This window comes from Fictibacillus nanhaiensis (assembly GCF_036213205.1).
GTDB lineage: Bacteria > Bacillota > Bacilli > Bacillales > Fictibacillaceae > Fictibacillus > Fictibacillus nanhaiensis_E.
Window position 1 is genome coordinate 1 of the sequence record NZ_JARMFC010000018.1, and the last position, 115,343, is coordinate 115,343.

Sequence of the window (115,343 nt, forward strand, 5' to 3'; positions counted from 1 at the left end):
TTCAAAGAACTGTGTGTTTCATGCGCCGTTTTGTTTTGGCGACTTTAATAATATATCACGCTGAAGCACTAGAGTCAATAGCTTTTTAAAACTTTTTCAAAAACATTTCATTGTGAAACATTTTATCGTGCTAACAGTTTATATTGTGCTGTTTCTGAGACAGCTTGATTAGTTTACCACGGTTACCAACCCGTGGCAATACCTAAATTTTAAAAGCTTCTATCCTAAGATAAAAGCTCTTCTATAAAGAGGTCGTTTCGGTTTTTAAGTGCGATGATATCACCGTTTGTTTCTAACTTGATCATGGGTCGTGTCGGTTGGCTTTCTTCTATAAACACGATTTCACCAATATCATAGTTTGTAAGTCTGACACGGCTTCCCACTGATAAGGTGGAAAGACCAGCTATCATAGCTTGCATAACTTGGTGATCGAATTTCCCAAACTGATCTTTCATCATCATCTCAAGAACTTTAAAAGGAGACTGCTTGCTTCGGTAAGGTCGTTCAGCAGTCATCGCTAAGTAAACATCAGCAACCGCTAGAACTTTACTAAATGGATGAAGCTTTTTTCCTTGAACTTTTAAAGGATAGCCTGATCCATCTGTTCGTTCGTGGTGTTGAAGAACACCGAGAAGAACACCTTCTTTAATAGAGGGAATCTTTTTCAGCATGTTGTACCCTTGAATCGTGTGTTTCTTCACTTCATCAAATTCAGCTGTCGTTAAAGACCCGCTCTTCTTTAGTAAAGTAGGCTGAACTTTTGCCATGCCGCAATCGGACAGCACGCCCGCTAGGCCGATCTGTATGCAGTCTCCGTTAGAGAAGTTTAACTTTTTGGCTAAAAACGTGCTTAGTATGCCTACTGCTATTGAATGATGATACATGTAATCAGTACTCGTAGCATAATGGTGCAGCAATAGGATCTCTTTTGGTACACTCGATCCTTTCTCTAATACGGGCAGAACACTTTGACGAACTTCAAGCATATCGACCGGACTGCCAGATTGCCAGTTTGTAAACAATTGTTTGTAACGTTTTACCGTTTGCATGTAGAGTGCTGGAAAAGAAAGCTCTTCTTTTTCAGGCATAGGGGTATGTATTTGTTCTTCAGATGTCGTTGTATCACTTCTATTATTCAATAAATCTTTTACTCGACGTGTTGTGTTCACACTAGAGGTTGTATCATTCAATACATCTACCTCTTCGATTTGAAAACGAGTAAGTACGCGCAAATGCTCAGCATTCAGTCTCGTGTTTTTATTTACGATCGGCTGATTAGTCATCGAGAAGACATCCTGAACCAGCAACTGCCCAGCCTTAGCTTGGCTCGTTTTTATCTTCATACAAAAAGCTCCTTTTATTTGGAAGGTCATAATTTTATTTTACATATAAAAAAGAGGAAAATGTAGATTCATTTTCCTCTTTTTAGAAATTATTCGTTATTCTCTTCGTTTGTATCTGTTTCTGGAGCTATTGTTTCTTCAGTAGGCGCTATACCTTCTTCACCTTCTGTGATGATCGGGTCACCGTTTTCATCAAGCAACTCATCCGTTTCTTCTTCACGTTCTACAACAGCTACTGTTGCTACGTGATTGGAATCGTTCATGCTCATCAACCTAACACCTTGAGTGTTTCTTCCCATTTGAGAGATGCCTGAGATGTTCATTCGAATGATGATTCCTTTTGCTGTAATGATCATGAGGTCTTCTTCATCCGTTACAGTCTTAAGAGTTACAACCGGCCCATTCTTTTCAGTGATGTTTACCGTTTTGATCCCTTTACCACCACGTGATTGAAGACGGTATTCACTCATAGGTGTACGTTTTCCGTATCCTCTGTCTGTAACGATCAATATATCTTGCGTCTCATCTAGGACTTCCATACCTACAACAGCATCGTCATCTCCGAGTGTGATCGCTTTAACACCGGTAGCTGTTCTACCCATTGATCTTACGTCTGTCTCTTGATAACGGATCGACATCCCTTGCTTCGTTCCTACGATGATATCTTTTGAACCATCTGTTAAACGAACGCCCATCAGTTCATCTTCTTCACGAAGGTTGATCGCGAAAAGACCACCTTTACGAATGTTGCTATAAGCTGATAACGGAGAACGTTTCGTGATTCCTTGCTTCGTCATAAAGTTAAGGTAAATCTCATCGCTTTCCATATCTTCTACAGGAATTACAGCAGAGATCGTTTCACCTTGCTCAATCTGCAACAAGTTGATGATTGGAATACCTTTCGCTGTTCTTCCGTATTCAGGAATCTCGTAGCCTTTAAGCCTATAAGCCTTCCCTTTATTCGTAAAGAACAGAATATAGTTGTGCGTATTTGTCGTAAACAACTGCTCTACAAAGTCATCCTCACTCGTGCCCATTCCTTGTATCCCTTTACCACCACGACGCTGTGAACGGTAAGTAGAGATAGGAAGACGCTTAATATAGCCTTTGTTCGTTAATGTAATAACAATATTCGAACGAGGAATCAGATCTTCGTCTTCTATACTATTAAATCCAACAGAGATAATCGTACGTCTAGGGTTGTCGTACTTTTCTTTGATCTCAATAAGCTCTGTACGAATAATCTCTAAGATTCTTTCTTCATCTGCAAGAATCGCTCTCAACTCTGCGATCAAAGCAACAAGATCTTTGTATTCGTTCTCGATCTTGTCTCTCTCTAAACCTGTTAGACGCTGCAAACGCATATCTAATATGGCTTGAGACTGCTCGTAGCTTAATTCGAACTTCTCCATTAAGCCTTCACGTGCAAGATCTGTTGTCCTTGAGGCACGGATAAGCGCAATCACTTCATCCAGGTGATCAAGCGCGATGCGCAATCCTTCTAGGATATGAGCTCTCGCTTCTGCTTTTTTAAGATCAAATTCCGTACGGCGACGGATGATAACTTGCTGATGCTTCAGGTAATGATATAAACATTCTTTGATGTTCAGAACTTTTGGATGTCCATCAACAAGTGCAAGCATATTGATACCAAAACTTGTTTGAAGAGCTGTCTGTTTATATAAATTATTTAAAATAACATTTGCATTCGCATCACGGCGTATCTCCATTACGATGCGCATACCGTTACGGTCAGACTCATCACGAAGATCTGTGATACCTTCGATTTTTTTATCACGAACGAGCTCCGCGATCTTTTCGATCAAACGAGCTTTGTTTACTTGATAAGGAAGTTCCGTTACGATGATCGCTTGCTTTCCGCTAGACATCTCTTCGATCTCCGCTTTTGCGCGGATAATGATAGAGCCTCTTCCAGTTGTATAAGCTTTGCGAATTCCTTCACGTCCTAGAATCTCACCTGCCGTTGGAAAGTCAGGGCCTGGGATAATTTCCATCAGCTCAGGAATCGTGATATCCGGATTTTCACTTACGGCTAAAATACCATCGATTACCTCACCTAATTGATGCGGCGGGATGTTTGTTGCCATACCAACTGCGATTCCTGCAGCACCGTTAACGAGCAAGTTCGGGAAACGGGCAGGTAATACAACCGGTTCTTGTTCAGATCCATCATAGTTGTCTTTGTAACCAATCGTGTCTTTGTTAATGTCTCGTACCATTTCCATGGCGATCTTAGACATACGCGCTTCTGTGTAACGCATCGCTGCCGCTGCATCCCCGTCGACAGAACCAAAGTTACCATGACCATCAATCAGCATGTGGCGGAAGTTGAAATCCTGTGCCATACGAACCATCGTGTCGTATACAGCTGAGTCACCGTGAGGATGGTACTTACCGATTACTTCACCAACGATACGAGCAGACTTTTTGTACGCTTTATCAGCTGTCATGCCAAGGTCGTTCATCGCATAAAGAATACGTCTGTGAACAGGCTTTAATCCGTCACGCACATCTGGCAAAGCTCGGCTGACAATAACACTCATGGCATAATCCATGAATGATGCTTTCATTTCCGTACTAATATTAATTTCTTTAATCCGGGAACGTTCCATTTCAGACATTCATTTTACCTCCATAACCTCTTTAGAACAGGTTTTTAAAGCCCCCTAATTCGGCGCTTAAACGCACCGAAACTGGACCTTGTCCAGCTTCAGTATCTTTTATGTTTAGCCTTTGCGGCATTAACCGCTGCAGCGTTTATATGAAATCTTTATTCTTTGATGTAGCTTATCTCTTGCATACATGCGTGCCGCACTTAAATATCTAAGTTCGTCACATATTGTGCGTTTTCTTGAATAAAGTCACGGCGCGGTTCAACTTTGTCGCCCATTAAGATATCGAACGTTTCATCAGCTGCCATCGCATCTTTCATTTCAACTTGCAGCAATGTACGTGTCTCTGGGTCCATCGTAGTTTCCCATAACTGAGATGGGTTCATCTCACCAAGACCTTTATAACGCTGAAGCTGCGGCTTAGGAACTTGCGGAAGTTCAGCCAGCAATTTTTCAAGCTCTTTATCGTTGTAGGCATATTCTATACGCTTACCTTGCTGAATTTTATAAAGCGGCGGCTGTGCGATATAGACATAACCGTGTTCAATGATCGGACGCATATATCTGAAGAAGAACGTTAAAAGCAACGTACGGATATGTGCACCATCAACATCGGCATCTGTCATGATGATGATCTTATGATAACGAGCTTTCGTAATATCGAACTCATCACCGATTCCTGTACCTAAAGCTGTAATGATCGCACGAACCTCGTTATTGGAAAGAATCTTATCAAGTCGTGCTTTTTCAACGTTGATGATCTTACCGCGAAGTGGCAAGATCGCTTGGAAGTGGCGGTCACGTCCTTGCTTAGCCGATCCACCGGCAGAGTCACCCTCAACCACATAGATCTCAGAGATGCTTGCGTCTTTTGAAGAACAGTCTGCCAGTTTACCAGGCAACGACGATACTTCTAACGCGCTCTTACGTCGTGTTAGTTCACGTGCTTTTTTAGCAGCCACACGCGCACGCAGTGCCATCATCCCTTTTTCAACGATTGATTTTGCAACGACCGGATTCTCAAGCATAAAGGATGAAAACGTCTCTGAGAAAATGGATTCTGTAATCTGTCTAGCTTCAGAGTTTCCGAGCTTCGTTTTCGTTTGACCTTCGAACTGAGGATCAGGGTGTTTAATCGAAATGATCGCTGTTAAACCTTCACGCACATCTTCACCTGTTAAGTTCGTATCGTTGTCTTTGAACAGATTATTCTTGCGGCCATAATCATTGATCACACGTGTTAGTGCTGTTTTAAACCCTGACTCGTGCGTACCGCCTTCATGTGTATTGATGTTGTTCGCAAACGAATAGATGTTGCTTGCGTAGCTGTCGTTGTATTGGAACGCGATCTCAACCGAGATACCGTCCTTTTCCCCTTCAACGAAGATCGGCTCTTCATGCAGCACTTCACGTGTACGGTTAATGTGCTCTACATAAGATTTAATCCCGCCTTCATAGTGGTATTCCTTTACAACTGGCTCTTCACCACGTTTGTCTTCAGCGATAATACGAAGACCTCTATTTAGGTAAGCCAATTCTCGAATACGGTTTGAAAGTGTAGGGAAATCATATTCTAATGTTTCAGTAAAAATTTCAGGGTCTGGTTTGAAGTGAGTACGAGTACCTGTCTTGTCCGTTTCGCCGATAATTTTTAGATCTGCAGTCGGCACGCCGCGTTCGTAAGACTGATAGTGCAGTTTTCCATCACGAGATACGGTTACTTCAAGCATCGTAGACAAGGCATTAACAACTGAGGCACCAACACCATGCAGTCCGCCTGATACTTTATAGCCTCCACCGCCAAACTTTCCTCCGGCATGGAGAACCGTCATGATAACTTCTAGTGCGGGTCTTCCCATTTTTTCATGCATACCAACTGGGATACCACGTCCGTTATCTTCTACAGTGATGCTGTTATCTTCTTCAATCGTAATTCGAATCGTGTCACAATGACCTGCTAAAGCTTCATCGATCGAGTTATCGACGATTTCCCATACGAGATGGTGAAGACCACGTACGTTCGTAGCACCAATATACATCCCTGGACGTTTACGGACGGCTTCAAGACCTTCAAGTACCTGGATATTACTTTCATCATAATTTTGTTGTTGTTCTAACTGTTGTTCAGTCGTCAATTCGTTCACCTTCATTCCGGTTTAAAAACGCTTTATTTATAAAACCTTTATTTTATATTCCAGCCATTTTCAAGTTCGAGGCGATCAGAGGCTCTCTTTTTTAACGTAGAGGCAGAAAGAGGAGATAGATAGATCGTTTTATCTGTGATGATTACAGATTTTGCAGCATTTCCGCTTAAGTCGGTCAATGTCTGATTGTTCTCATGCTTTTTAAGAAACTCACTAGCTAATTCAGAAGCTTTTAATGCATTGATATCCAATATCGCCAGCACATCTTTTGAATGAATGACTTCTTCATCACCCAAATGCAAAAGCATTTTCCTCACCTCATTTCAAACGTTCTATAGAGCCTGCATGAACTTTGTAAGTTGCGGCTTTCTCGAGTGTTTCATGGTGTATCCCTTCCACACTAGTCGTTGTAACAAAGGTTTGTACTTTACCTTGAATCGTATTTAAAAGATGCGATTGTCTGAAATCGTCTAGTTCAGATAACACATCGTCCAACAATAGTATCGGATATTCTCCGACTTCTGAATGAATCAGATCAATTTCAGCGAGCTTTAAAGAAAGAGCAGTCGTTCTTTGTTGTCCTTGAGATCCGAATGTCTGCACGTCTTTTCCGTTCACTGAAAAAAGCAGATCGTCCCGATGAGGGCCAAATAAAGAAGTTCCCCGGTCAATCTCTTTTTCTTTTATTTTACCAAACTTCAGATGAAACGCTTCTATCATTTTCGACAAGTCGAGCTCATCACATACCTCTATAGTTGGTTTGTAATGAATTTTTAAAGTTTCCAGCCCTCTGGATATCCCGTGGTGGATCGGTTCTGCCCAACTTTGAAGCTTTTCCATGTATTTTAGTCGTTTCAACGTCACTCTGGCTGCTTTATCAATAAGCTGTTCGGTTAAGATCTCGAGCATCGTCATGTTCTCTTGACTCTTATTGCGATACATCTCTCTTAATAAAGAGTTTCGCTGAGATAAAATCTTTTGGTACACAGAAAGGTCATTTAGGTAAACTGCATTAACCTGTCCGATTTCCATGTCAATAAAACGACGACGCACCTGCGGACTGCCTTTTACAAGATTAAGATCCTCAGGTGCAAACATAACCACATTAAGATGTCCAACGTAATCGGTTAACCGGCGTTGTTCGATGCGGCTGATTTTCGCTTTTTTTCCTTTTTGTGAGATGACGAGACTTAAATCAAAAGAACTGTTTCTCTTTTTGATGCTACCCTCTATTTTAGCATATTCTTCGTCCCAAGATATCAACTCTTTATCTTTTGCCGTTCGATAGGATCTTGCCATGGCCAAAACATAGATGGATTCCATGACATTTGTTTTTCCTTGTGCATTCTCACCAAGAAAAACATTGACCTTATTTTCGAACTCTAGAGACTGTTCTTTATAGTTTCTATAATTTCTTAGCTGAAGCTTTTCAATATGCAAAGGGATACCCCCTATTCCGTTGTTACCTTGAACTCTCCTACTTCTGGAATGGACACGACATCACCCGCATATAGTTTCTTACCTCGGCGTGTTTCATGTTCTCCGTTCACAAGAACTTCATGTTCTGCTAAATACCATTTTACCATTCCTCCCGATTGGATGACATCGGTAGTTTTCAACAGTTGTTGAAGGGTGATGAATTCGGTGTTGATCTTAACGTTTTCCATTTTTAAAAAACCTCCTGGTTGTTGCTTTGTTGTCTCAGTTGTCTCAATGGTGTTATTGAAAGGTTGATCTACGTTCCAGGTTGCTCGCTTTCCGGGGGGCGTGCGGTGAGCCTCTTAGTGCTTTGCACTATTAAGAGTCTCACCTGTCCCGCTGATCCCCCCAGGAGTCTCGCACCTTGCACTCCGATCAATACTCAATGATGTAAATATACAAAGATTTAAAAATATAAAATCCACAATCTGTTAGGGAAAATCATCTCGCTCTTACTAGTTTCTCCAAAAAACGATGGACTTAGAAAGAAAAGAAAGCCACCGGTGATTCCGGCAGCTTTATATTTTAGTAAGTTCTTACAGGCAAGATTAATTGGCGGATCGAATCGTCTGACACGGGTTGGATAAGAAATGGTCTCATCGCTCCTGTGAACAGGATGCTGATCTCTGTGCAATCCATAACTTTTAGAGCTTCCATCACATATTTTGCGTTGAATGAGATCTTTAGCTCTTCTCCTTCAATCTCCTCTGCGATCATGTGTTCAAATACTTTACCGATCTCTGGAGAATTTGAAGAAAGTTCGATTGTTTGATTATCGAGTGTTGCAAGTTTGACGACATTGTTTCTTCCTTCTCTCGCTAATAAAGAAGCACGGTCGATCGCTTGTAAGAATTCCTTCGTCTTCAATACGAAAGTTGTTTTGCTCTCTGAAGGAATCAATTTTGAGGTATCCGGATAGTTACCATCTAATAATCTTGAGAACAATAAGATGTTTTTTGCTTTGAACAAGATCTGATTGTTCGTTACAACGATTTGAACTTTTTCAGCGTTCTCATCAAGAATCTTTGAAAGTTCGTTCAAACTCTTTCCAGGAATAACTACGTTCTGAAATGAAAGCTCTTCACTTTGAGAATCGATTGGCATTTTTCGTTCAGCCAAGCGATGACTATCTGTTGCAATACAGTTTAGAACACCGTCAGTTAACGTCCAGTTAACACCTGTTAGGATAGGGCGTGTTTCTGAGGCGGACACCGCAAAGACAGTTTGGCGAATCATTGCTTTCAGTAGATCACTTTGGATCTCAAAGACTAAGTTCTCTTCGATCTGCGGTAATCTAGGGTATTCTTCAGGATCTAATCCTAAAAGGCTAAATTCAGAAGCGCCTGAGCGAAGAGTCGTTTCAAAACGCTCACCTACTTCGATCTCAACAGAATCATTCGGAAGTTTTTTAACGATCTCTGAAAAATAACGAGCTGGAAGTACTACACTTCCTTCTTGTTTTACTTCGATATGTACAAGATCTCCTTCTTCAACCGGTATCAGTCGTTCAATTGAAATATCAGAATCACTACCAGTCAGATGAACTCCGTCATACGTTACTTCCATTTTGATTCCCGTTAGAATCGGAATTGTTGTTCTAGAAGATACAGCTTTCATTACATCTTGAACAGCTTCAATCAACTGGTTTAACTGAATCTTAACTTTCATTATTTTGCCCCCCTGATATTTATTAAAATCTTTTAAAAAATAGTAGTAATAGTAATAGGCGCTGTGAATGTGTGGATAACTATAAAAAACAAAGATAGCACAGCCTATCCACATGTGGACAGACTGTGTATAAAGTAACTGCAGTTATTCACAGTATCCAGTGCGTTTATTTAATTAGATTTCAGCTGATCATGAATTTCTTGCACTTTTCTTTGCAAAACATGATCCGTAATCAGCATAGTTGAAATCTTTTCATGAGCGTGAAGAACCGTTGTATGGTCGCGACCTCCAAATTCCTCACCAATCTTAGGTAAAGAATTATCCGTTAGTTCACGAGAGAGATACATCGCGATCTGTCTAGGAAAAGCTACAGATTTTGTTCGTTTTTTTGCTGTGAAATCTTCTAGTTTAACATTGTAATGCTTGCCAACAACTTCTTGTATATGATGAATGGTTAGTGTTCTTGGCTTTGCAGAAGGAATAATGTCGCGAAGCGCTTCTGCTGCTAAATCTGCATTCATATCTTGGTTTATGAGAGAAGAATAAGCAACAACACGAATAAGTGCTCCCTCTAATTCTCTAATGTTGGTATCAATTTGATTAGCTATATAAAGCATTACTTCGTTTGGAATATCAAGGCCTTCTGCTTTCGCCTTTTTACGAAGGATCGCGATACGCGTTTCTAAGTCAGGAGGTGTGATATCCGTAATGAGTCCCCATTCAAAGCGGGAACGAAGTCTGTCTTCTAATGTCGGAATCTCTTTTGGAGGTCGATCACTAGATATGACAATCTGCTTACTTTCTTCATGAAGTGCATTAAACGTATGGAAAAATTCCTCTTGTGTTTGTTCTTTTCCTGCAAGGAACTGAATATCATCTATTAAAAGCACGTCCACGCTGCGAAATTTGTTGCGAAACTCAACCGTTTTATTGTCACGGATCGAGTTAATGAACTCGTTCGTAAATTTTTCTGACGACAAGTATACAACCTTCGCTCCAGGATTATGTTCTAGTACATAATGGCCGATCGCATGCATTAAGTGTGTTTTTCCTAATCCAACGCCACCATATATAAACAGCGGGTTATAAGCCTTTGCTGGTGCTTCAGCAACAGCAAGTGATGCGGCATGAGCAAAACGGTTTCCAGAACCGATAACGAATCGGTCGAACGTATATTTTGGATTCAACATACTTTGAGAAACTTCTTCGTGAGGCTCATTTGCTGCTTTTGGGGCTTTTTTCATGGAAAGTTCCAGATCTAAGTCTAGTTCTGTCTGATTTTGTGGAATGATGAACTTTACGTCAAGTGCTGCTCCTGTTACGTCCAAGAGCGTCTCCGAAATGATACCTGCATATCTGGATTCCAGCCAGTCACGGGCAAACTCATTTGGCGCAGTAATTACGAGCGTATCATTTTGTAAAGCATGAGCCGTTGTTGATTTTAACCAAGTCTCAAAGCTAGGCTTACTGACTTTCGTTTCGATCGCAGCAAGTGCTTTGGACCATAGGTCGTTTATGTTTTCCAACCAATTTACCCCCCTTATCTCTTTCGAATCATCCTATTTCAGTAGTCATTTCCCTGTTGTATAAGAATTGTACACCCAGTGAATACCTATGAATAAAAATAAAAAGTCCACACCTTATGTGAATGATAATTAATATAGTAGATAATAGGATTATGAACAGTTAATCTATGTCTGTGGACAACCTTTATAACAGCTTTTGAAACCTGTCCACAAGTTTATCCACAAGCTGTGAATAACTTAATTAGTAGTGCACGTTGTTAACGAGTTAAAACACAACTAGCATATCAAAAATAATCAGGCTTGGCAACGAGTTATTGTTACTTATCCACAACGCCCATACCTTGTGTAGAAAAGTTGTCCACAACACTAGATTTTGTGTAAAACGTGTCGATAATTGGTGTGGATAATGAAAACCATGTCGAAAAAGATGTCCACAGGTTAGGTCATGAAGAAGATTTTGGTGAAGCTTGTAGAAGGATCATATGGAGCTATTTTGTTGTCCTGCGATAATAGGGATGCTGAGGTGGATCGTCAGCTCTGCAAACTTTGGTTTGATTTTAAAAGAGTGTTTTGTTTTTATTTACTTCGTTGGTTTGTTGATTGGAGTGGAAGGTGCGAGACTCCTGCGGGACAAGCGGTCAGGTGAGACCCTTAACGGCGCAAAGCGGCAAGGGGCTCACCGCCTGCCCCGCGGAAAGCGAGCAGCCTGGAATGGAAATCAACTACTTTCAAGAACTTCACTAGCATTTCGAAGCTGAAATCATCACTTTCAAAGGCAAAAAACTTGCAAAAATGTACAAACTTAAAATCCAGCTTGACAAATTTATGGGTCAGTCATTATACTTTATTAGACTGTCTTTTATAAGAGATATCCTCAGGGAGGTGTAATATACATGAAACCTACATTTCAACCAAACAACCGTAAGCGTAAGAAGGTACATGGTTTCCGTGCACGTATGGCTACTAAGAACGGTCGTAAAGTTCTAGCTCGCCGTCGTCAAAAGGGAAGAAAAGTGTTATCCGCATAGGCCACTGACATCAGTGGTCTTTTTTTACTTTTATAGAGAGAATTTGCTCACTCCAAGTCAGTATTTTCTGCACGATGTCGTTTTTTCGAAGTAAAAGGTTTTATATGAACAAAACAGGCCGATACTGGGTGATGATCGCAATAAAAAGGCTTTGGAATGAGATTGCATAATTGATGGAGTGTTAAATGAATGAAGAAAGAACAACGCATCAAAAAAAATGAGGAATTTCAAGAAGTCTTCAAAAAAGGAAAATCAACGGCTAATCGCCAATTTGTAATATACAGTTTAAGAAAAGAAGATCAGTCTGTTTTTCGCATCGGTCTTTCTGTCAGCAAAAAAGTTGGAAAAGCTGTAACGAGAAACAGAATTAAACGATCGGTTAAAGAAATCTTCCATAAATATAGTGAACAGCTTCTTTCAGGAAGGGATTACGTGGTTATCGCGAGAATACCTACTGCTAATATGGACTTTCACGAGATGGAAAAGAGTCTGCTTCATGTTTTGAACAGAGCGAACGTATTAAAAAAGAGGGTGTAAAAAAATGAGGTCCTTATTTATAGGGATTATTCGTTTTTACCAGCTATGGATCTCCCCGCTAACACCGCCTTCATGCCGCTTTTATCCGACCTGCTCGCATTACGGTATAGAAGCTTTCAGGCGTCATGGTGTATTTAAAGGAATGTGGCTAACTTTTGTCAGAATTTCAAAGTGCCATCCTTTTCATCCTGGAGGCGTTGACCTCGTGCCTGAAAAAAGGGACAATAAATAATTGAGATAAGATTTTTATGATTTTAAGGAGGATAAGAGTGTGCGTAAGAAAATAGGTTTACTGATTGCCCTTTTCGCACTCATGGCTGTCCTATCTGGATGTGGATCGATGAATGATCCTATTACTAGTGACAGCACTGGAATTTGGGACACATATTTTGTATATCCGTTATCATGGTTGATCACATACTTTGCGACCTTAACTGGTGAAAACTACGGACTATCGATCATTATCGTTACATTGATCATCCGTACTGCGCTTCTTCCGTTAATGATTAAGCAAACACGCAGTTCAAAAGCGATGCAAGAGATTCAGCCTGAGATCCAAAAGCTACGTGAAAAGTACAAGTCGAAAGATGCGAACACACAACAAAAATTACAGCAAGAAACGATGGCGTTATTCCAGAAAAACGGAGTTAACCCGCTTGCTGGATGTTTACCTTTATTGATTCAAATGCCGATTCTTTTAGGTTTCTACCATGCGATCATGCGTACGGGTGAAATCGCGAACCATAATTTCCTTTGGTTTGACTTAGGAGATCCGGATCCATTTTATATCTTACCGTTAGTAGCCGGTTTAACAACATTCTTACAACAAAAGATCATGATGGGCGGAATGGACAATCCAAACCCGCAGATGAAGATGCTTTTATACATCATGCCAGTTATGATCATTGTATTTGCGATTAATTTCCCAGCTGCACTATCTCTATATTGGGTGATCGGTAACATATTCATGATCGGACAGACATATTTCATTACGACCCCAATGAAAAAGAAAGAAAACCAAGTTGATGGGGGAGCTAAAAAGTGAAAAAGGTACAGGTAACAGGGAAAACGGTTGAAGAAGCAGTAGCAGCAGCACTAGAACAACTTCAGACTTCAAAAGATCAAGTAGAGATATCCGTTCTAGAAGATTCTAAAAAAGGTTTCTTTGGACTTGGCGGGAAGCCAGCAGTTGTTGAAGTAACAGTGAAAGCTGATCCTGTTAAATCCGCGATCGACTACCTCGAGGATGTTACATCCAAAATGGGAGTGCCCGTTACCATCACACAGCGACAGGAAAATGATCATCTTGTGCTGGATTTATCCGGTGACAAAATTGCGATTTTAATTGGAAAACGAGGACAAACGCTTAATGCGCTACAACTTTTAACGAATATGGTTGCAAATTCTGATCCTGCAAGCAAGCATGTGAAAATTGTGCTTGATGCTGAAAATTATCGTACCAGAAGACAGGAATCACTCGAGCGATTGGCTGAGCATTCTGCACAAAAGGTTTTTTTCACGAAGAAAAGCTTTGCTCTAGAGCCGATGCCTGCTAACGAACGAAAAGTGATTCATTTAGCACTCAAAGAAAACAGAGATGTTGAGACGACGTCTGAAGGAGTAGAGCCTTTTCGTAAGGTCGTGATCCGCCCGACATCCTCAAGCAAAAGATAAAGAAGCTTCAGAGGTTTATCCTCTGAAGCTTTTTGTTTGCGTCATCTAAAAAAATGATGCAGCGATAAATCTTAAGTTGAGCGGCTGAGCACATTTAGTGGTGTTGTTAGGCTTGTTTTCATCCACGTTTTCTTTACTGTAAGCACATTATGCGATACACTATTTTTTATTGTGGATATTTATGTCCATTTTTACTAAAACCTTATCACAGTAAGTATTTAAGGCCATACTAAAGGTAATTTATATAGAGCGTAAGAAAGAGGAAAGCCGAGGTGAAACAACAATGGAATTTGATACGATCACAGCGATCTCTACTCCTATGGGAGAAGGTGCGATCGCGATTGTCCGTTTGAGCGGACCTGACGCAGTAGCCATTGCAGATAAAGTTTATAGCGGGACAAAACGTCTCTCTGAAGTTGATACACACACGATTCATTACGGAAAATTGATCGATCCGAAACTCGATCAAGCGGTAGAAGAAGTAATGATCAGTGTTATGCGTGCACCGCGAACGTTCACGCGCGAAGATGTTGTTGAGATCAACTGTCATGGAGGGTTAGTTTCTGTAAACAGAGTCCTTAAATTAATTCTTCAGCAGGGAGCGCGCTTAGCGGAACCAGGAGAATTTACGAAGCGAGCATTCCTAAACGGCAGGATCGATCTATCTCAAGCAGAAGCGGTCATGGATTTGATCCGTGCGAAAACGGATCGTGCGATGAACGTAGCTCTCAACCAGATGGAAGGCCGTTTATCTTCACTCGTAACGAGTCTTAGACAAACATTATTAGAAACGATCGCCCATGTAGAAGTGAACATCGATTATCCAGAGTATGATGCAGAAGAGATGACTCATACTCTATTGAACAACAACCTTCTGACTGTAAAAAAAGAAGTTGAATCGATTCTGCAGACGGCAAGCCAAGGGAAGATCCTCCGTGAAGGGTTGTCTACGGCAATCATCGGAAGACCGAACGTAGGGAAGTCATCACTCATGAATGCACTCGTTCATGAGAATAAAGCGATCGTTACAGATATAGCGGGAACGACGCGTGACGTTATTGAAGAGTACGTGAACGTAAGAGGCGTTCCTTTAAGACTGGTTGATACAGCAGGAATTCGTGAGACGGAAGATATCGTGGAAAAAATCGGTGTTGAAAAATCACGTAAAGTATTAAAAGAAGCAGATCTGATTCTTCTAGTTATCAATGGGAACGAAGTGCTCTCACTTGAAGATGAGAACTTATTCCGTGCAGCAGCAGGTTTAGATAAGATCGTGATTATTAATAAAACAGATCTTGAATTAAAAGCTGATATGGATCGAATAAAAGAACTTGCAGAGAATTCTCCTGTTATCTCAACATCTTTAGTCAAAGAAGAGGGAATAGATGAACTAGAGCAAGCGATCGCAAACCTGTTCTTTGCAGGCGGCATTGAAGCACAAGACTTAACATACGTATCCAACTCAAGGCATATCGCACTTCTGCAGCAGACGATTCATCATATCGATGAAGCACTCGGCGGCATTGAAGCGGATCTACCTATAGATATGGTACAGATCGATATTACAAGAGCATGGGAGATACTCGGAGAAATTATAGGAGACACGGTTTCAGAGAGTCTGATCGACCAATTGTTCTCTCAATTCTGTTTAGGAAAATAAAAAAAGGAGGTAAAAACGATGGGATATAAAGCAGATACGTTTGATGTGATCGTTGTCGGTGCTGGACATGCCGGGGTTGAAGCGGCACTTGCTTCTGCACGTATGGGTGCTAAAACGTTATGTTTAACACTGAATCTAGATACAGTCGCCTATATGCCATGTAATCCGTCAGTAGGCGGACCGGCTAAAGGCATCGTTGTTCGTGAAGTCGATGCACTTGGCGGAGAGATGGCACGCAACATTGATAAAACACACATACAAATGCGTATGCTGAACACAGGTAAAGGGCCAGCGGTACGTGCACTGCGCGCGCAAGCAGATAAATATCTGTATCAGCATGAAATGAAAAAAACGATGGAAAACACAGAGAACCTTACGTTACGTCAAGGGATGGTAGAGCGTCTGATCATCGAAGATGGCGAATGTAGAGGTGTTATCACAAAAACCGGAGCGGAGTACGCAGCAAAAGCGGTCGTACTAACAACCGGAACGTACTTAAGAGGGAAGATCATCATCGGAGAGCTCGCATATGAAAGCGGACCGAACAATATGGCTCCTTCAATCAACTTGTCTTATCATCTGCAAGAGTTAGGCTTTGATATGGTGCGTTTCAAAACAGGAACACCGCCGCGCGTTAATAGCAAGACAATTGATTATTCAAAAACAGAAATTCAGCCTGGTGACGATGTACCTCGTGCTTTTTCTTATGAAACAACCGAGTACATCACAGATCACCTTCCTTGCTGGTTAACGTATACAGGTGACGAAACGCATCAGTTGATCAACGGAAACCTTCATCGTTCACCGATGTATTCAGGAATGATCGAAGGTACAGGACCAAGATATTGTCCGTCGATCGAGGATAAGATCGTACGATTCAATGATAAGCCAAGACATCAGATTTTCTTAGAACCAGAAGGACGTAACACGGAAGAAGTATATGTTCAAGGTCTTTCAACGAGTCTTCCGGAAGATGTACAGAAACGAATTTTAGCTACGATTCCTGGTCTTGAAAAAGCAGAATTGATGCGTGCAGGATATGCGATCGAGTATGATGCGATCGTGCCTACACAGCTTTGGCCATCTCTTGAGACGAAGCGTGTGAATGGTCTATTTACAGCAGGACAGCTGAATGGGACGAGCGGATATGAAGAAGCAGCAGGTCAAGGACTCATGGCGGGAATCAACGCTGCGTTAAAAGTTCAAGATAAAGATCCACTCGTGCTTGATCGTTCTGAAGCGTATATCGGAGTATTGATCGACGACTTGATCACAAAAGGAACGAACGAACCTTATCGCCTTTTAACATCACGTGCGGAGTACCGTTTGCTGCTTAGACACGACAATGCAGATCTGCGCTTAACGAAAAAAGGTCATGAAATTGGACTGATACCAGAAGATCGTTACGAACGCTTTGAAGAGAAGAAAGCATTAATTGCGCAGGAAATAGATCGACTTGAGCATGTTTCAATCAAACCGAGCGAAGTCGTGCAGCAAGTACTTGCAGAGTCGCAATCGACTCCGCTAAAAGAGCCGATGTCTGCAGCAAGCTTGTTGAAGCGCCCTGAGATCACATATCCGGTCATTCATAAACTCGTACCAGCAGAAAATGCTTTACCAGAGACGGTGATGGAGCAGGTTGAGATTCAGGTGAAATATGCAGGCTATATCGATAAACAGCTCGCGCAAGTTGAAAAGATGCGCAAGATGGAAAATAAAAAGCTGCCTGTAGATCTTGATTACATGGCAATCAACGGACTAGCAACTGAAGCAAAACAAAAACTTCACGAAGTTCGGCCTCTTTCTGTTGGGCAGGCATCACGTGTATCAGGGGTAAACCCAGCAGATATTTCTATTCTGTTGATCTATCTCGAACAAGGTAAACTGGCGAAAATCGCCCGTTGAGGGGGAACGTGAAAATCATGAATATAGAATTGTTTCAAACTTCCTTAAAAGACAAGGGAGTCGAATTATCAGAAAAGCAACTTTCACAGTTCGAAACGTATTATAACTTGCTCGTTGAGTGGAACGAAAAAATGAATCTTACAGCGATTACAGAAAAAGAAGAAGTGTATCTGAAACACTTTTATGATTCTGTGACGGCAGGTTTTTATTTTGACTTTAATAAAAACATCACGGTGTGCGATGTTGGGGCAGGCGCAGGGTTTCCAGCTATACCTTTAAAGATTGCATTCCCAAAGATCAAGTTAACAGTCGTTGATTCTCTCAATAAACGCATCGGCTTTTTGCAGCACGTAGTAGATGAACTTGGTTTAGAGGATGTGTCTCTTTATCATGACCGTGCAGAAACATTTGCGCACCGTCCGGAGTTTAGACAGACGTTCGACCTTGTGACGGCTCGCGCGGTTGCTAGACTATCTGTACTATCAGAACTCTGTTTACCACTCGTGAAAATTAGTGGACATTTCTTAGGGATGAAAGGTGCTAACCTTCCTGAAGAAGTGAGAGACGGTGAAAAAGCAGTCAAACTTTTAGGTGGTAAAGTAAAAGATATTCATTCGTTCGTTTTGCCGATCGAGGAGAGCGAACGTAATATCATTGTGATTGATAAAGTAAAAGAAACACCAAAGAAGTTTCCGCGTAAGCCAGGAACGCCAAATAAATCTCCTATTTCATAAACTTAGGCTGTGTTTCTGTGTGAAACACAGCTGTTACATAAAAGAAAGATTTTTACAGACTTGCAGGATTATTGAACTAGAGAGAAGAATTAGTTAACAGGCAGATTACAAAAGGTGGTGTATTCGCATGAAGCATCCTTTTTCACGTTTATTCGGCATCGGCGAAAAGAGCCAGCAAACCTTAGATCCAGAACCAGCTGAAAAAAACGACAACGAAGAAGTACTTCAACTTCCGGTTCAAAGAATCATACCCAACCGGTTTCAGCCTCGTACGGTTTTTATAGATGAACGAATTGAAGAGTTATCACAGACGATTGAAGCTCACGGAATCATCCAGCCCATCGTTGTTCGAGGTATAGGCAACGACAAATACGAGCTGATCGCGGGCGAACGTAGGTGGCGTGCTGTCCAAAAACTCGGGTGGGAAAAGATTCCTGCGATCATTAAAGAGATGGACGACTCGCAAACAGCTTCTGTAGCACTTATCGAGAACCTTCAGCGTGAAGAGTTAACGGCTATTGAAGAAGCGATGGCATATGCTAAGCTTCTAGAATTGCACGGACTTACACAAGAAGGCCTTGCTCAAAAGTTAGGAAAAGGTCAGTCTACCATTGCAAACAAGCTGCGTCTGTTAAAGCTTCCGCAGTCTATTCAAGATGCCCTTTTGCAGAAAAAAGTGACAGAACGTCATGCTCGAGCATTGATCGTTTTGAAAACTCCTGAAAAGATGGAGGCTGTTCTTCAAGAAATCATCGAAAAGCAATTGAATGTGAAGCAAACAGAAGAACGTGTGAAGCGAATGATCGAATCTGAGACAGTAGAAAAGAAACCTCAGTCACGCCGTAAATCTTATAGCAAAGATATGCGACTAGCGATCAATACGGTTAGGCAATCGGTTGATATGGTTGTGCAAAGCGGGCTATCTATCGATACAGAGGAAGAAGAGCACGAGGAGTTCTATCAGTTCACGATTCGCATTCCGAAAAAATAAAAGTGACGACCATCAGCTTGAATGGGAGCTGGTGGTTTTTTGTTGATTTTTTGTTAGTATTGCAGGCGCGTGGATGGGAGGTATTAGTGTAATGGGGATTGGTGTGGGGGTATATAGCAATCGGTCATTGTCGATTGATGTAGACTCGCGGATAAATGGCTAGAATTCGCGGGATTATCTACAAAACTCGTGGTATTAAGTCGGAAATTTCCGGAATTGATACAATAATTTCAGGGATTCTAGGGGAGAATACCCCTCTACGTATAAGGAGTGATCAACTTCTTAGCCCTAAAATACCACTTGTTTGACTCTTTCTAACTTAAATCCCTGCAGTGGCTGGATATTTGATGCAATAAGCAGAAAACCGAACAAAATAAATCATTCTTTTTCTATAATTCCGTACGTCATTTTATTTTCTTCATGATAGAATAATAGATATTGAATGTTTTTAAGTGAGGTAGGTGACAACGTGGCCAAGACCATTGCAGTAGCCAACCAGAAAGGCGGAGTCGGAAAGACGACTACGTCGGTCAACCTTGGTGCATGCTTAGCATATTTCGGTAAAAAAGTATTGCTCGTAGACATAGATCCTCAAGGAAACGCTACAAGTGGTGTAGGAGTAGATAAAGGCGACATCGACCAATGTATCTACAACGTTCTTGTTGAGGATGTAGAAGTAAAAGATGTGATCGTCGAGACCATCTGTGAAGGTTTACATATCCTCCCTTCGACGATACAGCTTGCTGGAGCTGAGATCGAACTCGTACCCACGATTTCTCGAGAAGTTCGTTTGAAAAGAGCGTTAGAAAAAGTAAGTTCTAATTATGATTTTATTATTATCGATTGTCCGCCATCATTAGGGCTACTTACCATTAACTCGTTAACAGCTTCTGATTCAGTCATCATACCTGTTCAGTGCGAGTATTACGCGCTAGAAGGTTTAAGTCAGCTTTTAAATACAGTACGACTTGTACAAAAGCATCTAAATACTGATCTGATGATTGATGGTGTACTGCTTACCATGCTTGATGCACGTACAAACTTAGGTATTCAAGTCATTGAAGAAGTAAAAAAATATTTTCAAGATAAAGTGTATGAAACAATCATACCAAGAAACGTTAGACTTTCAGAAGCGCCGAGTCACGGGAAACCGATCATCATCTACGATCCGAAATCCAGGGGTGCTGATGTTTATTTAGATTTTGCGAAGGAAGTGATCGGAATTGGTGAAAGGGTTAGGTAAAGGGCTGCATGCCTTCTTTCCTCCATCAGAAGCAGGGGAAGAAGAGCAGATAAAAGAAGTCAGTATTTCAGAGCTAAGGCCAAATCCGTATCAGCCCCGAAAAGTTTTTGACCAAAAAGCCATTGAAGAACTAAAAGAATCCATTATCGAACATGGTATTCTTCAACCAATTGTTGTACGAAAAAGTATTAAAGGATTTGAAATTGTTCTAGGGGAAAGACGATTCCGCGCAGCATCAGAAGCGGGATTGAAGGAGATCCCTGTAATCGTAAAAGATTATGACGAACAAAAAATGATGGAAGTTGCTCTTATTGAGAACTTGCAAAGGGAAGATCTGAATCCTGTTGAAGAGGCTCAAGCGTATCAGAAGCTTATGGAACACTTAAAACTCACGCAAGAAGAGTTAGCTTCTCGAGTTGGAAAGAGCCGTCCTCATATCGCAAACCATATTCGTTTGCTTCAGCTTCCAAAACCTGTTCTTGAACTCTTATCCAACGGACAATTATCAATGGGGCATGGTAGGGCATTGTTAGGTCTTAAGAAAAAGACGAAAATGCAGCCAGTCGTTGAACGTGTAATGAATGAAAACTTAAGCGTGAGACAGCTTGAAAAGTTAATATCTGATATCAATATGAATGTTTCACGTGGAACAAAGAAAAAAACAGTTCCATCCAACGTTTTCTTCCAAGAAAAAGAATCATCCTTACGTGATCGTTTTGGCACTTCTGTTTCAATTAAGAAATCAAAACGAAAAGGGAAGATCGAGATCGAATTCTTTTCACAAGATGACCTTGAACGCATTTTAGAGCTGTTAGAAAAGTAAGCAGAAAACCATCGCTAAGGTGGTTTTCTTTTTTGCTATTTCTAAAAGAGTTTGTCACTAATAATTTCTAAATTTGTGTTTGAAAATGCAACATGTCAAGTTGATTGGAGTGCAAGATGCGAGACTTCTGCGGGATCAGCGGGACAGTATTAAAGGAAGTAAGCATCTTGAATCTAGCTCATTAAATGGTTCGTGATGACCCACTTAGATAGGAGAGCATAAAAAAATGTCACTGTTAGGAACGATAGTTAACGGTATTGCAATTATTGCAGGAAGCTTTTTAGGATTATTTTGGACGAATATATCTGATCGTTATAAAGATACGATCTTACAAGCGATGGCTTTGGCTGTTACGATCTTGGGAATCGGAATGGGGCTGAAGAGCGAGCAGTTCTTGATCGTGATCGCAAGTTTGGCGGTCGGTGGGGCTCTTGGTGAGTGGTGGAATCTTGAGGAGCGTTTAAATGCGATCGGCAAGTGGCTCGAGACTAAGGTAGGAAAGCAAGATAAGGACTCTGTTGCCACCGGTTTTGTGACGGCTACCCTTGTTTTCGTTGTAGGAGCTATGTCGATCGTAGGTGCTCTTGATAGCGGGCTCAGACAACAGCATGATGTTCTTTATACAAAAGCGCTTATCGATGGATTCTGTGCGATCCTATTTACTTCAACGCTTGGTATCGGTGTTATGTTTTCCGCTATACCTGTCGTTTTATACCAAGGATTGATTGCATTAATGGCTACACAGATCGATCGTTTTGTTTCTCAAGAATTAATGGACGCTCTAATTGTAGAGATAACCGGCACAGGTGGAATCATGATCGTCGCAATCGGGCTAAATTTGCTTGGAATTGCTAAGATTCGTGTTGCGAACCTTCTGCCAGGTCTACTCATCGCAACGATTCTTGTTTGTATCGTGGAAAAGTGGGAAAGTATTTTAGCGTTCTCGCAAGGATTGATGTAAAAAAAGCCGCTTCTATTTTGATCGTAGAAGCGGCTTTTGTTATTGAATTTTATAAATGTCTTGTGCACGAGAATCGGTGCTGACGATCATATTTTTTTGCTGAATCTTTTTACGTAAACAAGCCATATGAAGAGAATCAGCAATCAGATCAGCCATCTTCATCACGATGCTGAGTCGTGTGTTTTGAAGGACAAAATACTCCATAAACCCACTTACATTTACGATACCTGTAATGTGCATATCACCCACTGGCGGCAGCTGTTTGTTAACGCCAGCTCCTGGTTTAACAGGACCATCGTTGATCGAGACCATGCCAACGTGGTTTAATCGACCTAAGCAAGCATCAATTCCTATAACAAAAGCACCTGGATGCTCTGTGGCAATCATCTTTAGTTTTTCTTCTAGATTCACAGCGTGAACAGGGTCGTCAAGTGTGCCGTATACAAAGAACGGGAAAGTATCTTTGTTATGCAATTTTGTACCAACAAGTGGGCCTAAGGCATCGCCTGTCGATCTGTCTGTTCCTATACAGACAACGACAACTGGCTGATGAGCTGATTCCGGAAGCATAGGTAAAATTTGTTCGGTGATTCTTAGCATTGCTTCCTTGTCTTCGTGGTGCAATTTATATTGAATGGGTTTCCCTAATCCCAGCTTCCGTTTGAGGAACATGACATCCTCTCCTTTATAATGGTTCTACTAGTATACGGAAGAATTCCTCTTCTTATACATGGTAGAATACAATAATCACAGACTTTTGTTTAAAGTCTATACCCGTTTCACGTGCACTCGTAACTCTAGAAGTTTTTCTTAAAAGTAGATCACATATTTACATTTGATATTCTCAGCAAAAGCTGATTAAATAATTTCATAATCAAAGAGAGGAAGATGACCCATTGGCAGGTGCTAACTTACCGGAAACTGCAGAAAAAGCCGTCACGATTTTTTCCGATAAAGAATGGTGGACAGGCATTGCTACTACGAGCTTAAAGATCGTAGGAATCATAATACTCGCTATTATTTTTAAATATATTGTAAAAGCGGCGATTGCTAATATTTTTAAAGTCCGGTTGAAATCTCCTCTACGTTTAAGTGAGAGAAGAGAGAATACTTTATTTAGGCTGTTAGATAACGTTGCTTCTTATGTTATTTATTTTGTAGCGATTCTAACCGTTTTAACGGAATTCGGTGTAGATATAAAAGCGATACTTGCCGGTGCCGGAGTAGTTGGTCTAGCAATTGGTTTTGGTGCCCAAAGTCTTGTTAAAGATATCATTACAGGATTTTTCATCATTTTCGAGAACCAGTTCTCTGTTGGAGACACGGTACGAATCACAAACTTTGAAGGAACCGTTGAGGAAATTGGACTAAGAACGACAAAAATTAAAAGCTGGACAGGAGAATTGCATATCCTGCCGAATTCGTCTATCACAGAAGTAACGAATTTTTCTGTTCATAACAGTATTGCGGTCGTTGACTTGAGTATTGCTTATGAAGAGGATATCGATAAAGCTCAAAATATTATACAGGATGTAGTGAAGAACGCTAAACCGAACTATCCTGAGATGGTTAAAGAACCAGAAGTATTAGGCGTTCAGATGCTTGGTGCATCAGAAGTTGTGATCCGTGTTACGGCAGAAGTACTTCCGATGACGCATTTTAAGATCGCACGTGAACTTCGTAAAACGTTAAAACACGAGCTTGAAAGAGCAGGGATTGAGATTCCTTATCCTAAAATGGTCACGTATCAAAAAGAACCAGTGCCAAAAGAAAATAAATAAGGGAGAGCTGAAGTATGCAGCAAAAAGAATTTCAACTTCACGATGAAGTAGAAATGAAAAAACAGCATCCATGTGGAACGAATCGTTGGAAGGTGATTCGAATGGGTGCTGATATCAGAATTAAATGCATGGGATGTCAGCATAGTGTGATGCTGCCGAGAGCTGAGTTCGCTAAGAAAATAAAGAAAATCTTAGCATCACCAGGCGAGTAACAATTCTTGTTTCACGTGAAACATAAACATGCGAACGAAATTTTAAAAATGATTAAACGTTTGAACCGGGTTACACGACCCGGTTCTTCTTGTTTTTTAAGATGATAAAACCTATAATTGGGAAGGATATTTTTTTATTAAAATGAAAAGTCTTAGGTTTTCTAAGCTTTATATAAAACAGAGGAGTGAATGAACAGTGGCTCTTACAACTGGAATTGTTGGTTTACCGAACGTTGGTAAATCTACATTATTTAATGCTATTACACAAGCAGGTGCTGAATCTGCTAACTATCCGTTCTGTACGATCGATCCGAACGTTGGAATCGTTGAAGTACCTGACCACCGTCTTCAAAAATTAACTGAGATGGTACAGCCGAAAAAAGTAGTACCTACAACTTTTGAGTTTACAGACATCGCTGGAATCGTAAAGGGCGCAAGTAAAGGAGAAGGGCTAGGAAACAAATTCTTATCTCACATCCGTCAAACAGATGCGATCCTTCAAGTTGTTCGTTGTTTTGATGATGAAAACATCACGCACGTTCACGGAAAAGTGAATCCGATCGATGATATTGAAGTTATCAACCTAGAGCTTATCTTTGCAGATCTTGAGTCAATCGACAAGCGTGTAGCGCGTGTTGAAAAACTTGCTAAGTCAAAAGACAAAGAAGCTGTAGCTGAGTTTGCTGTACTTTCAAAGATCAAAGAAGCGCTTATGCAAGAACTTCCTGCACGCAGTGTTGATCTCACGCCTGAAGAGAAGAAGATCGTTCATGCGATGCACCTTCTTACAATGAAGCCGATCCTTTACGTTGCCAACGTAAGCGAAGATGAGCTTTTAGAAGGAACGAATGAGCACGTTGAAGCGGTAAAAGAATATGCTGCACGTGAAAATGCAGAAGTTATTGTAATCTGTGCAAAAGTAGAAGAAGAAATTGCCGAGCTTGATGGCGATGAGAAGATGGCTTTCCTAGGTGAACTAGGAATCGAAGAAGCAGGTCTTGATAAGCTGATCCGTGCTTCTTATTCCCTACTAGGTCTAGCTACTTACTTTACAGCGGGTGTTCAAGAAGTACGTGCTTGGACGTTCCGTAAAGGCATGAAGGCTCCTGCATGTGCGGGAATCATCCACACGGACTTTGAAAGAGGATTTATCCGTGCAGAGATCGTAGCTTATGATGATCTGATGGCTGCAGGTAACATGGCTGCTGCTAAAGAAAAAGGTAAGGTTCGTCTTGAAGGTAAGGAATATGAGATGAAAGATGGAGATGTCGTTCATTTCCGTTTTAATGTTTAAAAAAAGCGACAGGAAGAGGTTATTTCCGTCCCAGGTGCTCGATTTCCGCGGGGCAGATGGTGAGCCACATTCGTACGTTTCACTCTTAAGTGTCTCACCTATCCACCTGTCCTAGCCGAGAGTCTCGCACCTTCCACTCCAATCAACTTGTCAGTGAAGTTTTTAAAACACTATCTCAAAGCGGTTTAGAAAAACCAAAATAAGAAAAATCAGAGGGAAAGCAATCGCTTTTCCTCTTTTTTATGCTTTTTTCGAGAGATGCTTGTTTTATATAAGATGTTTTGATATAATTCTTTATTGTGAGTTAATTGTCAACAAATATTGTTTTTGATGATTTTCTCCTTGCCCGGAATGAATGTTTTGGGCCGCTTAGACCAAAAGGAGGTGAACGGAATGAAAAAGTACGAAATTATGTACATCGTCCGTCCGAATATCGAGGAGGAAGCTCTTAAGGCAACTAAAGAGCGTGCGAAAAGCATCCTAACTGACAACGGTGCGGAGATCGCGAACGAAAAGGAAATGGGTAAAAAGCGTTTAGCTTACGAAATCAATGACTTCCGCGATGGATATTACACGCTATTGGAAGTTAACGCTCCAAACGAAGCGATTAATGAATTCGACCGTCTAATGAAGATCAACGAAGATGTTCTTCGTTTCATGACAATCGTAGACGAAAGAAATTAATCCTTTAAGGAGTGGTTCTGAATGCTAAATCGAGTAGTACTGGTGGGACGTTTAACAAAAGACCCAGAATTAAAGTACACTCCAAACGGTGTGGCTGTTGCTAATTTCACACTTGCTGTTAATCGACCTTTTTCGAATCAGCAAGGTGAGCGCGAAGCAGATTTCATTAACTGTGTCGTATGGCGTAAGCCCGCTGAAAATGTAGCGAACTTCTTGAAAAAGGGATCGCTTGCAGGAGTGGATGGACGTTTGCAAACTCGTTCTTACGATAACCAGCAGGGTCAAAGAGTATATGTTACTGAAGTAATGGCAGAAAGTGTTCAATTCCTTGAACCTAGAAACGCTAATGCTGGTGGCCAGCAATATCAAGGCAACAGCAACAACTTTGGTGGACCATCAAATGACCGCGGATTTGGGCAGCAAAATCAGAACCGCAGCTATGGAAGTGACAACGGCTTTGGAGGACAGCAACAACAGCAGAATCCAAAACGTAATAACTTCAACGATGACCCGTTTGCAAATGATGGCACGCCAATCGACATCTCTGATGACGATTTGCCATTTTAACCTAACGTAAACTATGAATCGGAATATATAAAATAAAACTAAAGGAGGGGACCAACTATGGCTGGACGTCGTGGTGGACGCCAAAAGCGTCGTAAGGTTTGTTTCTTCACTGTAAACAAAATTACTTACATCGACTACAAGGACACTGATCTTTTAAAGCGTTTCGTTTCTGAGCGCGGTAAGATTCTTCCTCGTCGTGTAACTGGTACATCTGCTAAATATCAACGTCAATTGACTCGTGCGATCAAACGCTCTCGTCACATGGCATTGTTACCATATGTATCTGAATAAGATCGTTTAAAAAACGCAGCTAGGTTTTCCTGGCTGCGTTTTTTTATGTGTTCAAAGATAGTAGCGGTCGTCGACTTTTGTCGAAGATTGTAGACTTGCGGATAAAAGGCTAAAACTCGTGGATAAACAGCTTAAACTTTAGGATTCAGGCATGAAATTTGTGGATTGGAGCTCAAAAATTTTGGATTCCTCTTCATGTCCCTTGAAAAATCGGCTGCGAAAGGACCGAACCCCCTGTATTGAATCACCGTAGTAGCTTCCAAGGCTACCCCAATCACTTTTTCACACATAATCTCCCTAAAAACAGGTGTATTCCCCCTAATTTCGACCCAATACACAACAACCTTCCATAATTTGTTTACTTCGCTTCAAGTACGTCTATGCTAGAATTATCGTTTAAGTTGAATTACGGCGGTTATGTCACTACAATTAGAACATATGAAGAATTTTATGAGGTGAATCATGCGCAATACTAGAGTATTGGTGGAAGGTGCCGTTGTTTCTGGCATTTATACGCTTCTTTTTTTGATCAGTATGTACATACCGTTATTTAGCTTAGTCTCGTTATTTATTTTGCCGCTTCCGTTTATCATTTACTTGTACCGGCAAGATCTTAAAGCGGGATTACTTTTATGGGCAGTCACGTTTGGCGTTTCGTTGGCATTTGCGGGGCTTAACGGTATCATTGTAACCCTGTTTGCTGGTTTGACCGGAATCGTGATGGGGGAACTTTATAGAAGAAAAAAACCCGCGTTTGCGGTTCTGCTTGGGGCGAGTCTGTCCAACATCGTGAACATGTTAGGAACCCTCGCTATCGCTCAAGTTTTCATGGGTATTAATTTTGTAAAAGAGTTAGAGACTCAGTTTCAAAGTGCGATAGGAACAGCGGAAGACTTTTATAAAGCCGGCGGACAAGATCCAGCCCAGATTGAAAAGTTTAAAGAACAAGCGGAATTGATTCCGATGATGCTTCCGACTTATATTATCGGGGGAGCTGTCATTCTTGCTTTTTTAACGCATATCGCAGCAAGAATGCTGATGAAGAGAATGCGTTATGATGTTCCAAAGTTTCCACCATTTCGTGAGTGGAACCTGCCAAAATCATTTTTGTGGTATTATATTATAGCGATTGTTTTAACATTTAGTATGCCTGAAAAGGGTACGTCTTTATATATTGTAACGATAAATTTGTATATGATATTATCGTTTGTACTTATATTACAAGGTTTCACGGTTATTTTTTATTATGCCTGGATAAAGAATTGGAAGAGAAAAAGAATCATATTATTGATTATACTCGTATTCTTGCTGAATTCTTTCCTGCCGATTCCTCTGGAAGTCGTTAAATTCTTAGGTATAATTGATTTAGGCTTTATGATTAAAAAACGGTTGAAACCTAAACAGTAGGAGCTGAAAGTATGCCAAAGTTTTTACTAAAACGGTGGCATGGTTATCCCGTCATCGCCTTATTTGTAACTTCTGTTGTTCTGGTAAGCATCATCACGTATTTTCATTGGATGATCGGAATGGCAGGCTTCGTGCTGCTGGGTGGTTTATTTTATTATGCCATGAAAGCAGAAGCTAGTTTTCAGGAGGAGCTGGGCGATTATATATCTACGCTTTCTCACCGCTTGAAGAAGGTGGGAGAAGAAGCGTTGATGGAAATGCCGATCGGGATTATTTTGTATGATGAGGATTTTAAGATCGAATGGGCAAATCCCTACATGGGAGCCCTTATTGAAGAAGAGTCCTTTATCGGCCATTCTCTAAACCATGTTTCAGAAGAACTGATTCCTCATATCAAGAGTGATGCGAAGGAAGAAGTAATCAAGATTAATACACATAGATTCCAAGTGAACTTTAAGAAAGAAGATAGACTGCTTTACTTTTTTGATGTAACCGAGCAGTTAGATCTTGAACGTCTGTATGATGAAGAACAAACAGTCATGGCGATTATCTATCTCGATAACTATGAAGAAGTAACGCAAGGACTAGATGACCAGTTTCGTTCAACGATCAACTCAAAAGTAACGTCTGTGTTGAATGAATGGGCGAATGTACACGGAATCTTCCTTAAACGCACGTCTTCTGAGCGGTTTTTAGCTGTATTCAACCAGCGCATCCTTTATGAGTTGGAAAAAAATAAATTCAGCGTACTTGATGAGGTTAGAGAGTCTACAGCTAAGCAGAATATCTCCCTTACGCTCAGTATCGGGGTTGCAGCTGGAACATCGTCACTGCCTGAGCTAGGACAGCTATCTCAATCGAGTCTAGATCTTGCTCTTGGACGCGGAGGCGACCAGGTAGCGATCAAACAGACGAACGGAAAAGTACGTTTCTATGGTGGGAAGACAAATCCTGTTGAAAAACGTACCCGCGTACGTGCCCGCGTCATCTCTCATGCATTGAGTGAATTGGTGGCAGACAGCGATAAGGTCATCATTATGGGTCATAAGAATCCGGATATGGACTCAATCGGTTCTGCGATCGGGATTTTAAAGGTCGCACAAGTAAACGGAAAAGACGGATATATCGTACTTGATCAAGCCAATATCGACATCGGCGTTCAGCGCTTGATGGATGAACTGAAAGAGACTGAATCGATTTGGAAGTATTTTATCTCACCAGAAGACGCGTTGGAGCTCGCATCGAGAGACACGCTTCTGGTCGTAGTCGATACACATAAACCGACGATGGTTATTGAAGAGAAACTGTTATCCAAGCTTGATCATGTCGTAGTCATCGATCACCATCGCCGTGGTGAAGAGTTTATAAAAGATCCGGTGCTTGTGTACATGGAGCCGTATGCTTCATCTACAGCAGAGCTCGTGACCGAACTTCTTGAATACCAACCTAAAAGATTGAAGATGCGTATGCTTGAAGCGACGGCGCTTCTAGCAGGCATTATCGTAGATACGAAGAGTTTCACCCTCAGAACGGGTTCACGTACGTTTGATGCCGCGTCTTATTTACGAGCGCATGGCGCAGACACGATTCTTGTTCAAAAGTTCTTAAAAGAAGATCTAGACACGTATACTAGGCGTTCTAAGCTTATTGAGAGCGCAGATATCTATAAAAAAGGCATTGTCATTGCCAAAAGCTCTCCTGAGGATGCGTACAATCAAGTCGTTATCGCTCAGGCGGCGGATATACTATTAACAATGAACGGCATTCAAGCATCCTTTGTTATTGCAAATCGCATTGACGGCAAAGTAAGCATCAGTGCTCGTTCGCTTGGGGACATCAACGTGCAGATGATCATGGAGAGACTCGAAGGCGGAGGACATCTGACAAACGCTGCTTGCCAGATTGAGAACAGCTCGATTGATGAAGCGGAAAAACACTTAAAGCTAATCATTGATGAGTATATTGAAGGGGGAGAAGAGGAATGAAAGTAATTTTTCTTCAAGATGTAAAAGGTAAAGGCAAAAAAGGTGAAGTGAAAAACGTATCAGAAGGTTATGCACGCAACTTCTTATTTCCGAAGAACTTAGCTTCAGAAGCTACATCAGGCGCGATGGCAACACTTCAAGGTCAACAGAAGAGCGAAGAGAAGAAGCAACAAGCTCAACTAGAAGAAGCTGAAGCATTAAAAGCAAAGCTTGCTGAGATGACGGTTACGATCAAAACGAAAACAGGTGAAGGTGGCCGCGTTTTCGGATCTGTGACAAGCAAACAGATTGCTGATGGTTTGAAAGAGCAAGGAATCAAGATTGATAAGCGTAAGATTGAGCTACCTGAGCCGATTAAAGCACTTGGTTACACGAATGTTTCGATTAAGGTGCATCAACAAGTTACGGCAACTGTAAAGGTACACGTAACAGAAGAATAAAAAAGCCGGGTTTTCCCGGATTTTTTGCGGGCCAAGAAAGCGTTGATCTCCGTTTCAGATGCTCGCTTTCCGGGGGGCGTGCGGTGAGCCTCTTAGCGCATAGCGCTGTTAAGAGTCTCACCTGTCCCGCTGATCCCCCAGGAGTCTCGCATCTTACACTCCGATCAACCTATTCATGGAGCCAAAACCAAACTAATTTAAAGCTCTTAAACCATATACGAACGATTACTAGTAAGGAAAGGAGGAAATAACATGAGTGATTTATTTGCTGACCGTATACCGCCGCAGAATGTTGAAGCGGAGCAGGCTGTTCTTGGTGCGATCTTTTTAGAGCCCGAAGCTCTTATTACGGCATCTGAGATTCTGCTTCCGGAAGATTTTTACCGCGCTACTCACCAAAGAATTTATCGCGTGATGCTCGATCTGAACGCAAAAGGAGAGCCGGTCGATCTTATCACTGTTACGTCAGAGCTTCAGGACAAGAACCAGTTGGATGAAGTCGGCGGCTTATCTTTCTTAACGGAGTTAGCGGATAGTTCTCCGACGGCTGCGAACATCGAGTATTACAGCAAGATCGTTGAAGAGAAGTCACTTCTTCGCCGTTTGATTCGTACAGCGACAGATATTACCGCGAACAGCTATGCTCGTGAAGAAGAGGTAGAGGCGATTCTGAACGAAGCGGAGAAGTCGATCTTAGAAGTAGCGAACCGTAAGAACACGAGCGCTTTTACAGCGATTAAGGATGTATTGGTTCACGCTTACGACAACATTGAAGCTCTTCATAACCGTAAAGGTGATATAACAGGGATACCGACGGGATTTAACGACTTGGATCGAATGACAGCGGGATTTCAGCGAAACGATCTAATCATCGTTGCTGCACGTCCTTCCGTAGGTAAAACCGCGTTTGCGCTGAACATTGCTCAAAACGTTGCAACTAAGACAGATGAGAATGTGGCTATTTTCAGTCTAGAGATGGGTGCTGAACAGCTTGTTATGCGTATGCTTTGTGCAGAGGGTAATCTAGATGCTCAGCGCCTTCGTACAGGGTCACTGTTGCCTGAAGACTGGCAAAAGCTTACGATGGCAATGGGAAGCCTTTCAGCAGCGGGTATCTATATCGATGATACACCGGGTATTCGTATTAACGATATTCGTGCCAAATGTCGTCGTCTGAAGCAGGAGAAAGGTCTAGGCATGATTCTGATTGATTATCTGCAGCTTATTATGGGTAGCGGGAAATCAGGCGAAAACCGCCAACAGGAGGTTTCTGAGATCTCTCGTTCCCTAAAAGCACTTGCGCGTGAGCTTGAAGTGCCAGTTATCGCTCTATCACAGTTATCACGTGGTGTTGAATCCCGTCAGGACAAGCGTCCGATGATGTCTGATATTCGTGAATCAGGTTCCATCGAGCAGGATGCCGATATCGTTGCCTTTTTATACCGTGATGACTATTACGATAAAGAAACAGAAGCGAAGAACATCATCGAGATCATTATCGCTAAGCAGCGTAACGGTCCAACAGGAACGGTAGAGCTCGCTTTCGTAAAAGAATATAACAAGTTCGTTAACCTGGATAGGCGGCACGACGAGAGTGCCATACCGCCGGGCGCATAAAAAAAGCAGCTGGAATTATTCCGGCTGCTTTTGCATTTCTTTTACTTTATTTTCTGTTAACCACAATTCTATTCTGTTTTTTACTTTATCTTTTTGAAACGTTTGCCACTCTTCGTGCAAGTTGAGCTCGATCACTTTTTCTGTAAAACGATCGAAAGGCTTCTCCTCATTTAAAGCGTGCAGCAGCTCACTGTTTTGGTTTGAGCTCTCAAATTCAACCATCCAGCTGAAGGATTCAACATTCATCACCTTTGGAATCTCAATAAATCGCTCTGGTTCTTCGGCATCTAAAAATTCTAAATTTGGAAGACCATTGTGCTCGATTGCATCAAGCAGTATCGTTTGTTCATTTTTGTCTAAATAATAAATGTTGCTTGTCTTTGTATCCATGTAAGCTACCATTAATTTTTCGATAAGCAAATAATTGTACCTCCTAAAAAGGTGAATACTACAGGATACGATGAAGTTTTGGATCTTCTGACTATATAAATGTAAAATTATTACGAACGAAAATATTAATTTATCTTTTATTGTTCGTGTTTTTAATTGACTTCTATCAAATATATTGCTAAACTAAGCATGGTTTTCAAGATTAGATGATAAATTCGTCAATCATTAATTTCATGGAGGTGCAACCATGTCATCAGTAGTAGTAGTAGGAACACAATGGGGAGATGAAGGAAAAGGTAAGATTACCGATTATCTCTCAGAAAAAGCAGAAGTAGTAGCTAGATACCAAGGCGGAAACAACGCTGGTCATACAATTGTATTTGAAGGAAAGAAGTATAAGCTTCACCTTATTCCATCTGGAATCTTTTATAAAGATAAAGTCTGCGTGATCGGAAACGGAATGGTTGTCGATCCGAAAGCAGTTCTTGAAGAGCTTGCTTACCTTCACAGCCACGGAGTAAGTACGGACAACCTTCGTATCTCTAACCGTGCGCACGTGATTCTTCCTTATCACCTTCGTCAAGATATTTTAGAGGAAGAGAGCAAAGGTGCTAACAAAATCGGTACAACGAAAAAAGGAATCGGACCTGCTTACATGGATAAAGCAGCTCGTATCGGAATCCGTATCGCTGACCTTTTAGATCGCGAAGTTTTCGAAGAGAAGCTTGAGCGCAACTTGGCTGAAAAGAACCGTTTATTCGAACGTATCTATGAATCAGAAGGCTTCACAAAAGAACAGATCTTAGATGAGTACTTCGAATATGGTCAACAGATCGAAAAGTATGTAGTCGATACTTCTGTTGTTCTTAATGATGCATTAGACGAAGGACGTCGTGTTCTTTTTGAAGGTGCACAAGGAGTAATGCTCGATATCGACCAAGGAACATATCCTTTCGTAACATCATCTAACCCTATCGCAGGGGGAGTAACGATCGGATCTGGTGTTGGTCCGTCTAAGATCAACCATGTTGTAGGTGTTTCTAAAGCATATACAACACGTGTTGGTGATGGTCCTTTCCCAACTGAGCTTCATGATGAAGTTGGTAACCAAATTCGTGAAGTTGGCCGTGAGTATGGTACAACAACAGGACGTCCACGCCGTGTAGGTTGGTTTGACGCAGTAGTTGTTCGTCATGCACGTCGTGTTTCAGGAATCACGGATCTTTCTTTGAACTCTATCGACGTTCTAACGGGTATTGAAACGTTGAAAATCTGTGTAGCTTACAAATATAAAGGTGAACTAACGTATGAATTCCCAGCAAGCCTTAAAGTTCTTGCTGAGTGTGAGCCTGTATTTGAAGAGATGCCAGGCTGGACGGAAGATATTACAGGTGTGAAGGATCTTGGAGAGCTTCCAGAAAACGCTCGTCACTATGTGGAGCGCATCTCGCAAGTAACTGGAATTCCACTTTCTATCTTCTCTGTTGGACCAGACCGTGCACAAACAAACATGGTAAGAGGCGTATTTGCGTAAATATACTATGGCCCCTTTGGGAACGAGGGGCTTTCTTTTTTTATGAAGTAAAATAATATGAAGAACAATCTAATCTATGGAGCAGTGGATTTACGGTACGTGTTTTTATATTTGTTACACGTTCGCACATTTATCCGCTATTTGCGCACACTTTTTTTGGTTTTTCGCACACTTCGACATCGGCTACACACTTTTCAACACAACTTACGCACACAATCTCTACTTTTACACACAATGGGGTTGTCACACACATGAAAACATCAGAAAATGGACTTCATGTAGTGAAGGATGCTGGGCGATTAAAAGTTTTTTAAAAAATATATGGAAAACATATTGCCAAAGCTTCTATAACGTGATAAAGTAACACTTGTCGTGAAAAAACGACAAACGTTTTAAAACAAAGCACGAGCCATTAGCTCAGTTGGTAGAGCATCTGACTTTTAATCAGAGGGTCGAAGGTTCGAGTCCTTCATGGCTCACCACTTTTTTTAAAAAAAGTGGCCCGTTGGTCAAGCGGTTAAGACACCGCCCTTTCACGGCGGTAACACGGGTTCGAATCCCGTACGGGTCACCATTTTTTCTAAGTAAATAGGTAAAAGCATTAAAGTGGACTCGTGGTGTAGTGGTTAACATGCCTGCCTGTCACGCAGGAGATCGCCGGTTCGACCCCGGTCGGGTCCGCCACTTTTATGGCTCGATAGCTCAGTCGGTAGAGCAGAGGACTGAAAATCCTCGTGTCGGCGGTTCGATTCCGTCTCGAGCCACCATTTTACTTTAAATCCTAAAACATGTTGCGTGTTCCTTGAAAAGGGAGCATGCTTTTTTTATTTTTTTGCGTACGATCGGTCGCCGTTTGTGGAGGGTATATACCAAGGACGTCTTTGTCGAGAATGATCGAATGGCCTTTATTTTGTCTCTAAGACTTAATTGCCATGGAATTAGACTTAATTTTTTTTATTTCGACTTAATTGCATCAAGATTAGACTTAATTAATAGCTCAAGTACCACGTAGGGTATCAGCACTGACCCCTTCCGGCAGCAGAACAACACCGATACACCTCCAAAAAGGCTTACAAAGAGACAGGCACTGCACAAATCAGCATCTATACACTCACGTTTCATACATTTTCACACCCACCATAGACTTTTAATGCTGATAAAGAGGGATAAGTACTCAATCGTTCGAATATAGTGTATCAATTGGGATGAGGAAGGTAGTGATCATACAGATGGAATTTGAATGGGCGCTGTATTTGATCGCGAGTTACCTTGTTGGTTGCATCATGACAGGGTTTCTTGTAGCAAAGCTTATAAAAGGCGTTGATTTACGATTATTAGGCAGCGGAAATATAGGAGCGCGGAATGCTGGCAGAGTGCTAGGACCATCGGGTTTCGTACTCACGTTAGCCGGTGACATCTTAAAAGCGGCAGCGGTCGTTTGGGCAGGTATACAATTTCAATATCCACCATATATTCAGCTACTCGGTTTTTTAGCGGTAATTCTAGGACACCTTTATCCGATTTTTCTCCGTTTTCATGGCGGGAAGGGAGTGGCTTCCTTTATCGGAGGGATGATTATTTTTCACCCCATATCTGCCGTTCTTGTAGCAGCTGCGTTTCTGCTTTTTTACGGAATAAAAAGAAGTCTAACCGTAGCGGGACTCTTTGCTTTTGCACTAACACCTTTTTTCTATTGGCTGTTTGAAAAGCAATGGTTAGAGACGCTGCTTCTGATTCCAATCAGCTTTCTCGTTGTTTATGTTCAAAAAGAAGATATTAAAGAACGCATCAAATTAACGGAATAGGTGTTAAAAAAGGGTATAAATCGGTGAATTTATACTCTTTTTTATGTCGTTTATTTACAGTTGCATTACAAAATCCCCGAAGTTCTGACAAATCGAAATTCCTTATGATAGGATACTAGAGGTGCTAAAGACATAAATGGAAATAGGTCTTTAGACATAATTCAGAGATCAGAGAGAGAGAATCTTTAGGGGGAAATAGAAAAAGTGAACAATCGAAAAACCACTGAAAGATTTATTAAATATATTGCACTGCCGTTTGTTGCAGTGATTTTAATAGTATCAGCATTCACGATGAATCCATCGAACACTTCCGCTAGTAGCGATGATAACCAGTTGATCAAAACGGTTTATCACGTTTATGTAGATGGTAAGAAAATCGGAACCGTTCGTGAAGAAAGTGTTGTTGAAGAGACGGTCGATCACATATTACAACAAGCAAAAGGCAGAAAGAGTAACTTTGCTTTTGCGGTAAAAGAGTCTATCGAGCTTAAGCCTGAAAAGATGTTCAGACCAGAGTTTGATAATAAGGAAGTAATAGAGAACTTGAAGGAGCAGCTAACGGTTGAAGTTGAGGCTTATCGTTTGGTCGTTGGCGGACAAACTGTGGCTTATGTTTCCAGTAAAAAAGAAGCAAAAGATACACTGCTAAAGCTAAAGCTAGAACATGTCTCAAAGGCCGAGTTAGATGACATCGAAAAAAAGAAAGCTGAGAACGAAAAGCTTGAAGTACCGGATTTAAAGCCGGGAGAACGTAAAGTGGTAGATATCGACTTTTCAGCGCCAGTTCTTATTCAAAAAGCACAAACATCCATCAGTGAGCTTGTAACGGTAGATGATGCCATCTCTTCTTTAAAAGAAGGTAGCCTTGATAAGAAAGAGCATGTTGTTCAAAAAGGAGAAACGGTTCAGTCGATTGCAGAGAAGTATCACTTATCAATGGATCAGTTCTATACGCTAAATACAAGACTCATGTTTGTGCCGGTTATTCGTGCCGGCCAGTCTGTTACAGTTACAGAGAAAAAGCCTTTTACTGAAGTACTTGTGTATGAAGCAACTCGTGTTCAAAATGAGCTTCCATTTCAGGTTGAGAAACAAGAAGACAGTACATTGGAAAAAGGACAGATCAAAACGGTTCAAAAAGGACAGCATGGTGTAGAAGATATTACGTATACAACAAGAAAAGCCGATAACAAAGTGCTTCAAAAAGAGATTTTAGAAAATAAACAAGTGAAGGCACCAGTTACGGAAATCCAAAAGATCGGTACGAAAGTGATTCCATCTAAGGGGACAGGCACTCTTTCATGGCCAGCCGTGGGTGGATACATTTCCAGTCATAAAGGCACGCGTTGGGGTAAAGAGCATAAAGGGATGGATATTGCCAGACCTTCAGAACGCTCCATTCTAGCTGCAGACAATGGTAGAGTTGTTTCTGCAGGATGGGATGGAGATTATGGGAACAAGATTATAATTGATCACAACAATGGCATGAGGACGATTTATGCGCATCTTGATTCGATTTCTGTTTCAACAGGTGATGTTGTGCAGAAGGGGTCAAAGATTGGTGTGATGGGCACAACGGGTCAATCGACTGGTGTGCATTTGCATTTTGAAGTGTATGAGAACGGTGTGCTTAAAGATCCAGCTGATTTTGTAAGTGAAAATTAAAGTACTGTGAAAGCAGGTTGATTTCCGTTTCAGGTTGCTCGCTTTCCAGGGGGCGTGCGGTGAGCCTCTTAGCGCTCTGCGCTGTTAAGAGTCTCACCTGTCCCGCTGATCCCCTAGGAGTCTCGCACCTTCCACTCTAACCAACTTTTCAATGATGCTAAGGAATAAACACATGTCAAAAACCTCTCAGGAACACTTGCTTCCTGGGAGGTTTTTCATGCTTGCTCGAATTTAATAGAATGACTATCAGGATGTAATTCACGCTGCGATAACTTTCGACGGGATTCTAAAGTGAAGCCAACTTTTCTTTGTCTAAAATTAGAAGGTTTTGCTAGTAGTATGGAGAAAGTTTCAACTGTGATAAAATAGTAGAGATACCATATAATCGATACTACAAAATATTCTGCTATATATAAAATAGAGTTTCTGAAAGAAGGAGCGTTCCCATGGATAAGAAAATTCTCGTTGTGGATGATGAAAAACCCATTGCAGATATTCTGCAGTTTAATCTTGAAAAAGAAGGTTTTACTGTAAGTTGCGCGTATGATGGCATTAATGCGTTAGAAAAGGTAGAAAAAGAGAAGCCGGATATGATTTTGCTCGACATCATGCTGCCTTTGAAAGATGGCATGGAAGTCTGTCGTGAGATCCGTAAAAAGTATGATATGCCAATTATTATGCTAACTGCAAAAGACTCAGAAATTGATAAAGTATTAGGTTTAGAGCTTGGTGCGGACGATTACGTGACGAAGCCATTCAGCACGCGTGAATTAATTGCACGTGTGAAGGCTAACCTGCGCCGTCATCAGCAGGAATCAGAGCGTGAAGTAGATGAGAACAATGAGATCACGATTGGTTCTCTTACGATTCATCCTGATGCGTATATTGTGACCAAACGTGGTGAGACGATCGAGTTAACACACCGTGAATTTGAACTGCTGCATTATTTAGCAAAACATATCGGACAAGTGATGACGCGTGAACACTTACTTCAAACTGTATGGGGATACGACTACTTTGGTGATGTAAGAACGGTCGATGTAACGGTTCGTCGATTGCGCGAAAAAGTAGAAGATAATCCAAGTCACCCATTATGGATCATTACAAGACGTGGAGTGGGGTATTACCTAAGAAATCCTGATCAGGAGTAGTCATGATGGATAAAGTCAATTTTTTTAAATCAATACACGTTAAGTTTGTATTGATTTATGTGTTGCTCATCTTAATAGCCATGCAAGTGATCAGTGTTTATTTTATCAACAACTTAGAATCTGATCTTCGGCAGAGTTTCTCTAAATCACTTTATGATAGAGTGAATTTATTAGAGTTTAACGTTGAGCAAAAGATGAAAGACAAAGATCGGTACAAAGAAAAGAAAGCTGAAGATGGTGAAGACCCTGTAACGCTTGAAGATGATATTCAAGCGTTAATTGACGAGGAATTCGAAGAGAAAGAAATTCAAGTACTTAATGAAGAAGGCATGGTTCTTGCGAGCAATAAACCACAGCTAGTAGGGCAGATCAGCTTCAATCCTAAGATCAAGCTTGCTCTTGAAGGAACGGTCGATGATGAGATCATGCTTCATGAAGGGGAGCGGGTCATGGTGCTCGCCAAACCAATCAAGATTGATGGTACTGGTGAGAACATTGGAGCCATCTATTTAGTAGCATCCATCGAAGGAATCTTTAAACAAATTGCACGTATCAATAGCATTCTAGTGACTGGAACCGTAATCGCACTTATTATTACAGGACTGCTAGGAGTCTTTTTGGCGCGTACGATCACACGACCTATGGCAGATATGAGAAAACAAGCTCTTGTTATGGCGAGAGGGGACTTTTCTCGTAAAGTTCAGCTGTATGGAGATGATGAGATCGGTCAGCTTGCTATGACCTTTAACAACTTAACAACAAAGCTGCAAGAAGCAACGGCAATCACAGAGAGTGAACGTAGAAAGCTGCGTTCCGTACTGACATATATGACAGATGGTGTGATCGCGACAGATCGTGACGGTGCCATCATCCTCATGAACGACCGTTCTGAAGAGATGCTGAACATCTCCAGGCAGAACGCGCTAGGAACGCCTCTGATGGAACTATTGCGCTTAAATACAGAATACACATGGGAAGAGCTTTATAACGAATATGAATCCATGCTGCTTGATTTTAGTACGGATGATATGCACTATGTGGTGAGAGCAAACTTCTCTACGATACAGAAGGATGACGGGCCAATCAATGGTCTTATTTGTGTTCTTCATGATGTTACCGAGCAAGAACAGATCGATAACGAGCGACGAGAGTTTGTATTCAATGTTTCACATGAGCTGAGAACACCGCTAACAACGATGAGAAGTTATCTGGAAGCACTAGCTGAAGGTGCGTGGCAGGATGAGAACATCGCTCCGCGTTTCTTAGAGGTTACTCAGAATGAGACAGAACGTATGATTAGGCTCGTAACCGATCTGCTTCAATTATCAAAGATGGACAGCAAAGATTACCGATTTAACTTTTTTGAAATTGACCTGGTGGAATTCTTGAACGGTATCATCGATCGCTTTGAGATGCTTGAAAAGGAAAACATAGAGCTATCTCGCTCATTGCCAACTCACAAGATCAACGTTCAGTTGGATACCGATAAGATGACACAAGTGCTCGATAACATTATCTCGAACGCGATGAAATATTCTCCTGAAGGTGGAACGATCACTTTTAACGCTTCTGTTATCGGACGCAAAGTGAAGGTGAGTATTTCGGATCAAGGTGTAGGTATTCCGAAAAATAACGTTTCTAAAATCTTTGATCGATTCTTTAGGGTAGACCGTGCTCGTTCAAGAGATATCGGTGGCACTGGCCTAGGTCTTGCGATCGCAAAAGAGATCGTACTTGCGCATGGCGGAGACATTTGGGCTGAAAGTGAATGGGGCCAAGGAACGACCATCCACTTTACTCTTCCTTTAAAAAAGGTTAAGGAGGGGCTGCAATGAACTGGTTAAAGTGGATTACACATGCAAAAGAAGTGATCACTTTTTTCAAGAAGAATTATGAACACATCAAGTCGATCGCGCTTACGTTCTTGATCGGGATGAGCCTTGTCCTCACATGGAGCTTGTGGACATTCAAGCCAAGCTATCCATCATTAGAAGGAGCTCGTATCGTTAAGAAGCAGGAAGTAGATATAGAAGCGGGTGTGAAACAACTCGTTTATCCTACACAGGTGATCTATCATAGTGGGGATGAGTTATACGGACTTGAAGCGAACAACTTATTGAAAGAGTTTCATATGGGTTTGAACGAAACGAAGTTCACGTTTGATACTGGTTCAAAAAATAACCGAGCTTTTGATCCAGATGAAAAATTCCTACGAGACAACAAGTATGTGGAAATTATTTTTCCGGTAGGCATGAGTCAGGATATTTACAAAGAGATTTTCTCGTTTGAATCCGAGATACAAGCTACTAAACCACAAAGTGTGGATCGCATCTTTTTATATCAAGATAAACTGACAGATAGTATTGAAGGCTATCTTGTATCTTATGAAAATAAAAAGATGCAAAAGATAAGGGCAACAAATAACCAGATGAATCCTTTAATAAGAGATATGGATAAGTGGGTCGATACGGGCAATTTAATCCCATATATCCAACATGATATTAAGGATGACGGAAAAAAAGGACAAGCAGAAGTTTTAAGAAGATTTTATTTTCCAAAAGACTCGCTAGCCTTAACTCGCTATACGTACCTTTCAAAAGCAACAGGTGAGGATACGTATGAAATGTATAAAAAAGCGTTGTTTAAAGATCCTTTAGCTGTAAAAAGTGCTTCTGATAAAAATCAGATCACGTATGCTGATGGAACAGCGGCTATGGTTGTGAATGAGTTGCAAAATCGATTCACGTTCACAAACTTTGCAGGAAACCGGAACCCAAATACAACTCCAAACATTTCACCACTGTATCAATCTTTAGATTATATCAATACGCACGCAGGCTGGGGAAACCCATATATCCTTTCCGGTCTATCCATATATTCAGCAAACTTTTGGTTGTTTGTTGAGAACCTGCCAGTGCTTGATCCAGAGATGCAGATGAACTTAGTGTGGTATGAAAACGAGCTTAAGGAATATCAACGCTCACTCGTACAGTTACAGCTAGAGCAAAAATCTTATCTCTCACAAAAGGTCAACATTCAGTCAGGGTTAGAAGTTAAGAAAGAACTTGAAGAAAAAGATTACAACAAGAACTATGTTCAAGATGTTCGTATTGGATTCACGATGAAAAAGCAAAAAGAACCACACGTATACAAGCTAGAGCCACAATGGTTTATTAACTATGATGCTAAGGGATGGCAGCCATTATTTTCACAGACAGGAAAGGAAGGATTTTAATTGAATTGGCAAAGAACAAAAAGCATTTTTATCCTTACCTTTCTTGTCTTAAACCTATTCTTGGGATACCAGCTTTATCAAAAGAACGACATTAACAACATTTCAAGACTTACAGATCAACCACTAGAAGAGCGGTTAGCGAATAACGAGATTTCACTTTCGGAAAAGCTGCCGAAATATAAAGAAAAACAAACCTTAATCAGTGCACAGCGTTACAAGTTCTCGGAGGAAGAGAAGAAATCTCCTGCAAAAAATGTATCGCTTGATAAGGAAGCTAGCACAGACATCACCCTTCACTATGATCTTAGTAAACCGATGAATCTTCCGAAAAAGGATTCAAAAGATCTGATTTCAGAGCTTACTCAGTTTGCAGAAGAGAACATCTCTCGTGGTAAGGAATACGCTTTTTACGAATGGGATAAAGAGAACAACACTGTCTGGTTTACGCAGGTTTATCAAGAAAAAAGGATTTTCTACAACCCTAGTAATTTTGGTATTGTTGCTGATGCAAAAGATTATGATGTGCCGAACGGAATGATCAGGTTTAAGCTTGATGACAAAGGAAACCTTACTAATCTTACACAAACCTATCTCTTTATTACGAGACAAGGAGCTTTTCAGCAGATCATCTCACCTAGCAAGGCACTTGAGAAACTATTAGAATCGAACCTTCAAAAAGGTGATCATATACAAAAAGTAGAGCTTGGCCACTATAGCCTTGTAGGTGAAGGGGAAGTTCAGGTTTATACACCTACGTGGTTCATAGAAACCAAGAACGGACAGTATTTAGTTAATGCGACTGACAGTTCCATTCAAGTTTTGACGGAAAAGGCAGAGTAGAGAGGAACATGCGGTTATGAGTTTAAAATTTAGCGTTCTTGCAAGCGGAAGTTCGGGAAACGCTGTTTACGTTGAAACCGAACAAACGCGCTTGCTCGTGGATGCAGGCTTAAGTGCCAAACAGATTCAGATTTTATTTGAAAAAGCAGCTTGTGGTGAGGTGGCTGACATTGACGGAATCCTCGTCACGCATGAACATAGCGATCACATAAAAGGACTCGGTGTGCTGGCTCGAAAATTTAAGCTGCCGATCTATGCGAACAAAAACACGTGGAATGCGATGAACGGCTTGATTGGTGAAGTGGCGACCGAGCAAAAGTTTGAGTTTGAGATGGAAAGTGTAAAAACGTTCAACGATTTAGAAGTTGAATCTTTTGGCGTGTCACATGATGCGGCGGAACCGATGTTCTATGTATTTCATCACAATGGTAGAAAGTTAGCCCTCATGACGGATACGGGCTATGTGAGCGATCGTATGAAAGGTATCATTCGTGACAGCCACTCGCTTGTGATTGAATCGAACCATGACATTAACATGCTCATGATGGGACGATATCCGTGGAACATTAAACGCCGTATTTTAGGGGACCATGGTCATATTTCGAACGAAGATTGTGGACATGCTCTCGCTGATGTAATCGGTGACGGCACGAAACATATCTATCTTGCTCACTTGAGCAAAGATAACAACATGAAGGATATTGCTCGCTTAGCTGTTGAGCAGACGTTAAAAACGTATGATATCTCAGCGGGTGAACAAGTTATTCTGCACGATACAGATGCGAGTCAGCCAACAAAATTGGCTTTAGTTTAAAATACTTACTTGTTTAAAGTAAGCCGTTTCCGGAAATAACAATAAGTGTGGGAAATTATGAAAAATAACCCAAAATGTCCATAATTTCAGGACTAATTGCTTATACTAGGTTATGAATTCATCCATTTTATTGTTGAAAGGAACGGTGAGGAGCATATGGGCTATTACGATGATGATTATGAATCACCATCTCGACAAAAAGGAAACCGTGGAGGAAAGTTTCTACCAGCGTTGCTAGGAGCAATTCTTGGTGGTTTGCTTGTCTTATTTACAGTACCTGCACTAGGAGGAGCTGGTCTTTTACCAGATAATCTGTATCCTCCGAACGAAGAACAAAACGGGCTTGGTACCGACGGAGATCTAGAACAGAGAAAAGTGGATGTCGATCTGACGACGAACGTAACGGATGCGGTTGATAAAGCATCTGGAGCTGTCGTTGAAGTCATCAACATTCAGCAGACTGATTTTTGGAGCCAACAGCCAGCGGGCACAGGATCAGGTGTTATTTATAAAAAAGAAGGCAACAAAGCGTATGTGGTAACAAATGACCACGTTGTGGCGGATGCGAATCAGATTGAGATCACGCTTAGCAACGGTACGAAGCTTAAAGGTACTCTACGCGGAACAGATCCTCTAATGGACCTCGCTGTTGTTGAAATCGATGGCAGCAAAGTTGATAGTGTAGCGGAGTTTGGAGTGTCGGGTGACTTAAAACGTGGTGAACCTGCTATCGCAATCGGTAATCCGCTCGGAAACTTCCCTGGATCTGTTACACAAGGTATCGTATCAAGTGCGGACCGTTCGATTCCAGTTGATCTAGATCAAGACGGAAATCCAGATTGGCAAGCTGAAGTTATCCAAACGGATGCAGCGATCAACCCTGGTAACAGTGGTGGTGCTTTAATTAATATCGCGGGTCAAGTAATCGGGATCAACTCTTCTAAGATCGCACAGAACGAGGTAGAGGGAATTGGGTTTGCTATTCCTTCAGATGTGGCAAAACCGATTATCGAAGACCTTGAGAAATATGGTGAAACACGCAGACCGTTCTTAGGCGTTAACATCATTCCGCTTTCTCAAGTGAACACGTATCAGCGTGAGCAAACACTGAAGATTCCAGACAGCGTACAAGAAGGTGTCGTTGTTATGGAGATCACTTCAGCTTCACCAGCAGCTCGTGCAGGTATTAAGGAAATGGACGTAATTGTCGAGATGGGTGGAGAGAAGATTAAAGACCCAATCGCTCTTCGTAAGTTCCTTTATACAAAAGCGAAGATTGGTGATGAGGTGGATGTGACGTTCTATCGTGATGGGAAGAAGAAGACCGTGAAAGTTGAATTGAGCGGTGGTAATCAATCTCAGTAAAAGAGGGAAACAGGGGGCTTTAGGGTCTCCTGTTTTTTGTTTGTTGGCGCTAGGTGTCTTTGGGAGTGAGTTGATTTCCGTTTCAGGTTGCTCGCTTTCCGCGGGGCAGGCGGTGAGCCACATTCGTACGTTTCACGTATAAGTGTCTCACTTGCCCACCTGTCCCGCAGGAGTCTCGCACCTTGCACTTCAATCAACTTGTCGTTGAAGGAAAGACTTTAAAAAAATAACCCACCTTTCAATAAAGAATAAAAAAATGATTCAACATGTGGACAACTTTATTTTAGCGGATTGTTTACACACAGCTGTAAATTCGTTAGTGTAAGAAGAAGGATTGTGGATAAGTTAGGAGTGAAAAGATTTGGTTATTATTTGCTGCAAAGACCATGCTGAGCTTGCGATTGACATCATTGTGGATGAGTTTGAAACGCCGCCAGTTGTTGAGTTACTAACAGAGAATGACGAGTTATCAACAGGTTGTGAATACTGCGATAACAAAGGTGCATATAAAGTATCGAACATATGAACGCCTACAAGATATAGCACTAATTGTGCATATGTGGATAAGTTCTGGGGATAACTTATTTGAAAGGAAGTTTTCAACAAGTGAATATTTCAATCGTTTCCGTAGGGAAATTAAAAGAAAAATACTTAAAACTAGGTATTGATGAATACTTAAAACGATTAGGACCTTATGCAAAAGTAGAGATTATTGAGGTTCCTGATGAAAAAGCTCCTGAAACATTAAGTGATCAAGAGATGATCATGGTTAAAAACGCTGAAGGTGAAAGAATTCTAGCAAAGATCGGCCAAGATGTGCATGTGATTGCGATGGCAATTGAGGGCAAGGCTGTGTCATCTGAAGAATTGGCTAAGAATTTAGATCAGCTTGCGACTTATGGGAAAAGCAAAGTGGCATTTGTCATTGGTGGATCCCTAGGATTAAGTGACGCTGTAATGAAGCGGGCGAATGAGAAGATTTCATTTGGGAAGATTACGTATCCGCATCAGTTGATGAAGTTGGTGCTTGTTGAGCAGATTTATCGGGCTTTTCGGATTAATCGGGGAGAACCGTATCATAAGTAATGGTTGTTATCACACCAACAAGATTAACTATTTGACAAACCCCCAACTCAGTACTATTATTAAAAACTATATTCCGAAATACTAAAAAATATATAGATAGCAAGCTATGATTGCTGTGGGTCGTACTACAGCAGGAGCAGCTTCTGGAGAGACCGCTTAGTAAGCGGCGCCGAAGGGTTCACAATCTCAGGCAAACGGACAGAAGAGTATCGAATTTTGACTTTGTTGTGCCTTTCATTTATAGCGCAGTGAATGCTTTTTTCATATTCTAATGTACAAGAGATTGGAGATTCCTCCAGTCTCTTTTTTTGTTTGATTTGCATCTTAGAAGGAGGATTCATACGTGTCACAGCAAGAGTTGAAGAGAGATTTAGCTAACCGTCATGTGCAGCTGATTGCCATTGGCGGAACGATTGGTACGGGGTTATTTTTAGGTTCAGGAAAAGCGATTCAGCTTGCCGGACCTTCTGTTATTTTTGCTTATTTAATCGTTGGGATCGCATTGTTTTTCATGATGAGAGCGCTAGGAGAACTGCTGCTTTCGAACGCAGGTTATGAGTCGTTTACCGATATTGCGGAGGACTATCTTGGTCCACGAGCTGCTTTCATCACAGGCTGGACGTATTGGTTCTGTTGGATCATGACAGCGATGGCCGATGTGATTGCGGTCGGTGTTTATGTTCAATATTGGTTTGATATACCGCAGTGGGTTCCGGCGATTGTTTGTTTGCTTCTTTTACTTGGACTGAACCTATTAACGGTAAAGCTTTTCGGTGAATTGGAGTTTTGGTTCGCATTAATCAAGGTGATTACGATTCTAGTGTTAATTGTGATTGGCGTTGTCCTACTCGTTATGGGTTACCAAACGGATGCGGGAACGGTTTCCTTAGACAACCTGTGGAATCATGGAGGTTTTTTTCCTAATGGCATGACTGGGTTCCTACTCTCGTTTCAGATGGTTGTGTTCGCGTTTGTGGGAGTGGAATTGGTCGGTGTGGCGGCAGCAGAAACGTCTAATCCGAGAAAGAATATTCCGTCTGCGATCAATAAAATTCCACTGCGAATTCTATTTTTCTATGTGGGCGCATTGATCGTGCTGCTATGCATCAATCCTTGGACACAATTAAACGCTGCGGAAAGTCCGTTCGTTAAAACGTTCAGCATAATAGGGATTCCGCTTGCAGCTGGGATTATTAATTTTGTTGTACTGACTTCAGCGGCATCTGCCTGCAACAGCGGGTTGTTCTCAACGAGTCGCATTCTTTTTACGTTAAGCAAGAGTGAGCAGGCTCCTCGATCTTTTAAGAAACTAACGAAAAATGCGGTACCTGGAAACGCATTATGGGTTTCCACTGTTGTTGTTTCAGTGGGAGCGCTCCTGAGCAAGCTGATTCCAGAGCAGGCTTTTGGCATCGTAACAACCATCAGTGCCATCTGTTTCATCTGGGTGTGGAGCGTGATCTTAATCAGCCATATTAAATATCGTAAAACACGTTCAAATCTGCACAAAAAGTCAACGTTCAAAGCACCTTTTGCTCCATTCATTAACTATGTGGTGCTCGCCTTGTTCGGGTTAATCTTAATCGTGTTACTTGTGGCAGAAGCTACTCGTCCGGCTTTATTGCTGACACCGATTTGGTTTATTTTATTATGGATTCTATATCGTTCTAAAAGCCAACGTACAGCAAAATAGTGATTGAGGAAGAAGAGAAGCGAAAGGACTTCTCTTCTTTTTTCGTTCCCATCTGTTAATTTCCTCATAACACGTTTATCTTTTTAATGAATTATGCTCTAATAAGAAAGAGTTAAAAAAGCAGGTAGTTTAAGTGCACGAAGGCTTCAATCAGCTTTGGTGTATGTATCAAGAGTTTGCGAAATGAGGAATTACTTTGAAAAGATTTAAGAAATTTTATATAGAGATTACGAGCATCTGTAATTTGGCGTGTCATTTTTGTCCTCCAACTGAACGAGCTAAACAGTTCATCTCCATTGACGATTTTACGAAACGTTTAGACCAGATCAAGCCCTATACCGATTTCATCTATTTGCATGTAAAAGGTGAGCCGCTTCTTCATCCAAAAATCGATCAGTTATTGGACATAGCCCATGAAAGAGGGTTCAAAGTTAATATCACCACGAATGGAACGCTCATTAAAAAGAACTGGGACAAGCTTATCAATAAGCCTGCGCTCAGACAGATGAATTTCTCCCTTCATAGCTTTGATGGCCACGTCGGTCAGAGTATGACGGATAAAGAAGAATACGTAAGAACGATCCTTTCTTTTGTACAAGAAGCAACGAGAGAGTCTTCGTTATTTGTTTCTTTAAGGCTTTGGAACCTGACGCAAGACAATGCGACAAACTTGGAAAAACAGCGTAACCGTCAGCTGCTTGAGATTATTGAGAATGAATTTAGTCTTGCCTTTAAAATTGAAGAAAAACTCACGCCGGGAAAAGGAATTAAACTGGCGGATCAAATTTTCATCAATCAAGATTACGAGTTTAAATGGCCGGCACTGCATGAAGAAGAGGACGACGGAAAAGGGTTCTGCTACGGCCTTCGCAATCAAGCGGGTATTCTGGCGAACGGTACAGTCATTCCATGCTGCTTAGATGGAGAAGGTGTAATTAATTTAGGAAATATCAATGATACACACTTTTCAAATATTATTGAAGGTGACCGAGCGAAAAATATCGTGGATGGTTTCTCGCGAAGAGAAGCGGTTGAGGAACTTTGCAGAAAATGCGGTTATCGAAAGCGTTTCGGTAAATAGTACGAAAACACATGCTAGACATTAAAGACAGGGAGTTATCCTGTCTTTTTTTATGGAAGAAAACGCACCTAATCTTAAGAGCTCTGAAGCAGCAAATTCTGCATAAGGCATTGTGATTAGGTGCGTTCATTATTTATTATTTTAATTTAACATCAAATCGATCAGCGTCCATCACTTTTACCCAAGCTGCGATAAAGTCCCGTACGAATTTTTCTTGGTTGTCATTCTGCGCATACACTTCAGCGAGTGCGCGTAGTTCTGAGTTGGACCCGAACACGAGATCAAAGCGGGAAGCTGTTCGCTTCACTTCTCCTGATTTACGGTCGCGGCCTTCGTACTCGTTAAAGCCTGTTGATTTCCACTCAACGCCCATGTCGAGCAAGTTTACGAAAAAGTCATTCGTTAACATGCCAACACGGTCTGTGAATACGCCGTGTTTCGTATTCTTATAGTTTGTCCCAAGAACACGCAGACCTCCGACGAGAACGGTCATTTCAGGTGCAGACAGACCAAGAAGCTGTGCTTTATCGACAAGCATTTCTTCAGGGCTTGTACTATATTCTTTCTTTTGATAGTTACGAAACCCGTCTGATACCGGTTCTAATACATCGAACGAAACAGCGTCTGTTTGTTCAGGTGTTGCATCACCGCGTCCAGGTGTAAATGGAACCGTTACATCAAAGCCCGCATCTTTTGCAGCTTTTTCAACAGCTGCACTTCCGCCAAGAACGATTAAGTCGGCTAGACTCACCTTCGTGTCGAGCTGGTTTTGTAGATCTTGATAGATTCCTAGCACTTTCTCTAGCTGTTGGGGTTCGTTCGCTTCCCAACCTTTCTGAGGAGCTAGGCGGATGCGTGAACCGTTCGCACCTCCGCGCATATCAGAAACCCGGTACGTGCTTGCTGAAGCCCATGCCGTTTTTACGAGCTCACTCACCGATAATCCTGTATTTAAGATTTTTTCTTTTAACTGAGCGATATCAGACGGTGATAGATCATAATCTACACTCGGAACAGGGTCTTGCCAGATGAGTTCTTCGTCTGGAACTTCTGGACCTAGATAACGAACTTTCGGCCCCATGTCACGGTGAAGCAATTTGAACCATGCACGTGCAAAAGCATCGGCAAATTCATCTGGATTCTCGTAATAACGACGAGAAATTTTTTCATAGTCAGGATCCATACGTAATGCCATATCAGCTGTTGTCATCATCGTTTTCACTTTGATGGATGGATCTTCGGCATCAGGAGCCATATGCTCTTCAGTCACATCAACAGGACTCCATTGATAAGCGCCTGCTCTGCTCTTCGTTAACTCCCACTCGTAACCGAACAGAAGGTCAAAGTATCCGTTGTCCCATTGTGTTGGGTTCGACGTCCAAGCTCCATCAATACCACTCGAAATGGTGTCGCGGCCTTTTCCGCTGCCGTGACGGCTCAGCCAGCCTAGTCCTTGTGTTTCTATATCCGCTGCTTCAGGATCGTCTCCTACAAGAGATGGATCGCCTGCACCATGCGCTTTTCCGAACGTATGACCACCTGCGATTAGAGCAACCGTTTCTTCGTCATTCATCGCCATACGGCTGAACGTATCACGAATATCACGAGCACTTGCGAGTGGATCAGGCTTTCCGTTCGGCCCTTCAGGGTTCACGTAAATCAGACCCATCTGAACTGCAGCAAGCGGGTCTTCAAGCTCACGGTCACCAGAATAACGGTTGTCCGCTAGCCATTCTTTTTCCGTTCCCCAATAAACATCTTCTTCTGCATGCCAAATATCTTCACGTCCGCCAGCAAAACCAAACGTTTTTAACCCCATGGATTCAATGGCTACGTTACCAGTGAAAACAAGTAAATCTGCCCATGAGATTTTGTTGCCGTATTTTTGTTTGATCGGCCATAAAAGACGGCGAGCTTTATCAAGGTTTACGTTATCCGGCCAGCTGTTTAAAGGTGCGAAGCGCTGAGAACCTGATCCGCCGCCACCGCGTCCATCAGCCATACGATATGTACCTGCAGCATGCCATGACATACGAATGAAGAAAGGACCATAGTGACCATAATCCGCCGGCCACCAATCCTGGCTGTCCGTCATCAATGCATGAAGATCCTTCTTTAGTGCGTCGTAATCCAATTTGGAGAATTCTTCACGATAATTAAAGTCGTCTCCCATCGGATTCGACTTTTTGTCATGTTGGCGAAGAACATTCAGATTGAGTTGATTCGGCCACCAATCCTTATTTGTCGTACCATGAGGAGCTCTAGATGTCGTAATCGCACTATCCTTGTGGTGTGTGACAGGACATTGACCTGCAGATGTGTGTTCTTTTTGATCGGGCTTGTTGTTGTTTTCCATTACAATTTCCCCTTCCTTTTGTGGAACTTAAAATTGCAAAACACGAAAAGCCATGATGTTAAATGTTAGATTATTATGATAACTCAATTATAGAGGACAGGTATGTGGATTCAAAGCGTAATGCACTTTTGTTTGGTACATTAAGTTGTTAAGAATTGCTTTTATTGCTTTTGTAAGTAGTTGATTTTGATCCACACTTCCTATTTGTCCTGGCCGGGAATACGTATTCCCCGTCCTTCCAGTATTTAACGCTGACTTTTTCTAAAAAAAGATAAAGAAACATAAATAAAAAAAGGTTAACAATCGAATACTTAGGGTATTTAAAGAAAGTATGTGTGCATAAAAATTTTAAATACAAACTTTTATATTCTACTATACTAATTATTCATAGATTGATCGCAAAAGGAGAGGCAGAATGAATATACATTTTGAACAAAAAAAGCAGCAATTAGGTATTCGGGAAATTTGGGGAAGCAAACAGCAAACCATTTCTTCTGTCTGCTTTGATTCTAGAAACGTAATGAATAACTCTTCCTTTGTCTGTATAACGGGTGAACAATTTGACGGGCACACCTTTATTGAGAGTGCCATCCAGAATGGTGCAGTTGTGGTTGCCGGTGAAAATAAAACGATTTTAAAAGAGGCGAGCGAAACCTATCGTGATGTTACATTCTTACTAGTTGAGGATGCTCGCGTATTTATGGCTCAATTATCTATCTTATTTAATGAACGTATACATGAAAAATTAATCACAGTGGGCATTACAGGGACGAATGGTAAAACGACGGTCGCGGCTTATGTTAGATCGTTGATGAACCTTTGTGATGTAAAATCCGGTTCGATCGGAACTACCGGTATGATTTCCTCTACAGGAAATCTGAACATGAAACAGTCAACGCCAACAACGCCTGAAGCGCCTGATCTTCATCACATCTTCAAACAGTTTGTAGAGAATGGCGATCAACTCGCTGCGATGGAGGTCACTTCTGTTGGAATTGAACAAAAACGAACAGCAGGTATTGATTTCGATGTAGCGATTCACACAAATTTATCACCAGAACATTTGGAGTTTCATCATACATTTGAAAACTACAAACAAGCGAAGTTAAAGTTGTTCAAACAAGCCAAAAAAGCGGTTGTGAACATAGATGATGAGGGTATGGGTAAAGAAATCGTTGAGTTATTTGAAGGTCCTTTGCTAACGTACAGCATGAATGAAGAAAGCGGTGCCGATGTAATCGCAACAGATGTTAAGCACGTAGCGAACGGTACTTCATTTACCTTGTCCGTTCACGAAAAACGTTATTCTGTAATAACACCTTTTTACGGATCTTATAATATCGCAAATCTACTTTCTGCAATCTGTACAGGCATGCATATTGGAATACCATTAGAAAAAATGCTTCATGTTCTTCCTGAAATGACAGGACCTGAAGGAAGATTCGAAATCATTCACAAGCAGAATCGTAAAATCATATTAGATTACGCGCACACACCGGTTGCGTTACAAAACCTTGTAACAGAAGTGAAAAAGTTGCCATACAGTCGACTGATTGTGTTAGTAATGGGCATTGGAATAAGAGATAAAGAAAAGATGCCAAAAATGGCGGAAACGATTGAGAACCAAGCCGAAGAAATCGTCGTATCTGTTGACCATCCAGGATACAACGACCCTAGTGAGATTGTTGGCCACGTGATGCGAGGGTTTAAAAATCCAGCCGCACCTAACATTCACTCAGAACTCACACGTCATGATGCGGTAATCAAGGCATTATCTCTTAGTGAAGAAAATGACATTGTTCTTCTCACGAGCGGCTGCATCAATGGTGCTCAAATTGTAAAAGGGGAGAAGATTCCTCACTCTGACAAAGACATCATTGCAGACTTCTTTAGAAGTAAAAAAGTAGCGAAGAGTGGAAGAATGCTTGCTTCTTCTAAGATTAAATGGGCTGCACCTAAAAAGCGAAACGTCTTGTAAAAAAGTTTAGATAAACATGAACCCCGTTATGGATATAGCGGGGTTTTACTCGTTGTGTTTTCAGCAAACGAAGTACCAAATACGCTGTTTTTACAGTTATGTGGCATAACCCCTGAATAAGCAGGGTATTGGTTATTACTTACAAAATGACGAAGGGGCTGACAGCGTGAACACACTTTTTTTAGTATCTTTTTTAGTGAGTTCAATTGTTACAGGTGCGAACTCGAGTGAAATAGCCTTAAATAGGACGAGCAATGAAGTGACGCAGAATGAAGAGGAAACACAGAGCTTTTCTGAGCCTATCAATACGGAAGAACAGCAAGAGGCTGTCTTACAATTTATCAATGTGGACGTGGCAGCAGTATCTACCTATGAAGTACAAGCCTTTGATTCTTTAGCTAGCGTTTCAGGTGCAAACTATACCGACGACGAGACGATGTATTTGGAGTTAGTGGAAACTACGATTCCTGCCTATGAAAAAGCAGTGGCCCAAGCGAAAACCATCGATGTTCAAGGAGAAGAATTAGTAGGAATGAAAAAGCAAATCGTAACAGCTACCGAAATTTTTTACGAAAGTTTAATCCTTCAAAGACAAGCCTTAGAACTACAAGATAAAAATCTGATGACACAGTCTAATCTAAAATTAGAAGAATACTTCCAATTGGTAGACGCTTATCACGCAGAGATGGAATTGTTGAGCAAAAAATACGGCATCGAATATCAAGACGCTCCTAGTAATTCTGACCAACTGGATCAAACAGAAGAAGGAGATTTCTTGTAAATGCTACGTCGCTAATCTAATTATTTGGGTTAGTGTTAGAACATAGACTTACTAAGACATCATGGATAAGTTGTTTGGAGTGTAAGGTGCGAGACTCCTGGGGGATGAGTGGGACAGTTCGAAAAGTGGAAGTGGCTTGTTCAGCCCCGACAAGCAAAAGGTGAATGGGTTTGAAGGCGCACTTTGCCTTCTTAGCCATTTAACTTTTGACCTCGAGGGGCTAGCCACTGTAACTAGACAGGTGAGACTTTTAACAGCGCAAAGCGCTAAGAGGCTCAACGCACGCCCCCCGGAAAGCGAGCATCCTGGAGCGCAAAGCAACTCTGTCAACCCTTCTAGACATAACAAAAAAGTAGCTACCCTGTAAAAGGATAGCTACTTTTCCTTAGTGTGCCTTTGATTCACTCACTTCTTCATCTCGCACTGCAAAAACTTTCTTCGCAACCGTTAACGCGTTCAACACACGAGGAAAACCTGTATATGGAATCAAGTGCGTGATGCTCTCCACAATCTCTTCTTTTGTCAGTCCCGCCGTCAGCCCCGTATTGATATGAAGCTCCAACTGAGGCTCCGTTCCTTGTGTCACTAGAGAAGAAATCGTTACAAGCGCTCTTTGCTTGTTCGTTAATCCTGAACGTGAATAAATCTCGCCGTACGCAAATTCAATAATGTATTTTCCCACATCTGGCGCGATATCTTGCAAGTCATCCGAGATTTTTAAGTGCGTTGAGATGTCTTTGTTATCCGTTAGCGTGTACTCCATTAATTTATCTAATCCATTTTGAAAACGATCTTTTTCCATGAGTAGTGCCTCCTATAATTTGTATTGGAACTACTTTATCTCAATCTAAACTATTCGTAAAATACATATAATATATCAAAAGTATGCAATTTGGTTATAATTAGAGGTTTTATTCGCTAAATGGTGAAAGCATATTAATAAATTCTCGAGTCGCATAAGTAACATATTTATCTTTCTTTTTTATAATCCCGAGCTTATAAGGCAGTGAGGGATCAACGATTGGAATGGCTTTAATCAAATTTTGATCAACCTTTTTTGCGATAGATTCAGGAAAGATAGAAACCCCTAAATTCTCCCCAATCATACCGCTTATGAAGTCCCATTGTGAGCTTTCATAGGAAATCTTCGGATGAAATCCAACTGCAATACATTCTTCGATAACACGATCATGCAGGGTAAATCCTTCTTTAAAAATGATAAAAGATTCATTCTCCAATTCTTTCATCGATACTTTTTCTCTATTCGCGAGCGGATGTGAATGATGAACAAACAGCATCAGGTGCTCGGTTAAGAATGAAACGATCTCGAGTTTATCTTCATTTAAGGGCATAACGACTACTCCGAGATCTAAGAGACCATCATTCACTTCTTGCTGAACACGGTTCGCGCCATGTTCGACGAGCTGAATCTGTATTTCAGGGTAAGATGCTTTGAATTTCTTGATGATTTTAGGGAAAAATAAAAAGCCGATAAGCGGGGGAATTCCAATTTTGATCTTCCCTTTTTTTAAGTTCATTAAGTCGTAAAGGTTTGATGATAAGTTGTCCAAAGACTCAAGAATCATCTTGCTTTGTTCAAACACGATCTCGCCGGCTTCTGTTAGTTCGATTTGTCTCGAAGAGCGATCGATCAGCTCCATCTCCAGTTCGTCTTCTAAGCTCTTTACCATTTTACTAAGACTGGGCTGAGATAAATGCAGTACGGTAGAAGCTTTCGTGAAGCTTTTGTGTTTGGCTACAGCGTGAAAATAAGTCAATTGTCGAATATCCATAGAGAGAACTCCATTCTATAACTTTTGTGCATACTATCTATAGTTATAATTCATTTTACTTAATAAATACACAGGAGTAAAATGTCCTTCGTGCAAGAAAACTTTTTAAAAGTAAGTGCTTATTGATGAAAGCGCACTCTTTCTATATAAAAAAGGAGGAAAGATTTTGATTAGTATCATAATAGGTCTGGCTTTACTCATGTTTTTTGCATACCTGGGCTGGTCGATCATCTGGGTCGCTCCAATCGTAGCGGGTGTTGTCGCTCTAATGAGTGGTTTAGACTTGATGGACGCGTATACCAATACGTATATGACTGGCTTTGTAGATTTTGCAAAAGCATGGTTCCCAATCTTCTTATTAGGAGCTGTACTCGGTAAGTTAATGGAAGATACGGGAGCTGCTAAATCCGTTGCGATTCAGTTTACAAAGTTTATAGGTGAAAAACGTGCGATTCTCGGAGTTTTGGTAGCATCAGCTGTCTTAACTTACGGTGGCGTAAGTTTGTTTGTCGTTGTGTTCGCGATTTATCCTATCGCATTGGCATTATTTAAAAAAGCAGATATCTCTAGAAGGTTAATCGCACCTACGATCGTTCTTGGGGCATTCACGTTTACGATGACTGCGGTACCAGGAACACCGCAGATTCAAAACTTAATTCCCATGAACACGTTTAAGACAACCCCAATGGCGGGTACCATTATCGGTATTGTAGCTACGCTAATCATGGCAGTTGGCGGATATTTCTGGCTAAAGTTCAGAGAGAAGCGTTTAACAGCAGCTGGCGAAAAGTATACAGAACCTAATAAATCAAAAGAGAATGAAGATGAAAATGAGGAAAAACTTCCAAACTGGATTCTTTCATTAGTCCCGTTAATTGTTGTTGTTATTTTACTTAATTTCTTAAAAATCGCTCCAATTCCTTCGTTATTAGCAGGAATTCTAGCAATTCTTATTATTAATGCAAAGCAATACAAAACCTTCATCCCATCTATGAACGAAGGTGCTAAAGGTTCTGTTATGGCAATCATTAATACGAGTGCTGCTGTTGGATTCGGTGCAGTTGTAACGAGTGTACCGGACTTTGACAAAATCACAGATATACTTTTAGGAATCTCGAGCAACCCGCTCGTATCTGAATCCTTAGTCGTACAGCTTTTAGCAATGATTACAGGTTCAGCTTCAGGTGGTATGGGAATTGCATTACAAGCTCTTGGCGGAACATATTATGAGTTGTCCCAGTCAACGGGTATGAGTCCTGAGGCGTTCCACAGAATGGCATCCATTGCATCTGGAGCATCGATCCTTCCTCATAACGGAGCATTGTTAACACTTCTTGCGGTAACACAGTTAACGCATAAGGAAACGTACAAAGATGTATTTGTTGTCGCTTTAATTATCCCTACGATTGCTGTAATTGTTGGAATCATTATGGCAAGCATGGGTATTATATAAAAACTTTTTAGGAGTGAGTAGTGTGGTTGAAAATAAAGTAGTCGTTATTACAGGTTCTGCAAGTGGTATCGGATTTGAAATCGGAAAAACATTCGCTCAAAACGGAAGCAAAGTAGTTTTAACAGACCTTAATGAAGAAGGCGTTAAAAAGGCTGCAGAAGAACTAAAAGGTCTTGGACTTGAAGCGATCGGTCTTAAAGCAGACGTTACAAGTGAAGAAGACATCAAGAGCATGATCGAAACAGCACACAAAGAGTATGGCCGTGTTGACGTTCTGATCAACAATGCTGGTCTTCAGCACGTTTCACCAATCGAAGAGTTTCCAACTGCTAAATTCGAACTAATGATCAAAATCATGCTAACAGCTCCATTCATCGCAACAAAGCATGTTATGCCGATCATGAAAAAGCAAGGATTCGGACGCATCATCAACATCTCATCCATCAATGGTTTGATTGGATTTGCTGGAAAAGCTGCTTACAACAGTGCTAAGCATGGTGTAATCGGTCTAACAAAGGTTGCAGCACTTGAATCAGCAGCAGAAGGTGTTACAGTTAACGCACTTTGCCCAGGATATGTTGATACGCCACTTGTTCGCGGTCAGATGGAAGACTTAGCGAAAACAAGAAACGTTACATTAGATAAAGTACTTGAAGAAGTTATCTATCCATTAGTTCCTCAAAAACGTCTTATGGAAGTTAGCGAGATCGCAGACTATGCGATGTTCCTATCAAGCGACAAAGCGAAGAGTGTAACAGGACAAGCAATCGTAATCGATGGCGGTTATACAGCTCAATAATTTTTAGTTTTGATGAACCTCAGCCATGTATTTTGGCTGGGGTTTTCTTTTTGTGTGTTATAAGAGGCGGCCTTTGTTTATCAGGGTTGAGGGTATATGGATAGGGGGTAGCAGTCGATTAATGTCGACTCGTCGATAGATGAGCAAAACTTGTGGAATTATAGACGAAACTTGCGGAATTAATCCTAATATTTAACGAATCAGGACCGGATTTTCCGGAATGATCTTGCCATATACCCCTTATGGTATCAATTAAAATCACCTATGAGACACGAAATAAAGCTTAAGATTTGTATACCATAGAAAAAACCGACTAAATCATCATGTTTTAGTCGATTTTTGTTCTTTTTATACAATTTATCACCTATATAGCAAAGCGAGCATCAAGCTAAAGTGCTTCTCTAACCACTTTCTTATAATAAAGAACAGAGAGCACGCCAAAGAGCGAATAGAGGATCGTATACATGACCATGACGATGATCATCGGTGTCCAAAGTTCAGCTCCGAACAGAAACCAGCCGGATTGCACGGCGAAATAGCTGTGAAGCAAGCCGATCAACAATGGAATACCAAAATTAAAGAGCTGTTTATACTGAATGCCTTTCAATAAATCACTTTGCGTGTAACCTAGTTTTCTCAGAATCATGTAGTTTGGTTTTTCACTTCCTCCCTCATCCATCTGTTTGAAGTAGAGGATACACCCTGAGGTGACGAGGAAAGTCAGTCCTAAGAAACCTACGATAAACATCGTGAGTCCCATGTTTTTCTTTTGATTGGTGCTAATCTCATGACGGGATTCGTTGTATAGCTTTTTGTATGTTTCGGTAGATTTAAACAGTTTATCTGCTTCTTCTAGTTGTTCCTCATTTTTAATGTCTATCCCAATATAGAGGGTAGATTCTTTCTGGACCTTAGGATCGATATCACTCTTCAACTTTGTAAAAACAGCATCATCCACGATCGCAGTAGGAACACCTCCAGCTGTGAAATACCAGGATACGGGATAAATATCTTCTAAGCCTACATAACGTTGAGTGAGCGTTTCGGTTTTTCCTTTAATTTTAATAGATCCAGAATTTTTTAATGGCATAAACTTTTGAAGCAGGTCGTCATAGCCGGTAAAGACCACTTCATCCGGTGAAACTTCCATGCCGGATACTGACTTTTCGCTGATTAAAGGCAGTGGCATCGCTTTTGGATCGATTACGAGCTCTTCTAAGCTACGATCGATAAGCTGCGAGGCGTTAACCGTCACTTGAATTACTTCAATCGATTTTTCGGTGTACGGAATATTGTTTTTCTCTAAAGCAGCTTGGAACGTATCGGCTGAATCTCTATCAATGATTGAAAAGTCATGCGGAACGTTTTTTTCAGCCGTTTTCTCTGCTGAATAATAAGAGATGTATGCAAGGCACAACAAAGCGATTGAAAGAGCTGATACAGTTGTAATAATCATAAGTAGAAGTGCGTTTGATTTCATGCGGAACATGACGGATGCGAGTGACATCACCTCGTTGATGGACAGGTAGCCACCTTTTCGCTTTCTCGCTAGGTTTAGCAGAAAACTGACTGAGCCTTTGTAAAAGAAGTACGTACCTAAAATGACGGCTGCCAAAATAAAAATCATGGCTCCAAATAATTGAGGCATCGTTGTAAAATCGCCGCCGAATAGTTTGGAAGATACGATATAACCTGTCGTGATTAGAACGAGACCCACGATTCCCATCACCATCTCAAAGCGAGATAGTTTTTTCACTGTGATTTCTGTAGAAGAAGTGACACGGAACAAAGATAGAATGGTTTGTCTTTTAATGAACGTGTAATTCATAATCATGATTAACAGGTAGATCGCCGTAAAAACAAGAATCGTTTGAACAAGGGCTTGTGGTGAAAACCGCAGTGATGCGATTGAATCAACACCAGTCGTCTTGAACAAAACGAGAATCATTAATTTTGAGAACGAAAATCCTGCAAAAATCCCAATCAATAGGGAACCAAAGTATAGGAATAAGTTTTCAATAGAAAGAATGCGAAAGATCTTTCCCTTTGTCATTCCGATCAATTGGAACAACCCGATTTCTTTGCTGCGTCGTTTGATAAAGATGTTGTTCGCGTAAAGTAAAAAGACCGAAACGATTACGACCAGTAAGATGGAAGCGGCTCGAATCGCGGCTTCACCTTTTACAGAACCTTCAACAGAATCCATCGATGGATCATATTGCAGCGTCACAAAAGCAAAATAAAGAGCAGAACTGAACACTAAAGCAAAAACATATAGATAATAATTTCGTAAGTTTTTCTTTAGATTACGGAAAATGAGCTGATTAATGTTCATGTTGAACACCACCTAAAACACCTTGCGTTTTCATAATATCCTTAAAGAAATCCTGACGATCTTGTTCTCCTTTCATAAGCTGTGTGTAGATCTGTCCGTCTTTTATAAAAACAACACGACTACAATAGCTTGCTGCTACAGGATCATGGGTCACCATAAGAATCGTTGCTTGTCTGTTCTGGTTAAGCCCGCTTAATTTGTTTAGAAGGTCAGATGCGGATTTGGAATCGAGAGCACCAGTTGGTTCATCAGCAAAGATTATGCTCGGCTCATGAATGAATGCACGCGCTGCAGATGTTCGCTGCTTTTGTCCACCTGAGATCTCGTTCGGATATTTATCTTTTATCTCAGAAATACCGAGCTCAGTTGCGACGTGCTCAAATTTCTTTTCAGCTTCTTTTTTCGATGTTTTCGTTATCGAAAGCGGCAGCAAAATATTTTCTTTAACGGTTAATGTATCTAGTAGGTTGTAATCTTGAAAGATAAAGCCAAGGTGGTTCTTTCTGAACTCTGCCAACTGTCTTTCTTTCATGGCTGTCATCTCAAATGAGTTGATATGAATTGTACCTTCGCTCACTTGATCGATGGAGGATAAGACATTCAACAATGTCGTTTTACCAGAGCCAGATGCTCCCATAATACTGATGAACTCACCTTTTTCAACCGAAAGATCAATGCCTTTTAGGACGTGCTGTTTATTATTTTTATTTCCATAGCTCTTATGAAGCTTAGCTGCTTTCAATATACTCATGATTTTATTTCCCCTCTCTATAGTTTCATTATAGAAAGCATTCCAGCTCTTTTCCTTCTGTTCACATAACAAAACAGAAAAGCATGTGACACTTTCGTCACATGCCCCTCGTTTGATCAAACTCATTTCTTTTTGGAAAAGCGAGCGTAATGGTTGTTCCTTCATCTCGCTTTGACTCTACAGAAAGTTGAATATGTAAGGAGTCTGCTGCTCTTTGGGCCAAATATAAACCCATGCCGGTCGACGCTTGATCCTGATGTTCTGTCGTTGACGTGAATCCTTTATCAAAGATACGAGGCATATCCTTTGTATCAATTCCGCGACCAAAGTCTTGAATCGTTAAATAGTTTCTGTCGTTGAAGTTAAAGCTGTTAATGATGATCTCTGAAGAATGACTATATTTCACGGCATTCGTTAAGATCTGACGAACGATAAAGGCTAGCCATTTTGCATCGCTTAAGACATGAGTGACTTCAAGGTTAAAATCAAAACCGATTCCTTTTTGAATGCACCACGATTGCAATGTTTTTAGTTCAGAAAAAAGGAGTGTCTCAAGCTCCGTTATTTCCATATAAAGATCGTTTTCAATAAAAGGAATCCTTTTTTGATGAAGCTGTTGATCGAGCAGAAGGTGGATGCGAAGCCACTCGTACGTCAGATCACCTTTTAGTGGCGTATCGTCCATTCGCTGTATCATAAGGTGCATAGCTGTCAGTGGTGTCTTTACTTCATGAATCCAGGCTAGGAGATCGTCCTTTTCCTGTTCAATGAGTAAATGATTCTCAGATGCTGTTTGTTTTAAATGCTTCGTTTGTTCTATGATGCTGTTTTCAACGATTTTCTCAAAAGGCGAAGAAGGTGATGACATATTAGAAAGGTCAAAATCATTTTCCCTTTCCTCAAGCTGTTGAAAGAAGGCTGTTTCCTTTTGAGAGCGATAGAAAAGAAAGATAACAAAGACGATTAATGAAATAAACACGATATAGCCAACAGCAGAAAGGGGAATCGCTGGATCAAGAAAGGCGATCAGGAGGAAAATGATCTGCTGTAATAAAAAGAGGACAATCCAGCTGCTTCGTTCGATTAAAAAGCGTTTAATCATACAGAATCCTCTTCTATAGCAAGATAACCTTGTCCTACTTTGGTCTCGATGAATTGTCCGAGTTCAATTTCATCTAGTCTTTTTCTTAAACGGTTCATATTCACGGTAAGGGTATTGTCACTAATGAACTTTTTATCGTCCCATAAGCTGTTGATGAGATTATCGCGACTAACAATCTTATTCTTGTGCTCGATTAAGAGTTTCAGAATAAACACTTCATTCTTTGTAAGTTCAACAGAACCTTTTTCGTTCGTTACTACATTCTTTTCATAATCGATTTGAGCGCCGCACCACGTTCTGAGACTAACAGTGTCTGTATTGTAATTATAAACCCGCCTAAGAATCGCATGAATTTTCGCGATCAATACTTCAAAGTGAAACGGTTTTTGAACAAAGTCGTCTGCACCGAGCTGCATGGATAGCACCATATCGCTCGGATGATCACGTGAAGACAGAAAGATGATTGGTACATTAGAATGCGATCTAATATTTCGGCACCAATGAAATCCATCGAACTTGGGTAACTGAATATCGATGACAACGAGATCAGGTTTAATCTCTGTAAAATCCTGCATCACCCGAACAAAGTCAGTAATGCCATACACATCATATGACCATTGGGATAATCGTTCTTTGATCTCGCTGAATAGCGTTGCATCATCTTCAATGAGCAAAATTTTAAACATTATTTATCACCACATCATTGCTTGATATGTTTTTTAGTGTATAGCAAAACTTGGATATTATCTAGGATGTGCCTTTTTTTATTGGTTTTCATATGTTTCGGAGCTCTTGAAAGTGGTTGGTTTCCACTTCAGATCGCTCGCTTTCCGCTGGGTGTGCGTTGAGCCTCCTAGCGCTTTGCGCTGTTAGGAGTCTCAACTGTCCCACTGATTCCGCAGGACAAGAAAGGCTACGGCAGCGACACATCGCACGAAGAAAATTTGATGTTTAATTTTCGAGGAGTCTCGCATCTTACGCTCCAACCAACTTCACAATGATGAAGGGAAAAGTGATGCCAAGTTATAGCAGAAAAAAAGATGCCTTCTATATATAGGCATCTTTTCTAGAAAACTTATGATGCTGCAACCTCACTCATCAAAGCATGGGTATTTCCTTCTGAATCCTTATAAAATACCATCCATGTTTCGGTACCCTCCATCTTAGCGATGATATGGGGGGAGTCTATAAAGGCAACGCCTCTGTCTTTAAGTTCTTCATACGCTTCTGTGATGTTTTCTACTTGAAAGTATATAATTGAGCTCGCTTTAGTATATTCATCTTTTTCAGGAAGACTTAGAAGTATTCTTAGACCGTTACAATTTAAAAAAGCCATATTATCGGTGTTGAACAGCAGTTGTAAACCCAATACATCCTTATAAAAGTGAATTGAGCGTGTGATATCTAGAACAGGTACAGCAACTTGTCCAACTTTTTGAATGTTATTCGTTTGAATGGTCATATTAATCTCTCCCTTATCGTTTTCTTCTTCATCATAAACAGTAATAAAGGCTATTTCTTATCCGAAATCACCTTTTTACGATATTGAAGGGGAGAGATACCCATATGTTGTTTAAATAATCTGCTAAATGAAACAGGGTTATTCAAGCCGATTTCATAGGCAATGTCAGTCATAGAGCATTCTGAAGTCTTGAGCAACGCTATTGATTTAGCGATTCTTAAGTCTGTAATATGCTGAAAAGGTGTTTTTTTATAAATGCTTGAGTAATTTCTTAGCAGGTGATTAGGAGATAAGCATGAGACTGTTGCTATCTCGTCTAACGTAAGTTGTTTATCATAAAAGGCTTTTATATATTCATGTGCGATGCTGACCCGTTTGTATATTTCTTCGCGTGTAGATTTTCGAACTAAATCTAGCCGATCAATTTCTTTAAAAGATTTCATTTGTTCTAGTAATAGAGAGGTCATAATGGAATGAAACTGTTCATCTAACAAGCTTGAATCATTAGGATACTGATTTATTTTGTATTTTAAAAGATTCATATGATGAGTTAGAAAAGGGCTTTGTTCATACGTTTTTTCGAAAAAAGAAGCAGATGTATGATGACTAAAAGGATCATCTAATAGTTGGTGGTTGGAAGCTGATAGATTGCGGAATACATCGTTTGCAAAATCTTCTTGGAAAAAGACACAGAATGATTCTACTTCTTTTTGTTCGTCTATGGTTATGGTGTAGGGACCTTGATTGAGTAGCAGATAACTTCCTTCCTCAACAGCAAAATATCCTCGGTTCGTTTTGTAATGAGCCCTTCCGTTTGAGAAGGTTTTAATAGAGAGAAGTCCAGTGCCATCCCAATGAAATTGCGCACTCTTTGCATGAAGGATGTAATTGGATTTGCGTACGTTTTTTTCAGTCATATGATTACTCCTAATAGAGTTACTAATAGGAAAATTATACCTTATCCCCGCGAAATCTAAGAGAAACTTTTTCTTATTGTTCCACATGAAACAATGAAAAAAGAAGGTGATATTGTTCACCTTCTAACGTTACTTATATCTTTGCGTCCTCAAAGCGAGTAGCGATTGGAGTTGGTATTGAGTATTCTTAGCTAATCATATTTCACAACTGGCCATTTTTCTTTTCGAAGGGAATTCATGAGTTCAGGACTAGCGTTCACATTACTCTGCACGATTTCTTTAGGTGTTAAAGCCATCCATTGGTTTAAGGAAACATCTGCGAAACGATCACTTTTAAAAATCTCTAAAAACCATAAACTTTTATTTCCGGTATTCTGCACATAATGACCGAATGCAAATGGAATATATCCTACATCTCCAGCTCTTACATCAAACGTTCGTGCTGTTCCATTTCCGGCGAAAGCGGTCATGCGCCCTTTACCAGCTAAATAATATTGCCACTCATCATTATTCGGATGCCAATGCAACTCTCTCATTCCGCCAGGTTTTATTTCTACTAAAGCAGCAGCGATTCTCTCTGAGATTGGAAAGTTTGTAGAATCTACGATGCGTACGGTCCCACCGGGTGTAACGAGTGGTTTTTGAGCCATTAAACGGTGCGTGAAGCTTAAAGGTACAGTTCCATATGGATCAGGTACAGCTTGTGTTTCAATCGGACCCGGAACGGCAGACTGATAAATATACCGTTGTTCAGTCGGAATGTTAGCGAATGCGCTCTCCGGTATACCAAAGTTTGCTGAAAGAACTTCTTTCGGTGTATGTGCAAACCAATCTGAAATTGAGAATGTGCTCAAATCGGAAAAATTCCCATCATCAAATACGAGTAAAAACTCACAGCCTTCTTCAAGACCTTGAATGGAGTGAGGGATGCCGGGAGGGAAGTACCAAAGATCACCTTCACTAACATCGGCGATAAAATTTCTGCCGTTTTGATCAACCGAGGTAATACGAGCACGGCCTAAAATCATATAAGCCCACTCCGCTTCTTGGTGCCAATGAAGCTCTCGTACACCGCCTGGGGTCAGACGCATATTTACACCGGCAAGTGTCTTTGCGACAGGAAGCTCACGAACCGTAATCTCTCTCGACCAGCCACCAAAGTTTAACTGCATATGTGTATCTGAATAAGAAAAGCGCAAATTTGGTACAGTTCCTGCATCCGTTACAGGTGAAACTAACATATCGGGATTTTGTATATCACGCATAATGTCGCGAGGTCCTAAATCGGTCGCACCCGCACCATCACTGCGAATCGGTTGAGGAATCTGCATTTGTCTTCGTTGCTCCTGCTCTTTTTTGTCGTTATCCATGTGATGAGCTCCTCTCTATAAGAAGATTCAATCGTCATCTCTGTATTCATATGGTGAGGACATCATGAACATGCAAATTTCTTTAACAACAAAAAAACACCTAAAAGCTTTCCGCAACTTAAAGGTGTTTTGTATGTGTGGGAATCTCGTTTTGGTGGCTTTTAATGCGTTTTAATTGTGCAACGATAATGATGCTGATGATTACGAGCAAGAACCAGGAGCTGATCTTACCAATATGCACGAGCGACCAAGAGGCTTCTTGATTGGGATACTGCCAGGCACCGAGAAACGTTGTAATGTTTTCAGCGATCCAGATAAAAAATCCAATCAACAAAAACGAAAGAAGAATCGGCATCTTATAAACACGTTCGTTGATCGTATAATGAACAACCGTCTTATAAAAGATAGGGAATAAAAGCAGAATCAGAATCCATCTGGCATCGAATAAATAATGATGGAAAAAAAAGTTGAAATAAATGAGTACACATATACCGAAAGAAAAGGTTGGATTTGGCCATCCCTTAATCTGAAGATCTAACCTCCGCCAGCTTTGGCAAATATAACTCGCAACACTTGCATACATAAAACCACTGTATAGAGGTACACCGTAAATCTTAGAATAGCCTTCTTCAGGGTAGCTCCAAGACCCCATATGAACTTTAAATAGTTCTAAAGCAAGTCCGATCAAGTGAAAGACACAGATGACTTTTAGTTCATCTATCGTTTCAAGTTTCGTTACGATCATCGCAACCTGTGTGATGAGACAGAGAAGGAGTATGAAATCGTATCGAGGGATGAACGGAATGCTGACGAACTTTGAAAGAGCTAACGCACCAAAGATGATGACTGGAAAGATGCAAGAAAGTGCTTGTAAATAAGTGAATGTAAGAAGCGCCCTCATGAGCAAACCACCTTTTATCGATTGATATGGAAATATATTGTATCCATAATAACCTATGGTGATCTAAATCTCATCATATAAAAAAATGTTGAGTTTAACATGAATCTGTCAGTTGACTTACTTATTAAGCGCTACATCCGCTAACGAATAGACAATCGCATCATCTGTTGGTGGATTATGAAGACCAGCTCTCACATCCCGAAAGTGTCGCTGAAGCGGATTTTGTACAGAAAGACTACGAGCCCCAACAATTCTCATCGCAAGATCAACGACTCTGTTCGCACTATTTGTGACAGAATGCTTAACGGCAGCGAGTTCTGTGCCTAAATTCTTACGTTTTTCAGGTTGGTTTACCCATTTTTCAGCAACCGCATGAAGAATTGTTCTGGCTTGGAATAACTCAAGTTCGATCTTACCGACCTTTCTTCTCACCTCAGGTACGTCTGAAATGGGTCCTGACAAAGTATTAGGGCTGTATTCAGATGCAAATGAAATCGCGTAATTCCGAGCTGCTCTTGCGATACCTAAGTACACAGCAGGGACTTGCAGATACCAGCCTTTAGGAATGATATTCTTTCCATCTTCAACAACAAGAAGATTTTCCTGTGGCACGTAAACGTCTTTTAAAAGGAGATCATCACTTTTGGTGCCTCTCATAGAAATGCTGTCCCACGTTTCTTTTACAGAAACTCCTTTTTCCCGATGATCCACTAAAAAGAATCCTTTATGGTTGGTTTCTGAAAGGGTAGCCGTAATGATAGAGTAATCAAGGGCTTCTGCCATAGAAGTAAAAGCTTTGTTTCCGTTGATCATCCATCCGTCAGCTTTCTTGACTGCTGTTGTAGTAGGAATACCCCCGCGAGACGGACTTCCCGTTGCCCGCTCAGTTTGCGCCAGGTTAATAAGTGCTTTTTGTTCCACAACTTTTTGGCTAAGATCAGCGAACGCATCTCCATTCCAATGCCTGTTTTCAGCTGCCTCTAAAAGAGTACCCAGATGCCAACCAAGAGAAAGAGCAGTAGGGGCATCCCCCTCAGCTATATGTTCTTGAATGGTTAAGAACTCAAGAAGGTTCAATCCTTTACCACCATATTCTTTTGGAATGGTAAGAGCCAGGAAGTCCTGTTCCTTTAGGTCTTGAAAGTTATCATAAGGAAAAACACCCTCTCGATCTACAAATTCTGCACGTTTCTTGAAAATGTCTTTCAGTGTTAGCGCAGTATTAATCGCTTCTTCAAAATGATCTATCTCAGTGGTTTTTCTCAAAGGTAAGCTCATAGTTCCCTCCTAAAGTTATTGCAATAAGTTTTTTATCAGTGCTTGGTTTTTTAAAACTTCATAGCTTGTTGATTGGAGCGCAAGGTGCTAGCCACTGCAACTAGACAGGTGAGACACTTAAGAGTGAAACGAACGAATGTGGCTCACCGCCTGCCCCGCGGAAAGCGAGCAACCTGGAGCGGAAATCAACTACACACAAGAACAGCGGAGAAAACAAAAAGCCCTCTTTCAAAGACGAAAGAGGACGTAGATTCCATATGATTACACGCTCTCTCATCTATCAGACATTCAAAAAAACATCTGCTGGAATTAGCACCTTTCTTTTAACAAAGCGGTTGCTGCAGGATCGTAGGACCAGTTCCTCCCCTGACTCTTGATAAGATTCATTTATTTAATTATTAGTCATCACTATAGAGGATAAAGCAAACCGCTGTCAACTAAAAACTGATTGTTAAGAAAATTATTTTATTTCTTCAAATTCCATTGACAGGCTATTTTTATTCCTGTATATTTCGTTACTAAATTGAATATTATCGATTCCTTATCGAGAGAGGTGGAGGGACTGGCCCTTTGAAGCCTCGGCAACAACTATTTTTAGGACTGTGCCAATTCCAGCAGGCGAGAGCTTGAAAGATAAGAGGAGAACTATATACGTTTGTTTATTTTACGTATTTTCAAACCTCTTCTAAATTGCCGAAGAGGTTTTTTTATTTTCTCTTGGAGCGGGTACAAAAAATTTGGATACGGAGGAATGTAGGTTGAGTAAAGAAATATTGTTAAACGCGTTTGAGATGACAAGTGCCATGCACAATTCTCATGGTCTTTGGAAGCACCCGGAGAACAAGAGACATAAAAGCTACAAAGATCTGAACTACTGGATCGAGTATGCGAAGCTCTTAGAAAGAGGTAAGTTTGACGCTGTATTCTTTGCAGATGTGTTAGGTGTTTATGACGTTTATAAACAAAGTAAAGCTCCATCTATTCGTGACGGACTTCAAGTGCCTCTAAACGATCCCGCACTTCTCGTGTCAGCTATGGCAAGCGTAACAGAGAACTTGTCTTTTGCTGTTACAGTGAGCACAACGTATGAACAGCCGTTTGGCAACGCGCGTCGTTTTTCTACCCTAGATCATCTAACGAATGGGCGAATCGCTTGGAATGTTGTTACTTCTTATCTGCCAAACGCGGCGAGGAATTTTGGACTGCAGAATATGATTAAGCATGATGAACGGTATAACATCGCGGATGAATATTTGGATGTTTCGTATAAGCTTTGGGAGAGCAGCTGGGAAGATGGGGCGGTTGTAGAAGATGTTGAAGCCAATAAACTAGTGGATCCTGAAAAAGTCCATGAGATCAACCATGAAGGTCAATACTTCAGCGTTGAAGGACCGCACTTAAGCGAGCCTTCTGTGCAGCGAACACCTGTGATCTACCAAGCGGGAACGTCTGAGCGTGGTCGTGACTTTGCGGCCAAGCATGCTGAATGTATTTTTGTAGGTGGTCCAACGCCAGAGAGAATTCGTTTTTATGCGGACGATATTCGTAAACTCGCTATCAAACACGGCCGAAATCCAGAAAATCTTAAAATCTTTTCTTTTTTAAACGTAGTAGTTGGGAGAACGACTGAGGAGGCCGAGGAAAAATTCAAAGAGTATGCAAGTGTTTGGAGTGCCGATGCCGCCAAAGCTCAATATGGAGCAAGTGGATATGATATAGCGGAATATGAAGCTTTAGATCCAGAACTTCCATTCTCGTATAACAAATCAACAGAAGGCGGACATTATAAAGCCGCTACGCTAACTACCGATGCTCCTAAAGCGTTAACAGTGGGAGAAGTGTTGAACCGCTTCGAGTCACCAGACAGAGGTAGTTTTATAGTTGGCAATCCAGAAGAGGTAGCGGATGGGATACAAAAGCAGTTTGAAGAGTCTGGCGTGGATGGTTTCAATTTAAATCACCTTGTAACCCCAGGAGACTTAGAAGCTTTCGTAGAGCTTGTTGTACCTGTTCTTCAAGAAAGAGGATTATACAAAAAAGAGTACAACAGTGGCACGCTTCGTGAAAAATTATTTTCAGCCGGAAAGCGTCTGCTGCCGAACGATCATCCTGCAGCTAGATTTAGACCAGTGTTAACGGAAAGTAAATAAATTGAGAGTGAGTGAGGAGAGAAAACATATGAAACGATTTAGCATATTTGTAATAGCAGCCCTATTAATCGGCGTTTTAGTGGGGTGTGGTGCTTCGGGTGAACAAAAAAGTAAAGAGATCACGCTTGGCGCGACCGTACCATACAGCGACATGCTTGAAAAAGGTGTGAAGCCCTACCTAGAGGAAAAAGGATACAGTGTTGAAGTAAAAGAGTTCAATGATTATGTACAGCCGAACATCTCTTTAAAGAGTGGTTCGTTAGATGCTAACCTTTTTCAGCATAAAGTGTACATGGATGCTTTTTCAGAAGAGAATGATATGAAACTAGCTTCAGTCGTTACCGTGCCCACTGCACCTATCGGAATCTATTCTAAAAAGTTCAAGTCAATTGACGAGATTAAGCCTGGAAGCACGGTTTCACTAGCCAATGACCCTACGAATTTAGCAAGAGGGCTTACCGTTTTAAGAGACAATGGACTAATCGAGATCGATTCTTCAGCAAATCCGTTACGAGTTTCAGAAAAAGATGTGACAAAAAATCCAAAGAACTTGAAGTTCCAGCCTGTTGAAGCTGCTCAAACACCAAGAACGTTAGATTCGGTAGATCTAGCTGCGGTAAACGGAAACTTTGCGATATCGTCTGGTCTAGATTTAAAAGATGCGCTTGTAAAAGATAAACTTCCAGAAGAGATCATCAATCGAATCGTAGTGCTAGAGAAAGATAAAAATTCACAGCTCGCTAAAGACCTAAAAGCGGCAGTAGAATCAGACTCGTTCAAAAAAGTCATACAAAGTGACTTTGAGGAGTTTCATAAGCCAGATTGGATGAGCAAATAGATTCATAAAAAAACAGCATCTTATTTTGGAAAAGCTGTACGAAAGCCGTTACCAACTCTCTTAAATGCTCATAGAATAAGTTATGTTGATTCAAGGGGGGATTAATATGAGTAACTGCCCACACTGTGGCCTTTTCCGATATGATCTAAGTGGTTGTATCTGTTCTGATAATGATCTTAATAGTGACTGGCATCAAAGATATATTGAAGAGATCTTCAATCCATCTAATAATCAAGTGAACGGATCTAAAAAGACGAGACGCCAACAAAATCTCTTAGATCTGTAAGAACAATAAGACTTATACATTCTTACTATAAACGTTAAAAAGCCGACTTAGTGATTTGTCCTTCGAGCAATCATGAGTTGGCTTATTTATTTTCTTTTTTAGGGGACTTTTTTAAAGGATGCTTTTGGAAGTATTGATATACGTTCCAGATACTCGCATTCCTCGGGGACTTTGACAGTAGTTGATTTTCGCTCCAGGTTGCTCGTTTTCCATGGGGCGAACGGTGAGCCTCCTGTCTAGTTGCAGTGACTAGCCCCTCGAGGTCTAAAGTTAAACGGTCAAGAAGGCAAAGTACGTCTTCCTAGCCCATTTCCCTTTTGCTTGTCGGGGCTAAACGAGTCACTTCCACTTTTTCGGACTGCCGCTTTGTGCCATTAGGAGTCTCCACCTGACCGCTCGTCCCATAGGAGTCGGCAACCTTCCGCTTCAACCAACTTGCAATGGAAGGTGAAATGGAAAATTCTCTATACAATAGAAATGCTCGTTTGAATTTGTGCTTTCAGACTTTTTCTACTTGAATCTTTGATTGGAGTAACAGTATCAATGAAATAAAATTCATAGAAATAAAAATGCAGACCTCACATAGAAGATCTGCTTAAATATTTTCCATTACTTAGCGAAGCGATGGAGGAGTAGAAAGCTTTCTTACGCTTGAATTTGAACGAACACTAGCAGCTGGCGCTGAAAAAGAAGGAGACGCTGTAAGCTCTTTTTGGATAACGATGCTAGAACCTAGCTGGCCTTGTACTTTAAAGCCCCAATGCTGAAAAGTCCTTAGAGCATCAGTGTTCTCTTCATCGACCGTACCAAATACATTGCGAATTCCTTGTTTCATGAGGTGACTCTCAAATACGGGAAGAAATGAGGTAGCGATACCTTTTCCTTGATGTTTCGTATCTAACACAACATAGTCAACAAAGATCGTTGGCCCGATTCTAAATCGATAGCAGACAAAGCCAATGATCGTGTCATTGCTGTCACAAACAATCATGACCTCGTTGGCCATGTTTATAATCATTTCAATCACGCTTTTACGAACTTGAAAATTACTTACTACCATATCAACTAAAAAAGGATCGTCCTTACCAGGAATCCGTTTGCGAATATACAAATATATTCCCCCTTATATTACTTTACGAAGGGAAGATATAAAGAAATAAATAGAAGATGATTCACTTTTAGAAACACTTAGGTTACATAGAACATGACTATTATTTTATTAAAAATCCCCCTTGCTTGTACTATATGTGCTTGTCCTTAAAAGGGTCTGGATACCGTCCTAGGTCTTATGAAAAAGGCGCTATGTAAAATGTTCCTGAAAATACTGAAAGCCGAGGAGAACTCCTCGGCTTTCCACCTGCTTAAGCTACATCAGGTCTTTTCTTGCAGCATTTTTTTCTTTTCTTAGATCCAAAAAGGCTTCGTAATAATTCGTTCACTATAGACCCCCCCTTCTATGAGCGAACTGTTGAGAAAAAACAAACAATGTTGTTTTCTTCTCTACTCTATCTTACGCAAGCTTGTCTCAATGGTTTGGACGAAATTGAAAAATGGATGCTAAAAAAATTCATTTACAATTACATACAAAAATTCGTTTATAATTTAAGAACTAGCATAAAAAAGGAGTACACATTTTATGAGTGTTGAGCGCGAGCAACGAAAACAGATCTTCAGAGTTTTGGAGTATATCGAAGAGCATGTAGCAGATTCTCTGCCACTCGAGAAACTTGCTAACATCTCTACGTATTCTCCTTTTCACTTTCAGCGTATTTTTAAAAGTATCGTTGGGGAAACTCCGGCTGCCTATGTAAAAAGATTTCGTTTAGAGAACGCTGCACATCGATTAATCTATGAATCCTATATACCTATCACTCAGATTGCATTGATGTGTGGTTTTTCATCCTTATCGTATTTCACGTATTCGTTTCATTCGTATTTCAAAACGAGCCCAAAGAACTGGAGAGAAGGAGCATACCTCCAGCAGTTTCCTAGGGAATATGAAAATAGCAAGAAATCTAAACAAGTTCGCAATCCATCGAAAGAAAAAGAGGACAAAGCTTCTTATAATGAGTTTAAATGGCTAGATTTATCTAAAATAAGAATTGAAACTTTTCCAAACAGCATTACGGTGAAAGGTCATCATTTTGGGACGTATACGAGTGGAGTTTCTGAAGCTTGGGAAGAAGTTCATAAATGGTGTGAATCAAGAAATCTGATTGATTCACATACGGTGTTTCTAGGTGTACCGCGAAACAATCCATACATCACACCTCCAGACAAATGCCGATATGATTGTCATCTATCAATCAGTGGATCAATAGCTAATTCAAACTTGTGTGAAGATATATCTGATTTCGTTGGTGGGAAACATGTGATTTATGAATTTGATGAGCCTGTCGACTATTCAGAGCGCAATCTCATAATCGAGTGTTATTCCGAACTGTATAGCTATTGGCTGCCAAGAAGTGGTTTTAAGTACTTAAGTAATCCAGTAGAAATTGTACAGGTTCAACAGAACAAAGACACGTTAAAACGGGAAAGTAAGATAAAAGCGATAGCACTAGCCATTGAACCAAAATAACGAGGGGGCCATTATGGAACTAAACGGAGTGCTATTAAACACGACAGCGATTATCGCTGGGGGACTTTTATATATGATCTACGGGGGCATCTACTATTCAACGATACTCGGAAAGAAAAAGGAGAATGGTGAGACAGGACCTTTTAAATACATTTTTTCCGTAATCGTTGCCTTTATCAGCTCATTTCTTATGTCTTATCTTATCGGATCAATTGGAGCTGAAAGTGCGGGAGAAGGACTCATGGTTGGGTTCATCATAGGGATCTTGATTACGATGGTCTATTATAAAAACACACTTTTTGGTCTACTGACAAGAAAGTCTTTTATCATTGCAATCGGAGACCACTTGGTGATTTTCACCTTACTAGGATTGTTGCATGGTTGGATGAATTAAGGTTTGAAGGAGCTTAGTGATAAGCTTCTTTTTTATGTTTTAAAGAACATATGATTTGTGTTTTAAACGGCATCATTGGCAAGTTGATTGGAGTGTAAGGGGTGAGACTCCTGGGGGATCAGCGGGACAGGTGAGACTCTTAATAGCGCTATGCGCTAAGAGGCTCACCGCACGCCCCCCGGAAAGCGAGCACCTGAAACGGAGATCAACTACTTCTCAGCACAAAAAAACCACTGACATAATGGAGGACCATCACATCAGTGGTTTTAATTTTAAGATTAACGGATACCTTTCATCTTCTCTTGAATCTTAGGTGAGATGACGAATAGGATAAGTGATAACACAATCGCAGCTCCACCGATCGTACCGAAGTACATCATTTCTGTTTCTGCAGAATAGAACTTAACGATTTGTGCGTTGATCGCTTGTGCAGCTGCACTTGCCAAGAACCATAAGCTCATTGTTTGTGCAGAGAATGCTGCTGGAGCAAGCTTTGTTGTAGCAGAAAGTCCTACTGGAGACAATAGAAGCTCACCGATTACAACAATAAAGTAACTAAGAACAAGCCATAGTGGATTTACCAATGTATCTTCTCCACCAAAGTATGCAGGAAGAAGAATAACCAAGAATGATAAACCAGCGAATAACAAACTTAAAGCAAACTTTTTAGGTACTGTCGGTTGACGGTTACCAAGCTTTACCCACATCCATGCGAATAGTGGAGCTAGTGTAATAATAAATAGTGGGTTCAATGATTGGAACCAAGCTGGCGAGATCTCAAGTCCAGCAAACGTTAAATCTGTACGCTTGTCCGCGTAAGCTGCAAGAATCGTTGAACCTTGCTCTTGAATCGCCCAGAACATAACAGCAGCGATGAATAGCGGAATGTATGCAATAATTCGTGAACGCTCGTCTGATGTCGTTTTTGGACTGCGGTACATCACTACAAAATAAATAGTAGGAATCGCGATACCAAAAAGACCAACTAAAGTAATGAATACTTCGAGTGTGAAAATACCTGCTGGAATGGTTGTACCTAAGACAACAGCTAGTACAACTGCTGTAATACCAACGATGATTGATACTTTCTTCTTCTCAGCTGGAGATAATGGATTAGGGACATACGTACCTGCAAGACCAAGATTCTTTTTCTTCGTTACAGCAAATACAATTAGTCCTAATAACATACCAACGGCTGCGATCCCGAAACCTAAGTGGAAGCTCTTTTTAGCAACTTCCCCAACGATTAATGGAGATAAGAATGCACCAAGGTTGATACCCATGTAGAAAATACTGAATCCTGCATCGCGACGTGTATCGCCAGGAGCGTAAATATCTCCTACAACACTGGATACGTTAGGCTTAAGTAAACCTGTACCGATTACGATAAAGACCATGGAAATAAACAGCATTGTCAGATTGCCTGGTAATACAGCTAGGACAATATGACCAATCATGATTAAAATACCACCATAGAACAATGCTCTAGATGTACCAAAAACTCTGTCTGCCAACCAACCACCGATTACACCGGACATATATACGAGTGAACCATAAATGGACATGATTGCAAGTGCAGTGGACTCTTCTAAGCCTAGACCACCTTTTGAAACTTCATAGTACATGTAGTAAATTAGGATTGCACGCATTCCGTAGTAAGAAAAGCGCTCCCAAAACTCTGTGAAGAAAAGAGTGAATAATCCTTTAGGGTGTCCAAAGAATCCTTTTTGTGGGACACTATCCACAATTTTCTGTCTATTGATGTCTGACATATGACAACCTCCTCTATTACATTAAATATAATACTTTGAAATATTTATTATTGTCAAAAGTTTTCGGCTTATCTATTATTACAGGTTCTTATGCATACGTAAATGGAAATTACACCCTATATGGGCTAAATGGCTTATAACTATGCAAAAATAGGGTATAAAAAGTGTATAAAAGTAGTGCGGCAATTTACTTACGTAGTATGCACAAAAAAATAAAAAAATTGTAAGGTGCTGGGAAAGAGGTTCAAGCATTGTGTACATAGTGAAATTTTTAGTACTATAGAAGAATAAGTTTACAGGTAGTGAAAAGAGGTCTTTTTACATGAACAAAAATTCCATATATGGATTAACGATAGAACAACTAACTGAATGGCTCGGGCAGCATGGATATAAACCGTATCGTGCTTCACAAGTATGGAACTATCTATATAGAGAGCGAGTAACCACTTTTTCGGAAATGATCGACATCAAAGATGATTGTATGAAATTATTATCCGAAAACTTTACGATTCAAACTCTTCAGGAGCACGTTAAGCAGGAAGCTTCAGATGGAACGGTGAAATTTCTTTTCAAATTGAATGATGGTAACCTGATCGAAACAGTACTGATGAGACATAAATACGGTTTATCCGTTTGTGTAACTACACAAGTGGGCTGCAACATCGGCTGCAGTTTCTGCGCGAGCGGTTTGTTAACAAAAACACGAGATCTTTCTAGTGGAGAAATCGTTGAACAGATCATGAACGTTCAGCATCATTTAGATGCTGCAGGCGATGGAGAAAAGGTAAGTCATATCGTTGTAATGGGGATCGGTGAGCCTTTCGATAACTTCCAGAATATGATTGATTTTCTTAAGATCATGATCGATCAAAAAGGTTTAGCGATTGGATCAAGACATATTACTGTTTCTACGAGCGGAATCGTAAATAAAATGTACGAGTTTGCAGATGTGAACATTCCAGTGAATCTCGCACTATCCCTTCATGCACCTAATAATGAACTGCGTACAAAAATCATGAAGATCAACCGAGCTTTCCCTGTTGAAAAGCTGATGGATGCGATCAACTATTATATCGAGAAAACAAATCGCAGGATTACGATTGAATATATTCTATTAAAAGATGTAAATGATCATGTAGAAGAAGCGGTAGAACTTGCTGCTCTTTTCCAAGATAAAAAGAAAAAAACATATATCAATTTGATCCCTTATAATCCAGTTGATGAACACAGCCAGTATCAGCGAAGTGACCAAGAATCCGTTTTAGCTTTTTATGACACACTCAAGAAAAACGGGATCAACTGTAAGATTCGTCAAGAGCACGGAACAGATATCGATGCGGCTTGCGGTCAGTTAAGAAGTAAACAGATCAAGAAGGATAAAGATCGATCGATTACGTCGTAAGTCTTAATGGAAGGCTGTTTACTCCTTAAAGTGCGTGGTGAATGGAAGTGGACAGTAAAAATGGCGAAGTAGACAGTAAATGTGTAAAAGTGGACAGTATTTCATCAGGAGTGGACAGTATTTTCTAAAAAGTCGATAGTAAGTACACTTTGAGGTGTTTGCGCGCTACCCATAGGCCTGTCTACGCATTAAAACTGTCCCTATATAGAAGTAGTTTTGTTGATGGCGACGGTAATCTGTCTGATTCGAAGATTAATCTGTCCGATTGGCCACATAATCTGTCCAATCTGCACCATAATCTGTCCATTTCAGCCAATAATCTGTCCAATTATACACTTTCAAAAGCAACAATGATTACGAAAACAGCCTAATGCAATGAGACCGGTTTTTTCAACCGGTCTCTTTTATTAAGTTGACAACTGTAAAACCATTACATATGATAATGGTAATTCAATGGAAGGGATGGTGTGTTTGTGAGCGTTGTCGTTCTTAACTAAAACAATTTGGATATCGGTCTACAAAAGAAAAATGAAACGGCTTGTCCGGTTTATTTGTTATGTCTTTTGTTTGCCACCAATAGTTAAGAACAGCGGTCAGATACAAGCCATCATACTCAATCCCTTGATGCTGCGGACTCTTCTTATGAGCCGATTTTTTTATGCATTTTTAGGGTGAAGTCTATCTATGAGGCAGAAATGACATGTTCATTTCTGTCTTTTTTTATTGGCACGTTCTTGGCCTCTGTTAAGAGGAGGGGATAAAACAACGATCTTTAAGTAACTTGTTTTTGCTATTAAAAATTTCTGGAGGTAGATCCATTGAATACACAAACATTGAACATGCTCGAATATAACAAAATTAAAGAACAACTTGCGTCTTTTGCAATAAATAGAGCTACAAAAGAACAAATTGAAAAGCTTCAACCATCTTCAAACCTAAATATCATTAAATCATGGATGCTAGATACGACAGAGGCAAAACGCATTCTTGAGAAGAGCGCTAGTGTTCCTATCGCAAATTTAAACGGACTTGAACAGGTTCTAGAGATACCAAAGAAAGGGTTAAATCTTTCTCCAGATCAACTCACATTGATTTATGGCTTGCTTGAAAACGTGAGCCGAATGCAGCGATTCATGAGAGACAAAACTTCTGTGGGACCCAGCGTATCATCTTATGCGTACTCTATGTTTGACCTAAGTGATTTAAAAGAGGAGATCTATCGATGTATTCGTAACGGAAGAGTCGATGACCATGCAAGCAAAGCTTTGTTGAAAGTAAGAAAAAAGATTACCGTTGTCGAAGAAAGAATTAAATCAAAGCTTGATAACATGATGAAGTCCTCTGTTTACCGTGATATGCTGCAAGATCAGATCGTTTCCATGAGAGATGGTCGTTATGTGATTCCGGTTAAGAGTAAATACAAGCGAAACATTGACGGTCAAGTACTGGATAGTTCTTCAAGTGGGGCAACAGTATTTATAGAACCTCACGATATTCGAAAACTTCAGACCGAAATCAGTATGCTTAGAGAAGAAGAGGAGATCGAGATCTCTATGATTCTAGGGGTGCTTACAGGAATGGTTGCGAGTTATGAAAGAGAATTGCACATTACGATCGAGGCGATGATTCATTACGATTTTATCTTTGCAAAAGCAAAATATAGCAGAGTGCTAGATGCGAAATCTGTAGTGTTAAATCAAGAAAACAAAATAAACATTGTAAACGGTAAACATCCTCTGATCGGTGAAAAATGTGTTCCACTGCATTTTAATCTTGGCATAAACTATCAGTCACTCATCATCACGGGACCTAATACAGGAGGAAAAACGGTAGCTATCAAAACAGTAGGTTTATTAACCCTAATGGTTCAAACAGGGCTGCATGTACCAGTCGATGAAGGCAGTGAATTTGCGGTGTTTAGAGAAGTCTTTGTTGATATCGGAGACGGGCAAAGCATCGAACAATCCTTAAGTACGTTTTCTTCCCATATGACAACGATCATCTCCATTCTGAACGATGCAGGACCACAGGATTTGGTCATTTTAGACGAACTTGGTGCGGGAACTGATCCTTCTGAAGGAATGGGGCTTGCAGTCGCTATTCTTGAAAGACTGTTTAGCAAGGGAAGTATGATTTTAGCAACGACTCATTATAGTGAAATAAAAGAATTTGCTTCCTTTACCCCGGGATTTGAAAACGGATCGATGGATTTTAACCTTGAAACACTTCAACCTACGTATTCTTTAATCATTGGTAAAGCGGGTAAAAGCCAAGCGTTCTCTATCGCTCTGAAATTGGGGATGGACAATGAAATTATCCACCGTGCAAAACAGGTGACTCAAAAAGAAAGTTATCCACATGTGGACAAAGATAGAAAGACTATGTTTTCCACAACGGAATGTGGAGAATTAGAGCGTTTAAGAGAGAAAGCGAAGTCGAAAGTGAAAAAACAACAAGAAAATCCACCCAAGATGGTAGAGAAAATAGGTGATGTTTTTCATATTGGTGATCGTGTATTTGTTTCAAGTCTGAAAGCTGCAGGAATTGTTTACAAGCTAGAGAATGATCATGGAGAAATTGGCGTTTTAGTCGGAGAAACAAAGCATACCTTTCATAAGAAGCGCCTTAAACTTCATATTGAGAGTAAAATGCTTTATCCAGAGAATTATGATATGGATATTGTATTTGAGTCGAAAGAAAATAGGAAAAAGATGAATTCTATGAAAAAACGCCATGTTGATGGTCTTTCTATTGAAAGAGATGATGTGTAAGTGAGGGAGTTAAATGGAGAAGCTTGTTACGTGTAAAATAGTGAGCGCTACCCAATTAACGGATGATTTCTTACTGGAATTTAACCGTTATCAAGAAACAAAACAGGTATGGTACGTTGAAGATGGTGCTTACAAAATAAAGGACGATTATTTTATTGATGACTGGTCGACTGAGAGGAAGGTACAGATCATTCAAGAGTTAAGACGTTGTGTATGTGGTGGTGGAGTAGTTGTGGCAGCATGGAAACAGAAGCAGTTAGTTGGGTTTGGGAATTTAGAAAGTGAACGCTTTGGTTCTGATGAGCAATATTTAGAGCTACCCTACCTTCATGTCTCAAATGATGCAAGAGGAATGGGCATTGGAAAAAAACTTTTTGCTGTATGCTGCTATGAAGCGAAGAGGTTAGAAGGAAAGAAGCTGTATATTGCAGCGCATCCGTCTATTGAATCACAAAATTTTTATCGTACTGTAGGGTGTTTACCAGTACCAGCCGAAGAAGTGAATGAAAATATATTTAAGAGAGAACCTTTAGACATTCAACTCGAAAAAACGCTATAACAAAGGGAAAGAGACATCTACGTAGTGTTAGATGTCTCTTTTTCAATAACAATCTCATCCGCAACAGCGTCCTCGATATCTGAAGCAATATCTATCGCTTTTGTAAAATTATGATCGCAACGGATGCCTTTAAGTGTTACATCACTGGCACGATGAGGTCCTCCATATACTTTTACTGCAGCTCCAGAGGTTGTAAAATCTTTTATGATAATATCGTTCAAGATTACATTTCGCGCACGATACTGAATGGCTATTACCGGTTGTCCTTCATAGTTGTATGTGCGATCACCTAGTACAGTTAAACCGTTGATAACAACATGGTTATATCCTGATACCACAAGGCTACGAGGTGTCGAATCTTTATATAGCTCTGTATAAATAGGCGCGACGCTTAAGAGATTAGTTGCAGAGATATGATGTGCTGTTTTCGACTCAGGATCTATATCCTTATGATGGCCAATATGTCGAAAATTGTAGGACCGGTTATCATTAACCGATAAATGACCATAAATGTGTACATTCGTTGCTGCTGATGCATTATGGTGTGCTTTAACTTCAACGCCTCCAAAACATCGCGCTGTGGAGTTGTTCAAAAGCCAAACATTATGTGAACCATCATCAATTTCAATTCCGTTGGAGTTCGAATACCCTTTCTTATGAGACCTGCCGCTAGGATCGCTCATATGAGAATTAGAAATAAAAATATATTCACTATGGTGTGTTGTAATGCCATCATCCCCAAATCCATGTCCATTGAGGTTATCTAACCAGATATATTTACTTCCTCCTCTTGAACGAGTACCATCCCCAAGATAAGTATACAGAGAAGAGGACACATCAAACCCGTGCAGCCCTGAATTTACGGCTTCTAGGTCAAACATCCAGCCATAAGTGACGTTAGCGAAGGTTAAACAGCTCGATCGATTGTTTCCTGCACTTGTTTTTTCCTCTCCTTTTAGCCGTTCGACGTTCCAATCTAGAGTCATTCCTTTTACAGCTATATTTCGATTGCCTGTAAAATGGTTTTTATTCGTAACCAGCCATTCTGCTTTAGGGCTATCTTCATGTAGTTGTAGGGTCGTTTTACCTTTTCCTTCCCCTAAAAGGATCGTCCACGAAGGCAATTTAATGCCTTTTGTTACGAATTTTCCTTCTGGAACACGTACGATTACCCTACCTTTACCAATAGCCTTTCTAAAAGCCTCCGTGTTATCTGTTACTCCGTCTCCTACAGCTCCGTAGTCTAAAACGTTTGCTTCCTCTTTTATATAACGGTACAGCATCTCGTACTGTTCATTTAACTTTGATATCCATCTAGGAAAAATATTATTTTGTTCGTCTTTTTCCCAATCTGTTGTAAGAACTTCATAATAGCGTACTCTTTTAATGCCTATACTTTTTGTTGCATATTTTAACCATTCAAAAAGAGTGCCTTTTCGTTGACGACCTTTTTTTAATGATTCTCTGAAGAGATTTTCAGAAGTTAGTAGATTTTCTGAATCTGTTACAGCGTGTTTTTTCCTTAGCTGTCCTATCAATTTTTTGTTTGTGAGTGGATCATGATGTTTATCAAGTGAAATCATTAAAACGATCACCTCAGCTCATTTTGTTAAATAGTATTTTATAATTTTCCCTATTATAAATGATTTAATCAGATTGAAACAGGAGTGGGGGAGTGGTGATGCGCAACCTATTTTTTGGATGCAAACAAAAACGTTTGCAAGTTTACAAATATGTTTACATTTGTTTGCTTATTTGTTTGCAAGTTTACAAATGCGTTTACATGTTGGTGTGTATGGGTTTGTGGAATTATAAGCATGTTGTTTGCAACAATGTTTACAAGTTTACAGAAAATGTTTGCGTGTTTACAAATGTATTAAAAAGAAAAATAGGCATTGTTTAATTTTAAATAACCCTCTAATCTATTTATATAGAAACAAAATAATGATTTGAAAAAGAAAGGATGTACGCCCATGAGTAATTCTAGAGTTGCTGCAGTTGATGTAGGTAACGATTCACTAAAAGGAATTTTCGGTACATTAGAACATGAATTAAACATCCCTAACGTAATTGCTAGAGATATTGAGGATCGTCCTGTAATCGGGATTGAGGAGTTAGACAGCAAAGATCCTTTAGAAGGCATACATATTAGAGTTCACTCCCCTGCCCTTAAAGAAAACAATGTGATTTATCGTGTTGGTCAGCTTGCTGCTAAGAGCGATAACTCTACTGAACTAGATCCAGGAAGCAGTAAATCAGAAGAAGATCAAACATTGATCATGCTTTTCGCGGCATTAGCTCTTGATGCAGTAAATGAAGATAATGCAAAAACATTTACAAAAAACAATAATGTGATCGATACTAGCTATATTTTAGGGACAGGTCTTCCTCTACGCGAAGTAAAAGAAGGTAAGGATGCTGGATATCGTTCAAAACTATTAGGATCTGTTCACCAAGTAGAATTCTTAGTAACGCCTAAATACCAAGGAATTAAAGTTAACTTAAAGTTTGAAGAAGTAAAAGTGTATCCAGAAGGTTTTGCTGCTTTTATTAACCTTGTTATGGATAACGATTTAAATATTACGAATAAAGATCTGATCGACAAACCAATCCTTATTCAAGATATTGGAGGTCTATCTACAGATATCGCAGTTATTAAAAATAGAAATGTTGATGATGATAAAGCTCAAGGCTTTAACCTTGGTGTTTCTGAAGCGCTCGAACAAATTAGAGAAGAAATTCGTTCTAAGCATGGCGTGGAATTAGACAGCCGACGTGATGTAGTAGATATCATTACGAAAAAGACGAACCGTAACCACATCATGGTACGCGGAAGCCGTACGAGTGTTCATGACATTACGGATCGCATTTTAGTAGACTTGGCGAAAAAGCAATATCGTCTTCTTCGCAACGTATGGCAAAAAAATTCGCAAACTGAAATCTGCTATTTTGTAGGTGGAGGATCTGCGGTACTTAAAGATTATATTAAGACGTTAAACAATAACCTAGATGGCTACAATATCGACTTTTTTGAAGATGAGAAAGAAAGCATCTGGATGATGGCAAACGCTTATTATAAGCTGATCTCTGATCACTTAAGAAGAACTGCGCCAAAAGAGAAAAAGAGCGAGGATAAAGACAAAAAAGCCGTTAAAGCTTAAACAAGGGTGATGAAATGGACAAAAAAGCATCCAATGAGATTACAAGAGGTAAAACGATTGCTTTTCGTATCCCCTCTGACACCCCAGATCACGTCATCAAGCAGCTTCAAAAGCTGAAAGAGACGGAGAGACGCAATTTTTCGAGCAAGATCTCAGAGTATGTTCTTCAAGGTGTTGGACAAGACATACAAAGAGATCGAGAGACGATTACGGTACCATTGCCGAAAAATCTAAGTAAGATGCAGCGCGATTGGTTGAAGCATGAACATTCAGAAGCCTTGTTAGGCAATATTTTGTATCAGCTCATATCCAATCCTGTAAGAACAGCATCGTTACTGGCGGCTTTAAACAGCAACGCAACCGATATTGATCAGGCTCTATATCTGCAGGAAGATGTAGCGCGCCATGAGGATTCGTTGGATCAGTATGAAGATCCAGCTGAAACCGAACACTCAACCGATGACTTTGACGATGATGATCTTAGTCAATTCGATTGGAACAGTGCTAAGCGAGATGAGCCTGAAGAAAAAGAAGAAACACAAAGTCCTGAGCAGGAAATGGAAGATTTGCTTGGGGATTTCCTTGCACATATGAATAAGTAACTAGAAAGCGCAGCTGAAACATCAGCTGCGTTTTTTTATGATAGTGAGCTTTCATGGTAAGGGGTATGTGAGAGAAATAGGTAGGCGTAATTTGTCGAGGATTGTAAACTTGCGGATAAACGACTAAAACTTTTGGATTGAGCGACTAATCTCGTGGATAAACAGCCGAAATTTCTGCATTCCGTCCCTAAACTTCTGGATTGAAATACTATAATACCCAAATAGGTATTTGCAACGATCAGTTTCGGTACACGATACAGCAACTATTTTCCCTTTGAAGGAGTAGAATTTTTATAAAAAAATCAGTTTGCTTCCAACACAGGTAGGGAAAGGTCTCTTTGTGATGTGAAAATACATAAAGAGAGGATAAGTTAAATGAACGATCAGAACAAGGTGAACGGAAATAGCAAGAACGAGCAGCTGGAACAGTATCGTGCAGATGACAAAGGCAAAAAGTTAACGACCAATCAAGGGTTAAAAGTTGCTGAAGACGAATTCTCGCTTAAAGCGGGAGAACGTGGTCCTACACTTATGGAAGATTTTCATTTTCGGGAAAAAATGACTCACTTTGATCATGAACGAATTCCAGAGCGTATCGTACATGCTCGTGGTTTCGCGGCTCATGGTGAGTTTGAATTATATGAGTCTTTAGGAGAATTCACAAAAGCAAATTTCTTAAATGACACCTCTAAAAAAACTCCAACGTTCGTCCGTTTTTCGACCGTAGCTGGTTCACGTGGATCTGCTGAAACGGTGCGTGACGCGCGCGGTTTTGCAACAAAATTTTATACGGAAGAAGGAAACTACGATCTTGTTGGAAATAATATTCCGGTTTTCTTCATCCAGGATGCGATCAAGTTTCCTGATTTGGTTCATGCGTTAAAACCTGAACCTCATAACGAGATGCCGCAAGCAGCAAGCGCGCATGATACGTTTTGGGACTTTGTAGCCAACAACCAAGAGTCGGCGCACATGGTGATGTGGGCGATGTCAGATCGAGCGATTCCACGAAGCTTTCGTATGATGGAAGGGTTCGGCGTTCATACGTTCAGACTTGTGAACGACGAAGGAAAAGCGCATTTTGTGAAGTTCCACTGGAAGCCTGTGTTAGGAACGCATTCTCTCGTTTGGGATGAGGCGCAAAAAATTTCTGGGAAAGATCCTGATTTTCACCGCAGAGATCTTTGGGAATCGATCGAAAATGGGGATTATCCAGAATATGAACTAGGACTTCAGATTATTGCGGAAGAAGATGAATTTAACTTTGATTTTGATATCTTAGATCCGACGAAATTGTGGCCAGAAGAAGATGTTCCGGTAAAACTTGTCGGCAAGATGACGTTGAACCGTAACGTGGACAACGTTTTTGCCGAAACAGAGCAAGTTGCTTTTCATCCTGGTCATGTTGTTCCGGGAATCGATTTTTCAAATGATCCACTTTTACAAGGGCGCTTATTCTCTTATACAGACACACAACTGTCTCGTCTTGGAGGACCAAACTTCCACGAGCTTCCGATCAATCGACCTGTTTGTCCGTTTCATAACAATCAGCGTGACGGAATTTCACGACATACGATCAATAGAGGGCAAGTGAGCTATCACAAGAATTCACTTGCAGCGAATACGCCGTCACCTACTCCTGAAGCAGAAGGCGGATATGTTCATTATCAAGAAAAAGTGGACGGAAGAAAAATTAGAAGCAGAAGCGAGAGTTTTAAAGACCACTATTCACAAGCCACTCTTTTCTGGAACAGTATGAGCGAGCCAGAAAAACAGCATCTAAAGAATGCTTTCAGCTTTGAACTCGGTAAAGTGAAAAGTAAATCCGTACAACAGCAAGTCGTAGATATGTTTGGAAATGTGAGCTTGGAGCTTGCGACTACTTTTGCGGAAGCGATTGATGCAGTACCTCCTAAAGGTGAAGAACCTTCCGTTACGAAGTCTTCACCAGCTTTAAGCCAGCTGAATACGGTTAAAAGCCCGAAAACAAGAAAAGTAGGGGTAATCGTTGGGTCAACTGTAAGTGGTGAAGTGGCAGAGATTCTGCAATCGTTAAAGAGCAGTGGTATTCAAGGTGAATGTATCAGTGATAAGTTAGGAAAACGAACGGCGGATGATGGGTCTGAGCTAGAGGTCATGCATACGTTCTTAACGGCGACTTCCGTTATCTTTGATGCGATCTACGTAGTAGGTGGAAGTGATGATGCTACGTTTAAGAAGAATACTTTGCACATCGCGAATGAAGCGTTTACGCATTTTAAGCCGATTGGTGGTACTCATGAAGGTCTGCAATGGCTAAATGAAGCAGAACTAACTGGACAGCCTGGTGTTGTCAGCGGAGATGGAGTAGATGATTTCGTACAGAGCTTTACGGAAGCTATTACCGTTCACCGTCATTGGAATCGCAAAGTATAAGGATGAAAGAACGGTGAGCTTAAGTGTTCACTGTTCTTTTTTTGTGTCTTAGGAATGAATTGTTGATAACGATACAAACTACATATGAAACGAAAATGAAGGAGAGTTCATATGTATAAAAAAATGCTAAGTATGATTATGGTGCTTGCAATAACGTTTCCTATTTTAACAACACCATTAACAGCAGAAGCCAAATCAAAACAAAGAGTGCAAGAACCGTGTTTTAGCCAGAACGCAATTGATTTGTATTCTTTGCAAAGAAGGCTGTGGAAAGACCATGTTTATTGGACGAGATCCTACATTGTAAGTGCTACTGAAGGAGCTAAGGATCAAGACGCTGTATTGCAACGACTGTTGCAGAATCAAACCGATATCGGTAACTCCATCAAGCCCTATTACGGAGATAAAGCCGGGAACGAACTCGGGAAATTATTAACAGAGCATATTGTCATCGCTGGGCAGTTGGTAGATGCAGTGAAAAAAGGCGATACGGCGAATGCAGCTAAAATAAATAAAGATTGGTATCGTAACGCTGATGATATCGCTACATTCATGAGTAAAGCAAATCCGAACTGGTCAGAACAACAAGTAAAAGAGATGCTTTACACACATTTGAAATATGTAACAGACGAAGCTACAGCAAGGCTTAAAAAAGATTATACGGGTGAGATTGTAATTTTTGATAAGAACAAGAATCATATGGTGATGTTTGCCGATGAAATAACGAATGGCATCATGAAGCAGTTTCCAGACTCATTTAGAACGTCATAAGAAAAAGCCTCTCGGGATTGAGAGGCTTTTTCGCTATTTATCCTTTTTTTCCTTTTTGTTCGTTTCTCTTTGATCAATCGTACCTTCGTTAAATGTATCGTTGACCTGCTCGTGAACGGTTTCTAGTTCCTTATCTGTTTTTGATTTGTTTTTCTTATCAAGTTCAAGATTATTCTCTGCGATGTCCTCTGACTGTTTCTGTTTATCTGTTTTGTCGCTCATGATTGAATACCTCCTATTTTAAAAAAGGGACTACTATCCTTTTCCCTTTCAGTTTTCCCTGAAACATGCTGAATTAAAATAAGCCTTATCCGATGGTGGATGAGGCTTGTAAGAAAGTAGTTGATTTACGCTCCAGGTTGCATGCTTTCCACGGGGCGAACGGTGAGCCTCCTGTCTAGTTGCAGTGACTAGCCCCTCGAGGTCAAAAGTTAAACGGTCAAGAAGGCAAAGTGCGCCTTCCTAGCCAATTTACCTTTTGCTTGTCGGGGCTAAACGAGTCACTTCCACTTTTCGGACTGCCGCTTTGCGCCATTAGGAGTCTCCACCTGCCCGCTCGTCCCGTAGGAGTCAGCAACCTTCCGCTCCAATCAACTTGCATGGGAAGAAAAAGAAACATCCTAAAGCAAATAACTTTTAGAAAAGAGCTCTTTTAAAAGAAATCCAGAAAAGCTGCGGGCTTGTTTGTAATGATTTTTTTAAATCGTTCAACGTCTTCTTGGTTTCCTTTAATTTTGCCGCATGAATATAAAAACTGGGACTTTTGTGAACCTAAGAGAGCTGCTGCTAGCGTTTGTACATCCATAGCTAATGCTTCTGCTTCCGTTTTTGAATCCCTTGTAACACCATTTTCGTCAATAGTGAACGTACCGTTGTTCCATTCAGCTTTTTCATCGGTAATGGATAGAGTAAGTCTACCTTCCATGTTTTTGAAAGGATATTGCTTTAAAAAACTTTCAACATCTACAATGCGTGCCATGAAGTATGGATAGTGCTCTTGGTGAATCCTTGGGTTGTTCAATAAAAATGGAAGCTGATCATTAGAAGGCGCTACTATCTTTACTTTATCCACCATAGAATCGTGCTGACAGATAAAATTCCAGAGAGCACGCCGTGCATCATCGCTTACATAGATAAACTCTTGAACATCAAGCAATTTATCTGCTACCTTGCAGCATAAATATCCTTTTGGAACGCCGTTTTCATCTTTATAAAGGATACGGTTGTAGCCTTCAGTAAACACATGGTTGTTCCACCAATAATCAGAACGAACTAGCAGATGATTGTATGTACGGAACCATCCTTCATAAACCGTATTCAGTAAGTCATTTCCGTCTTCCTCCGTTAACCTGGAAATCGTTCCAGAAACATCTTCATATCGGACGAGATCGCTCTTATTTAAAGTATATTTGTTCAATGAAGCAGTAAGCTCCCAGCCGAACCGACGATAAAATTGAATATTGAAAGGATGCAGCAAGCTGATGCTTTGGCCGTTCTCCTTCATCCTTAAAAGCGCTTGTTGCAATAGGCGGGTGACAGAACCTTTACGGCGATGTTCTGGCCATGTAGCTACACCTGCTATACCACCCATCGGGAAACGTTGATTTTCAATAGAGATTTCCAGAGAGTGGATGTGAAGTTTAGAAATGAGCTCTTCGTTTTCAAATTCTCCCCAAATTTCTTGTCTCTTCATCATCTCATAACGTTTTGGCAGATCCTCTTTCTTTACGATGTACTGAAAAGCATATTGAGAAAGCTGTATTGATTTTTCAAATTCTGTTTCTGACAATACTCTACGTTCCATTTTGATGACCTCCCTTTCCTATTTCATAGTACAAGTTAGGGAAGAGTGTTGAAAAGGATTTCTATTAAAAAGTTTCTGGTACTCGTTTTTCAACTCTTAAAGCATTAATAAATTCCGCGAAATAAAAATGTTAGTATGTATATAGAAGTGAAAAATAATGGATATTTATAAAAACTATCGAAATTATATTCATTTGGAGTTATAATTATAAATCGTTGTGCATATTCACAACGCTGAAGTGAGGACAAGCATGCGCATTCATAAATATATTAGTTTAACGGGTTATTGCTCTAGAAGAGAGACGGATCGGCTATTGAAGAGTAGCCGTATATCTATAAATGGTGAGATTGCGAACAAAGATAGTTTTGTAAATGAGAGTGATACCATTCTTATCGACGGTAAAGAGATACCTCGAAAAGCGTCAGCGATCTACCTCGCCTTTAACAAACCAGTTGGAGTCACGACCACATCAAATCCTGAAATAGCTGGAAATATTCTAGAGTATATCAATGTATCAGAGCGTGTTTTTGCTGTTGGTAGGTTAGATAAAGCATCCCAAGGTTTGCTTTTATTAACGAATGATGGAGAGTTGGCAAATCGGATATCACAATCTGATTATGGTCATGAGAAAGAATATGAAGTGACTGTCGATCAACCTGTTACGGAGTTGTTTCTTCAAAAAATGGCTCAGGGAGTTTTCATCTTAAATGCTTTAACAAAACCTGCGAAAACAGAGCTTGTAAGCAAGTATGTTTTTCGAATCACACTTACCCAAGGATTAAACCGGCAGATTCGGCGTATGTGTAAAACGCTAGGATATGAAGTAGAAAAGTTAGAGCGTATACGTATTATGAATATACATCTTCATACACTAGAAGCCGGGGAGTGGCGGTACTTAAGGGATGACGAGGTTAGTGACCTAAAAAAAGGTTTAGAGATTTAGTGAAAAAGGAAAGAAACACTAGTATTTTATAAAAAACTAGAATTTCTTACAATATTGCGAAAATTGTAGAATCAACATATACTTGGTAATGGAAAGTGTATGAAAGCGCTTTACATCGTAGAAAGAGAGGCACAAGATTATGGGTTTACCGAAACAACAGATTGATGATCAAATGAAACAAACAAGTTTTAGTCGATTAATTAAATTTATAGTACCATCGCTGGTTGGTATATTTTTATTTATGATTCCTATATCATATGATGGGGAAATCACCATTCCTGTAGCGATTTTAGCAGGGATGTTGCAAGATGGAATAGGTCCACATATTCCAAAGATCATGACGGCTATCATAGGGATTACGGTCATTGGATCTTTAGCAACTTACATGTTTAAACCTAAAGCAATCGTAAATCAACCGTTTTTAAATACATTATTCAACGTAAATATCGTGTGGCAATTGATTCGTTTAGTAGGATTGATTTTTGCTGTGATGACGCTGTTCAAGCTTGGGCCGGAAGCAGTATGGTCTGAAAATACAGGGCAGCTTCTGCTTTTTGATTTGATTCCTGTATTGTTTTCTGTGTTCTTGTTTGCAGGGCTATTCTTACCATTGTTATTCAACTTTGGCTTGTTAGAGCTTTGTGGTGCGTTACTTGTAAAAGTGATGCGACCTGTTTTTAAACTGCCAGGACGTTCTTCTATCGATTGCCTAGCTTCATGGCTAGGTGATGGAACAATTGGTGTTCTATTAACAAACAAGCAGTATGAAGAGGGGTATTACACGAAGCGTGAGGCTGCTGTAATCGGTACAACATTTTCTGTAGTATCTATTACATTCGCGATTGTTGTTCTTGCTCAAGTAGATTTGGCTCATATGATCGTCCCGTATTATTTGACGGTCGTTTTAGCAGGGCTCGTGTGTGCGATCATTATTCCACGCATCCCGCCTTTGTCTAGAAAGCCTGATACGTATTATGAGGGAGCAAAAGAAAATGTTGCTGATGAAGTAATTCCTGAAGATCAGACACCATTTGGATTTGGACTTAAAAAGGCGGTTGAACGCGCTGATCAAAATAAAAAAGCTGCACCATTAGTGAAAGAAGGAATTCAAAACGTGCTAGATATGTGGATGGGCGTTGTGCCGATCGTAATGGCAATCGGAACATCTGCATTGATGGTCGCAGAGTTCACACCTTTCTTCACGTACCTGGGAGCACCTTTTGTACCGATTTTAGAGTTGCTGCAAGTTCCATATGCGTCAGATGCAGCACAGACGATCGTAATCGGATTTGCGGATATGTTCCTTCCTTCTATCATCGGAGCAGGTATTGAAAGTGAATTGACTCGTTTCGTAATCGCGGCAATGTCAGTGATTCAATTGATCTATATGTCTGAAGTCGGCGGGTTGCTTTTAGCTTCTAAGATTCCTGTTAACTTTAAAGAACTAGTTATTATCTTCTTCTTACGTACTTTCATCTCACTTCCGATTGTTGTGGGAATGGCACATCTTATGTTTTAAAAAGAAAAGCTGCTTAGAGGAACGTTCCTCTAAGCAGCTATTTTTTTGTGTTATAGAAGTTCTCGTATATGTTTTTCAATCGTTTCAGGCTTGTCCGTTGGGGCGAAGCGCTTAACAACTTGTCCGTTTCTGTCTACTAAAAACTTAGTGAAGTTCCATTTAATCGCTTTAGATCCTAAGATTCCAGGTGCTTCAGCTGCTAAGTATTTAAAAAGGGGATGCGCTTGATCACCGTTTACGTCTACTTTTGCAAACATCGGAAAGTTAACGCCATAGTTCAATTCGCAGAACTCCATAATTTCATCACTCGAACCAGGTTCTTGTGCACCGAATTGATTACATGGAAATCCAAGTACAGATAATCCTTGTTCTTTATGGCTCTCGTAAATCGATTGAAGACCTTTGTACTGAGGGGTAAATCCGCATTTACTAGCTGTATTTACAATTAAGAGCACATCACCTTTGTAAGTGTCTAGATCCGTTTTCTCGCCTTTGATCGTTTCAACTGAAAAGTCATATACAGACATTTTCTCAAGCTCCTTATTTTTCGTATTTTTTATTAGTTTAACGGTAAATGGAACGGCTTTCACTGAAAATGCTCGAAGTGGTAAAATAAGGAGAAAATCAAAAGGGGGTAGATAGAAATGGATGCAGTGTTTCATGTGGAACATCAAGTTTTCAATTACCGTGTAGCAGCCGTGATGATCAAAGATGGCCGGGTACTCATACACCGAGCAAAGACGGAGACAAATTGGTCATTGCCTGGAGGAAGGGTGAGACTTGGTGAAGATGCTAAGACGAGCTTAAAGCGAGAGATGAAAGAAGAATTGGATTTGAACGTGACCATTAATGGTTTCTTATGGACAGTTGAAAACTTTTTTACATATGCAGAAAAAGAAATCCATGAGGTTGGACTATATTTTAAAATCACTGCTGAAAACTCGTTGCCGTTTCATGATGGTGAAGAATTTACCGTGTTAGAAGCAGATCGGCTTGTATTTAAGTGGGTTCCTTTGGAAAGGTTGAATGAGTATGAGTTGTATCCTCAAGTGGTTAAGGAACGGCTGAAAGAGGGTACTTTTGAGCCGGATTATTTCTTAGTAGATCAATCGTCTCAAGTTGGTATGAGTTCTTAACTTAAAAAATAAGGGAATAAAAGAAGAATAGGTAAGTAGCGAGGATAACGGTCAATGTTTAACTTTACGCTACTTACCTTGTTTTTTACGCTAAATTACTTTCGATTCATCCAGGGTAGATGAACGGGTTGAAGTTTTTTGATTCTGTTAATCAGATTCTTCTTCACTGCTGTTGTTATAAGCCAATCCGCAGGAACAACGACAATCCCCAAACAATAAATGGTAAGCTGCAGGGAACTCCTGATTGACTAGCTGTACGCCGCGTGCAAATTCTTTAACGTCAGTTGGAACACGTGGAAGAGCATCAGCTTTCTTCTGAGAATCGATATAAGCTCCAGGTGGAACAAATCGATTTTTTCGAATACGCACTCCATTTGTAACGACCGCATTATACGAAATAAAGCTTCCTTTCTCCACTGTTGCGTTATAAACAATCGCCTTAAAGCCTACGAATACTTTTTTTCCGATAAAACAAGGTCCGTGAACGAGAGCTCCATGCGCGACAGAAACTTCATTGTCGATATAGATGGAATACTTTCTGCCATCAACTCTGACGAACTGATTCGTTAATCCATGAAGAATGACGCCATCTTGAAGGTTAGTATTACAGCCGATATAAAATGGCGTTCCTTCATCTGCGCGAATACTTACTAGTGGTGCGACATAGACGTTTTCTTTAATTCTTACATCACCGATTACGCTTGTAAATGGACTGAGAAATGAACTTTGATCAATGGTTGGTGCAATCTGTATAGGATTGAATGTCGTTTTAGGATTAGGGCTAACAAAAGGCTGAAAGCCATCTCCGCAATCATTGTGTTTCAAAATTACCCACCCCTTACATTTTATCTTCTCAGCGTATGCAGAGAAGATAGAAGTGGAAACTAATTCAAAAAATCGCTGCTGATTCAACGGGATATTGTTTGGTTATAAAACTGTGTCTACCCCACTTGTACAAAGTGGGGTGTTTGTATTTGTGTGGGGTCAGACCCCTCTACGCCTCGAGGCTTATCTAAAGATACTGCTACGGCCAGTTTTGAGAAAATGCTGAGGGAGTTAAGCTAAAGATACGAAAGGAGGAAGCCAATATGAAAAAATTAGGCTTGCTTGTAGTTGGAGGAATTGCAGCAATCGTTTTGATCGCAAATCTTGGCCCGATGGTTGGTCTTGGGATCGGTCTGGCTGTCATGTATTACGCATTTAAGAAGGCGATGGCTGCGCAAAGTGGAGGAAAGAAATTTTGGTGGGGAGCTCTATCGGTAGTAGGACTTTGTATATCCGTTAGCAACCTGCCTGCGATATTAGGTGCTGTCGCGATCTATGTTCTCTATGTGGTTTATAAGAAATGGAATCAATCAGGGGCGGTAGATGAGAACGACAATAATGACCCTTTCACAAACTTTGAAAGAGAATGGGCAAAACTTAAAAATAGCTAAAAAAACGTAAATAGGGAGCGAATCATTATGAATTTATTTGAACGCATCAAAAACTCAATCTCAGCAGATGTACATGAGCTTTTAGATCAAAAAGAGGAAAAGAATCCTTTATCTCTTCTGAATCAATATTTAAGACAGTGTGAGTTAGAAGTCAATAAAGCTCGTAAGTTAGTCGAGCGTCAACAGCTGTTAAAAGATCAGTTCGTACGTGAGATGGAAGAAGCCGAGGCAAGAGCAGCTAAGCGTGCTCATCAGGCTGAAATTGCTCAACAAGCGAACGAGCAAGAGTTGTATCAGTTCGCACTCCAAGAAAAAGAACAGCATACAGTGCGAGCAGCTAACTTAAAAGAATCTACGCTGCAAGCAGAAAAAGATCTTGTAGAGCTCGAGCAGAAGTATGAGCAGATGAAACATAAGCTCAAAGATATGCAGATCAAACGTATGGAATTGATGGGTCGTGAAAATGTAGCTCGTGCTCACCAGAAGATGGACCGTGTGATTGATCCATCACAATCCATCAAAAAATCGGCTTTCCGTTTTGATGAGATTGAAACTTATATGGACCGTCTAGAACAGAAAGTTAATGCCGAATATCATGCAAGCTCGATGGAAGCGAAGCTAGCTAAACTAGAAAAAGATTGGAAAAAGGAAGAATCACATACTACCGTTTAAGGCAGTATGTGATACGATAAAATAAGAAACAAGGCGCAAATTGCTGCGCCTTTTACCTCGTTTATGACAGAAAGTGAGTGAGTGCAGATGCTGAATCGGAAAAGAAGTGATCTCATAAGTTGGGGGCTTTTATTAGCGGTTGTTTTGGTGTTATTAGAAGCTACCTTAAACGGAGGAGGAATCTTGTTTTCTCTTTTGTTTAGTGCTGCACTCTTGTTTTTTGGACGAAAACGAATGCCGAAGCGCTCCGGCAAGGTCATGTTCTGGCTTGGTGTTTTTATCGCCGTCATGAACGTATTAAGCATGTTCACCTTTAAGCTCTTATTAGTGGCATTCGTTATCTATGTGATTTATGAATTTTATCAATCCAAACAAAATCCTGTATTCGTGACGCCTCAGTTCGAGCAGGTTCCGACTATGACACAAGATGATGTATACAGAAAAGAAACGCTATTAAAAAACATCCTTTTAGGCACACAACAAACGCCAGAGCATGTGTATGAATGGAACGATATCAACATCCAGTGTGGTCCTGGTGATACGATTATCGATTTGAACCAAACGATTTTACCTGATGGGGAATCGGTTATTCTTATTCGTGGAACGATCGGAAATATTACGATCTATGTTCCTTATGAGATGGATGCGGCGGTCAGCCATTCTATGATCATGGGGAATTCAAGAATTTTTGACAGAAGTGAATCTAAGCTGTTCAACCAGACGCTTTTTTACCGAACGAAAGGGTATGGAGAGGCTAATAAAAAAATCAAAATCGTAACAAGTATGTTTGCCGGAAGTCTGGAGGTGAAACGGGTATGAGTACTGTTTTACGTCATATGTTCTCCGGTATCATGGCAGCATTTGCAGTAGCAATCGTGCTAGGTTCAATCGTTTATACGATATTTCCAATTGATAACTGGGATTTTTTATTACAGAAAAACTTGCTCGATATACCTGTTGCTTTCGTCTTGCCTTTTTTAGTGTTCATCATGGGCGCTTTCTTTGGTTTGAATTCGGGTATCACGTCTCGTAAACAACTAAACTCCATCAATCGTACATTAAAATCGATTGAAGACGGCAGGCAAGTAGACATGAAAGAAGTCAATAGTCTTGAGTTACGAACGATAGCGAAGCGGATGGATGGCATTCAAAAGCAGTTAGGTGAAAAGATTCGCCAGTCGCAAAAGATGGCTACTGAAAAAGCGGTAGATCAGGAGAAACGTATTCAAGAGATTATTTCCCAAGAAAGAAATCGTTTAGCGAGGGAACTGCATGATTCTGTGTCACAGCAGCTTTTTGCTGCCAGTATGATCATGTCTGCTGTAAATGAAACGCGAAGAGAGGAAGACTCACGTGAAACTAAACAGTTAAAACTTGTTGAAGAAACGATTCATCAGACACAGCTTGAGATGAGAGCACTTCTTCTGCACCTTCGTCCTGCTGCATTAAACGGGAAATCATTGCAGAAAGGAATGGAGGAGCTTTTACAGGAGCTTCTGCAAAAAGTGCCGATCGAACTGAAATGGAAGATTGAAACGATCCCACTTGCTAAAGGAGTCGAAGATCACCTGTTTCGTATTCTTCAAGAATCGGTGTCTAACATATTAAGACATGCACAGGCAAATAAAGCGCAGATCTTGCTTGTCCAAAGAGATGATCTGATTATTCTTCGCATTGAAGATGATGGTGTTGGCTTTAAGATGGATCAAGAAAAAGCAGGTTCCTACGGTCTGCAAAACATGCATGAACGGGCAGCAGAAATTGGAGGAATACTGAAGATTGTGAGTTTACCAGGTGAAGGAACACGGCTTGAAGTTAAAGTACCAATTTTAAAAGCGGGAGATGACGGCAATGATCAAAGTTTTATTAGTGGATGATCATGAGATGGTGCGTATTGGGGTTTCGGCTTACCTTTCGGCGCAGCCTGATATAGAAGTAACGGCAGAAGCAGAGAACGGAAAAGTAGCCATAGAGAAAGCACTAACGCTGAAACCGGATATTATCTTAATGGATCTAGTTATGGAAGAGATGGACGGAATTGAAGCAACGAAAGAGATAACAACTGTATGGCCAGAAGCGAAAATCATTGTTGTTACAAGTTTTCTTGATGACGAGAAAGTTTATCCAGCACTCGAGGCGGGCGCTTCTAGCTATATGTTAAAAACGTCAAAAGCGAGTGATATCGCTCAAGCTGTTCGCGACACGTATCATGGGAAATCTGTTCTTGAACCTGAAGTAACAGGGAAGATGATGAGCAAGATGCGTAAAAAGCAAACGCGCGAGCCACATGAAGAGCTGACTGCGCGCGAGATGGAGATTCTTCTATTGATGACGAAAGGGAAGACGAATCAAGAGATTGCAGATGATCTGTTCATCGCTTTAAAAACAGTCAAAGTACATGTGAGTAACATATTGAGCAAGCTCGATGTACAAGACCGTACGCAAGCTGTTATCTATGCCTTCAACCATTCGCTCGTGTAACGCTTACTCTGCCTGTACAGAGATATGCTGAAAGGTTTTGAAATCAAATAGACCGAGATCTGTTAGCTTTATTTCTGGAATTACAGGAAGAGTTAAGAAGGACAAGGTTAGGAACGGGTCAAAATCTCCGTTGAATCCAATCTCTTTTAACTTTTCTTTCAAGTGAATAATCTGTTGATTGACTTCTGTAAATGGCCGAACTGACATCAACCCTGAGATAGGGAGTTGGACAGATGCTAGAACTGCACCGTTTTTTACGATTACATAGCCGCCTTGCATCTGGCGTATAGCCTCTATCGCGACTTGCATATCCTCATCATTTGTTCCGGCAACGACCAAGTTATGTGAATCGTGCGCAACAGTTGAAGCAATCGCGCCATTCTTGATAAGAAGACCTGTAACTACGCCTAGACCAATGTTTTCCGTCTTATTGTGACGTTCGATTACAGCCATTTTTAATAAATCGTTCGTGATGCATGGTGTGAATTCTCCGTCTTTTGCTGTTGCTGTTACAATCTTCTTTTTTGTGAAAATTTGGTTCGGAATAATCTCAATCACATGCATGGGCTTAATATCCATAATAGGAATAGAAAGCTTTTCTGAATCTATCTTTGTCATGTTAACAGACTGTGTTAAAGCGGCTGGAGGCTGTGAACTTTGAGGCGATGATCCAACAAAAATGCCATCCTTAGCAACCAATTTCCCCCCTACAAAAACATGAGATATGGCAATGGAATTCAAATCATCAAGCAAAAGAAAGTCTGCTTGATAACCTGGAGCGATTGCGCTTTTTTCCCTCAAACCGTAACATTCAGCTGCGTTCAGGGTTGCGAGTTGAATGGCTTGTAGAGGATCCATACCTCCTTGAATAGCGAGCCTTACGTTATGATCCACACTTCCTTCTGCTACCAAATCGTCCAAGTGCTTATCGTCTGTACAGAATAAAAATCGACGAGCGTTTTTCGGTGTTACAGCTTTTATAAGAGCTCTTAAATTCTTAGCTACAGATCCCTCGCGTATTAGCACATACATCCCTCGGGAGATCCGATCCAGTGCTTCTTCCTTTGTCGTACACTCATGGTCCGTCGTGATCAGTGAGGAGCGGTACACGTTGATGTCATTAGCGTCTAGCCCTGCTGCGTGTCCGTCGATCTTCCCGTTTTGATCCGCAGCAGAAACAATTTTTTGAAGCATATCCTCATCTCCTTTAAAAACGGCAGGAAAGTCCATCACTTCCGCTAAACCGAGGACACGTGGATGAGAGTAAAAAGGCTTAAGATCAGGGGCTTTTAAGACAGCTCCTGCATTTTCAAAAGGGGTTGCGGGAACAGATGAAGGGAGCATCACTCTGACGTCCAGAGGAAGGCCTTCTGATTGATCTAACATAAAAGAAATACCTTCAGTCCCTGATACGTTACCAATCTCATGAGGATCCGTTATGACCGTTGTGACGCCATGTGCGAGCAGCACTTTGCTGAATTCTGCTGGCGTTACCATAGAAGATTCGATGTGCACATGACCGTCGATGAAGGCTGGGGATATAAATTTACCCTCGGCATCAATCGTTTCATATCCTTCGTATTCACCAATTCCGGCAAAATAGCCATCAACGATCGCTACATCTCCTTCAATGACTTCAAGATTAAACACATCGATAATTTTTCCGTTCTTAATTACTACATCTGCTGGACTTCTTTTTGTACTAACATCAATTCGTTTTTTTAGATTATCTATGTTCATGAAGTGATCTCCTTTTAAGAAAAATCTACCAACTAGTATACGAATATCCAATGTATTCCATGTACAGAAAAAACGGTCCCAAGGAGGTGACCGTTTTTGTATCATGCATCCAAAATGTCAATAACTCTTCCAACTTGACCGTCTTCAAGGCGTACTTTAATACCGTGTGGATGAGTAGGTGAGTTCGTTAAAATATCTTTTACGATACCTTTTGTTTTCTTGCCAGAACGCTGATCTGCTTTTAAGATTACGTTCACGGGGAGACCAGGGGTGATATTCGATCGTTTACGATGCATTAAACACCTGTTCTTCGCGCTTGGTTATTTGCTTTTTTGGTTTGTTGGTTCTTTAGCTGGTTGGCCACTTTAACTGGCCCCTTGCTGAAAGATCCGCCCGATTGTTGTGCTTTCTTTTCAGCTAAACGCTGTTTCGCGATTTCTTGAAAGCTTAACTTCTTTTTCTCCTCAGCCATCTTATTCACCTCTATTTTTTCTTTTTAAAACATGCTTCTTTTAAATAACCTTCTGCTTCTGCATATGTTTCAAATGCAGCTTCTAGTGCATCATCTTCGTCAAAGATGAACCACATGCCATCTTCTCCTACGAGGCGAATTTCCTCGTGGCTGTGGCTGTACCAGTGTTCTTCTTTGCGCTCTTCGTTATCAGAACGATCTTTCTTCGGCTGCTGCCAGCCATGTTTTTTCGATAGAAATTCCATGGATTCTTGGATAAGAGCGATCAGTTCTTCCGCTTCGTAGTCACGGATGTTCACATAGCCTTTGTCGTTTTTTACGCTTTGTGGCAGATGTCCGCCATAAACGAAGCCGTTTCCGTTCGGGTGAAGGTGGTACACGACGATTTTCTTGTCTTGTACACTTTCCTCGAAGTGGAAGTTTAAGCGGCCAAGGGATACCTCGTGCATGTCGAGCTCTGGGAAGTTTTCTTCGATTAAAGCAATTTTATCTTCAAATGAAAGCATGGTTATACTCTCCGTTTCTTTGTTGTGATTGGTTGATTATATCATACTGAGAGGTGAAAACGAAAAGGTCTCTTGTGGGAAATTCTGTGTTGTGGTTGGGGGAGTCGATCTCCGTTTCAGGTGCTTCGCTTTCCGCGGGGCAGGCGGTGAGCCACATTCGAACGTTTCACGTTTAAGTGTCTCACCTGCCTAGTTGCAGTGGCTAGCCCCTCGAGGTCAAAAGTTAAATAGACCATGAAGGCAAAGACCGCCTTCCTTGTCTATTCACCTTTTGCTTGTCGGGGCTGGACGAGCCACTTCCACTTTTAGACTGCCCACCTGTCCCGCAGGAGTCTCGCACCTTCCACTCCAATCAACTTGCTATGGTGTCTAACAATAAAAAAACAAATTCAAGAGATGAGCCTTGTTTCAGTCAGACGAATAAAATATCAGAAAAGCTGACAGTTGAGGTTACCTAAGTAACTTTCCTGTCAGCTTCTTCTGCTTTAGCGTGTTGTTGTTTCTTTTTGGATGGATTTTTCGAGTTCGAACCAATAGTCTGCTAGTGTTTCCATGCCTTTGTCGAAGTTTTCGAGATGGAAGTGCTCGTTTGGTGCATGGAAGTTTTCTGTTGATAGTCCGAAGCCCATTAATACGACTGGAATGTTCAACATTTGGTCGAACGTTGCTACGATTGGAATCGATCCGCCACCACGTGTGAACGCAGTTGGTACACCGTACACTTTTTCATAAGAACGTGCTGCCGCTTGGATGGCTGGGTGATCGAACGGCGTTACGTATGGAGCTCCTTTATCAAAAAGGGTAACTATCACATCAATGCCGACTGGCTTATGCTTTTCAATGTGTGCTTTTACTTTTTCAATGATCTCATCTGGCTCTTGGTTCGGTACGAGTCGGCAGCTGATCTTTGCGTGTGCTTTTGCAGGGATAACCGTCTTGATGCCTTCACCTTGGAAGCCTCCCCATACGCCGTTTAACTCTAATGTTGGGCGTGCCCATGTACGTTCAATGTGAGAGTAACCTTCTTCACCTGTTAGCTCTGTCACACCAAGCTGATTCTTAAGTGCTTCTTCTGTTAGAGGAAGAGCACGGAACGCTTCTCTTTCTTCTTCTGTTAGTTCTTGGACATTATCATAAAAGCCATCTACTAAAATACGGCCGTTTTCATCACGGAATGATTGAAGAAGCTCGGTAATCGCGTGCAGCGGATTCTGAACTGCTCCGCCATATAGACCGGAATGCAGATCACTGTTTGGTCCCGTCACATCCACTTGCATCGCACACATGCCACGAAGTCCATAACAGATTGCTGGCTTTCCGCGATCTAGCATGCCTGTATCCGAAATAACGATAACGTCTGCTGCTAGCAAATCTTTATTTTCCTCAATAAACTTTGGAAGACTTGGACTGCCGATCTCTTCTTCACCTTCAATACAGAACTTAAAATTAAGAGGCAGCGTACCTTTTGATTTAAGGATGGCTTGTAGTACTTTTACGTGCATGAACGTTTGGCCTTTGTCGTCAGATGCGCCTCGCGCGTAAAGTTTGTTATCACGAATGGTAGCTTCATAAGGCGGGGATTCCCATAGCTCGATCGGATCAACAGGCTGAACATCGTAATGGCCATAAACGAGTACAGTCGGTTTACCTTCTGCTTTCAACCAGTCTCCATAAACAACGGGGTGTCCGTCTGTTTCATAGATTTTCACATTGTCCATTCCGGCATTCGTTAGGTTATCTGCAATCCATTCTGCACCTTTTCGAACATCTTCTTTGTGCTCAGGCAGTGCACTGACACTCGGTACTGCTAACCAGTCGGATAACTCTTTTAGGTGCGTATCACGGTTTTCTTTTAAATAGTTTACGATTTTTTCAGTCATATAAAATCCTCCTTATGTACGTTATGTTCTACTTCCTAGTTTAATGGAGTTCAGCTCGGAAATGAAATATTCTTTATCTTCTTTTTTTAGTATCTGTTGACCAGCTAGCTGTGCAAAATCGTGATATTCTTGCATACTTCTTTCATCATTTTTTACTGAATAAGCACGAGCAACAGCCTCATAAGCGAAAGCAAGGTCAAAATCGGTTATGTTGTGTTCTAAACAGAGTTCAAGAGATTGTTTCCCGTGGAACATTGCTGACTCGCTCATGTTTAAAGTCGAATACACTCTTGAGAGCTGCCATTCTCCACGGGCGAAGTGGAGAGGTTCTCCGATTTGTCCCCAATGAAAGCGCGAGGCGTGGGCTGTATGTATCATTTCTAAGTCATCTTCCTTCGTGCGGTCTTTCTTTTCGATCAAGTCCCACGTTTTGTTGAAAGTATCTACAGCCTGTTTCCGATGCCATTCTTTGAGAGTTAACTTCTCCATCCATTTCACACACCTTATGTATTTGTGGTTTACTAAAGGTAAAGCTATCGGTATGAGTATTCTGTATAAATGAACATTTCCCTTTATAAAAGATAGAAAGAAGTGCATAGAGTATGGAGAAAAAAATAGGTTTTATCGGGTTTGGAAAGATGGCGCAGGCGATGGCAGGAGGTATGATCAGTTCAGGTTTGATCAGTCCTGATCAGATCATTGCGAGCATGCGAACGGAAAAGACAAGACTGTATGTCGAGAAACAATATGGTATTCACACGTTTTCTTCTAATAGTGACGTTGCAAAAGCGGCTGACGTGCTGTTTCTTGCGGTAGCGCCATATTCTTATTTTGAAGTGATTAAAGAGGTAAAGGAATTTGTAAAATTTGATGCGATCATCGTAACGATTGCAGCTGGGATTACAACGGAAGACGTGGAGCACGCTTTCGGCAAACAAGTGAAAGTGGTACGAACGATGCCGAACACGCCATCACTTGTCGGAGCGGGTATGACGGCTGTTTCTGTTAATGATGAGATAACGGATGAGGAATTACAGACGGTAGAGAAGTTATTGGGGAGCTTCGGTAAAGTAGAGGTGATCGTAGAATCTCAGATGGATGCGATTCCTGCGATCAGCGGTTCTTCGCCTGCTTATGTGTACATGATGATTGAAGCGATGGCAGACGGAGGCGTCGTACAAGGCTTGTCACGCGATCAATCCTATCGTTTAGCGGCACAAGCGGTTTTAGGAGCAGCGCAAATGGTGCTTGAAACAGGAAAACATCCTGGCGAGTTGAAAGATCAAGTAACGTCTCCAGGTGGAGCAACGATTGCGGCCGTCGCAACGCTCGAGCAAGAACGCTTTCGTGGTGCAGTGTTGGCGGCGATGGAAAGCTGTACAGAAAAAGTAAAGAAATTGGGGAAAAAATAGATGGGCTTTAAGGAATTAGGTATTCATGATGAATTGATAGATATTTTGCTTCAAAACGGAATCGGTGAACCTACACCGATTCAAAAGGAAACGATTCCTATCATCTTAGAAGGTAAAGATGTTGTGGGACAAGCTCAAACGGGGACGGGAAAGACACTTGCTTTCGTGCTTCCTCTTCTGCAAAAAGTTGATGCTGAACGGGATGCGGTTCAAGGGTTGATCGTTGCCCCGACGCGCGAGCTAGCCATTCAGATCACTGCAGAAGTACGTAAACTTACAGAAGCTCTCGGTGAGATTAACGTGCTCGCTGTTTACGGTGGGCAGGACGTGATCGCTCAGATGCATAAGCTAGAGAGCAAGGTTCATGTGGTTGTCGCAACACCTGGAAGACTGCTCGATCATATCCGCCGAGAGACGATCGACTTATCTCATGTTTCAACGTTCGTGCTCGATGAAGCGGATCAGATGCTGCATATCGGGTTTTTAGATGATATAGAAGACATCATGTATGAAGTGCCAGAGAATCGTCAAACACTGCTTTTTTCGGCGACGATGCCTGATGAAGTAAAGAAGCTTGCTGAAACGTATACAAACGACCCTCAAGATATTCATGTAAAAACGAAACAGATAACGTTAAAGGAAATCCGCCAGCGAATCGTGGAAACAACAGATCGAGGGAAGCAGAATGATCTTGTTCAAACAATCAGACTGTTGCGTCCTTATCTAGCGATCATTTTTTGCCGAACGAAAAGAAGAGCAAGCAAGTTGAACGAGGCGCTGCAAAATATGGGATACAACTCCGATGAACTGCATGGCGATCTCTCTCAAGCGAAGAGGGAGGACGTGATGCGGCGCTTCCGTGAAGGAGAGATTCAATTCCTTGTCGCAACGGATGTGGCGGCACGCGGACTTGATGTTGACGGTGTTACGCACGTTTTTAATTACGACATCTCGCTCGATGCTGAAAGCTACATTCATCGAATTGGAAGAACAGGGCGGGCAGGCGGAAAAGGACTGGCTGTGACGTTTGTTGCTCAGAAAGATCGTCGTTTGCTGCAGATTATCGAACGAGAGACGAATCAAAAGTTGAATGTTTTAAAACTTGAATATATGTAGGATTATTTTATAAACAAGTGGGCTATCCTTCAGGATGGTTCCTTTTTTTGTGGGTACATAATACCAACTGTTATTACCAGGTAATAAAAATAGTTGCTTCATAAAACAATCCTTGTTACGATTACATAGTATGAGAATTCGAAAGAGTCAGATTAGAGGAGTTGAGCAAATGAAAGATTTACAATCGTTTGGCTGGTATGCAGCTAAAATCGCTCCAAAGCTGCCGAAAGAAGCCTTTAAGCCAGTGCCATCCCGGTTATGGGGAGGACTAGTCTATCTATTGATCGCAATCGCCGGTATTTTAGTTATCGGGTTATTGAATAATTTACACCCTTGGTTAGGGATTGGAATCGCCGTTATATTAGGAACGTGTTTTGCTGGGATGGGCTTCTTAGGCCATGAGATCCTGCACGGCACAGTTATCCGAAAGCCTTGGCTTCGTGACTTTTTAGGAGCAGTAGCTTTCTGGCCGTTAAGTGTTGGACCGAAGCTATGGCGCAAGTGGCACAATACGACGCACCACGTTCATACTCAGCATGACGGGAAAGACCCGGACGCGTGGCCGACGTTAGAGAACTTGTCTCACAAACCTTTGCTTCAAAAAGTGTACAAGCTTCCGATGTGGATGCGTTCAATCGTAAGCTTTGCTTTCTTGTCTGTTTCGTTCACATTACACGGACTTTTCATGTTCAAACGTTTTATTAAAGAGTTCAAACCGAGTAAACGACCTTCTGTTTGGATTCAGCTGCTATTGCCGTGGGCGATGTGGCTAGGTTTGTTAGCGTGGCTTGGACCAGTTAAATGGTTCTTTGCGGTGTTGCTGCCGTTATTAATCGCCAATGCGATCGTAATGAGCTATATCTCAACCAATCACCGCTTGAACCCAATGACAGACGTGAACGATCCGCTAGCGAACAGCTTATCGGTCAACGTTCCAAAGTGGATTGATGTAATTCATTTTAATTTCTCTTACCATACGGAGCATCATCTGTTCCCTGGTATGAGCCCAAAATATTACCCGCTCGTAAAAAAGCACATTAAAGAGATGTGGCCAGAGCGCTATCACGAGATGCCGCACTGGAAAGCACTTGTTGCACTATGGAAGACACCGCACGTGTACTTTAATCAGACTCAGTTTGTAGATCCCGCACCAGGGAACTTGTATCCTTCACTAGGACATGGGATGAATGAATCTGAAACTGTGGAAGAAAAGAAGCAAGAGCGGAAATCAGTGAGTGGCAGACCATCGAAAAGCATCCATTAATTTGGGTGTTTTTTTGTTTGGTGTGCAGGCTGCGTGCGGTGAATCCGTGGTGAAGGTGCAAGTGGACAGTATTTTTCCAGAAGTGGACAGTAAAATTAAGAAAGTGGACAGTATTTCTCAAAAAGTGGACAGTAAAATGCGTAAACTGGACAGTATTTACTCAAAAGTGGACAGTAAATCTAAATTTTCTCATTCATCAATTTCTGCAGGTCATACTTTCTATCTTTAAATGTACCGGTATAAGGTAAGTTCATGGAAACGAGGAGCTTAGAAGCGATTGAGGTTGAGTTAACTAATAGAAAATCCCTTGCTTGTTGATTATTAATAGTAGGATGATACAGTAAACCGTAATCACGTAACGCAATTATGTGTGCTTTCTTGCTAGTGTGACCACATTTTGAGCATTTCCAACTTCCGTGCCCTTTTTTCATCCCAAAACCCAAACACCCTTCACACTGCACCCCTTTAATAATCATCTCTTTACTAATCTTATACCGCTCCATTACATCTACATCCCGTGGGGTGTGCTCCTTGATCAATCGCCGTGTTACCTTGTTCATTACATCTCCCGAAACTATTACATGCTGTTTATATTTCCGTTGAAGCTGCCGGATGCGGTCTAGCAGTTGAACGCTATGAATCACTTTTTTCGATATACGGCTCGACACATCGTTCGTTCTCAAAACAGATTGGGAATGTGTCATAACAACGAGAGTCTCGATTGGGACTGAGGGGAATTTATTTTTACTCAGCCAATGCTCAAGCTGGTATTTTTGACGCTCAACTTGTGCGATAGGGTCTTGGAAGGGTTCTTCTATACCGTTTTTGGTACGTAAAAGCTGATTGAAGGTATGATCGAAGAAAAGGTTTCCGGAGATGTTCTTCACTTCAATAATAAGAGTGTACGTTGGATTAAGAATGAGCGTGTCGATTTGAAAAAAAGTAGATTCATGGGGAATTCGAAGGTCGTGCAGAACGTGGCATTCTTTCTGGTTCGGAAGCATGTTCAAAAAATAATTGATAGAGTCTTCACCGCGAAAACCGGCCGTCATCTTGCTGATTTCTAATTCAAGACTCTGTTTAACAAGATCATCCTCTAAACGGTTCATCAAGAGCTGAAGCTTGTTCATATAGATGGGCTTCAATCTTATCTTTTTTATCATAGCATCACTCCTCACTTTAAAATTCTTCTTATGACACAAAATATCCTTTAAAAAGCTATAGGATTACTTAAAGGATTGATAGAATAGAGGGTGAGTAATTTGCTGCTGAAGGAGAAGAAAAAATGAAAAAAGAACTAAACTGTGATAGCTGTTTAATGCCGATTAAAGAGAGGGAAGAGCTGCGCACGGTGTGGGCTTTTTTAAAAGTACGACCGTATCATAGGTCGTGTTATGAAAATTCCTTAAAAGGGGCGGGGCTTGTAGGAACTCAGCCGATCAATGGTTTTTCAGGGAATTTTACAGCGTTTGTTGCCTTTATTTTAGCGTGGTTGCCTCTTTTCACGAATATATCGCCCGCTATTACGATCGTCGGTACGTTGATTGTACTGCTGCGACTGTATTCCTTCATTCGGTTTGAAAAAAGACTGCCACAATAATAAAGCGTGCTCTCCATAATCGGATAGCACGCTTTCGTTTGTTAAGCTTTCACGCGATATACGCGCGCTTCATACGGTTGTAACGCCACGCTTGTTATATCCTCATGAGCTGCAACTTCTTTATTTGCTAACAACAGTTCATTAGCGTTCAACTTCAATTCTGCTTCAAACTTCGCCTCTGTCTTAGAAAGGTTCGTGATCACAACGACCTTCTCCTCTCCAAGTGTACGTGTATACGCATAGATCTGCTCATCTTCTTCAAGGATCAGATCATACACACCGTACGTGAAGACTTCGTTCTTTTTCTTTAATGCGATCATTTTCTTATAAAAGCTTAAGATCGAATGCTCGTCTTGTTCTTGCTTTTCCACGTTGATCTCTGTGAAATTTGGATTTAACTTCATCCAAGGAGTACCCGTTGTGAATCCAGCATTCTCATCGCTGTTCCACTGCATTGGAGTACGGCTGTTGTCACGAGAAGACGCCCAGATCACAGACATGATATCTTCATGCGCGACGCCTTCTTCACGCTTAATGCGGTAACGGTTTTTGTCAGCTACATCATCATAATCTTCGATGGAATCAAACTGTACGTTCGTCATTCCGATCTCTTGGCCTTGGTAGATGAACGGTGTTCCTTGCATTAAGAAATACATCGCGCCGAAGCTCGTTGCACTTTCATACCAAAACTCATCATCATTGCCCCAAGTAGAAACAACTCGAGGTTTGTCATGGTTTTCGATGAATAATGCGTTCCAGCCTTCTTTTTCAAGACCTTTCTGCCAACGTGTTAATACTTTTTTCAGTTCAACGATATCGACTTCAGGATTGGTTTCTGCATCCCAAAGGCCGAGGTGTTCGAATTGGAAGATCATGTCCATCTTTCCGTTTTCTTTTCCTACCCAAAGGTCCGCTTCATCAATCTTAACGCCGTTTGCTTCACCAACCGTCATGACATCATAGTTTGCATATGTGCGGTCTTTAAATTCTTGTAAAAACGTGTGGATACCTTTTTGGTTCATATGCATGTCGAAGGAAGACACGTACTTCTCTTTCTTCGGGTTCGGCATATCAGGGAAACCATCGCGCTTTTTAATGTGACTGATTGCATCGATACGGAAACCATCGATTCCTTTATCCAACCACCAGTTGACTGTGTCATAAAGAGCTTCACGCACTTCAGGGTTTTCCCAGTTCACATCAGGCTGTTTGGTTGAGAAAACATGGAGGTAGTATTGATCTGTCTTTTCATCATATTGCCAAGCAGATCCGGAGAAAATGCTTTCCCAGTTGTTTGGCTCTTTGCCATCTTTACCGTCTCTCCAAATGTACCAATCACGCTTTGGATTTTCTTTAGAAGAACGAGACTCGATGAACCATTGGTGCTCGTCACTTGTATGATTAAGAACAAGGTCGATGATCAGCTTCATACCACGTTTATGAACTTCTTCCATAAGGAGATCAAAGTCTTCCATCGTTCCGAAGTCATCCATGATGTCCTGGTAATCAGAGATGTCATATCCGTTGTCATCATTTGGCGATTTGTACATCGGACAGATCCAGATCACGTCGATGCCAAGGTCTTTAATATAATCTAAGCGTTGAATGATCCCTTTTAGATCGCCGATTCCATCACCATTAGAATCTTGGAAGCTGCGAGGGTAAATTTGATAGCCAACGGCTTCTTTCCACCAAACTTTTTCCATAATGTTACCTCCATGTTTTTCTCTTTAACAACACGCCAGGGGATACCGCAAAAACGGCTCCCCATGGTTTGTTTGTTTTCTTTATTTTCTTTATAAAATAAGGCTGCTTACTGATCGGTTTATTGTTTATGCTTCACTGAAAAAGTTGATTGGAGTGCAAGGTGCGAGACTCCTGCGGGACAAGCGGTCAGGTGAGACCCTTAATGGCGCAAAGCGACAAGGGGCTCACCGCCTGCCCCGCGGAAAGCGAAGCACCTGAAACGGAAATCAACCACTTTCAAGAGCAACTAAGCTAAACCTCAACCGTAACAGCAACACCTGCATGATCGGAGACCACCGGTGTTTCTTTTCCGTTAAAACGAACGAATGATTGAAGCACATCAACAGGCTTGCTGCTTAAAATATAATCAATCCTGCGGCCAGCTTCGTTATCATCCCAACCGGCAATAGATCCGATGATCGTGAGGCCGTCATCTTTCTCTGCAGCCAGTTCATACGTATCGTAAAGGCCTTTTTCTTTTACATAATCATAGCCTTCACCACAAACGTTAGCATCGTTGTTTAAGTCGCCCATGATAAAGGAGAGACCTTCTTCAGGAATGTACTGCATCAATCGATCGAATTGACCTTTAAACGGTTCAATGTCATCTTCCCACCAGCCGAAGTGACCAGAGAAGAATTGAACATCTTGTCCTTCATAAGAGATCGAAGCTTTTACGATTTTGCGAGTTTTCCAGTTGTGCATATCTTGTAGATCAGAAACAAAAAAGCTTTCATGAGACGTAATCGGATGGCGGCTGATGATCGCCAGTCCTTCTTCGTACGTCACATAGCCATAGTGCGCCATGTCCCATACAAAGTCATAATCTTCAACGCCAAGTTTCTTCAATAGCTCTAACAGAACGAGGGCATAATTATCTTTTTTGATATTGTCTTTTACGAGAGGAGAGTCGATCGACTGCATAACCTCTTGTAGCGCGATAACATCATAACGCTCGCCCGCGATATCGCGAGCAAGCATCTCTAATTTTTCCATCTGGTTCTCTTCTTGCCAAGCATGAACGTTTAACGTTAATAGCTTCATGAATTACATCCCCAAACGATCTTGAATATCAGATTTTAAAACGTCTGCTTTTGGTCCGTAAATCGCTTGAACACCTTTATCTTTGATGATCAGACCAAGTGCACCGTTCTCTTTCCATTCTTTTTCCGTACCAACACCTGTAGTGTCTTTAACGGTTACACGTAGGCGAGTCATACATGCGTCAACGTCTTCAATGTTGTCAGCTCCACCTAAAAGTGTGATGATCGCTGATGCTTGAGAATTGTCTGATCCTGGTGCTGCTTCGTTTTTAGCAGGTGCAGCATCACCTTCTGTTGTTTCGATATAGTTACCTGCACGACCTGGAGTAGGCAGGTTGAACTTTTTGATCAATACATAGAAGATCGAGAAGTTTAATCCAAAGAATACGATACAAGTTAGAGCAAAGTTGATTAAGTCACGTGTTAATCCTGCTTTTACAAGCAATGGTGTACGAGTAAGAAGCTCGATAAAACCGAATGCGTGAACACGTACGTGGATTAGATCCGCCACTGCAAACGCAAGACCAGTCGTGATTGCATACACAACATAAAGAAGTGGGGCAGCAAACATGAACATGAATTCGATCGGCTCAGTAACACCTGTTAAGAATACAGCTAGTGCTGCAGATAAGAACATAGACTTGTACTTCTTACGCTTGTCTTTATCAACGTTCATGTACATCGCAAGTGCGATCGCTACAAGAGATGCCGTTGAAAGAACAACTTGTCCCATTTTAAAACGAGCTGGTACTACATCATTTAAAAGTGCTTGATACGCTTTTGTATCTCCAGCAGCTAAGAAGTTGTTAAGATCGTTGATCCAAGCCAACCATAGTGGATCTTGTCCAGCTACAGAAGATCCTGCTCCTGAACCCGTCATGATTTGATACGTTCCACCGAGCTCCGTATAGTTGATCGGCACCGTTAACATGTGGTGAAGACCAAATGGTAATAATAGTCGCTCTAGCGTACCGAACACGAATGGCGCGATAACTGGAGCCGTATTACGAGATGTTGCGATCCATTTACCAAAGTCGTTGAGTAGAGATTGGATGAACGGCCAAATTAATGCTAAAAGTAAAGCTGTAACCACTGACCATAAAATAACAGCGAATGGTACAAAACGCTTTCCGTTAAAGAATGCTAAAGCATTTGGAAGCTTGTTGTAGTTGTAGTACTTGTTAAATAAAACAGCACCTAGGAAACCGGAAATGATTCCGACGAATACTCCCATGTTTAGTGCTGGAGCGCCAAGGATTGAAGTGAAGTAATCACCAACAATAAGTTCGCTGCCAAAAAGTGATTTTACTTTCGCACCTTCTTCAAGCATCATCGCGCTGTTCACGCCGAAGATTGCTCCTGTAATACGGTTGATCAAGATGAACGCAATTACAGCTGCGAATGCACCGCCCGCACGTTCCTTCGCCCAAGATCCCCCGATGGCTACCGCAAATAAGATGTGCAGATTTGTAATAATCGCCCATCCGATGTCTTCCATAACACGAGCAATCGTTTGCACTAATGTCATGTCGCCACCGAACATAGCAATAACTTTACCTAGTGATATCATCAAACCGGCAGCCGGCATAACCGCTACTACTACAAGAAGCGCTTTACCTAGCTTTTGCCAGAAATCAAATGAAATGAGTTTTCCACGTTGTTTCAAAACGATTTCCTCCTTAAAGTATATATCTTTCGTTGTCTTTTTGAAATCGCATTCAGTAGATTGCGAAAAAAAGTTGAATCGCTTACAAATTTGTATATGCATGTTGGTGCAATCGTTTGCATTAGTGATTGTAAAATAAAACGGTTTCATTTACAAGTAATATTTATTAAAAAGTTAGTAAAAAGTTTTTCCAGATGCTTTGTAATGTTTTTCGTAAGATAGCATGGAATAAATCGATCTTTATGAAATTTAAATAAGTAGCAGGTGAATTTAGCAATTGGAAGAAAGAGGTATATAGAAAAACTAAGTAAGGAGAGAAGGGCATGAGAAAATCATTTATTGAACAAGTACATTATATTAGAATTCCTGTAAAAGATTTAGAACGATCAGCACATTGGTATAGTGATGTATTAGGGCTCCAGTTATTAAATATTACAGAGGAACGGGCAATTATAAAAGTAAATGAAGGGCCATTCTTACTCATTTTAGTTCCTACCGAAGATGAAACATTTGCACATTTTACAATTGATAATGAACAAGAGTTTAGCATTGGCTTTACGAGTCCTGAATTATCTAAATTCCATCAACACTTGAGTGATATTCAAGTTAAAGTCGAGGATATCAAAGAAGATAATGGTCATGCATTTTTTCACTTTTATGATCCAAATGGTAATAAGTTTCAAGTACACTGGTAAGGTTTCAATAAATAATTGACCGTATTTCAATTTATTAAAGGGGCTTAGTTAGAATAAACACATTAGTCGTTCCATATAAACAAAGTTGCCTCGTCATCACGAGCCAACTTTGTTAAACAATTTCAAATTCTTTTTTACCGTTTCTACTTTTCGCATACCGATCATCGTGGACAAAATACCCGGTGTTTTTAAAACAAATGATATCAGCTCATCTACATGCCCGTATTGATGATTGGTAAGCCTGCCACAATCTAATGGAGCACTTGTTGTAACATGAATCCCTAACTCTTCTGCAGCTTGAAGGAGTGTTCTCCAATTACCATTAACTAGCTGGTTCACATCGGTTGCCGCTATCTGATTTGAATGGTTGAACGGAGCTTGAATAAAACGAAGATGATGAGCGTTTCCTGCAACAGAATGGGCAACATTCATCACTTTCTCCAAAGGGAGGTAACCAGATGCGCCAGGAGACTCTGTAAATGCTGACCAGACTGCTAAACCGTAATATCGAATCAAACCTTCTTCCACTTGCTGCTCATAAAACGAAAACAAGTTTTTAAGTTTTTGATAAAAGGCTTCCTCACCTAAAACGATCAAAGAGACCTCAGGGTTATGAATGTAATGGACGTCTATGTAATCAACATGCATGTGCTTTAAACTTTGTTGGATAGCAAATTCATAAAAAGAAGGCTCCATAACGTGTTTGTGATGGTCGAGTATCTGTAGATCTGAACGTTGAATGATTTCTTTATCCACTAAAATCTCTTGTAAGTAATTATTAGGACGAAGTTGTGCGTCAATATCACCTGGAATGATACCGGCTTTTGTAGACAAGAAAACGTCCTCTCTGTGGATCTGCTTTTCCTTTTGAATGAGTTTTTCCAAAACACTTCCAACATCGCGCTCAGAGCGCATGCCTCTATAATTGAGTGCAGTATCAATAAAGTTGATTCCGTTTAAAAGCGAAAATTCAATTGAGCCTTGATAGGAAAGCGAATCTTCTTCATTCATTTCCCCTAGATGTGTGCCGATGGCTATTCTTGAGACTTCACTAATTTGCATGCCTTCTCCCCCTTATCATCATCCAAATTATAACATTATTTCACAGTTAACATTGAATGAAAGCCTCTTTATAAGAATAAAGAACTATGAATAATTACTCATTTATGTTTGTTTTTACTTTATATAAAGGTATCAACTATAGTCTATTGAATAATAATTTTGTTGATATAATCTTGAAAAACAGATTGAATAAAAATTCATAGATTAGTATAATTATTTTGTTTTTGGGATTGAGGAAGGGGAGAGACAACATGTTAAAAAAACATTGGGTAGCAGGTGTCATGAGTTTGAGTTTGATGACATCAATGCCTTTTGCTGTAACAGCAGAAGCGCCTCAAAAAAAATGGACGAATGTTAATAGCTTTGAAGAGGCTGATGGAAGTCCGTTTAACTCTGAGCACTATGATTTTGTGAAGTATTCAAAGATTGGTTCGATCTTAAAGAAAATTGATAGAGAAAGTAAACGAGTAACCCTTGAACAAACAGGGGTTTCATCTAAAGGGTATCCGATGTATGTGGTCACGATCTCTAATACAGGGGATAAGGGCAAGTATGGACATTATAAGAAACTACGAAAGGAAATGTTCAGAAATCCTCAAAGAGCACAGGATTGGATCGCTGAAAATCCTGATTTTAAAGTACCGGTGATGATCAATGGATCCATTCATGGAACAGAATACATAGGGTCTGATGCTGTTCTTCAGCTGATCGACCGTTTTGCTAATGACAATGACGAAGAAACAAAAGAGATTCTAGACAGCAACATACTTATCTTTAATGTGGTAGCGAATCCGGATGGTCGTGTTGATGGCACTCGTTTTAACGGTAACGGAATCGATCTGAACCGTGACTTCATCACACTTTCACAAGAGGAAACAAAACAAAC

At 40.8% G+C, this 115,343-nt stretch carries 105 protein-coding genes, 4 tRNA genes and 3 riboswitches (1 of these 112 running past the window's edge); of the genes, 69 read left to right on the forward strand and 40 right to left on the reverse strand.

Translation table 11 applies throughout. The annotated features are described in order from the left end of the window. Positions 1 to 224 precede the first annotated feature (224 nt). The 8 genes from P4V41_RS16020 to dnaA form a co-directional block, all read right to left on the reverse strand. Positions 225 to 1,343, reverse strand: coding sequence for an HD-GYP domain-containing protein (locus tag P4V41_RS16020; RefSeq protein WP_328086125.1), 1,119 nt, complete (start codon positions 1,341 to 1,343; stop codon positions 225 to 227). Between the two features lie 89 nt (positions 1,344 to 1,432). Further along, entirely contained in the window at positions 1,433 to 3,985 is a 2,553-nt protein-coding gene (gyrA, locus tag P4V41_RS16025) for a DNA gyrase subunit A (protein ID WP_328086126.1), read from the reverse strand. Positions 3,986 to 4,179: 194 nt separating this feature from the next. Continuing rightward, positions 4,180 to 6,126 (reverse strand): DNA topoisomerase (ATP-hydrolyzing) subunit B, encoded by a 1,947-nt coding sequence (gene gyrB, locus P4V41_RS16030; protein ID WP_328086127.1) that lies wholly within the window; start codon positions 6,124 to 6,126, stop codon positions 4,180 to 4,182. 32 nt (positions 6,127 to 6,158) lie between these two features. Beyond that, on the reverse strand, positions 6,159 to 6,428 hold the full coding sequence (remB, locus tag P4V41_RS16035) for an extracellular matrix regulator RemB (RefSeq protein WP_328086129.1): 270 nt from the start codon (positions 6,426 to 6,428) through the stop codon (positions 6,159 to 6,161). A 10-nt stretch (positions 6,429 to 6,438) separates the two neighbouring features. Then, positions 6,439 to 7,560, reverse strand: coding sequence for a DNA replication/repair protein RecF (recF, locus tag P4V41_RS16040; RefSeq protein WP_328086130.1), 1,122 nt, complete (start codon positions 7,558 to 7,560; stop codon positions 6,439 to 6,441). Positions 7,561 to 7,571: 11 nt separating this feature from the next. Then, complete coding sequence (gene yaaA, locus P4V41_RS16045) at positions 7,572 to 7,787, reverse strand: S4 domain-containing protein YaaA (RefSeq protein ID WP_066399568.1); 216 nt, start codon at positions 7,785 to 7,787, stop codon at positions 7,572 to 7,574. Between the two features lie 337 nt (positions 7,788 to 8,124). Then, positions 8,125 to 9,267, reverse strand: coding sequence for a DNA polymerase III subunit beta (dnaN, locus tag P4V41_RS16050; protein WP_328086131.1), 1,143 nt, complete (start codon positions 9,265 to 9,267; stop codon positions 8,125 to 8,127). A 170-nt stretch (positions 9,268 to 9,437) separates the two neighbouring features. After that, a complete protein-coding gene (gene dnaA / locus P4V41_RS16055; protein ID WP_066399562.1) occupies positions 9,438 to 10,793 on the reverse strand; it encodes a chromosomal replication initiator protein DnaA in 1,356 nt (451 codons plus the stop codon). A gap of 893 nt (positions 10,794 to 11,686) precedes the next feature. Between dnaA and rpmH the strand changes: the two genes are divergently transcribed. From rpmH to P4V41_RS16115, 12 genes are all read left to right on the forward strand, one after another. Then, positions 11,687 to 11,821, forward strand: coding sequence for a 50S ribosomal protein L34 (gene rpmH, locus P4V41_RS16060; protein ID WP_007201576.1), 135 nt, complete (start codon positions 11,687 to 11,689; stop codon positions 11,819 to 11,821). Positions 11,822 to 12,010: 189 nt separating this feature from the next. Then, entirely contained in the window at positions 12,011 to 12,358 is a 348-nt protein-coding gene (rnpA, locus tag P4V41_RS16065; protein ID WP_198768846.1) for a ribonuclease P protein component, read from the forward strand. A 4-nt stretch (positions 12,359 to 12,362) separates the two neighbouring features. After that, complete coding sequence (gene yidD, locus P4V41_RS16070; RefSeq protein WP_082861542.1) at positions 12,363 to 12,590, forward strand: membrane protein insertion efficiency factor YidD; 228 nt, start codon at positions 12,363 to 12,365, stop codon at positions 12,588 to 12,590. 39 nt (positions 12,591 to 12,629) lie between these two features. Continuing rightward, entirely contained in the window at positions 12,630 to 13,403 is a 774-nt protein-coding gene (gene spoIIIJ, locus P4V41_RS16075) for a YidC family membrane integrase SpoIIIJ (protein WP_328086135.1), read from the forward strand. Continuing rightward, positions 13,400 to 14,032 carry an RNA-binding cell elongation regulator Jag/EloR gene (gene jag, locus P4V41_RS16080; protein WP_328086136.1) on the forward strand — a complete coding sequence of 211 codons (633 nt, stop codon included), beginning with the start codon at positions 13,400 to 13,402 and terminating at the stop codon, positions 14,030 to 14,032. Before spoIIIJ ends, jag begins: the two co-directional genes overlap by 4 nt. Before the next feature lie 283 nt (positions 14,033 to 14,315). After that, complete coding sequence (gene mnmE / locus P4V41_RS16085; protein ID WP_328086137.1) at positions 14,316 to 15,692, forward strand: tRNA uridine-5-carboxymethylaminomethyl(34) synthesis GTPase MnmE; 1,377 nt, start codon at positions 14,316 to 14,318, stop codon at positions 15,690 to 15,692. Positions 15,693 to 15,710: 18 nt separating this feature from the next. Continuing rightward, the gene (gene mnmG / locus P4V41_RS16090) at positions 15,711 to 17,597 is read left to right on the forward strand and encodes a tRNA uridine-5-carboxymethylaminomethyl(34) synthesis enzyme MnmG (protein WP_328086138.1); all 1,887 of its coding nucleotides are present in this window, start codon (positions 15,711 to 15,713) and stop codon (positions 17,595 to 17,597) included. 17 nt (positions 17,598 to 17,614) lie between these two features. After that, complete coding sequence (rsmG, locus tag P4V41_RS16095; protein WP_328086139.1) at positions 17,615 to 18,331, forward strand: 16S rRNA (guanine(527)-N(7))-methyltransferase RsmG; 717 nt, start codon at positions 17,615 to 17,617, stop codon at positions 18,329 to 18,331. Between the two features lie 127 nt (positions 18,332 to 18,458). Next, a complete protein-coding gene (gene noc, locus P4V41_RS16100) occupies positions 18,459 to 19,322 on the forward strand; it encodes a nucleoid occlusion protein (RefSeq protein WP_328086140.1) in 864 nt (287 codons plus the stop codon). Positions 19,323 to 19,791: 469 nt separating this feature from the next. Next, positions 19,792 to 20,565, forward strand: coding sequence for a ParA family protein (locus tag P4V41_RS16105; protein WP_191755486.1), 774 nt, complete (start codon positions 19,792 to 19,794; stop codon positions 20,563 to 20,565). Next, positions 20,546 to 21,388 (forward strand): ParB/RepB/Spo0J family partition protein, encoded by an 843-nt coding sequence (locus tag P4V41_RS16110; RefSeq protein ID WP_328086142.1) that lies wholly within the window; start codon positions 20,546 to 20,548, stop codon positions 21,386 to 21,388. The genes P4V41_RS16105 and P4V41_RS16110 overlap by 20 nt, the downstream gene beginning before the upstream one ends. Positions 21,389 to 21,614: 226 nt before the next feature. Then, positions 21,615 to 22,349 (forward strand): DUF554 domain-containing protein, encoded by a 735-nt coding sequence (locus P4V41_RS16115; RefSeq protein WP_328086144.1) that lies wholly within the window; start codon positions 21,615 to 21,617, stop codon positions 22,347 to 22,349. A gap of 39 nt (positions 22,350 to 22,388) precedes the next feature. On the opposite strand, the gene yyaC is transcribed toward P4V41_RS16115, so the two are convergent. Beyond that, the gene (gene yyaC / locus P4V41_RS16120) at positions 22,389 to 23,021 is read right to left on the reverse strand and encodes a spore protease YyaC (RefSeq protein WP_328086145.1); all 633 of its coding nucleotides are present in this window, start codon (positions 23,019 to 23,021) and stop codon (positions 22,389 to 22,391) included. Between the two features lie 224 nt (positions 23,022 to 23,245). Here yyaC and P4V41_RS16125 point away from each other — a divergent pair, with 224 nt between their 5' ends. The 10 genes from P4V41_RS16125 to dnaB all read left to right on the forward strand — a co-directional run bounded on the left by P4V41_RS16125 (position 23,246) and on the right by dnaB (position 32,627). Next, the gene (locus tag P4V41_RS16125) at positions 23,246 to 24,130 is read left to right on the forward strand and encodes a mechanosensitive ion channel family protein (protein WP_419181328.1); all 885 of its coding nucleotides are present in this window, start codon (positions 23,246 to 23,248) and stop codon (positions 24,128 to 24,130) included. A 14-nt stretch (positions 24,131 to 24,144) separates the two neighbouring features. Continuing rightward, on the forward strand, positions 24,145 to 24,342 hold the full coding sequence (locus P4V41_RS16130; RefSeq protein ID WP_328086146.1) for a DUF951 domain-containing protein: 198 nt from the start codon (positions 24,145 to 24,147) through the stop codon (positions 24,340 to 24,342). A gap of 196 nt (positions 24,343 to 24,538) precedes the next feature. Continuing rightward, complete coding sequence (gene ychF / locus P4V41_RS16135; RefSeq protein WP_328086148.1) at positions 24,539 to 25,636, forward strand: redox-regulated ATPase YchF; 1,098 nt, start codon at positions 24,539 to 24,541, stop codon at positions 25,634 to 25,636. A 393-nt stretch (positions 25,637 to 26,029) separates the two neighbouring features. Further along, positions 26,030 to 26,320 carry a 30S ribosomal protein S6 gene (gene rpsF / locus P4V41_RS16140; protein WP_066399533.1) on the forward strand — a complete coding sequence of 97 codons (291 nt, stop codon included), beginning with the start codon at positions 26,030 to 26,032 and terminating at the stop codon, positions 26,318 to 26,320. Positions 26,321 to 26,341: 21 nt separating this feature from the next. Beyond that, positions 26,342 to 26,887: a single-stranded DNA-binding protein gene (gene ssb, locus P4V41_RS16145; RefSeq protein WP_328086149.1), complete on the forward strand. Its 546-nt coding sequence runs from the start codon at positions 26,342 to 26,344 to the stop codon at positions 26,885 to 26,887. Between the two features lie 57 nt (positions 26,888 to 26,944). Then, positions 26,945 to 27,178, forward strand: a complete 234-nt coding sequence (gene rpsR, locus P4V41_RS16150; protein ID WP_066399523.1) for a 30S ribosomal protein S18 — start codon at positions 26,945 to 26,947, stop codon at positions 27,176 to 27,178. Positions 27,179 to 27,640: 462 nt separating this feature from the next. Continuing rightward, positions 27,641 to 28,585 carry a YybS family protein gene (locus tag P4V41_RS16155; protein WP_328086151.1) on the forward strand — a complete coding sequence of 315 codons (945 nt, stop codon included), beginning with the start codon at positions 27,641 to 27,643 and terminating at the stop codon, positions 28,583 to 28,585. 11 nt (positions 28,586 to 28,596) lie between these two features. Continuing rightward, a complete protein-coding gene (locus P4V41_RS16160; RefSeq protein WP_328086153.1) occupies positions 28,597 to 30,570 on the forward strand; it encodes a DHH family phosphoesterase in 1,974 nt (657 codons plus the stop codon). Then, positions 30,567 to 31,010 carry a 50S ribosomal protein L9 gene (gene rplI, locus P4V41_RS16165; protein WP_197195446.1) on the forward strand — a complete coding sequence of 148 codons (444 nt, stop codon included), beginning with the start codon at positions 30,567 to 30,569 and terminating at the stop codon, positions 31,008 to 31,010. Before P4V41_RS16160 ends, rplI begins: the two co-directional genes overlap by 4 nt. Positions 31,011 to 31,262: 252 nt before the next feature. Continuing rightward, a complete protein-coding gene (gene dnaB / locus P4V41_RS16170) occupies positions 31,263 to 32,627 on the forward strand; it encodes a replicative DNA helicase (protein WP_328086154.1) in 1,365 nt (454 codons plus the stop codon). A gap of 15 nt (positions 32,628 to 32,642) precedes the next feature. Here dnaB and P4V41_RS16175 read toward each other — a convergent pair whose 3' ends face one another. Beyond that, entirely contained in the window at positions 32,643 to 33,047 is a 405-nt protein-coding gene (locus P4V41_RS16175; protein ID WP_328086155.1) for a UPF0158 family protein, read from the reverse strand. Between the two features lie 217 nt (positions 33,048 to 33,264). Between P4V41_RS16175 and P4V41_RS16180 the strand changes: the two genes are divergently transcribed. The 17 genes from P4V41_RS16180 to P4V41_RS16260 all read left to right on the forward strand — a co-directional run bounded on the left by P4V41_RS16180 (position 33,265) and on the right by P4V41_RS16260 (position 49,286). Then, the gene (locus tag P4V41_RS16180) at positions 33,265 to 34,551 is read left to right on the forward strand and encodes an adenylosuccinate synthase (protein ID WP_328086157.1); all 1,287 of its coding nucleotides are present in this window, start codon (positions 33,265 to 33,267) and stop codon (positions 34,549 to 34,551) included. A gap of 406 nt (positions 34,552 to 34,957) precedes the next feature. Continuing rightward, positions 34,958 to 35,033, forward strand: a tRNA-Lys gene (locus P4V41_RS16185). A 17-nt stretch (positions 35,034 to 35,050) separates the two neighbouring features. Continuing rightward, a tRNA-Glu gene (locus P4V41_RS16190) sits at positions 35,051 to 35,125 on the forward strand. A 34-nt stretch (positions 35,126 to 35,159) separates the two neighbouring features. After that, positions 35,160 to 35,235, forward strand: a tRNA-Asp gene (locus P4V41_RS16195). Between the two features lie 7 nt (positions 35,236 to 35,242). Continuing rightward, positions 35,243 to 35,318, forward strand: a tRNA-Phe gene (locus P4V41_RS16200). A gap of 438 nt (positions 35,319 to 35,756) precedes the next feature. Continuing rightward, positions 35,757 to 36,356 carry a glycerol-3-phosphate acyltransferase gene (locus P4V41_RS16205; protein ID WP_137791303.1) on the forward strand — a complete coding sequence of 200 codons (600 nt, stop codon included), beginning with the start codon at positions 35,757 to 35,759 and terminating at the stop codon, positions 36,354 to 36,356. Positions 36,357 to 36,560: 204 nt separating this feature from the next. Further along, entirely contained in the window at positions 36,561 to 38,021 is a 1,461-nt protein-coding gene (locus P4V41_RS16210) for a peptidoglycan DD-metalloendopeptidase family protein (protein WP_328086160.1), read from the forward strand. Positions 38,022 to 38,467: 446 nt separating this feature from the next. Next, complete coding sequence (gene yycF / locus P4V41_RS16215) at positions 38,468 to 39,172, forward strand: response regulator YycF (RefSeq protein WP_066244253.1); 705 nt, start codon at positions 38,468 to 38,470, stop codon at positions 39,170 to 39,172. Positions 39,173 to 39,177: 5 nt separating this feature from the next. Then, on the forward strand, positions 39,178 to 41,007 hold the full coding sequence (walK, locus tag P4V41_RS16220) for a cell wall metabolism sensor histidine kinase WalK (protein ID WP_328086163.1): 1,830 nt from the start codon (positions 39,178 to 39,180) through the stop codon (positions 41,005 to 41,007). Further along, complete coding sequence (locus P4V41_RS16225) at positions 41,004 to 42,407, forward strand: YycH family regulatory protein (protein ID WP_328086164.1); 1,404 nt, start codon at positions 41,004 to 41,006, stop codon at positions 42,405 to 42,407. Before walK ends, P4V41_RS16225 begins: the two co-directional genes overlap by 4 nt. Further along, entirely contained in the window at positions 42,408 to 43,247 is an 840-nt protein-coding gene (locus P4V41_RS16230; protein WP_328086166.1) for a two-component system regulatory protein YycI, read from the forward strand. It abuts the gene before it with no gap. Positions 43,248 to 43,263: 16 nt separating this feature from the next. After that, positions 43,264 to 44,061 carry an MBL fold metallo-hydrolase gene (locus tag P4V41_RS16235; RefSeq protein ID WP_197132778.1) on the forward strand — a complete coding sequence of 266 codons (798 nt, stop codon included), beginning with the start codon at positions 43,264 to 43,266 and terminating at the stop codon, positions 44,059 to 44,061. A 156-nt stretch (positions 44,062 to 44,217) separates the two neighbouring features. After that, complete coding sequence (locus P4V41_RS16240) at positions 44,218 to 45,426, forward strand: S1C family serine protease (RefSeq protein ID WP_328086167.1); 1,209 nt, start codon at positions 44,218 to 44,220, stop codon at positions 45,424 to 45,426. Positions 45,427 to 45,787: 361 nt separating this feature from the next. Continuing rightward, positions 45,788 to 45,952 (forward strand): CxxH/CxxC protein, encoded by a 165-nt coding sequence (locus P4V41_RS16245; protein WP_137791296.1) that lies wholly within the window; start codon positions 45,788 to 45,790, stop codon positions 45,950 to 45,952. 80 nt (positions 45,953 to 46,032) lie between these two features. Beyond that, a complete protein-coding gene (rlmH, locus tag P4V41_RS16250; protein ID WP_328086293.1) occupies positions 46,033 to 46,512 on the forward strand; it encodes a 23S rRNA (pseudouridine(1915)-N(3))-methyltransferase RlmH in 480 nt (159 codons plus the stop codon). 133 nt (positions 46,513 to 46,645) lie between these two features. Continuing rightward, positions 46,646 to 46,724: riboswitch (glycine riboswitch) on the forward strand. A 131-nt stretch (positions 46,725 to 46,855) separates the two neighbouring features. Then, on the forward strand, positions 46,856 to 48,205 hold the full coding sequence (locus P4V41_RS16255; protein ID WP_328086168.1) for an amino acid permease: 1,350 nt from the start codon (positions 46,856 to 46,858) through the stop codon (positions 48,203 to 48,205). Between the two features lie 196 nt (positions 48,206 to 48,401). Beyond that, entirely contained in the window at positions 48,402 to 49,286 is an 885-nt protein-coding gene (locus P4V41_RS16260; RefSeq protein WP_328086169.1) for a radical SAM/SPASM domain-containing protein, read from the forward strand. Positions 49,287 to 49,422: 136 nt separating this feature from the next. On the opposite strand, the gene katG is transcribed toward P4V41_RS16260, so the two are convergent. Further along, positions 49,423 to 51,642: a catalase/peroxidase HPI gene (katG, locus tag P4V41_RS16265; protein WP_328086171.1), complete on the reverse strand. Its 2,220-nt coding sequence runs from the start codon at positions 51,640 to 51,642 to the stop codon at positions 49,423 to 49,425. 415 nt (positions 51,643 to 52,057) lie between these two features. Between katG and P4V41_RS16270 the strand changes: the two genes are divergently transcribed. Both P4V41_RS16270 and P4V41_RS16275 read left to right on the forward strand, forming a co-directional pair. After that, positions 52,058 to 53,620 (forward strand): UDP-N-acetylmuramoyl-L-alanyl-D-glutamate--2,6-diaminopimelate ligase, encoded by a 1,563-nt coding sequence (locus tag P4V41_RS16270; RefSeq protein WP_328086172.1) that lies wholly within the window; start codon positions 52,058 to 52,060, stop codon positions 53,618 to 53,620. 166 nt (positions 53,621 to 53,786) lie between these two features. Then, positions 53,787 to 54,401 carry a hypothetical protein gene (locus P4V41_RS16275; protein WP_328086174.1) on the forward strand — a complete coding sequence of 205 codons (615 nt, stop codon included), beginning with the start codon at positions 53,787 to 53,789 and terminating at the stop codon, positions 54,399 to 54,401. Positions 54,402 to 54,786: 385 nt separating this feature from the next. Here P4V41_RS16275 and P4V41_RS16280 read toward each other — a convergent pair whose 3' ends face one another. Both P4V41_RS16280 and P4V41_RS16285 read right to left on the reverse strand, forming a co-directional pair. Continuing rightward, positions 54,787 to 55,203 (reverse strand): carboxymuconolactone decarboxylase family protein, encoded by a 417-nt coding sequence (locus P4V41_RS16280; protein ID WP_328086175.1) that lies wholly within the window; start codon positions 55,201 to 55,203, stop codon positions 54,787 to 54,789. Between the two features lie 109 nt (positions 55,204 to 55,312). After that, complete coding sequence (locus P4V41_RS16285; RefSeq protein ID WP_328086176.1) at positions 55,313 to 56,194, reverse strand: LysR family transcriptional regulator; 882 nt, start codon at positions 56,192 to 56,194, stop codon at positions 55,313 to 55,315. Positions 56,195 to 56,360: 166 nt separating this feature from the next. Between P4V41_RS16285 and P4V41_RS16290 the strand changes: the two genes are divergently transcribed. Then, positions 56,361 to 57,647, forward strand: coding sequence for a GntP family permease (locus tag P4V41_RS16290; RefSeq protein ID WP_328086177.1), 1,287 nt, complete (start codon positions 56,361 to 56,363; stop codon positions 57,645 to 57,647). A 22-nt stretch (positions 57,648 to 57,669) separates the two neighbouring features. Next, positions 57,670 to 58,446, forward strand: coding sequence for a 3-hydroxybutyrate dehydrogenase (locus tag P4V41_RS16295; RefSeq protein ID WP_328086179.1), 777 nt, complete (start codon positions 57,670 to 57,672; stop codon positions 58,444 to 58,446). A gap of 388 nt (positions 58,447 to 58,834) precedes the next feature. Here P4V41_RS16295 and P4V41_RS16300 read toward each other — a convergent pair whose 3' ends face one another. The 9 genes from P4V41_RS16300 to P4V41_RS16340 all read right to left on the reverse strand — a co-directional run bounded on the left by P4V41_RS16300 (position 58,835) and on the right by P4V41_RS16340 (position 68,562). Further along, positions 58,835 to 60,781: an ABC transporter permease gene (locus P4V41_RS16300; protein WP_328086180.1), complete on the reverse strand. Its 1,947-nt coding sequence runs from the start codon at positions 60,779 to 60,781 to the stop codon at positions 58,835 to 58,837. Then, positions 60,771 to 61,532 (reverse strand): ABC transporter ATP-binding protein, encoded by a 762-nt coding sequence (locus P4V41_RS16305; protein ID WP_328086181.1) that lies wholly within the window; start codon positions 61,530 to 61,532, stop codon positions 60,771 to 60,773. The genes P4V41_RS16300 and P4V41_RS16305 overlap by 11 nt, the downstream gene beginning before the upstream one ends. Positions 61,533 to 61,629: 97 nt before the next feature. Next, a complete protein-coding gene (locus P4V41_RS16310) occupies positions 61,630 to 62,634 on the reverse strand; it encodes a sensor histidine kinase (protein ID WP_328086182.1) in 1,005 nt (334 codons plus the stop codon). Continuing rightward, positions 62,631 to 63,320, reverse strand: coding sequence for a response regulator transcription factor (locus P4V41_RS16315; RefSeq protein WP_328086183.1), 690 nt, complete (start codon positions 63,318 to 63,320; stop codon positions 62,631 to 62,633). Before P4V41_RS16315 ends, P4V41_RS16310 begins: the two co-directional genes overlap by 4 nt. Positions 63,321 to 63,709: 389 nt before the next feature. Continuing rightward, entirely contained in the window at positions 63,710 to 64,090 is a 381-nt protein-coding gene (locus tag P4V41_RS16320) for a VOC family protein (protein ID WP_328086294.1), read from the reverse strand. Between the two features lie 56 nt (positions 64,091 to 64,146). Next, on the reverse strand, positions 64,147 to 65,013 hold the full coding sequence (locus tag P4V41_RS16325) for an AraC family transcriptional regulator (protein ID WP_328086184.1): 867 nt from the start codon (positions 65,011 to 65,013) through the stop codon (positions 64,147 to 64,149). A gap of 191 nt (positions 65,014 to 65,204) precedes the next feature. Next, positions 65,205 to 66,383, reverse strand: a complete 1,179-nt coding sequence (locus tag P4V41_RS16330) for an oxalate decarboxylase family bicupin (RefSeq protein WP_328086186.1) — start codon at positions 66,381 to 66,383, stop codon at positions 65,205 to 65,207. A 118-nt stretch (positions 66,384 to 66,501) separates the two neighbouring features. Then, positions 66,502 to 67,284: a DUF817 domain-containing protein gene (locus P4V41_RS16335; protein ID WP_328086187.1), complete on the reverse strand. Its 783-nt coding sequence runs from the start codon at positions 67,282 to 67,284 to the stop codon at positions 66,502 to 66,504. A gap of 117 nt (positions 67,285 to 67,401) precedes the next feature. After that, positions 67,402 to 68,562, reverse strand: a complete 1,161-nt coding sequence (locus P4V41_RS16340; RefSeq protein ID WP_328086188.1) for an acyl-CoA dehydrogenase family protein — start codon at positions 68,560 to 68,562, stop codon at positions 67,402 to 67,404. 270 nt (positions 68,563 to 68,832) lie between these two features. Further along, positions 68,833 to 68,945: riboswitch (SAM riboswitch) on the reverse strand. A 155-nt stretch (positions 68,946 to 69,100) separates the two neighbouring features. Then, a riboswitch (SAM riboswitch) is annotated at positions 69,101 to 69,202 on the forward strand. A gap of 118 nt (positions 69,203 to 69,320) precedes the next feature. On the opposite strand from P4V41_RS16340, the gene P4V41_RS16345 reads away from it, so the two are divergent. The 3 genes from P4V41_RS16345 to P4V41_RS16355 all read left to right on the forward strand — a co-directional run bounded on the left by P4V41_RS16345 (position 69,321) and on the right by P4V41_RS16355 (position 71,836). After that, a complete protein-coding gene (locus P4V41_RS16345) occupies positions 69,321 to 70,712 on the forward strand; it encodes an LLM class flavin-dependent oxidoreductase (protein ID WP_328086189.1) in 1,392 nt (463 codons plus the stop codon). Positions 70,713 to 70,740: 28 nt separating this feature from the next. Further along, positions 70,741 to 71,550: a MetQ/NlpA family ABC transporter substrate-binding protein gene (locus P4V41_RS16350; protein WP_328086190.1), complete on the forward strand. Its 810-nt coding sequence runs from the start codon at positions 70,741 to 70,743 to the stop codon at positions 71,548 to 71,550. Between the two features lie 106 nt (positions 71,551 to 71,656). Continuing rightward, the gene (locus tag P4V41_RS16355) at positions 71,657 to 71,836 is read left to right on the forward strand and encodes a hypothetical protein (protein WP_328086191.1); all 180 of its coding nucleotides are present in this window, start codon (positions 71,657 to 71,659) and stop codon (positions 71,834 to 71,836) included. Between the two features lie 613 nt (positions 71,837 to 72,449). Here the strand turns inward: P4V41_RS16355 and P4V41_RS16360 are convergent. Continuing rightward, entirely contained in the window at positions 72,450 to 72,947 is a 498-nt protein-coding gene (locus P4V41_RS16360) for a GNAT family N-acetyltransferase (RefSeq protein ID WP_328086192.1), read from the reverse strand. A gap of 525 nt (positions 72,948 to 73,472) precedes the next feature. On the opposite strand from P4V41_RS16360, the gene P4V41_RS16365 reads away from it, so the two are divergent. Then, positions 73,473 to 74,417, forward strand: coding sequence for an AraC family transcriptional regulator (locus P4V41_RS16365; RefSeq protein WP_328086193.1), 945 nt, complete (start codon positions 73,473 to 73,475; stop codon positions 74,415 to 74,417). Between the two features lie 13 nt (positions 74,418 to 74,430). Then, positions 74,431 to 74,811: a DUF1761 domain-containing protein gene (locus tag P4V41_RS16370; RefSeq protein ID WP_328086194.1), complete on the forward strand. Its 381-nt coding sequence runs from the start codon at positions 74,431 to 74,433 to the stop codon at positions 74,809 to 74,811. A 278-nt stretch (positions 74,812 to 75,089) separates the two neighbouring features. Here P4V41_RS16370 and P4V41_RS16375 read toward each other — a convergent pair whose 3' ends face one another. Then, positions 75,090 to 76,583: a peptide MFS transporter gene (locus P4V41_RS16375; RefSeq protein ID WP_328086195.1), complete on the reverse strand. Its 1,494-nt coding sequence runs from the start codon at positions 76,581 to 76,583 to the stop codon at positions 75,090 to 75,092. 322 nt (positions 76,584 to 76,905) lie between these two features. Between P4V41_RS16375 and rlmN the strand changes: the two genes are divergently transcribed. From rlmN to P4V41_RS16390, 3 genes are all read left to right on the forward strand, one after another. Beyond that, positions 76,906 to 77,985, forward strand: coding sequence for a 23S rRNA (adenine(2503)-C(2))-methyltransferase RlmN (gene rlmN / locus P4V41_RS16380; RefSeq protein ID WP_328086197.1), 1,080 nt, complete (start codon positions 76,906 to 76,908; stop codon positions 77,983 to 77,985). Positions 77,986 to 78,803: 818 nt separating this feature from the next. Next, a complete protein-coding gene (locus P4V41_RS16385) occupies positions 78,804 to 80,756 on the forward strand; it encodes an endonuclease MutS2 (RefSeq protein ID WP_328086198.1) in 1,953 nt (650 codons plus the stop codon). A gap of 13 nt (positions 80,757 to 80,769) precedes the next feature. Continuing rightward, positions 80,770 to 81,315 (forward strand): GNAT family N-acetyltransferase, encoded by a 546-nt coding sequence (locus tag P4V41_RS16390; protein ID WP_328086199.1) that lies wholly within the window; start codon positions 80,770 to 80,772, stop codon positions 81,313 to 81,315. Between the two features lie 17 nt (positions 81,316 to 81,332). Here the strand turns inward: P4V41_RS16390 and P4V41_RS16395 are convergent, their stop codons facing one another. After that, on the reverse strand, positions 81,333 to 82,898 hold the full coding sequence (locus P4V41_RS16395) for a glycosyl hydrolase family 28-related protein (RefSeq protein ID WP_328086201.1): 1,566 nt from the start codon (positions 82,896 to 82,898) through the stop codon (positions 81,333 to 81,335). Between the two features lie 390 nt (positions 82,899 to 83,288). Here P4V41_RS16395 and P4V41_RS16400 point away from each other — a divergent pair, with 390 nt between their 5' ends. The 4 genes from P4V41_RS16400 to P4V41_RS16415 all read left to right on the forward strand — a co-directional run bounded on the left by P4V41_RS16400 (position 83,289) and on the right by P4V41_RS16415 (position 88,264). After that, positions 83,289 to 84,476, forward strand: coding sequence for a ParM/StbA family protein (locus P4V41_RS16400; RefSeq protein WP_328086203.1), 1,188 nt, complete (start codon positions 83,289 to 83,291; stop codon positions 84,474 to 84,476). A 14-nt stretch (positions 84,477 to 84,490) separates the two neighbouring features. Continuing rightward, positions 84,491 to 85,078 carry a hypothetical protein gene (locus P4V41_RS16405; RefSeq protein ID WP_328086205.1) on the forward strand — a complete coding sequence of 196 codons (588 nt, stop codon included), beginning with the start codon at positions 84,491 to 84,493 and terminating at the stop codon, positions 85,076 to 85,078. A gap of 375 nt (positions 85,079 to 85,453) precedes the next feature. Beyond that, entirely contained in the window at positions 85,454 to 87,493 is a 2,040-nt protein-coding gene (locus P4V41_RS16410; RefSeq protein ID WP_328086206.1) for a catalase, read from the forward strand. Between the two features lie 111 nt (positions 87,494 to 87,604). Continuing rightward, a complete protein-coding gene (locus P4V41_RS16415; protein WP_328086207.1) occupies positions 87,605 to 88,264 on the forward strand; it encodes a glycosyltransferase in 660 nt (219 codons plus the stop codon). Positions 88,265 to 88,297: 33 nt separating this feature from the next. On the opposite strand, the gene P4V41_RS16420 is transcribed toward P4V41_RS16415, so the two are convergent. Together P4V41_RS16420 and P4V41_RS16425 are read right to left on the reverse strand one after the other, a co-directional pair. Beyond that, positions 88,298 to 88,486: a DUF4025 domain-containing protein gene (locus P4V41_RS16420; RefSeq protein ID WP_328086210.1), complete on the reverse strand. Its 189-nt coding sequence runs from the start codon at positions 88,484 to 88,486 to the stop codon at positions 88,298 to 88,300. A gap of 430 nt (positions 88,487 to 88,916) precedes the next feature. Further along, the gene (locus P4V41_RS16425; protein ID WP_328086211.1) at positions 88,917 to 90,068 is read right to left on the reverse strand and encodes a GNAT family N-acetyltransferase; all 1,152 of its coding nucleotides are present in this window, start codon (positions 90,066 to 90,068) and stop codon (positions 88,917 to 88,919) included. Positions 90,069 to 90,318: 250 nt separating this feature from the next. On the opposite strand from P4V41_RS16425, the gene P4V41_RS16430 reads away from it, so the two are divergent. Beyond that, positions 90,319 to 91,011, forward strand: coding sequence for a pseudouridine synthase (locus P4V41_RS16430; RefSeq protein WP_328086213.1), 693 nt, complete (start codon positions 90,319 to 90,321; stop codon positions 91,009 to 91,011). 139 nt (positions 91,012 to 91,150) lie between these two features. Then, entirely contained in the window at positions 91,151 to 92,530 is a 1,380-nt protein-coding gene (locus P4V41_RS16435) for a YjiH family protein (RefSeq protein ID WP_328086215.1), read from the forward strand. A gap of 50 nt (positions 92,531 to 92,580) precedes the next feature. On the opposite strand, the gene P4V41_RS16440 is transcribed toward P4V41_RS16435, so the two are convergent. Then, a complete protein-coding gene (locus tag P4V41_RS16440) occupies positions 92,581 to 93,057 on the reverse strand; it encodes a glutathione peroxidase (protein WP_328086217.1) in 477 nt (158 codons plus the stop codon). A gap of 117 nt (positions 93,058 to 93,174) precedes the next feature. On the opposite strand from P4V41_RS16440, the gene P4V41_RS16445 reads away from it, so the two are divergent. Continuing rightward, the gene (locus P4V41_RS16445; RefSeq protein WP_328086218.1) at positions 93,175 to 93,666 is read left to right on the forward strand and encodes an NUDIX hydrolase; all 492 of its coding nucleotides are present in this window, start codon (positions 93,175 to 93,177) and stop codon (positions 93,664 to 93,666) included. Between the two features lie 147 nt (positions 93,667 to 93,813). Here P4V41_RS16445 and P4V41_RS16450 read toward each other — a convergent pair whose 3' ends face one another. Continuing rightward, positions 93,814 to 94,491, reverse strand: coding sequence for a carbonate dehydratase (locus P4V41_RS16450; protein ID WP_328086220.1), 678 nt, complete (start codon positions 94,489 to 94,491; stop codon positions 93,814 to 93,816). A gap of 263 nt (positions 94,492 to 94,754) precedes the next feature. On the opposite strand from P4V41_RS16450, the gene P4V41_RS16455 reads away from it, so the two are divergent. The 5 genes from P4V41_RS16455 to P4V41_RS16475 all read left to right on the forward strand — a co-directional run bounded on the left by P4V41_RS16455 (position 94,755) and on the right by P4V41_RS16475 (position 98,255). Further along, positions 94,755 to 95,102: a flagellar basal body rod protein gene (locus P4V41_RS16455; RefSeq protein WP_328086222.1), complete on the forward strand. Its 348-nt coding sequence runs from the start codon at positions 94,755 to 94,757 to the stop codon at positions 95,100 to 95,102. A 27-nt stretch (positions 95,103 to 95,129) separates the two neighbouring features. Next, a complete protein-coding gene (locus P4V41_RS16460; protein WP_328086224.1) occupies positions 95,130 to 95,774 on the forward strand; it encodes a PspA/IM30 family protein in 645 nt (214 codons plus the stop codon). 87 nt (positions 95,775 to 95,861) lie between these two features. Further along, positions 95,862 to 96,593, forward strand: coding sequence for a cell wall-active antibiotics response protein LiaF (gene liaF, locus P4V41_RS16465; RefSeq protein ID WP_328086225.1), 732 nt, complete (start codon positions 95,862 to 95,864; stop codon positions 96,591 to 96,593). Next, positions 96,590 to 97,651: a sensor histidine kinase gene (locus tag P4V41_RS16470; RefSeq protein WP_328086226.1), complete on the forward strand. Its 1,062-nt coding sequence runs from the start codon at positions 96,590 to 96,592 to the stop codon at positions 97,649 to 97,651. Before liaF ends, P4V41_RS16470 begins: the two co-directional genes overlap by 4 nt. Beyond that, positions 97,626 to 98,255, forward strand: coding sequence for a response regulator transcription factor (locus P4V41_RS16475; protein ID WP_328086228.1), 630 nt, complete (start codon positions 97,626 to 97,628; stop codon positions 98,253 to 98,255). The genes P4V41_RS16470 and P4V41_RS16475 overlap by 26 nt, the downstream gene beginning before the upstream one ends. 3 nt (positions 98,256 to 98,258) lie before the next feature. Here P4V41_RS16475 and ade read toward each other — a convergent pair whose 3' ends face one another. The 6 genes from ade to P4V41_RS16505 form a co-directional block, all read right to left on the reverse strand. Next, positions 98,259 to 99,995: an adenine deaminase gene (gene ade / locus P4V41_RS16480; RefSeq protein ID WP_328086230.1), complete on the reverse strand. Its 1,737-nt coding sequence runs from the start codon at positions 99,993 to 99,995 to the stop codon at positions 98,259 to 98,261. Between the two features lie 101 nt (positions 99,996 to 100,096). Then, positions 100,097 to 100,291, reverse strand: a complete 195-nt coding sequence (locus P4V41_RS16485; protein WP_328086231.1) for a YwbE family protein — start codon at positions 100,289 to 100,291, stop codon at positions 100,097 to 100,099. Continuing rightward, on the reverse strand, positions 100,291 to 100,467 hold the full coding sequence (locus P4V41_RS16490; protein WP_171005587.1) for a hypothetical protein: 177 nt from the start codon (positions 100,465 to 100,467) through the stop codon (positions 100,291 to 100,293). The genes P4V41_RS16485 and P4V41_RS16490 overlap by 1 nt, the downstream gene beginning before the upstream one ends. A gap of 11 nt (positions 100,468 to 100,478) precedes the next feature. After that, positions 100,479 to 100,973 (reverse strand): hypothetical protein, encoded by a 495-nt coding sequence (locus tag P4V41_RS16495; RefSeq protein WP_328086232.1) that lies wholly within the window; start codon positions 100,971 to 100,973, stop codon positions 100,479 to 100,481. Positions 100,974 to 101,458: 485 nt separating this feature from the next. Continuing rightward, positions 101,459 to 102,853 (reverse strand): dipeptidase, encoded by a 1,395-nt coding sequence (locus tag P4V41_RS16500; protein WP_328086234.1) that lies wholly within the window; start codon positions 102,851 to 102,853, stop codon positions 101,459 to 101,461. A 21-nt stretch (positions 102,854 to 102,874) separates the two neighbouring features. After that, positions 102,875 to 103,342 (reverse strand): hypothetical protein, encoded by a 468-nt coding sequence (locus tag P4V41_RS16505; RefSeq protein ID WP_328086235.1) that lies wholly within the window; start codon positions 103,340 to 103,342, stop codon positions 102,875 to 102,877. A gap of 113 nt (positions 103,343 to 103,455) precedes the next feature. Between P4V41_RS16505 and proC the strand changes: the two genes are divergently transcribed. From proC to P4V41_RS16520, 3 genes are all read left to right on the forward strand, one after another. Further along, positions 103,456 to 104,265: a pyrroline-5-carboxylate reductase gene (proC, locus tag P4V41_RS16510; RefSeq protein WP_328086236.1), complete on the forward strand. Its 810-nt coding sequence runs from the start codon at positions 103,456 to 103,458 to the stop codon at positions 104,263 to 104,265. Then, positions 104,266 to 105,381: a DEAD/DEAH box helicase gene (locus P4V41_RS16515; RefSeq protein ID WP_328086237.1), complete on the forward strand. Its 1,116-nt coding sequence runs from the start codon at positions 104,266 to 104,268 to the stop codon at positions 105,379 to 105,381. It abuts the gene before it with no gap. A 169-nt stretch (positions 105,382 to 105,550) separates the two neighbouring features. Next, positions 105,551 to 106,645, forward strand: a complete 1,095-nt coding sequence (locus tag P4V41_RS16520; RefSeq protein WP_328086238.1) for an acyl-CoA desaturase — start codon at positions 105,551 to 105,553, stop codon at positions 106,643 to 106,645. A gap of 179 nt (positions 106,646 to 106,824) precedes the next feature. Here the strand turns inward: P4V41_RS16520 and P4V41_RS16525 are convergent, their stop codons facing one another. Next, the gene (locus P4V41_RS16525; RefSeq protein ID WP_328086239.1) at positions 106,825 to 107,808 is read right to left on the reverse strand and encodes a nuclease-related domain-containing protein; all 984 of its coding nucleotides are present in this window, start codon (positions 107,806 to 107,808) and stop codon (positions 106,825 to 106,827) included. 122 nt (positions 107,809 to 107,930) lie between these two features. On the opposite strand from P4V41_RS16525, the gene P4V41_RS16530 reads away from it, so the two are divergent. Further along, the gene (locus tag P4V41_RS16530) at positions 107,931 to 108,245 is read left to right on the forward strand and encodes a hypothetical protein (RefSeq protein WP_328086241.1); all 315 of its coding nucleotides are present in this window, start codon (positions 107,931 to 107,933) and stop codon (positions 108,243 to 108,245) included. 41 nt (positions 108,246 to 108,286) lie between these two features. Here P4V41_RS16530 and P4V41_RS16535 read toward each other — a convergent pair whose 3' ends face one another. From P4V41_RS16535 to P4V41_RS16545, 3 genes are all read right to left on the reverse strand, one after another. Further along, entirely contained in the window at positions 108,287 to 109,951 is a 1,665-nt protein-coding gene (locus tag P4V41_RS16535) for an alpha-glucosidase (protein ID WP_328086243.1), read from the reverse strand. 292 nt (positions 109,952 to 110,243) lie between these two features. Continuing rightward, positions 110,244 to 111,035: an endonuclease/exonuclease/phosphatase family protein gene (locus tag P4V41_RS16540; RefSeq protein WP_328086244.1), complete on the reverse strand. Its 792-nt coding sequence runs from the start codon at positions 111,033 to 111,035 to the stop codon at positions 110,244 to 110,246. A gap of 3 nt (positions 111,036 to 111,038) precedes the next feature. Then, positions 111,039 to 112,700, reverse strand: a complete 1,662-nt coding sequence (locus P4V41_RS16545) for a PTS transporter subunit IIBC (protein WP_328086245.1) — start codon at positions 112,698 to 112,700, stop codon at positions 111,039 to 111,041. Between the two features lie 323 nt (positions 112,701 to 113,023). Here P4V41_RS16545 and P4V41_RS16550 point away from each other — a divergent pair, with 323 nt between their 5' ends. Further along, positions 113,024 to 113,395 carry a VOC family protein gene (locus P4V41_RS16550; RefSeq protein ID WP_328086246.1) on the forward strand — a complete coding sequence of 124 codons (372 nt, stop codon included), beginning with the start codon at positions 113,024 to 113,026 and terminating at the stop codon, positions 113,393 to 113,395. Between the two features lie 96 nt (positions 113,396 to 113,491). Here the strand turns inward: P4V41_RS16550 and P4V41_RS16555 are convergent, their stop codons facing one another. Further along, the gene (locus tag P4V41_RS16555) at positions 113,492 to 114,457 is read right to left on the reverse strand and encodes an aldo/keto reductase (RefSeq protein WP_328086247.1); all 966 of its coding nucleotides are present in this window, start codon (positions 114,455 to 114,457) and stop codon (positions 113,492 to 113,494) included. A gap of 251 nt (positions 114,458 to 114,708) precedes the next feature. Here P4V41_RS16555 and P4V41_RS16560 point away from each other — a divergent pair, with 251 nt between their 5' ends. Then, on the forward strand, positions 114,709 to 115,343 hold the beginning of the coding sequence (locus P4V41_RS16560) for a M14 family zinc carboxypeptidase (RefSeq protein ID WP_328086248.1). The gene runs 1,738 nt beyond the window's last position; the window shows 635 of its 2,373 coding nt (coding positions 1-635); its start codon is at positions 114,709 to 114,711; the stop codon falls past the right edge of the window.

Bases quoted from the DNA above. Each gene is read 5' to 3' on its own strand.
- P4V41_RS16020 (WP_328086125.1), bottom strand. From the start codon at position 1,343: ATGAAGATAAAAACGAGCCAAGCTAAGGCTGGGCAGTTGCTGGTTCAG.
- gyrA (WP_328086126.1), bottom strand. From the start codon at position 3,985: ATGTCTGAAATGGAACGTTCCCGGATTAAAGAAATTAATATTAGTACG.
- gyrB (WP_328086127.1), bottom strand. From the start codon at position 6,126: ATGAAGGTGAACGAATTGACGACTGAACAACAGTTAGAACAACAACAA.
- remB (WP_328086129.1), bottom strand. From the start codon at position 6,428: ATGCTTTTGCATTTGGGTGATGAAGAAGTCATTCATTCAAAAGATGTG.
- yaaA (WP_066399568.1), bottom strand. From the start codon at position 7,787: ATGGAAAACGTTAAGATCAACACCGAATTCATCACCCTTCAACAACTG.
- dnaN (WP_328086131.1), bottom strand. From the start codon at position 9,267: ATGAAAGTTAAGATTCAGTTAAACCAGTTGATTGAAGCTGTTCAAGAT.
- rpmH (WP_007201576.1), top strand. From the start codon at position 11,687: ATGAAACCTACATTTCAACCAAACAACCGTAAGCGTAAGAAGGTACAT.
- rnpA (WP_198768846.1), top strand. From the start codon at position 12,011: ATGAAGAAAGAACAACGCATCAAAAAAAATGAGGAATTTCAAGAAGTC.
- yidD (WP_082861542.1), top strand. From the start codon at position 12,363: ATGAGGTCCTTATTTATAGGGATTATTCGTTTTTACCAGCTATGGATC.
- mnmE (WP_328086137.1), top strand. From the start codon at position 14,316: ATGGAATTTGATACGATCACAGCGATCTCTACTCCTATGGGAGAAGGT.
- mnmG (WP_328086138.1), top strand. From the start codon at position 15,711: ATGGGATATAAAGCAGATACGTTTGATGTGATCGTTGTCGGTGCTGGA.
- rsmG (WP_328086139.1), top strand. From the start codon at position 17,615: ATGAATATAGAATTGTTTCAAACTTCCTTAAAAGACAAGGGAGTCGAA.
- noc (WP_328086140.1), top strand. From the start codon at position 18,459: ATGAAGCATCCTTTTTCACGTTTATTCGGCATCGGCGAAAAGAGCCAG.
- P4V41_RS16115 (WP_328086144.1), top strand. From the start codon at position 21,615: ATGTCACTGTTAGGAACGATAGTTAACGGTATTGCAATTATTGCAGGA.
- yyaC (WP_328086145.1), bottom strand. From the start codon at position 23,021: ATGTTCCTCAAACGGAAGCTGGGATTAGGGAAACCCATTCAATATAAA.
- P4V41_RS16130 (WP_328086146.1), top strand. From the start codon at position 24,145: ATGCAGCAAAAAGAATTTCAACTTCACGATGAAGTAGAAATGAAAAAA.
- rpsF (WP_066399533.1), top strand. From the start codon at position 26,030: ATGAAAAAGTACGAAATTATGTACATCGTCCGTCCGAATATCGAGGAG.
- ssb (WP_328086149.1), top strand. From the start codon at position 26,342: ATGCTAAATCGAGTAGTACTGGTGGGACGTTTAACAAAAGACCCAGAA.
- rpsR (WP_066399523.1), top strand. From the start codon at position 26,945: ATGGCTGGACGTCGTGGTGGACGCCAAAAGCGTCGTAAGGTTTGTTTC.
- P4V41_RS16155 (WP_328086151.1), top strand. From the start codon at position 27,641: ATGCGCAATACTAGAGTATTGGTGGAAGGTGCCGTTGTTTCTGGCATT.
- P4V41_RS16160 (WP_328086153.1), top strand. From the start codon at position 28,597: ATGCCAAAGTTTTTACTAAAACGGTGGCATGGTTATCCCGTCATCGCC.
- rplI (WP_197195446.1), top strand. From the start codon at position 30,567: ATGAAAGTAATTTTTCTTCAAGATGTAAAAGGTAAAGGCAAAAAAGGT.
- dnaB (WP_328086154.1), top strand. From the start codon at position 31,263: ATGAGTGATTTATTTGCTGACCGTATACCGCCGCAGAATGTTGAAGCG.
- P4V41_RS16180 (WP_328086157.1), top strand. From the start codon at position 33,265: ATGTCATCAGTAGTAGTAGTAGGAACACAATGGGGAGATGAAGGAAAA.
- P4V41_RS16205 (WP_137791303.1), top strand. From the start codon at position 35,757: ATGAGGAAGGTAGTGATCATACAGATGGAATTTGAATGGGCGCTGTAT.
- yycF (WP_066244253.1), top strand. From the start codon at position 38,468: ATGGATAAGAAAATTCTCGTTGTGGATGATGAAAAACCCATTGCAGAT.
- walK (WP_328086163.1), top strand. From the start codon at position 39,178: ATGGATAAAGTCAATTTTTTTAAATCAATACACGTTAAGTTTGTATTG.
- P4V41_RS16225 (WP_328086164.1), top strand. From the start codon at position 41,004: ATGAACTGGTTAAAGTGGATTACACATGCAAAAGAAGTGATCACTTTT.
- P4V41_RS16235 (WP_197132778.1), top strand. From the start codon at position 43,264: ATGAGTTTAAAATTTAGCGTTCTTGCAAGCGGAAGTTCGGGAAACGCT.
- P4V41_RS16240 (WP_328086167.1), top strand. From the start codon at position 44,218: ATGGGCTATTACGATGATGATTATGAATCACCATCTCGACAAAAAGGA.
- katG (WP_328086171.1), bottom strand. From the start codon at position 51,642: ATGGAAAACAACAACAAGCCCGATCAAAAAGAACACACATCTGCAGGT.
- P4V41_RS16270 (WP_328086172.1), top strand. From the start codon at position 52,058: ATGAATATACATTTTGAACAAAAAAAGCAGCAATTAGGTATTCGGGAA.
- P4V41_RS16280 (WP_328086175.1), bottom strand. From the start codon at position 55,203: ATGGAAAAAGATCGTTTTCAAAATGGATTAGATAAATTAATGGAGTAC.
- P4V41_RS16285 (WP_328086176.1), bottom strand. From the start codon at position 56,194: ATGGATATTCGACAATTGACTTATTTTCACGCTGTAGCCAAACACAAA.
- P4V41_RS16300 (WP_328086180.1), bottom strand. From the start codon at position 60,781: ATGAACATTAATCAGCTCATTTTCCGTAATCTAAAGAAAAACTTACGA.
- P4V41_RS16305 (WP_328086181.1), bottom strand. From the start codon at position 61,532: ATGAGTATATTGAAAGCAGCTAAGCTTCATAAGAGCTATGGAAATAAA.
- P4V41_RS16310 (WP_328086182.1), bottom strand. From the start codon at position 62,634: ATGATTAAACGCTTTTTAATCGAACGAAGCAGCTGGATTGTCCTCTTT.
- P4V41_RS16315 (WP_328086183.1), bottom strand. From the start codon at position 63,320: ATGTTTAAAATTTTGCTCATTGAAGATGATGCAACGCTATTCAGCGAG.
- P4V41_RS16325 (WP_328086184.1), bottom strand. From the start codon at position 65,013: ATGACTGAAAAAAACGTACGCAAATCCAATTACATCCTTCATGCAAAG.
- P4V41_RS16330 (WP_328086186.1), bottom strand. From the start codon at position 66,383: ATGGATAACGACAAAAAAGAGCAGGAGCAACGAAGACAAATGCAGATT.
- P4V41_RS16335 (WP_328086187.1), bottom strand. From the start codon at position 67,284: ATGAGGGCGCTTCTTACATTCACTTATTTACAAGCACTTTCTTGCATC.
- P4V41_RS16340 (WP_328086188.1), bottom strand. From the start codon at position 68,562: ATGAGCTTACCTTTGAGAAAAACCACTGAGATAGATCATTTTGAAGAA.
- P4V41_RS16350 (WP_328086190.1), top strand. From the start codon at position 70,741: ATGAAACGATTTAGCATATTTGTAATAGCAGCCCTATTAATCGGCGTT.
- P4V41_RS16355 (WP_328086191.1), top strand. From the start codon at position 71,657: ATGAGTAACTGCCCACACTGTGGCCTTTTCCGATATGATCTAAGTGGT.
- P4V41_RS16365 (WP_328086193.1), top strand. From the start codon at position 73,473: ATGAGTGTTGAGCGCGAGCAACGAAAACAGATCTTCAGAGTTTTGGAG.
- P4V41_RS16370 (WP_328086194.1), top strand. From the start codon at position 74,431: ATGGAACTAAACGGAGTGCTATTAAACACGACAGCGATTATCGCTGGG.
- P4V41_RS16375 (WP_328086195.1), bottom strand. From the start codon at position 76,583: ATGTCAGACATCAATAGACAGAAAATTGTGGATAGTGTCCCACAAAAA.
- rlmN (WP_328086197.1), top strand. From the start codon at position 76,906: ATGAACAAAAATTCCATATATGGATTAACGATAGAACAACTAACTGAA.
- P4V41_RS16390 (WP_328086199.1), top strand. From the start codon at position 80,770: ATGGAGAAGCTTGTTACGTGTAAAATAGTGAGCGCTACCCAATTAACG.
- P4V41_RS16395 (WP_328086201.1), bottom strand. From the start codon at position 82,898: ATGATTTCACTTGATAAACATCATGATCCACTCACAAACAAAAAATTG.
- P4V41_RS16400 (WP_328086203.1), top strand. From the start codon at position 83,289: ATGAGTAATTCTAGAGTTGCTGCAGTTGATGTAGGTAACGATTCACTA.
- P4V41_RS16405 (WP_328086205.1), top strand. From the start codon at position 84,491: ATGGACAAAAAAGCATCCAATGAGATTACAAGAGGTAAAACGATTGCT.
- P4V41_RS16410 (WP_328086206.1), top strand. From the start codon at position 85,454: ATGAACGATCAGAACAAGGTGAACGGAAATAGCAAGAACGAGCAGCTG.
- P4V41_RS16415 (WP_328086207.1), top strand. From the start codon at position 87,605: ATGTATAAAAAAATGCTAAGTATGATTATGGTGCTTGCAATAACGTTT.
- P4V41_RS16420 (WP_328086210.1), bottom strand. From the start codon at position 88,486: ATGAGCGACAAAACAGATAAACAGAAACAGTCAGAGGACATCGCAGAG.
- P4V41_RS16425 (WP_328086211.1), bottom strand. From the start codon at position 90,068: ATGGAACGTAGAGTATTGTCAGAAACAGAATTTGAAAAATCAATACAG.
- P4V41_RS16430 (WP_328086213.1), top strand. From the start codon at position 90,319: ATGCGCATTCATAAATATATTAGTTTAACGGGTTATTGCTCTAGAAGA.
- P4V41_RS16435 (WP_328086215.1), top strand. From the start codon at position 91,151: ATGGGTTTACCGAAACAACAGATTGATGATCAAATGAAACAAACAAGT.
- P4V41_RS16440 (WP_328086217.1), bottom strand. From the start codon at position 93,057: ATGTCTGTATATGACTTTTCAGTTGAAACGATCAAAGGCGAGAAAACG.
- P4V41_RS16445 (WP_328086218.1), top strand. From the start codon at position 93,175: ATGGATGCAGTGTTTCATGTGGAACATCAAGTTTTCAATTACCGTGTA.
- P4V41_RS16455 (WP_328086222.1), top strand. From the start codon at position 94,755: ATGAAAAAATTAGGCTTGCTTGTAGTTGGAGGAATTGCAGCAATCGTT.
- P4V41_RS16460 (WP_328086224.1), top strand. From the start codon at position 95,130: ATGAATTTATTTGAACGCATCAAAAACTCAATCTCAGCAGATGTACAT.
- liaF (WP_328086225.1), top strand. From the start codon at position 95,862: ATGCTGAATCGGAAAAGAAGTGATCTCATAAGTTGGGGGCTTTTATTA.
- P4V41_RS16470 (WP_328086226.1), top strand. From the start codon at position 96,590: ATGAGTACTGTTTTACGTCATATGTTCTCCGGTATCATGGCAGCATTT.
- P4V41_RS16475 (WP_328086228.1), top strand. From the start codon at position 97,626: ATGATCAAAGTTTTATTAGTGGATGATCATGAGATGGTGCGTATTGGG.
- ade (WP_328086230.1), bottom strand. From the start codon at position 99,995: ATGAACATAGATAATCTAAAAAAACGAATTGATGTTAGTACAAAAAGA.
- P4V41_RS16485 (WP_328086231.1), bottom strand. From the start codon at position 100,291: ATGCATCGTAAACGATCGAATATCACCCCTGGTCTCCCCGTGAACGTA.
- P4V41_RS16490 (WP_171005587.1), bottom strand. From the start codon at position 100,467: ATGGCTGAGGAGAAAAAGAAGTTAAGCTTTCAAGAAATCGCGAAACAG.
- P4V41_RS16495 (WP_328086232.1), bottom strand. From the start codon at position 100,973: ATGCTTTCATTTGAAGATAAAATTGCTTTAATCGAAGAAAACTTCCCA.
- P4V41_RS16500 (WP_328086234.1), bottom strand. From the start codon at position 102,853: ATGACTGAAAAAATCGTAAACTATTTAAAAGAAAACCGTGATACGCAC.
- P4V41_RS16505 (WP_328086235.1), bottom strand. From the start codon at position 103,342: ATGGAGAAGTTAACTCTCAAAGAATGGCATCGGAAACAGGCTGTAGAT.
- proC (WP_328086236.1), top strand. From the start codon at position 103,456: ATGGAGAAAAAAATAGGTTTTATCGGGTTTGGAAAGATGGCGCAGGCG.
- P4V41_RS16515 (WP_328086237.1), top strand. From the start codon at position 104,266: ATGGGCTTTAAGGAATTAGGTATTCATGATGAATTGATAGATATTTTG.
- P4V41_RS16520 (WP_328086238.1), top strand. From the start codon at position 105,551: ATGAAAGATTTACAATCGTTTGGCTGGTATGCAGCTAAAATCGCTCCA.
- P4V41_RS16525 (WP_328086239.1), bottom strand. From the start codon at position 107,808: ATGATAAAAAAGATAAGATTGAAGCCCATCTATATGAACAAGCTTCAG.
- P4V41_RS16530 (WP_328086241.1), top strand. From the start codon at position 107,931: ATGAAAAAAGAACTAAACTGTGATAGCTGTTTAATGCCGATTAAAGAG.
- P4V41_RS16535 (WP_328086243.1), bottom strand. From the start codon at position 109,951: ATGGAAAAAGTTTGGTGGAAAGAAGCCGTTGGCTATCAAATTTACCCT.
- P4V41_RS16540 (WP_328086244.1), bottom strand. From the start codon at position 111,035: ATGAAGCTATTAACGTTAAACGTTCATGCTTGGCAAGAAGAGAACCAG.
- P4V41_RS16550 (WP_328086246.1), top strand. From the start codon at position 113,024: ATGAGAAAATCATTTATTGAACAAGTACATTATATTAGAATTCCTGTA.
- P4V41_RS16555 (WP_328086247.1), bottom strand. From the start codon at position 114,457: ATGCAAATTAGTGAAGTCTCAAGAATAGCCATCGGCACACATCTAGGG.